The sequence below is a fragment of the Candidatus Pseudomonas auctus genome (genome assembly GCF_048654275.1).
Classification (GTDB): Bacteria; Pseudomonadota; Gammaproteobacteria; order Pseudomonadales; family Pseudomonadaceae; genus Aquipseudomonas; species Aquipseudomonas pharyngis.
On the sequence record NZ_JBJYZK010000008.1, the window covers coordinates 54,197 to 167,807 of the forward strand.

Below are 113,611 nucleotides of genomic sequence, written 5' to 3' on the forward strand. Positions count from 1 at the left end.
GTTTCGACGGGATTACGGACGGTCGGGCTGCTACGGATCAGTGCCCGGTGACGATCCGGGCCGAGCCTTTGGCGGGTTCGGCGTACACCGGGCCCAGGCGATCGAGGCGACCGCTCCAGGCAGTCAGGGCCAGTGCCACCAGCACCACCAGGCCGCCGATCCACGCGGTGTGAATCAAGCCGATGTGCTCGACGATCAGACCACCACCCCACGCGCCACCGGCAATACCGAGGTTGAATGCGGCAATGTTCAGCCCCGAGGCCACGTCCACGGCGTGCGGTGTGTGATGTTCAGCCTGACGCACCACATACACCTGCAAGCCCGGCACGTTGCCGAAGGCGACCGCGCCCCAGACCAGCACGGTGGCCAGTGCCAGCCACGGGTTGGCGGCGGTAAAGGTGAGCACGAACAGCACGGCGGCGAGCAGGGAGAAGATGATTTTCAGCGCGCTGATCGGCCCGCGTTTGTCCGCCAGTTTGCCGCCCCAGAGGTTGCCCACCGCCACCGACACGCCATACACCAGCAGCACCAGGCTGACGGTGCCGGCGCTGAAACCGGAGATGTCCTGGAGGATCGGCGCCAGGAACGTGAAGGCGATGAACGAGCCGCCGTAGCCAATGGCGGTCATGGCGTACACCAGCAACAGGCGTGGTTGCTTGAGCACCTGCAATTGCTGCAACAGCGACGCCGGTTTGCTGTGGGCAATGTTGTTCGGCACATACAGCAGGCTGCCGATGAACGCGATCACGCCCAGTGCTGAAACGGCAAGGAAGGTTTCACGCCAGCCGAAATGCTGACCGATGAACGTGCCCAGAGGCACGCCGGTGACCAGCGCCACGGTCAGGCCGGTAAACATGATCGCAATCGCACTGGCGGCTTTCTCCTTGGGCACCAGGCTGGTGGCGATGGTCGAGCCGATCGAAAAGAACACGCCATGGGCCAGACCCGTGACGATCCGCGCCAGCACCAGCGATTCATAACTCGGCGCCAGCCAGGCCAGCAGGTTGCCGAGGGTGAACAGCACCATCAGCGACAGCAGCAACAGTTTGCGCGGGACTTTGCCGGTGAGGGCGGTCAGCACCGGCGCACCGATGGCTACGCCGAGGGCATACAGACTGACCAGCAGACCGGCGGACGGCAAGCTGACGCCGAGATCGGCGCCGATGGTGGGAAGCAGGCCAACGATGACGAACTCGGTCGTCCCGATGGCGAAAGCGCTGAGGGTCAGCGCGAGCAGGGCAATGGGCATGACGGCACTCCGGTTGGGGATTGAATGGAGCGCAGTGTCGGGGTTTGGTGGGGGTGGAAAAATACAGGGATGGGCATTTGATATTTGATCTGGGCGCAAAGATCAAAAGCACCCCCTCACCCTAACCCTCTCCCGGGGGGAGAGGGGACTGATCGATGTGTCCTTTTGAGTTACGCCGACGTGATACACCGAGCCATACTCAGGTTTCGACGCAGCATAGGCCGGCTCTCGGACTTGAGAACAAAACGAACTTTGCAGGTCGATGTAACTCGTGAAAACACCTCGGTCGGCTCCCTCTCCCTCCGGGCGGTCCGACGTTTCGGGAGGGCTGGGGTGAGGGGGCTCTTGAACTTTGTCGGTCAAATGTCGATCAGTTCCTTACAGGTTCAACCAAGGGAGCTCTGCGTTTTGACCAGGTTCAGGATCGCGATTCTATTGGGGGCATTGCTGTTGTTCGGCGGCCATGCAGTGCAAGCCGCCAGCCTGCCGGGCGTTCCGGCGGCCAGTGAAGAGCCGGCCAACCCGGAACCGATCGTGCAGGGCGGACTGCTCGGCGCCATCAGTTCCAGCATTGACGACGTGCAGGACAAGCTCGACCTCAACGAACATCTGGTCGACGCCTGGCGCCTGCGCGCCGATCGGGCGGCGGATGAAGTCGACAGGCTGGTCAATCAACCTTCGAACCGCTCAGGCTGGAGCGTGGCGGGGGATTTCATGATGCTGTCCGGCGTGTGGCTGGGCACGTTTGCCGTGTTGACGGTGCTCGGCAGCGTGCTGGGCAATCGTCTGCGGGAAGGGCGCTGGCTACGCACCCGCCAGCGCAGTCAGGACCTGCTCGGTTACCTGTTGCCCTACACGCTGCCCGCGCTGATCTGCCTGCCGCTGACCCTGTACGTCAGCCATTTTCTGTCGGCCTCGGTGGGGCGAGCGCTGGCGCTGTGTTTTGTCTACGCCACCAGCAGCGGGATATTTTCCACGTCGATGCTGTTGTGCGTGGTGGTGATGTTCAACGTCGGCCACAAGCGCCGCGCCGTGCAGATCATCCGCGACTACTGCCCGAAACCGCTGTTCCTGATCGGCTTTCTCGCCGCGTTGAGTGACGCCCTGACCAGCCCGCAGATCGCCCGGCAACTGGGCGGCAACATCACCAGCAGCATTGCGGTGTTCACCGGTCTGCTGGCGTCGATCATCTTCGGCCTGCTGGTGATTCGCCTGCGTCGGCCGGTGGCGCACCTGATCCGCAATCGCCCGCTGGCCCAGCGCCTGAAACAGCCGTCGCTGCAGGAGTCCCTGAGGATTTTTTCCGGGCTCTGGTACTGGCCGATCGTGCTGATGGTGCTGGTCTCGGCGGTCAACCTGATCGGCATCGGCGAGGACAACCAGAAAGCCCTGCGCTGCGCGTTGTTCACCACGGTGCTGCTGATCGGCACGGTGTTTCTCAGCACGATTCTTCAGCATCTTTTCAAGTCGCGCAGAGCCGAGGCGATCCAGCGCAGCAGTGCCTACAAGGAACGCTTTCTCAGCCTGTTGCACGCCTTGCTGCGGATCGTCATTGCGATTGCGTTCATCGATATTCTCGGGCGGATCTGGGGGGTGTCGCTGCTCGATTTTGCGCAGAGCAGCACGGTCGGTCGGGCGATCAGCAATGCCCTGAGCAGCATCGGTCTGATCTTCCTCGTGACGTGGCTGTTGTGGGTGGTGCTCGACACGGCGATTCAGGAAGCACTCAAACCACCGGTCAGCAAACGCTCGGCGCGCCAGCCCAGCACCCGGGTGAAAACCATCCTGCCGCTGCTGCGCAATGCGATCAAAATCATCCTGGTGGTGATCTGCGCGATCACCACCATGGCCAATCTCGGGATCAACGTCGCGCCGCTGCTGGCCGGTGCCGGGGTAGTCGGCCTGGCCATCGGTTTCGGCTCGCAGCAACTTGTGCAGGACGTGATCACCGGGCTGTTCATCATCATCGAAGACACCCTGTCGATCGGCGACTGGGTGGTGCTCGATTCCGGGCACGCCGGCACGGTCGAAGGACTGACCATTCGCACCCTGCGCCTGCGCGACGGCAAGGGCTTCGTGCACTCGGTGCCGTTCGGCCAGATCAAGGCCGTGACCAATCAATCGCGACAGTTTGCGTTCGCGTTTTTCTCGGTGCAGTTCACCTATGACACTGATGTCGACAAGGCCATCGAGCTGATCCGCGAGGCGGGGGATTCGATTCGCGAAGACCCGTTCCTCAAGTACAACCTGCAGGGTCCGCTGGATGTGTTCGGCGTGGACAGGATGGACCTGAACGGCGTGGTGCTGACCGCGCAGTTCCGCACGGTCTCGGGCGGGCAATACGCGGTGAGCCGCGCGTTCAACCAGCGCCTGAAAAAGCTTGTGGATAACAGCCCGTGGGTGCATTTCGCGCAGACTTATCCACAGCAGGTTTTGCTGCCCAAGCGACATGAAGAAGAGGTGGCGCCGGTGCATTCGTCGGTGGTGTTGCCGGAGCAGGCGCGCACTCAGTGATGGGTGAGCTTGTTGCGGATTTCGCTCATGGCGGCGGAGTCCAGCTCCACCCAGAATTGCGGCTTGCCCGCGACCTCGGCAGCGACCGGCAACCCATCGCGATACACCAGCCGATTGCTCGCCAGCGCCGGCACTTTCGCCCCCGGCAACAAGGTCCCGGCGAGGTTCAGCGGGTCGACGCCGCACACCGCGATCAGGCTGCCGTCATGGGGGCGACGGCGGGCTTCGCGCAGCAGCGGAATCGCCTCGGGCAGGGCGAATTGCTCGCCGGCCAGACCGCTGACAAAGCGCCCGCCGCGAATCTCGCCCCGCGCTTCCAGTCGATGGAACGTGCGCAGGAGTTCGCGCCAGCTCGGCAGCCAATCGGCCTCGCGCTCCAACAGGCGCCAGAACACCACGCCATAGCGGCGTAACAGGGTCATGGCGATGTGTTCGAGGGTTTCGGGCGACGCCGTTTGACGGTTTTCCACCACCGGCCCGCGACGCAAAAGCGCCCAGCGCCCGGCATCGTCCATGCCACCGACAAACGCCCCGCGCCCGCGTCGACTGCTGCGCTGCTGGCGCTTGCTCGCCGGGGTGATCAGCGCCCGCAATCCGGCAAAGCTGTCGGCATTCACCAGCCCGGCGCCGACCAGTTCCTGCAAGGCGATTTCCAGCTCGGTGCGCAGCAGGTGTGCTTCATGAATCAGCTCATCGAAAAACAACGCGCCGTGCTGGCTCAGTGCGTCGAACACCTTGCGGGTTTTGGGCGACAGTTCACTGATTAGCGTCTGCTCGGCCAGCGCACTCCACAAGCCGACCTGACTGCGCGGCAGCAACACGATGGGGGTGCTGCGCAATGCCGTGCCACTGCTGTTTTGCCGTGCGCTGAGGCGCGTCCATACCAGTTTGCCGCTACGGCACAGATCATCCAGCCAGCTCGGTGAATAATCCTTGAGCCGCGCCGGAAGAATGTCGCTGTCCCAGGCCGAAGCGGCGGCCGGGTAGCCTTCGAACTGGCCGACAATCGCCGGCAATACGGCGTTGCCCTGACCACGGGTGGACGGGGACACATGCTGCCAGTCGAACAGAAACCGCATGAAATCCTGCAACGCCACCGGCTCGATTTCCCGGCGCAGATGCTTGACGGTGTAGCGGTGAATGCGCGCCAGCAGATGCCGTTCGCACCATTCTTCAACGGTCGATCCCGGCGTGAAGCGGCCGCGCAGTACATAACCTTCACGCTCCAGATGAGCGAGGGCTTGATGAACAGCGGCTGGCATCAGGGCCAGCGGCTCGGCAATCGCCACCAGCGGTTGCGGACCGAATGCGCCGAGCCGCGCGCGGATCACTTCGATCAGTGCCTCATCGGCGGTCCATGCTTCGTCGAAACCGGGCAAAGCGGCCAGTTCAGAATGCGCCTGTGGATAAAGCGCTTGCAGACAGGTCAGGCGTTCTCTTGCCAGCCACAGTGAATGCTCGGGACCGATCTGCAATCGGCAGGCTCGCCCGGTATCGGCCAGGTCATTCAGCCAGTCGTGCCACTGCGGATTTGCCTCGACTTCGCGGTCGCTGATGCAGGCCAGGCTCATCAGCGCTTCATGCATTTCATCGGCGCTGTTCGGCGTCGGCCAGGCCTCTTCGCGCACGGCGTTGATCGCGTCGGCGTCCAGCGCGCCGAGGTCATCGGTGGATTGCGGATCGCTCCAGCGGCGGTTGAGCACGGCCTGGGTGCGACGCTCCTCCAACGGCGCATCGTCGAGAAAGGTGTAGGGCCGGGCGCTGAGGATTTCCGCCGCCAACGGCGAGGGCGCCGGCAGGTCGCGGGCGATCAGGCGCACTTCGCCGCGCTCCATGCGCCGCAGCAGTTCGAGCCAGCCTTCGCTGTCCATCGCCTCGTGCAGGCAATCGTCGAGTGTCTGCTCCACCAGCGGATGCGCGGGGATTTCCCGTTCGCCGGCGAGGTTTTCCAGGCAGGCGATCTGATCGGGAAACACGCTGGCGATCAGGTCTTCGCTTTTCATCCGCTGCAATTGCGGCGCGACCTTGCGTCCGCCGGTGTAGCGCGGCAAGGCCAGCGCCACGCCGGCATTCCAGCGCCAGCGCACACCGAACAGCGGCGCATCCAGCACCGCTTGAATCAGGATGTGCTCGGCGCTGTTGCTGTGCAGGTAACGCCAGACTTCATCGAGTTCGAAACTGTGGCTGGTGGACAGCGACAGCACGATCGCGTCTTCGCTGGCGGCGGCCTGCAATTCGAAGTTGAAGGTGCGGCAGAAACGCTTGCGCAGGGCCAGGCCCCAGGCGCGGTTGATTCGGCTGCCGAATGGCGAATGGATGATCAACTGGGTGCCGCCGGACTCGTCGAAAAACCGCTCCATCAGCAGCGTGTCGCGCGACGGCAAGGCGCCGAGGGCGAGGCGGGCGCGGGCCAGGTAATCCACCAGTTGCTCGGCGCTGGCCAGGTTCAGGCCGAGGGTGTCGGTCAGCCAGTCGAGGGCCGGTTGCAGGTTGCCGGGGCTGGCGCTGAGCAGTTGATCGAGCTGCGCGTGCAGGCGCGCCACGGCCGCCGACAGTTCATCGCTGCGTCCCGGCGCCTCGCCGAGCCAGAACGGAATGGTCGGCGGCATGCCCCGGGCGTCTTCGACCCGCACCTTGCCGGCTTCCACCCGCAGGATCCGATAAGAGGCGTTGCCGAGCTGGAACACATCGCCGGCGATGCTTTCCACGGCGAAGTCTTCGTTGACGCTGCCGATGTTCAGGCTCTGGGGTTCGAGCAAGACGCTGTAGTCGGCATTGTCGGGGATGGTGCCGCCGCTGGTGACTGCCGTCAGCCTTGCACCGCGTCGTCCGCGCAGGGTTCGGCTGATGGCGTCGCGGTGCAGATAGGCGCTGCGGATGCCCTGACGGCCGTTGTAGCCTTCGGCGAGCATGCCCAGCAGCGCCTGATAATGTTTTTCGTCAAGGCGGGCGTAGGGCTCGGCCCGGCGGAACAGCGTGAGCAAATCGTCTTCGGCCCATTCCTGGCAACTGACCTCGGCGATGATCTGCTGCGCCAGCACATCCAGCGGCGCTTCGGGTATGTGCAGCGTATCGAGTTCGCCCCGGCGCACGCAGTCGAGCAGGGCGGCGCACTCGATCAAATCGTCGCGGGTGGTGGCGAACAGGCGGCCCTTGGGCGTACCGCCGACCTGGTGCCCGGAGCGGCCGACCCGTTGCAGAAAACCGGCAATCGAGCGCGGTGAAGCGATCTGGCAGACGAGGTCGACTTCGCCGATATCGATCCCCAGCTCCAGCGAGGCGGTGGCGATCAGCACTTGCAGCTCGCCACGCTTGAGTCGCTGCTCGGCGTCGAGGCGAAACTCCTTGGCCAGACTGCCGTGGTGCGCCGCCACCGCGTGTTTGCCGAGGCGTTCGCTGAGGTGCCGGCTCAGGCGCTCGGCCAGACGGCGGGTGTTGACGAAAATCAGCGTGGTGCGGTGTTCACGGGCCAGTGCTGCGAGGCGGTCGTAGACCAGTTCCCAGACGTCGTTGGCCATCACCGCCGTCAGCGGCACCGGCGGCACTTCGATGCCCAGATCCCGTGGGCGCGCGTGGCCGATGTCGATGATTTCGCACGGGCGCCCATGGCCTACCAGAAACCGCGCCACCGCATCGATCGGTTTTTGCGTGGCCGACAGGCCGATGCGGGTCAGTGGTTCGGCGCACAGTGCCTGCAAGCGTTCGAGGCTCAAGGCCAGGTGACTGCCGCGTTTGCCGGCGGCGATGGCGTGGATCTCGTCGACGATCACCGTGCGCGTGGTGCCGAGCATTTTTCGCCCGGATTCCGAGCCGAGCAACACGTAGAGCGATTCCGGGGTGGTCACCAGTATGTGCGGCGCGCTCTTGCGCATGGCGGCGCGGTCTTTCTGCGGGGTGTCGCCGGTGCGCACGGCGGTGGTGATTTCCAGCGCCGGCCGATCCATTTGGCGTAACTGCTCGGTAATCCCGGCCAGCGGGTTCTGCAGATTGATGCGGATGTCGTTGGACAGCGCCTTGAGTGGCGAAATGTAGACCACCAGCGTCTCGTCCGGCAGACCGTCCGGGGTTTCCAGGCCACGGTGGACCAGATCGTCGAGCACCGCGAGGAACGCGGTGAGGGTCTTGCCGGAACCGGTGGGCGCGGCGATCAGCGTCGAACGGCGCTGGCGGATCAACGGCCATGCGCGGGCCTGGGCGGCGGTTACCGTCGGGAAGGTGCTGCTGAACCAGGCGCTGACGGCGGGGTGAAAGCCTGCCAGCGCCGCGTCCGTGGGAAGGGGCAGATTCATGGCTCCAGTTATGCGGGTGGGTGGGCGAAGTTGCAAGTACCGCTCGGGATCTACACTTTACGGGTGACGGTTGCGCACTAAACCCGCAAAATGCAACGATTCCGGCAATTATCGACGACGGTGTCACAAAGCATCGTCGCCAAAGCCATCGTTCCAATCAGACTGGGCCTGCTGACTCTATGCGAATGCGCCTTATGTTACTGGGCGGCGGAAATGCCCTTGGGCAGGCGCTGATTCGCCTCGGTGCGGAGGAAGACATCGGTTTCCTCGCCCCCCGCCCGCCCGAAGACGGCTGGGATGCCGCGAGCCTGACCCAATTGCTCGACGACACCCGTCCCGATGCATTGATCAACCTTGCCTACTATTTCGACTGGTTCCAGGCCGAGGTCGTCAGCGAGAGCCGTCTGGCCGGGCAGGAACGCGCCATCGAACGCCTGGCCGAACTGTGCCAGCACCACAACATCGTGCTGGTGCAGCCTTCCAGTTATCGGGTGTTCGACGGTTCCCGCGCCACCGCCTACAGCGAAAAGGACGAGCCAGTGCCGTTGGGCCTGCGCGGTCAGGCGCTGTGGCGGATCGAACAGAGCGTACGCGCCACTTGCCCGCAACATGTGCTGCTGCGCTTCGGCTGGCTGCTCGACGACAGCCCGGAAGGGATTCTCGGACGCTTCCTGGCCCGTGCCGAACAGCCGGAAGAGTTGCTGCTGGCCGATGACCGCCGTGGCAATCCGACGCCGGTCGACGATGCCGCGCGGGTGATCATTTCGGTGCTCAAGCAACTCGATTGCGCCGCGCCGCTGTGGGGCACATACCACTACGCCGGCCACGAGGCGACCACGCCGCTGGCACTGGGTCAGGCGATTCTCTCCGAAGCGCGCAGCCTGCACCCGCTGGCCATCGAAGCGCCGACCGCCCAGGCCCACGCCGCGCGGCCGGATGCCGCTGAAGAACCGCAACACGCGGTGCTCGCCTGCAAGAAAATTCTGCACACCTTCGGGATCAAGCCGCGCGCCTGGCGTGCCGCACTCCCGGGCTTACTGGATAGGTTTTATCGTCATGGCTGAAGGCCCTGTTCTCATCACCGGCGGCGCCGGTTTCATCGGCTCGCACCTGACTGACGCGCTGCTTGCCAAGGGCCATTCGGTACGGATCCTCGATGATCTGTCGACCGGCAAGCGCAGCAATCTGCCGCTGGACAATCCCAGGGTCGAACTGATCGTCGGCGATGTGGCCGATGCCGCATTGGTCGCACAGGCAATGCAGGGTTGCAGCGCGGTCGCACACCTCGCCGCCGTCGCTTCGGTGCAGGCATCGGTGGACGATCCGGTGAAAACCCACCAGAGCAATTTCATCGGCACGCTGAACGTCTGCGAAGCCATGCGCGAGGCCGGCGTCAAACGCGTGCTGTACGCTTCCAGCGCAGCCGTCTACGGCAACAACGGCGAAGGCGAGTCGATTGACGAAGACACGCCCAAGGCGCCGCTGACGCCTTATGCGTCGGACAAACTGGCCGGCGAGCAGTACTTCGATTTCTACCGCCGCCAGCACGGTCTGGAACCGGCGATCTTCCGTTTCTTCAACATCTTCGGCCCGCGCCAGGATCCGTCCTCGCCGTACTCCGGGGTGATCAGCATCTTCAGCGAACGTGCGCAGAAAGGCCTGCCGATCACCGTGTTCGGCGATGGCGAGCAGACCCGGGATTTCATGTACGTCGAAGACCTGGTCGATGTGCTGGTGCAGGCGATCGAGAAGCCGCAAGTGGACGTCGGTGCGGTGAACGTCGGCTGGAATCAGGCGACCAACCTCAAGCAGATGCTGGCCGCGCTCGAAGCGGTGGTCGGCGAGTTGCCGCCCGTCAGCTATGGCCCGGCGCGCTCCGGTGACATCCGTCATTCGCGGGCGAACAACCGCCGGTTGCTGGAGCGATTCAAGTGCCCGACGCCAACGCCGATGAACGTCGGCCTGGCCCGTCTGCTCGGCCGCTGAGCTTTTCGCAGACATGAAAAAGGCGCCTTTTGACAGGCGCCTTTTTCACGGCCGGAAATCGGCTTTCAAACCGGTTTCCTGTAGCGAGGGAGCTTGCTCCCCGGTCGATTGCGTAACATCGCCGTCAGTTCTGAGTTGCCCGCCACCAAGCCTCATTCACCACCACGTGAACGTTCTTTAGAACTTGTAGCCTAGACCAACCATGTAGATGAAGGGATCAACGTCCACATTCACCCGTGCACGGGTGCCCGGGGCTACGGCGTTGTTCTCGACGGTGGCACGGGTGTCGATGTCGATGTAGCGCACCTGGGCGTTGAGCATGATGTTGTCGGTCAGCATGTAGTCGGCGCCGACCTGCCAGGCCAGGCCCCAGGAGTTTTTCGCCTTGAAGTTGCTGAAGCCGTTGGACTGGGCTTCGCTGCCGACGTGCTCGTCGTAGATCCAGGTGTAGTTGATGCCGCCGCCGATGTACGGCTGGAAGGCCGATTTCGCGTCCAGCGGGTAGTAGACGACGCTCAGGGTCGGCGGCAGGTGTTTGAGGGTGCCGAGTTTGCCGTTGGCGGCTGGCAGGGCGGTGCCCTTGAGCTTCACGTCATGCTCGAACGGCGAGGCGGCCAACAGCTCGATACCGATGTTGTTGGTCAGCATGTAGGCGAAGTTCAGACCCAGTTGGGTGTCGCTGCTCATGGTCGCCTTGCCGCCCAGGTTGGCGCCGCTCAGCGGACCCTGATCGACCTTGACGCTGGAGCTGTCGGCCTTCGGGTTGACGGTGATCGCACCGGCACGAACGATGATGTCGCCGGCTTCGTGGGCGTGGGCGAGCGGGGCTGCGAGCGCGAGGGCAAACAGCGAGGCGCTGAGCAAGGACTTGTTCATGGAAGCTCCCAAAGGACGTTAAAAATGTTTGATGTCCTATGGTACGAATCCGTCTGATACGGTCTTTTGACTCAGCTCAATGAAACAGTGATGCCCCGGATTTTTGTGGAACTTTCATGGCCTCATCGCCAGCAGGCTGGCTCCCACAATGGATATTTGCATCAACACAAAATCCCCTGTGGGAGCCAGCCTGCTGGCGATGGCAATCGATCAATCAACACAGAGCAACGGATTTACTCCGGCAGTTCGTAGACGTAAATCTTGTCCGCTTCCATCTGATACCCGGCATCAGCCAGTTCGCTGGTGGACTGCTTGACCTGCAACGGCCCTTCCACCCAGTACGGCTGGTACAGCTCGTCGAGCTTCACGCCGAGTTCGCTTTTTACGTGCACGATCTGGTTCGACGGCGGTGGCGGCACGTGGATGCAGGCGCCGAAATATGGCACCAGCAGGAAATCCGTGGTGCGACCTTCTTCGCTCACTTCCAGCGGCACGATGTAGCCCGGCAGGCGGATGTTCTGGCCATCGAGGCTTTGCACCACGGGGGCGTTGGGCATGTCCTGTTTGGCCGCTGGCGCGGACTCCGCCGACAGCGCGTCGCCCATCTTCGACAGGTCGTGCAGCGGCGTCATGTTCGGCACTTCGGGCGCGGCGTCCGGCGGGATCATTTCCGACCAGGTCAGGTCTTTTGGCGCCGCCGCCCACACGGGCAGGGCGACCAGCAACAGCAGCGCAAGCACGGCGCGGGGCATGGTGAACATCCTCATAAACGGATCGACAGGCCGTCGGCCAGAGATTGGCGATACGCGCGCCAGGCCGGCACGCTGCCCATCAGCAGCGCGGCCGCCAGAATGCCACCGAGCAGCGTCCATTCATACTCGCTTGGCCAGGCCAGCGGCAGATACAGCCCGTAATTGGCCTGCACATAACCCTGAGCAGCGGCGATGCCGAGGTACAGCAACGCCACCCCGGCGATCACCCCGCTCAGCGCCAGAGCAAAGGCTTCCAGCACCAGCAGGCTCGCGATGTGCCACGGCCGAGCGCCCACCGAACGCAGGATCGCCATCTCGCGGCGGCGTTCGTTGAGGCTGGTGAGAATTGCCGTGAGCATGCCGATCAACCCGGTCAGCACCACAAACAGCGAGACCACGAACAGCGCTTTTTCAGCGGTGCTCATCAGGCTCCACAACTCCTGCAAGGCCACACCCGGCAGGATCGCCAGCATCGGCTCGCCACGGAATTCGTTGATCTCCCGTTGCAGGGCGAAGGTGGAAATCTTGCTGTTGAGGCCGAGCATGAACGCGGTGATCGCTTGCGGCGTCAGGTCCATATTGCGCGCCTGATCGGCGCTGATCCGGCCGTTGCCACGGGCCGGCACGCCGTTGTGCCAGTCGATGTGGATCGCCTCCATGCCGCCGAGGCTGATGTGCAGCGTGCGGTCCACCGGGGTGCCGGTGCGCTTGAGAATGCCGACCACGGTGAACGGCTTGTCGTCGTGCTTGACCAGACTGATCGCCGCCACGCCGTGGGCCAGCACCAGCTTGTCGCCGAGCTTGTAATGCAGCGCCTCGGCCACTTCGGCACCGAGCACCACTTCGAACGGATCGGTGGCGAAGGCGCGACCGTCCGCCAGTTCCAGATGCTGCTGGCGACCGTACTGGTAATGCTCGAAATAGGCTTCGGTGGTGCCCATCACCCGGTAGCCGCGATGGGAGTCACCGAGGGACATCGGAATCGCCCACTTCACCTTCGGGTTGCTGGCGAAGTGTTCGAAGCTGTCCCAGCGAATGTTGTTGGTGGCGTTGCCGATGCGAAACACCGAATACAGCAGCAGGTTCACCGAGCCCGAGCGGGCACCGACGATCAGGTCAGTGCCGCTGATAGTGCTGGCAAAACTGGCCTTGGCTTCGGTGCGCACCCGCTCAACCGCCAGTAGCAGGCAGACGGAAAGCGCGATGGCGAAAGCAGTGAGCAGGGCGGTGAAACGCCGGTTAGCGAGGCTGGCCATGGCCAGACGGAACAGATACATCTCAGACCTCGGCAGACGTGGCGGCGCGATTGAGTTCGGCCAGGGACAGGTGACGGTCGAACAGCGGCGCGAGGCTCTGGTCGTGGCTGACGAACAACAGGCTCGAGCCGGCTTCGCGGCACTCGGCGAACAGCAGGCGAATGAAGTTTTCCCGGGCGTCGTAATCCAGTGCCGAGGTCGGTTCATCGGCGATCACCAGTTCCGGTTGCCCGATCAAGGCGCGGGCAGCGGCGACCCGTTGCTGCTGACCGATCGACAGCGAATCGGCGCGGCGACTCAGGAGGCTTTCGTCCTTCAAACCCAGGTGGGCGAGCAGGGTGGCGGCGGCCTGATCAACGCTGCCGTGACGCTGTTTCGCACGCTCGGCGCGCAGCTTCGAAAAGTGGCACGGCAGCTCGACGTTCTCGCGCACCGAGAGAAACGGCAGCAGGTTGAACTGCTGGAAAATGTAGCCGGTGTGGTCGACCCGAAAGCGATCACGGGCGCCGGCACCCAGTTCGGTCAGTTCCTGGCCGAGCAGGCGAATGCTGCCGCGACCGGGTTTCTGCACCCCGCCAAGCAGGCCGAGCAGGGTGGTCTTGCCGCTGCCGCTGGGGCCCTTGAGGAACAGGGTTTCGCCGGCTTCCAGGCGAAACGCCGGGATGTCCAGCAGCGGCGGGTGACCGGGCCAGTTGAAGCCCAGGTCGGACAGTTCGATGAGTGCTTGGGTCATGGCGCCGTTTCGTGTCAGAACTTCAGGGCGGCGGCCTTGGCCGTCACTTCCGTGCCTTGCTGGCCGCTCGGGCCGATCAGTTGTACCTGAATTTTCTGGGTGGCCGGGAAGGTAGTGAACAGGTTCGCCAGATCCAGGGTTTTCAACGCACCCGGTGCCGCACAGCTGAACTGGTAGTGGGCGTGGATTTCGCTGTGGTCGTGATGATGCTCGTGACCGTCCTTGCCGGCTTCCTCTTCGTCGTGGTCGTCGGCATCCGGCTTGTCGCCGAACAGCGGGCTTTCCAGCTCCTGGCTGGTGACTTTGCAACCGGCGGCGGCCGGCAGACTGAACAGAGCCTGCGGTTTTTCCAGTTGCGCGCGGGCGGCGGCGACCTTGGCCTTGTCGGCATCGCTGGTGGCGACGTGTTCAAAACCCACAAGGTTCATCGCCGGGCTTTCCAGCTCCAGCTCCAGGGTCTGGCCGTCGAGCGCGGCGTTCAGGCGTCCAACGCCATGTTCGTGGGCAGCGAGGCTGCCGTGCTCATGGTCGTGATCATGCTCATCGGCAGCCTGGGCGATGGCCAGCGGCAACAGGGCAAACGGCAAAGCGAGCAGCAGACGACGCATGGCGGTCTCCGGGAAGTAAAGTGAAGAGTTTGTTATGTAATCTTATAACGAAAGTGCGCAGAGTTTGCCCGCCCGCTTGGCGTTACACAAGTCCCATGGGAGCATGCAGGTCAGAAATGTGCGGGAGAAAGCTTATGTTGCGGATACGCGGAACCGTCGGCGACTTGCCGGTGGATTTGACCCTGGAACTGGATGAAAGCGACTGGGCGCGGCTCGGTGCGCAGTTTGGCGTGCAGGTGCAGACGGCCCAGCCGCAAGCAGCAGCGGCGGCGGTGGCGAAACCGGTGAATCAGGATGACGCGTTGTGGCAGGTCGCGAGGGATCTTTTGCGCAAGGCCGGGCAGCTCAGCGGCCCGGATCTGCTGGATCAGCTCGAAGGGCTGACCGGCAGCGCAGCGGCGGGCAAGCGCTTGCTGGTGCGCCTGCGTCATTCATCCGATGTGAAGGTGGCGAGCGGCGGGGATACGCCGCTCTACAGCTGGATCGAGTAAGGGGGTTAGTACAGCGCGGCAAACACCTTGCGCCGGTAAGCGGTCACCAGCGGGTGATCGTTGCCCAGCAGTTCGAACACTTGCAGCAAGGTCTTGTGCGGCAGACCTTCGCCGTAGCTGCGGTTGCGGATGAACAGCTTGAGCAGTGCGTCCAGCGCCGCTTCGTATTGCTGGCGGGCCAGTTGCTGGATTGCCAGTTGATACACCGCTTCATCGTCCTGCGGGTTCTGCGCCAGACGGCTTTTCAGGTCGGCAGCATCTGGCAGGTCACGGGCCAGGCCGAGGAATTTGATCTGCGCCTTGGCGCCAGCCAGCGCGGCTTTGTGCTCATCGCTCTTGACCGCGTCGAGCACGGTTTGCGCTTCGCCCAGTTCACCGCGTTCGGTCAGGCAGCGAGCGTAGAGAATCAACGCCTTGGCGTTGGTATTGTCTTCGCTCAGCAGCGTGACCAATGTCGCTTCCACGTCGGCGTAGCGGCCCTCGTCAAACAGTGCCTGAGCCTGTTCGAATGGATCGGCAGCCGACGGCGCCGGCATCTGCACATGGGGTTCGAGCAGGGCGCGCACGGCGGATTCCGGTTGCGCGCCGGCAAAGCCGTCCACCGGTTGACCGTCCTTGAACAGCACCACGGTCGGCAGGCTGCGGATGCCGAAGCGGGCGACGATGTCCTGCTCGATATCGCAATTGACCTTGGCCAGCAGCAACTCGCCCTGATAGCTCTCGGCGATGCCTTGCAGCATCGGCATCAGCGCCTTGCACGGCGCACACCATTCGGCCCAGAAATCCACCAGCACCGGTTTTTGAAAGGAAGCCTCGATCACCGACTGGTCGAAGTCGGCCGTCGTGGCGTCGAAGATGTACGGCGTTTGCTGACTCATGGGGTATCTCGTAAAAGCGTGAATGGGGCAACTATACGGTCAGGCGCGGGCCGCATGGTAGAGGCTGACATGGCGAAACTCTTCCGGCTCGGCCAGATCCGGCAGGGTCATGGCTTCCAGCATTTCGATGCGCCGGTATAACGGATGACGGAAATCCCGGACCCGCGAATCCGCCACCAGCGCTTCGCGGCCACGGCTCAGGAAGGCGTCGAGCAGCGGCAGATTTTCCCGGTCGTAGAGAACGTCGGCCACCAGGATCAGATCGAAGCGATCCGCCTCGGCGAAGAAATCCGTGGAATAACTCATCTGCACATCATTGAGCTCGGCATTCGCCCGACAGGCGGCAATCGCCAGCGGGTCAAGGTCGCAGGCCACCACCTCCAGCGCGCCGGCCTTCACCGCCGCGATGCCGGCGATCCCGGAACCGGCGCCGAAATCCAGCACCCGTTTGCCCCGCACCCACTCGGGAAACTCTGCCAGATAGCGCGCCACCGCCAGACCGCTGGCCCAGCAGAAACTCCAGTACGGCGGTTCATGCAGGATTCGTTGGGTTTCTTCCTGGCTGAATTCACGCGCCATGTTGTCGCCATCGATCAGCCACAGCTGCAAATCGGTGTCCGGCAATGTGCAGGCTTTCAGTCGGGCGTCGCCGAGCAACTCGCCCAGCGACTGTTGCAGGTCTGACGGGGCATTCATGGGGCTTTGACAAATTGCAGCTGGCCCAGCGCCTGGGTGGTTGGCTGAGTGATGGTCTGCGACGGCAGGTGCAGGATCAACTGGCCGGACTGGCTGGCGCGGCCGCGCAATTCAACCCGGGCGCCAACCGGGAAGGATTCGGGGTTGAAGCGCAGGTGAAACGGCAGAATCTGGTTATTGCCGATCAGGCTGGAACTGGCGAGCAATTGTTGCGGGCGATCCTTCTCGTCGATCACCAGCAGCGCCAGTTCGACTTCGGCACCGGCCGGCACGCCTTGCAGGGTGCCGCTCAGTTCGCGTTGATACGCGGGCAGCGGGCCGAGATCAGCAGCTTCCCGGGCTTTTTTCTGCGCCTGTTGCGGCGCCGGGCCCGGTGTGGGCGGCTGAGGCTTGGGCGCGTCGCTGCCACAGGCCACCAGCAGGCTGAAAACACTGAGCAAAACGAGCGGTCGTAGGGACATTGGTGGCTCCAGCAAAATGAAATCCATGGATCAATCGATCATGGCAGTCTGTATACCGCAAAGCCTATGGCTTGTCTTGCCACCGGGATGCGCTACCATGGCCCTCCCTTTTTTTGTTGCCAGCCACCATGCACTGTCCCTTCTGCGGTGCCAACGACACCAAGGTCATCGACTCGCGTCTGGTCGCCGAGGGCGAACAGGTGCGCCGCCGGCGTGAATGCCTGGCCTGCGGCGAACGTTTCACGACGTTCGAGACGGCCGAACTGGTGTTGCCGCGCCTGATCAAAACCGACGGCAGCCGCCAACCGTTCGACGAAGAAAAACTCCGCGCCGGCATGCAACGCGCCCTGGAGAAACGTCCGGTGAGCGTCGAGCGCCTCGAATCCTCGCTGGTCCATATCAAGCACAAGCTGCGCGCCACCGGCGAGCGCGAGGTCAAATCCCTCGTGGTCGGCGAACTGGTGATGGCCGAGCTGCAAAAGCTCGATGAAGTCGCCTACATCCGTTTCGCTTCCGTGTACCGCCGCTTCCAGGACCTCAACGAATTCCGCGAAGAGATCGACCGCCTCGCCCGCGAACCGGTGAAAGAATGACCACCGCCGCCGAGCAGGCCATCCTCGACGCTCACTTCATGGCCCGGGCCCTGGAGCTGGCGCGCAAGGGGCATTACACGACGCATCCCAATCCACGGGTTGGCTGCGTGATCGTGCGTGACGGGCAGATTGTCGGCGAAGGCTGGCATGAACGTGCCGGCGAACCCCACGCCGAAGTCCACGCCCTGTGCGCCGCCGGTGAACGGGCCCGTGGCGCCACGGCTTACGTGACCCTCGAACCTTGCAGCCACCACGGCCGTACGCCGCCGTGCGCCGATGCGCTGGTTAATGCCGGTATTGGCCGGGTGGTTGCGGCGATGCGTGATCCGAATCCTCAAGTCGCCGGACGCGGTCTGCAGCGCTTGACCGATGCCGGCATCGCCACCGAAAGCGGCGTGCTGGAAGCTGAGGCGCGCAAGCTCAATCAAGGTTTTCTGAAGCGCATGGAACACGGCTTGCCGTTCGTGCGGGTCAAGTTGGCCATGAGCCTCGATGGCCGTACAGCGATGGAAAGCGGTGAGAGCCAATGGATCACCGGCCCTGCCGCGCGTTCGGCGGTGCAGCGTCTGCGCGCTCAGGCCAGCGTGGTGCTGACCGGCGCCGACACGGTGCTGGCCGATGGCGCACGCCTGACCGTTCGCGGTGACGAGCTGGGGCTGGATGCCGAACAAACCGCGCTGGCCCTGAGCCGTCCGCCGCTGCGGGTATTGATCGACGGACGTCTGCGGGTGCCGCTGGATGCGCCGTTCTTCAAGGCCGGCCCGGCACTTGTCGCCACGTGTGTGGCCATCGAAGAGCAGTACGCCCACGGCCCGGAATGCCTGATCGTGCTGGGCGATGACGGTCAGGTCGATCTGCACCAGTTGCTGGTCGAACTGGCCAACCGTGGCGTCAACGAAGTGCTGGTCGAGGCCGGTCCGCGACTGGCCGGTGCGTTTGCCCAGCTCGGTCTGGTCGACGAGTTCGTGATCTTCATCGCCGGCAAGTTCCTCGGCTCCACGGCGCGTCCGCTTCTGGACTGGCCGCTGGCCTGTATGAAGGATGCGCCGGAGCTGAAAATCACTGAAATTCGCGCGGTTGGCGATGACTGGCGAGTCACTGCCATCCCTGTCCCATCGGCGAGCGTATAATTCCCGGCCATCGCGTTAGCGCTGGCTTCGTTCTCAAGGAGAACCCCATGTTTACCGGCATCATCGAATCCATCGGCAGTATCCGCGCACTGACCCCAAAGGGCGGTGATGTGCGGGTGTATGTCGAAACCGGCAAGCTCGACCTGAGCGACGTCAAACTCGGCGACAGCATCGCGGTCAACGGCGTGTGCCTGACTGCGGTTGAACTGCCGGGCAACGGCTTCGCCGCCGACGTCAGTCGCGAAACCCTCGACTGCACCGCCATGAATGACCTGAAAAGCGGTAGCCCGGTCAACCTGGAAAAAGCCCTGACCCCGACCACCCGTCTCGGCGGCCATCTGGTCAGCGGTCATGTCGACGGTGTCGGCGAAGTGGTTTCGCGCAGCGACAATGCCCGCGCCGTGGAATTTCGCATCCGCGCGCCGAAAGAGCTGGCCAAGTACATCGCCCACAAAGGCTCGATCACCGTCGACGGCACCAGCCTGACCGTGAACGCGGTCGATGGCGCCGAATTCCTGCTGACGATCATCCCGCACACCCTGAGCGAAACCATCATGGCGTCCTACAAGCCAGGTCGCCGGGTGAACCTGGAAGTCGACCTGCTGGCGCGTTATCTGGAGCGTCTGCTTCTGGGCGACAGGGCCGCTGAGCCTGACTCTTCACAAAAGCCTGGCGGTGGCATCACTGAAAGCTTTCTGGCCGCCAACGGCTACCTCAAATCCTGACTGAAGGGGGTGCCTTGTGGCGCTCAATAGCATCGAAGAACTGGTTGAAGACATCCGCCAAGGCAAGATGGTCATCCTCATGGATGACGAAGACCGCGAGAACGAAGGCGACCTGATCATGGCCGCCGAATGCTGCAAGGCCGAGCACATCAACTTCATGGCCAAATACGCCCGTGGCCTGATCTGCATGCCGATGAGCCGCGAGCGCTGCGAAACCCTGAAGCTGCCGCTGATGGCGCCACGCAACGGTTCCGGTTTCGGCACCAAGTTCACCGTTTCGATCGAAGCCGCCGAAGGCGTGACCACCGGCATTTCCGCCGCTGACCGTGCGCGCACCGTGCAAGCGGCCGCCGCGAAAGACGCCAAGGCCGAAGACATCGTCAGCCCGGGCCACATTTTTCCGCTGATGGCCCAGGCCGGTGGCACCCTGGCCCGCGCCGGCCACACCGAAGCCGCCTGCGACCTGGCGCGCATGGCCGGTTTCGAGCCGAGCGGCGTGATCTGCGAAGTGATGAACGATGACGGCACCATGTCCCGTCGTGCTGAACTGGAAGCTTTTGCCGCCGAACACGACATCAAGATCGGCACCATCGCCGACCTGATTCACTACCGGATGATCCACGAACGTACCGTTCAGCGGATTGCCGAACAGCCGCTGGACAGCGAACTGGGCCAATTCAACCTGGTGACCTATCGTGATTCGGTGGAAGGCGACGTGCACATGGCATTGACCCTGGGCACCGTTTGCGCCGAAGAACCGACCCTGGTTCGCGTGCACAACATGGACCCGCTGCGCGACCTGCTGATGGTCAAGCAACCGGGCCGCTGGAGTCTGCGCGCCGCCATGGCTGCGGTTGCCGAGGCCGGCAGCGGTGTGGTGCTGTTGCTCGGTCATCCACTGGATGGCGACGTGTTGCTGGCGCACATCCGCGAAACCGGCGATCAGGCCGCACCGAAAAAACCGACCACCTACAGCATTGTCGGTGCCGGTTCGCAGATCCTGCGTGACCTCGGTGTGCGCAAAATGCGTTTGATGAGCGCGCCAATGAAATTTAATGCGATATCCGGTTTCGATCTGGAAGTTGTAGAATACGTGCCCTCCGAATAATGACCGGTTGTTTCCGGCCCTGTATTCGCGGCAAATAAATCACTGAGGGACGCGAAACAGACGCGTCCCGGCTCTTTAAGAGATCTGACGAATGACCCTGAAGACCATCGAAGGTACCTTCATCGCCCCTAAAGGCCGCTACGCTTTGGTAGTGGGCCGCTTCAACAGCTTCGTGGTTGAAAGCCTGGTCAGCGGTGCAGTTGATGCCCTGGTTCGCCACGGCGTGAGCGAAAGCGACATCACCATCATCCGCGCACCTGGCGCCTTCGAAATCCCGCTGGTTGCGCAGAAAGTCGCCCAGAAAGGCGAGTTCGCAGCAATCATCGCCCTGGGCGCGGTCATTCGTGGCGGTACTCCGCACTTCGAATACGTGGCGGGCGAGTGCACCAAGGGCCTGGCCCAGGTGTCCATGGAGTTCGGCGTACCGGTCGCTTTCGGCGTCCTGACCGTTGATTCCATCGAGCAAGCCATCGAACGTTCCGGCACCAAGGCCGGCAACAAAGGTGCTGAAGCTGCCCTGTCCGCTCTGGAAATGGTCAGCCTGCTGGCGCAGTTGGAGGCCAAGTGATTAGCGACGAAAGCGATCGTTTCAACCCGCGCGATCCGAAACCTGCGGATGCCGGCAAGCCATCGAAGAGCGCCAAGCGCCGCGAAGCCCGTCAGCTCGCGACCCAGGCCCTGTATCAATGGCACATGGCTCGGCAATCGTTGAACGAGATCGAAGCGCAGTTCCGGGTCGATAACGATTTCACCGATGTCGACGGGGCTTACTTCCGCGAAATCCTCCACGGGGTTCCGCAGTTCAAGACCGAAATCGACACCGCGCTCACGCCTTGCCTGGACCTGGCGATCGAAGAGCTGGACCCGGTTGAACTGGCGGTTCTGCGCCTGTCCACCTGGGAACTGCTCAAGCGCGTCGACGTGCCGTACCGCGTTGTGATCAACGAAGGTATCGAGCTGGCCAAGGTGTTCGGTTCGACCGACGGCCACAAGTTCGTCAACGGCGTGCTCGACAAGCTGGCTCCGCGCCTGCGTGAAGCTGAAGTGAAGGCGTTCAAGCGCTGATCCGCGCTTGAATACTTTTTCTCAGCCATGGGCGAGTTTGAGCTGATCCGCAATTTCTTCGCCGCCGCGCCTTGTGCGCAGGGCGGCGAAGGCGTTGCACTGGGGATCGGTGACGACTGCGCCTTGCTGGCGGTCCCTTCCGGGGAACAGCTGGCGGTTTCCACCGATACGCTGGTGGCCGGCGTGCATTTCGCCGATCCCTGCGATCCGTTTCTGCTCGGTCAGCGCTCGCTGGCCGTGGCGGTCAGCGACCTCGCTGCCATGGGCGCCACGCCCGTCGCCTTTACCCTTGCCCTGACCTTGCCGACGGTGACCGCCGATTGGCTGCAAGCCTATGCCCGCGGTTTGAATCGCATGGCGCAGGACTGCGGCGTGGCACTGGTCGGCGGCGACACGACCCGCGGGCCGTTGAGCCTGACCGTTACCGTGTTCGGCCGCGTCCCGGCCGGCAAAGCGCTGACCCGCAGCGGAGCCCGGCCGGGCGATCTGCTGTGTGTCGGCGGCGAACTGGGCAATGCCGCCGGGGCCTTGCCGCTGGTTCTGGGTCAGCGAGACGCCGAACCACACATCGCCCAGCCGCTGCTTGATCATTACTGGTCGCCGCAACCGCAACTCGCTCTCGGTCAGGCCCTGCGTGGCAAGGCCACTTCGGCGCTGGACATCTCCGATGGGCTGCTCGCCGATTGCGGTCACATCGCATTGGCCTCGAAGGTTTGCCTCGAAGTCGAGCGCGAGCGCGTTCCGTTGTCGGAGGCGCTGGTGGCGTTTCTCGGTCAGCGCGGCGCCGAACGTGCGGCGTTGAGCGGTGGCGATGACTACGTGCTGGCCTTCACCCTGCCGGCCGTCGAGTTGCCGGCGCTGCTCGCCGATGGCTGGTCGATCCATGTGATCGGCCGCGTGACGCAAGGGCAGGGCGTAGTGTTGCTGGATCGCGACGGGCACGACATCACCCCGCAAATCCGGGGTTATCAACATTTTCAGGAGTCACCGTGACAGATCACCCGAAACAGGTTCCGGCCGAATTCGTTCCGCCGTCGGTCTGGCGCAATCCCTGGCATTTCCTCGCGTTCGGCTTTGGCTCGGGCACCTTGCCCAAGGCGCCGGGCACTTGGGGCTCGTTAGTTGCGCTACCCTTTATTCCGTTGTGGCAAATGCTGCCGGACTGGGGTTACTGGCTGATGCTCGGGATCACCATGTTGTTCGGCTTCTGGCTGTGCGGCAAAGTGGCCGACGATCTGCGGGTGCACGACCACGAGGGCATCGTCTGGGACGAAATGGTCGGGATGTGGATCACCCTGTGGCTGGTGCCGGAAGGCTGGTACTGGTTGCTCGCCGGGTTCCTGGTGTTCCGCTTCTTCGACATTCTCAAACCGTGGCCGATCCGCTGGATCGACCGGCATGTTCACGGCGGCGTCGGCATCATGCTCGACGACGTGCTGGCCGGCGTGTTTGCCTGGCTGGCGATGCAGGGACTGGTGTGGATTTTCGCCTGATTTCCGGGCGTGGAGGAGGGACGCAGGGATGACTCGACGCTGGTTGGCGATAGTGGTTTTGACCTTGCTTGGTGCCGTGGCCCAGGCACAGGACGCATCGCCGTCGGTCATTCACCTGGCCAGCGAAGACTGGGAAGACTACACCGCCGCCGACGGCCATGGCCTGGCCTGGGATGTGTTGCGCAAAGTGTTCGAGCCGGCCGGCGTGACCCTGGATATTCGCACCGTGCCCTACACTCGTTCGGTGGGGCTGGTACAACTGAAGGAAGTCGATGCACTGGTCGGTTCCTATCGCGGCGAAGCCGAGCAGGTGCTGTACCCGAAATGGAATTTCGATTCCGACCACATCTACGCGCTCGGCCTGGCCAGCAATCCTTCGCCGACCCAGGCGACCCTGGGCAAGTACCGACTGGCCTGGGTGCGCGGCTATCGCTACGAAACCTATCTGCCGAACGTCAAACGCTTCAACCAGATCGAGCGCCGCACCGGGATCCTGTCAATGCTCAAGCAGGGGCGGGCGGATTACTACATCGATGCGCTGACGGAAATCGAAGCGGTGCTGCGAAACGCCGCCGATCCTTCGCCGTACCGTTATTCGCATCTGGCAGAGTTGCCGCTGTACCTCGGCTTCGCCGACACCCCGCAAGGCCGGGCGCTGATGTCGATCTACGACCAGCGCATGGAGCAACTGGTGAAAAGCGGCGAGTTGAAGCCGGTTTTCGAGCGCTGGAAGCAGCCGTATCCGTTCGAGTAAAGGCGATAGCGACGAGCCTGTCATCAAACTTTTTGATAGTTATCCCCGATAATTCAGCCTAAGCGCCTGCGGGAACCTGCTGTTACAATGCCGCCCAGCGAATCTCGGACTTTTCAGATCAGGAGCACACCGGTGCCTGTCGTTTTTGTCGCCGCTTCCAAGCTGCCAACGCCTTTTGCGCAATTCACCATGCACGGTTTTCTCGATGAAGCCACCGGCCGCGAGCACGTCGTGCTGAGCCTCGGCGAGATTGCCGACGGTGCCCCGGTACTCGGCCGTCTGCACTCCGAATGCCTGACCGGCGATGCCTTGTTCAGCCAGCGTTGCGACTGCGGCTCGCAACTGGAAGGCGCCCTCAAGGCCATCGCTCGGGAAGGCCGTGGTGTGTTGCTGTACCTGCGTCAGGAAGGGCGCGGCATCGGTCTTTTGAACAAGATCCGTGCCTACGAATTGCAGGACGGCGGCGCCGACACCGTTGAAGCCAACGAGCGTCTGGGCTTTGCCGCCGACCAGCGTGACTATGCCATGTGCCTGCCGATGCTCGAGCATCTGGGCGTCAAATCCCTGCGCCTGATGACCAATAACCCGCGCAAGGTCAAAGCCTTGACCGACATGGGCATTGTCGTCGCCGAGCGCGTGCCGCTGCACACCGGCCACAACCCGCACAACAAACTCTATCTGGCGACCAAGGCCAGCAAGCTCGACCACATGATGGGTAACGAGTATCAGGGCGAGGTAGACCGGGCGTGACCCGCGGGCAAGTGCGGCGCCGTCTGTCGATCGCCTGGTGGAAATACCTGGCGCTGGCGCTGGTGCCGCTGTTCGTGATCAACGCTGTATTCGGTCAGGGCGAGGCAATTCTGCCGGTGCTGGCGATGCCTTTCTTTATCGCGGGCGTGGCCTCGATGTTTGTCAGCCTGAAGTTTTTCGGCCGCTACAAGCATGCGCTGATCGCCACACAAAAAGCCCTCGATACCCCTGACGAGCCCGCCGCCTGGATCGCCCTGGCGGCCTGCCTTCGCAGTGCATTCGTGGTCGCGGCGCTGCCGGCATGGATTGGCGCGCTGGCGGTGTTTGTCGGTCTTGAAGCGGTGCCGCTGATGTTGCTGGCGCTGTCCACGGCGGTGCTGTTCTACCTCTACCGTATCCCGCGTCAACTCGCCTGATGCGTCGTCTCTGGCTGGCGGTTCTGCTGCTGGCCGTCAGCGCTGAGGCGCTGGCCGCTCTGCGGGTGGTCAGCCTCGCGCCATCCCTGTCTGAAATCGTGGTTGAACTGGATTCGGCCGATCTGCTGGTCGGCGTGCTGGATGCCGGTGAGCGTCCGTCTGCTATCAAGGACGTGCCTTCGGTGGGCCGTTATGGCCAGCTCGACATGGAACGGCTGCTCAGCCTCAAACCTGACTTGTTGCTGCTATGGCCCGGCAGTGTCGGCCCGGCCCAGCGTGATCAGCTCAAGCGCCTGAACATCCCGACGTTCGTTGCCGAGCCTCACAGTCTCGAACAGCTGACTGCGCAGATTGAGGGCATCGCGATACAGCTCGGTCGTCCTGAGCGTGGGATCGCGCGGGCCAGCGAGTTGCGGCAAAAACTCGATAAGCTGCGCCAGCGCTACCGCCGCGAAGTACCGCTGCGGGTGTTCTATCAGGTTTGGGACAAGCCGCTGTACACCGTCGGTGGCGGGCAGATCATCAGCGATGCGCTTGAAGTGTGCGGCGCACGCAATGTGTTTGCCGACTTGAGTCTGCCGGCGCCGCAGGTGAGCATCGAGGCCGTTTTACAGCGTGATCCCGAAGTGATTCTGGCCGGCGATCAGCTGCAACTGGACGCGTGGAACGCCTGGCCGCAGGTGGCAGCGGTCAAGCACGGGCAGTTGCTGCTGGTCACCGACAAAGGCCTTGAACGCCCGAGCGGGCAGATGATCGAAGCCACCGCCAAGCTCTGCCAGCTGATCGCGCCAGACCGCTGAGACCGAGGTGAATTCTTCGCGAGCAAGCCCGCTCCCACATTTGGAATGCGTTCCCCCTGTGGGAGCGGGCTTGCTCGCGAAGAGGTCAGTCAATGCAGCGCAAGTTCTGGATCAGAGTAGCGGTGTCCAGGTTACCCCGAACATGAACGCCCGCCCCTCCTCGCGATAGCCAAACTGACTGCCGTCATGGCTGTACAACGCCCGGCTGTAACCCTTGTCCAGCAGGTTGTCGACCTTGAAATCCAGCTTGATCTCGCGGTTCAGCGCCCAGCTGCTGCGCAGTCCTAGCAGTGCATAACCGCCAAGCGGCTGCTGATTGTTCAGATCGTCATAGCTGCTGCTGACCGCTTGCCAGCTGGCACCAAGACCGAGGCGATCGAACTGTCGGTCCAGATCCCAGCTCAAGGTGCGCCTAGCACGACGTGCCAAGGTGTGGCCGGTGTCGCGGTCGCGGGGATCGATGATCGCCACGCCGAGGTTGCTCTGCCAGCCGAACAGCTCCTGTTTCAGCGCTGCTTCGAAGCCGTTGATCCGCGCCGAGGCGACGTTTTCCGGGCGTGAGTTGCTGCCGAAGATGATCGCGTCTTCCAGATCGGTCCGATACAACGAGGCCTCGAGGCGAGTGCTGTCGCTCAACTGGCTGCGCCATTGCAGCTCGTAGCTTTTCGAGGTTTCCGGTTTCAGGTCGGGGTTGCTGAAGTCCGGGTAATACAGATCGTTGAAGGTCGGTGCGCGGAAGCCTTCGCTGTAGCTGAGCAGCAGATCATTGTCCGGATTGACCGGCAACGTCAGTGTGCCGCTCCAGCTGTTCTGGCCGCCGAACTGCTGGTTGTCGTCACGACGCAGGCCCAGTTCGGTAGAGAAGCTGTCGGCCTGGAAGCGATGCTGGATGAAGGCTGCGCGGTTCCAGCGGCTGTCTTCGTCGAACGCGGTGCTGCTGTTGACCCGGTCTTCGTACCAGTCGCCGCCAAGGATCAGGCTGTTGCGCGCATCGAGGGTCAGGTCGTTCTGCCAGGTCACCGAGTCGCGGTAGGTGTTGAACACCGAGCGTTCGACGCTGAGTTTGTCGAAGGACTTCTCGCGGTTTTCGCTGTGGCCGAGTTCCAGGCGCGACTTCCAGCGCTCGTTGAGCCGAGCGTCGATGTAGCTGCTGAAACTGCTGACGGTGAAATCGCTGTAAGGCTGCTGCTGGAGGGAGTCGAAGGTCTCCGGGTCGAAGCGGCCGAACGGGTTGTCGAACTCGCTTTTGCCACGGTTATCCAGCAGGTTGGCGCCGACTTCGATGTCATCGGTCAGCGCATGGCTGAGGCTCAGGCTGATGGATTTGTTGCGATAGCCATCGTGATCGCTGTCGCTGGGATAGGACTCGTGGGTGCGGTCGATCCCGGCGGTTTCATCGAGACTGGCGCCGAGGTTGAAGCGGGTTTTCTCATCGCCGCCGGAGAGGCCGACACTGCGCTCCCAGGTCTGGTGGCTGCCGAAGCCCACATGCATCCGCGGCTGCAAGCCCTGTTCGCCGCCGCGTCGGGTGAAGATCTGAATCACCCCGCCAATCGCATCGCTGCCGTAGATCACCGAACGCGAACCGCGCAGCACTTCGACACGCTCGATCTGTTCGATGTTGAGGTGTTGCAGGTTGCTGTCGCCGGATGTCGAGTTGCCGATGCGCTGGCCGTCGACCAGCACCAGGCTCTGCGCCGATTGCGTGCCGCGAATGTAGATCCCTGGCAGGCTGCCGCGTCCGCCGGTTTGCGCGACTTGTACACCCGGCACCCGTTGCAGCAGATCGGTGACGCTGCGCGGTTGCAGGCGCTCGATGTCTTCGCGGGTGAACACGGTGTTGGCGGCGCTGCTGTCGTTGCGCGCTTCGATCTGGCGGTTGGCGCTGATCAGCACGTCCGGCAGCTTCAGGGCCTGATCGCGTTCGAAGGTGTCGGCGAGGGCGTTGGCAGAGGGCAGCAGCAGGAGGGGCAGGGCGACGCGCGAGAGGTTCATCGGTATTCCGTAGGTCTTTCAGGTGTACACAAATCAAATGTGGGAGCGGGCTTGCTCGCGAAGGCGGTTTGTCAGTCAACTCATCATCGACTGATCCGACGCTTTCGCGAGCAAGCCCGCTCCCACATGGGGTTTTGCGTGTATCCAGCGAGTTAGCGGTTAAGCAGTTCCAGGCGCTCACGCACCGCCGCTTCAATCCCGGCCTCGTCCAGCCCGCACTCGGCCAGCATCTGCGCCGGCTTGGCGTGCTCGACGTAAACGTCCGGCAAGCCCAGGTGCAGCACCGACTTGAGGATGTTCTCGCGGGCGAGGAATTCGCTGACCGCGCCACCGGCGCCGCCCATGATCGCGTTCTCTTCGAGAGTCACCAGCAGCTCGTGGCTGTCGGCGATCTCGCGTACCAGCGCTTCGTCCATCGGCTTGACGAAACGCATGTCGACCACGGTCGCGTCCAGCGTCTCGGCGACTTTCAGGGCTTCGGCCATTTGCACGCCGAACACCAGCAGGGCGACCTTGTTGCCCTGGCGACGCACCACACCCTTGCCGATCTCGATCGGTTCGAGGTCTTTCTCGATGGTTGCGTTCGGGCCGGTGCCGCGTGGGTAACGCACCGCCGCCGGGCCGTTGTAGAGGTGGCCGGTGGTGAGCATTTTGCGCAATTCGTTTTCGTCGCTCGGGGTCATGATGACCATGCCCGGGATGCAGCGCAGGTACGAAAGATCGAAGCTGCCGGCGTGGGTCGGGCCGTCTTCGCCCACCAGACCGGCGCGGTCGATGGCGAACAGCACATCGAGGTTCTGCACCGCGACGTCATGCACCAACTGGTCGTAACCGCGTTGCAGGAACGTCGAGTAGATCGCCACTACCGGTTTCGCGCCTTCGCAAGCCATGCCGGCGGCGAGGGTCACGGCGTGTTGCTCGGCGATCGCCACGTCGAAGTAGCGCAGCGGGAAACGCTCGCTGAACTCCACCAGGTCCGAGCCTTCCTTCATCGCCGGGGTGATGCCCACCAGACGCGGGTCGGCAGCGGCCATGTCGCACAGCCATTCACCGAACACGCCGGAATACTTCGGCCCGCCGGCCTTCTTCGGCGCAGCGGCCGGAGCGTCCAGCGGTTCGAGTTTGGTGATGGCGTGGTAACCGATCGGGTCGACTTCCGCCGGGGCGAAGCCTTTGCCCTTTTTGGTGACGATGTGCAGGAACTGCGGGCCTTTCAGATCGCGCATGTTGCGCAGGGTGGCGATCAGGGTCGGCAGGTCGTGACCATCGATCGGGCCGATGTAGTTCCAGCCCAATTCTTCGAACAGGGTGCCGGGGACCAGCATGCCTTTTGCGTATTCTTCGGTACGACGGGCGATTTCCCAGGCGCCGGGCAGGCGCGACAGCACTTTCTTGCTGCCTTCACGCATGCTCGCGTAAGTGCGGCTGGAAAGAATCTTCGCCAGATAGTTCGACAGCCCGCCGACGTTGCGCGAGATCGACATATCGTTGTCGTTGAGGATCACCAGCATGTTGGCGTCGACTTCCGGCGCGTGGTTCAGCGCCTCGAACGCCATGCCGGCGGTCAGTGCGCCGTCGCCGATCACCGCAATCGCCTTGCGATCGCTGTTCTGCAGGCGGGCGGCGATGGCCATGCCCAGCGCGGCACTGATCGAGGTGCTGGAGTGGCCGACGCCAAAAGTGTCGTACTCGCTCTCGGAGCGGCGCGGGAAGGCGGCGATGCCGTCCTTCTGGCGCAAAGACTCCATGCGCTCGCGACGACCGGTGAGGATCTTGTGCGGATAGGCCTGATGACCGACGTCCCACACCAGCCGGTCGTCCGGGGTGTCGAAGACGTAATGCAACGCGATGGTCAGCTCGATGACGCCCAGGCCGGCACCGAAATGCCCACCGGTCTGGCCGACCGTGTAGAGCAATTCCAGGCGCAACTCATCAGCCAGGGTTTCCAGCTCGGCTTCGCCTAACCGGCGCAGGCCGTCCGGCGTGTTCGCGCGGTCGAGCAGGGGCGTGGTCGGGCGCTTGCGGGGAATCTCATGAAACGTCGTGGGCATCAGGCGAATCGTTATAGGTATAAAAGATGCGGCAGTTTACCTGATGCATCGCCCCCTGCCCACGCGTTGGTCTTTTTTGGCTGATTAGCCTTCAGTTACGCCGATCGACGATATACCGGGCCAGATCGCGCAACGGCTCGGCAGCCGCGTCAAACGGTCGCAGCGCGTGCAGGGCCTGATCGCGCAGTTCCAGCGCGTAAGCCTTGGCTGCGTTCAGACCGAGCAGCGCCGGGTAAGTCGGCTTGTCGCGGGCAATATCGGCGCCCTGGCGTTTGCCGAGGGTTTCGGTATCGCTTTCGACGTCGAGGATGTCGTCCTGGACCTGGAACGCCAGGCCGATGGCCTGTGCATAAGTCTGCAGGGACTTCAGTTCATCCTTCTCGGCACGGCCGCTGGCCAGGGCGCCGAGCTTGACGCTGACTTCGATCAGCGCGCCGGTCTTGTGCCGGTGCATCTGTTCCAGCGCTTTCTGATCAAGCTTGAGGCCGACCGAACCGAGGTCGATGGCCTGACCGCCGACCATGCCGGCCGGGCCCGCCGCGTGTGCCAGCGCTGTGACCTGTTGCAGGCGGATGTCCGCGCTCAGGTCGCTCAGACGCGGGTCGAGCAGAGCGCTGAATGCCAGACTCTGCAAGCCGTCGCCGGCCAGGATCGCGCAAGCTTCGTCGAATTTCTTGTGAGTGGTCGGCTGGCCGCGACGCAGATCGTCGTCGTCCATCGCCGGCAAATCGTCGTGCACCAGCGAATACGCGTGGATCAGCTCAACCGCACACGCCGCGCCGTTGGCCTGTTCGGCCTTGCCGCCGAGGGCTTCGCACGCCGCGTACGCCAGCAGCGGACGCACGCGTTTGCCGCCGTTCATCACGCTATAGCGCATGGCTTCATAAAGGCGCGCCAGTTCTGGCAGCGGGGCGTTGAACAGGGTTTCCAGTGCCGCGTTGACCCGCGCCTGGCTGGTGGCCGAATACGCTGCAATCATTCTGGCTGATCCGCGTCGAAGGGTTCCTCGGCGAGTTCGCCATCGCGCTCCAGCAACACCTGGACCTTCTGCTCGGCCTGGGCCAGCGCCGCCTGGCAGTCACGGGTCAGGCCGATGCCTTGCTCGAAAGCGGTCAGCGAGTCTTCCAGCGACAATTCACCGTTCTCCAGACGCTCCACCAGCGTTTGCAGGTCGGCGAGGGACTGTTCGAAATCCAGTGCAGCTTTTTTGCGGGCCATGGCGGCTAATTCCGGTTGACGTTAAACCGGCGCGACACTAGCAGATAGGGGGGGTATGGGCAAATGAGCGGGGTGTTGTGGCCGTTTCATCATGGTGTCGATATCGGTCTTGTCTGGCCCGAAAGTTATTCGGCTCATTTTGTGAGCCGAATAAGTCCGCTATTCGGCTCACGCCCCGTCAATGTGCGTGAATCCCACCGCAAATCCACATGTATCCGATTGTTAAAAAACTGCCGAATCGCTAACCTTCGCGCCTTCTACGACCCGACAGTCACGGGTCTTTCAGACGAAACGCAGTATCGCCCACTGTGAAGCGCCGAGGATCGGGTGCAAGGTTTCGTCAGGCATGGCAGGAGGCATCACATGCGTTCACTTCTTTTGCTGCTGATCGGGTTGGCCTGCGCGCCCGCGCTGCTGGCAGCGCCGAGTGCGGAGTTGTCGGAGCCTGTTGGCGGCTGGCGCTATCACGGGCTGCTCGATCGCACGGAAAACCCGCAGGTCGCCTATCCCACGCCGCCCATCGATCGCGGCATCCAGCGCAATCGCACGATGATCCAGGGCCAGCTCAAGGCGATCGGGCATCTGCGTCCGCCGCACAGCCTGGCGGTGAATGGCAATCCACTGAATCTGTACACCGACGACGATGGGCGTTTCGCCCGGCCGTACGCGTTCGGCGCCGGTTCCAACAGCGTCGAGGTGATCAGCGCCGACGGCCAGTCGCTCAAGCGTGTTCAATTCTACGAAGCCAACAACCTGCGCACACCGGCGCGGATCCGCGTGGTGCTCGGTTGGGACGACCCTAAAGCCGAACTCGACCTGCACGTCATTACGCCTGACGGCCAGCACGCCTTCTGGGCGCGCCCGGCGATGAGCAACGGCGGCGGCCTCGATCCGGACGGCGTTGACGGCCCCGGCCCGGAAATGTTCACCATGACCGCGCCGCTGCACGGCACCTATCTGGTTTACGTCAACTATTGGGGCAACTTCGGTAACGGCGGCTATAACTTCGAGGAGACCAGCAACCAGAACGAGGTCATCACCTCGCAGATCACGCTGGTGCTCAACGAAAACACCGTCGACGAAAAACGCGAAACGTTCATCGTGCCCCTGCGGGCCATCGGTGATCTGCTGCTGGTCAAGACTTTCAACTATTAAGCATCCCGCCACGGATGAACTCGGGTTCTGGAAAGATGAGCGATAACACTGCTGCACCGGCCGCCGTAACACCTGTCGGCAAACCTTCCCGGCGCTGGCCGTTACTGGCGGTCGGGCTGTGCCTTGTCGCCGGCGTGGCGGGCGGGCTCGGCTGGCTGATGCACAAACCCAAGGCGCCACCGGCGGAGCTGGCCAGCGACAAGCTTGGCCTGAGCCGCCCGGACGCGCTGCTGGAAACCCGCTCCCTGAGCCAGTTGCCCAAGGACCTGCTGACGGTGCCGTTCCTCAAGGCCACGCTCACCGAGGATTTCGTCTTCTATTACGAAACCCACGCCGACCGTCTCGGGTTGATCGGCAGTCTGCGGCGGATCATTTACGAGCATGACCTGAAGTTGCAGGACAGCCTGATCGAGCAGCTCTTCGATCAACCGGCAGACGTAGCGTTGTGGCGCGGCGCCGATGGTCGGCTGAAAGATTTCCTGCTGGTGATGGATCGCGGCGGCCTGGCCAAGGTGCTGGAGCCGCTGGCGAAAGTCGCCCTGGATGATTCGCAACTGAGCGTGTTCAGCACCCTGAAAGTCGGCGGTGACGAAGTGCCGCTGTATCAGCTGACCTACAACGCCGGCAAATCCCTGTTGTTCGCCTCCCGTGGCGACAAACTGGTGGTGCTGTCGAACCCGACCAAATTCTACGACCCGGAAAGTGGTGCTTCCGAGGAGTCCGGCCACGTCTCGCCGCAAGCCCTCGCTGCGCTGCTCAATGGTGAAAAACTGTTCCCCGAAGCGTTCGGGCTCACGGCCAAAACACCTGAAACCAAACAACGTCTGTCGGTCAATTCCAGCGTCCTGGCCATGGGTTACCAGCGCTTCATCCCGAACTTTGCCGGCCTGCGTTTCGACATGGACGACAAGGGCTGGCACAGCTATCTCGCGATGGACGAACTGGAGAACCAGCCGGACTTCGATTTCAAACCGGTCTGGCAAGCCATGCCGCTGGGCGCCAGCGCCTGCGTGACCCTGCCGGTCGCTGCCGAACCGCAGAAACCGTTGCTGGTGAAGCTCGGCGCCGAAGAAGCGGTGGCGCAGAAACTCACCGAGCACGTGGCCGGCGCGGCGGGCCTGTGCTGGTACGCCGATTCGCGGCTGTACACACCATTGCTGGTGGCCAGCCTGAACGACGAAGACAACGGCAAACTCGACGCGGATATCGGCACGCTGTTCGATTCGATGGTCGGTGCCTACGAAGGCAAGGTCGACGAGCACGCGTTCCCGGTGGTCGAGAAACAGGAAGGCCAGAGCCACCTCTGGCAGCGTCAGGTCAGCTCCAACTTCGGCCCGTATGCGGCAAAGGATGCCGAGAATCCGGACGCGATCACCGGCCGTGCGTTCATGAAAGTCAGCCTGGCGCGCCACGGTACGACGCTGCTGTTTTCCCTCGACGACAAACTGGTCGACAAGGCCCTCGGCACCCTCGACAAACGCTTCCCGCCGATGGCCGACGTACTGCCGAAAGACGTGCTGATGCCGATCTACTTCGGCCCGGATTCGATGGCGCAACTGATCCAGCAGGAAACCCTCGACAGCCTGCCGCAGGACATGGAGCCGGTGTTCTACAACGCCGCGCAAACCTACCTGATCCCGAAACTGCGCACCCTCGGCGGCATGGGCAAATACGCCCTGACCCTGCCGGAAGGCAGCGAGCCTGACGGTCACTGGCAATGGCTGCCGCTGGAGTGGAAAGCGCTGTGACCGGACTGATTCGCAGCCTCGGCTTGCTGGCGCTTTTGCTCAGTGCCGGCGCCCGAGCCGCTGAGGCGCCGGCCCTCGATCCCGCGCAGTCCCAGGTTTTTCGCGCCTGGTTCGTGCGCATCGCTCAGGAGCAGTTGAGCAAAGGCCCGAGTCCGCGCTGGTATCAGCAGGACTGCGCGGGGCTGGTGCGTTTCGCCGCCAACGAAGCGCTGAAAGTCCATGACGACAAATGGCTGCGCAGCAATGGCGTGTCCAATCGCTACCTGCCGCCGGAGCTGGACCTGAGCGCCGATCAGCGCAAGCTCGCCCAGCAATGGCAGCAGGGCGGCGGCAAGGTCGGGCCCTACGTCAACGCGATCAAACTGATTCAGTTCAACAGCCATCTGATTGGCCGCGACGTGTCCCAGGCACGGCCCGGCGATCTGATGTTTTTCGATCAGGGCGACGACCAGCACCTGATGATCTGGATGGGCCGCTACATCGCCTATCACACTGGTACAACCACCCCAACCGACAACGGCATGCGTTCGGCAAGCCTGCAGCAACTCATGACATGGAAGGACACCCGATGGATACCCGACGCAGCCAACCCCAACTTCATCGGCGTCTATCGACTGAATTTTCTCTCCCAATGACCGGTGCCCGCATGCTGCGTTTACTGCCTTTTCTGTTGCTGTTGACCCTGCCGTTTTCGGCCGTCAATGCCGAAGACACCGTGGAGCCAAGCGGCTACACGCCGGTGTCCGGTGAAAGCTTTTTCCTGCTGGCCGACAGCAGTTTCGCCGCCGACGAACAGGCGGTGGTACGCCTCGAAGCGCCGGGCCGTGACTATCGTCGTTTCCGCATGGAACCGTACGGCGGCGCCGACATCCGCGTGTACAAGATCGACAAGCCGCTGGACTTCCTCAAGCGCCAGAAGAACCTGCACCGCGTGGTCAGCGACGGCCAGTTCAAGGGCGAAGGCCTGTCGAACACCCTGGCGTACCTTTGGGACAACTGGTACCGCAAATCCCGTCGGGTGATGCAGCGTGCCTTCTCTTACGAGTCGCGCCAGCAAGTCACCGAGGAAGTGCCGGAGCTGAAGATGGGCAATGCCATCGCCGCGCCGACGCCGTACGACGCGCAACCGCAGTTCGCCCTGATTCCGGGTCTGCCGGTGGTCAGCCAGTTCCGTTATCCGCTGTGGCAAGCGAAGCCGATCCAGCCGCCGACCGGCGTCAATCTGGCCGGGTCTTCCAGCGAGTTCGTCAGCGTTGCGCCGGGTAACGTCTACATCCCGTTGGGCAATCTGAAACCGGGTCTCTATCTGGTCGAAGCGCTGATCGGCAAGTACCGCGCGACCACCATGGTTTTCGTTTCCAACACCGTGGCGGTGAGCAAGATTGCCGGTGATGAATTGCTGGTGTGGGCCGCGCGCAAACACGAAGGCAGTTCGGTGCCGAAGGTCAACGTGCTGTGGACCGACGGCCTCGGCGTGATGAGCAGCGGCGCCACCGACACCGATGGTCTGCTGCGTCTGAAACACGTCAGCCCCGAGCGTTCGTTCGTGATCGGCGAGGACGAAGAGGGCGGCGTATTCGTCTCGGAAAACTTCTATTACGACAGCGAAATCTACGACACCAAACTCTACGCCTTCACCGACCGCCCGCTGTATCGCCCGGGCGATTGGGTGTCGCTGAAAATCGTTGGCCGCGAATTCAAGAACGCGCGGGATTCGGTATTGCCGGGTGCAGCGGACGTCAATGTCAGCGTGCTCGATGCGACCGGCACCGAGCTGCAGCGCCTCGATCTGAAACTCGATTCCAAGGCCGGTACTCAGGGCCGTTTCCAGTTGCCGGACAACGCGGTGGCCGGTGGTTACGAGCTGCGTTTCAACTACAAGGATCAGGCCTACAGCAGCGCGTTCCGGGTGGCGGAGTACATCAAGCCGCACTTCGAAATCTCGCTGAATCTGGCCAAGCAGGATTACCGCACCGGCGAGCCGGTGAAGGGCAGCCTGGTGCTGCTGTACCCGGACGGCAAACCGGTGGCCAACGCCAAGCTGACCCTGAGCCTGCGCGCCCAGCAACTGTCGATGGTCGACAATGAGCTGCAATACCTCGGCCAATTCCCGGTGGAGCTGACCAGCACCGAACTGACCACCGACAGCAAGGGCAACGCGAGCCTCGACCTGCCGGCCGCCGACAAACCGAGCCGCTACATGCTCACCGTGTTTGCCAGCGATGGCGCGGCGTACCGGGTCAAGACCACCAAAGAAATCCTCATCGACCGCGGCGCCGCCAGCTTCCGCCTGACCGCGCCGCAGCGCTTCAGTGCAGTCGGTGACAAGGTCGCGTTCAGCTTCGCCAACGAGGGCGGCAGCCAACAGGCGCAGGCCGTTGTGCCGAGCAGCTACAGCTGGGTTCGCCTCGAAGACCAGACCACCGGCGAAGGCAAACTGGCAGCGAAAGACAAAGGCTTCAGCGTGGCCTTCGATCGCCCGGGCACCTACAACCTGTCGCTGAAAGATCAGCACGGCCGAGTGCTTGGCGCGACTGGTCACTCGGTCACCGGCGACGGCGTCAAGGCCGTGCCGGGCACCGTGGAAATCGTCCTCGACAAACCCGAGTACAAGGCCGGCGACGAAGCGCTGGCGCTGATCACGTTCCCGGAGCCGGTCAGCGATGCACTGCTGTCGCTGGAACGTGACAAGGTCGAAGCCACCGCGCTGCTGGCCAAGGGCGGCGACTGGCTGAAACTGGAAAAGCTCAGCGATACCCAATACCGCGCACGCATTCCGGTGAAGGACAATTTCGCGCCGAACCTGACGTTCTCCGTGCTGTACACCAAGGGCGGTCAGTACAGCTTCCAGAACGCCGGGATCAAGGTCGTTGCGCCGCAGATCGACGTGGCGATCAAGACTGACAAAGAGACCTATCAGCCGGGCGATACCGTGACGGTCGACCTGACCACGCAGTTCGCCGGCAAGGCAGTGCCAGCGCACCTGACGGTCAGCGTGGTTGATGAAATGGTCTACGCGCTGCAACCGGAAGTCGCGCCGACCATCGACCAGTTCTTCTACCACCCGCGCCGCAACAACGTGCGCACCAGCGCCAGCCTGTCGTTCATCAGCTACGACGTGGCGTTGCCGGGCAGCCCCGGCGCACCGGGCAAAGCCAACCGCAGCGAACGCGGGGTGAAAGTGCTGGAGCGGCCGCGTCGCGAAGACGTCGATACCGCTGCGTGGCAGCCGGAATTGTTGACCGATGCCGACGGCAAGACCCGCTTCACCTTCAAAATGCCGGACTCGCTGACCCGCTGGCGCATCACCGCGCGGGCGATCGCCGACGACGGTCAGGTCGGGCAGAAGAAGCAATTCGTCCGCTCGGAAAAACCGCTGTACCTGAAGTGGAGCGGGCCGAGCAAATTCCGCAAGGGCGATCAGCCGCAACTCGGCGTATTCGCCTTCAGCCAGGCCGAGAAACCGGTCAAGGCTGAGCTGGTGACGCATTACGCCGGTACCGAACAGCGCCTGCCGGTGACCCTCAACAACGGCATCAACTACCTGCCGCTGCCGGCCTTCGCATTGGCCTCCGGCGAATGGACCGCCGAACTGGTGCAGGACGGCAAGACCGCCGATGCCTTGGCTGTGCGCCTGACCGCCACCGGCGAAGGCTGGCAAGTAACGCAGACCCAGAGCCTTGATGTGGCCAGCGGCGACACGCCGTTGAGCCTGCCGGCAGACGCCACCGACATTCGCCTGCGTCTGGATGACAGCCCGCAAGCGCTGTTCCGTTCCGCCCTCGACGATCTGCTCAGCTATCCGTACGGCGGCGTCGAGCAGACCGCCAGCCGTTTGCTGCCGCTGAGCATCGCTTATCCGTCGCTGGCGTCGAGCCCGCAGATCCGCGACCGCTTGCGCCTGATCATGCAGAACAGCCGTCTGCGGCTGGTGCAAATGGCCGGGCCGTCAGCGAGCTTCACCTGGTGGGGCTTTGATGGCGAGCCGGATGCGTTCCTCACCGCTTACGCCTATTACGCCGACTGGAACGCCAGCCAGGTGCTGGACCTGAGCCTGCCGCCGGAGCATTGGCAGCGGGTGCTGGAGGTTTACGCCAAGCAGGCGCCGAATACACCGTTGCTGCAACGGGCGCTGATTCTGTCGTTCGCCAAGCAGATGCATCTGCCGGTCAACACGCTGCTCAGCGGTTTGCTGGACGATCTGGCCCAGGCCGGGGAAGGCAATGCCGAAACCCTGATGGACGATGGCGAAGACAGTCTGGTGATGGGCGATCCGGATTCGGCGCTCGGTCTGGCGGCGGCGCGGGTCTTGACCGCATCGTTGGCAACCCAGTCGAAAGTTGCTTTGCCGGACGCGTTCAATCGTCAGCTGGGTGCTGCGCAACAGCGCTTGTCGGTCAGTTCGCAGCCGTTTGCCGAAGCGCTGAACCTGTCGCTGCAACCGTTCGATCAGGCTCGCGCGACAGCGTTGTTGCAACGCCTGTTGCCACAGCAGTCGACCCTTGAACGTGCGCTGGCGCTGACCTGGCTGCAACGCAGCATCGCCCAGGCTTCGCCGACCATCGCGCTGGCACCGGGCGAAGGCTGGAAGAAAAACTACGGCGCGACCGGCGAGATGTACTGGACGTGGCAGGGTGTTGCGCCGGTGCCGAGCGTGTTGTCGGTATCGGGCACTCAGGAGCGTCCGTTGCGTGCCGCGCTGAGTTACCAGACCCAGCAACCGGCGGTCGATCCGATGGCGGTGACCATCACTCGTCGCCTGTCGCGTCTGGTGCCGGGTGATGAAGCGTTCACCTTCAAACTGGAGCCGGTCGGCACTAAACCGCTGTCCAGCGACAGCCTGTATCTGGACGAGGTGATCCTCACCAGCAAAGCACCAAAACCGTTGCGCTACGGCATGCTCGAAGTGCCGTTGCCGCCGGGCGCCGATGTTGAGCGCACCACGTGGGGCATCAAGTTGCAGGGCAAGGACGGCACCGAGCCGACCGCGCTGGAGAAGGCGCGTTTCGAACCGGGCCAACTGGCCTACGCGGTGCCGGTGGATGCGCTGAGCGGTGAATTGCGCCTGCGGCATCTGGTGCGCTTCTCGCAGAAGGGTCAGTTCAACCTGCCGCCGGTGCGTTTCACTCAGGTCTACGCGCCGCAGCATCAAGCCCGCGAAGCGAAAGCGGCCCTTGGTCAGGTCACGGTCAACTGACATGATCCGGCCGCTGGTCTGGCTGCTGATGTGTGTGATTCCTGCGCTGGCGACGGCGCAGGATGAGCCGTTGCGCGTGGCCTACAAGGGCGAACTGCTGTCGCTGAATACCACGCAACTGACCGCACGCGAGCCGTTGCCTTCGTCGCTGGAGACACCGCTGGGCAGTCTGTGGAAGGTGTTCGTTTACGCGTGGCTGGTGGATACCGGCGCGCGGGAACCGGCTTATGAATGTCGTGGGCAGTCGAAGGAAGAGGTTTATTGCTGCACGGCGGGCGGGAAGATCGAGCGTGATCAGGCGCTGGTGAAATCCTGCGGGCTGTATTTCGAGCCGGCGCGGTTGGGTATAACCGCTGGCGAATGGAAAACCTATTGGCAGGCGCGACAGGCGCCGTCGTGGTTGTTGGATTTGCCATCGGTGCAACCGGCTACTCGGGTTTCCGTGGCGGACTTGCTGAAGGTTCTGGTTTTGCTGCCGGCTCAGGATCAGATGCGTCGGGTGCTGCTCGACGTGGTGCTGAATGCGGCGGACGGCAATGTCGCCGGTGAACTCGGCGGGCACTTGCGGGTGAAAACCTGGAGCTGGCTCGGCGATCAGGACCCGCAATCACGTCAGGGTGGATTCGCCGGCTGGACGGCGGATGGCTCACCGATCTGGGCCGGTGGCCGGGGCACCAGTCAGATGGTTTTGCGGCATTATGGTTCGGCGTTAGCGACGGTGTTGCCCGCATCATGGCCGGCGGAAGCGGGGCGTTGTGTTGAGGTCGGGCTGTTCTCGCGTTATCCGGTTTCGCGGGTTCTGGCCGGTGATCGAGTGGTGAGCTCCGGCCCGTTGCAGGGCGATTACCGCGTCGAATTCGCCAATGGTAATGCGCTGGATATCCACAGCGACGGCGAGCTGTTTCTGCTCAACGACAAGCTTGTGGCTCGGCTGGATCGCGAAGAGTACGTCGCCCGTGTGCTGGAGCGTGAAGCCAAACCTGAACCGGCCGAAGCCGCGAAAGCGTTAGCCGTGGCGATCCGCACGTATCTGCTGCAAAACGCCACGCGCAATGGCGAATGTTTGAGCATCGACGACAGCAGCATTCGCCAGCGTGTTGCACCGCGTCCGGCCTCCGCCGAATCCCGCAACATCGCCGCTTGGACGGCGGACCTGGTATTGGCCGGCAGCACCGTCACCTATCACTCCGATCAACCCGGCCCCGACAAACTCGCCTGGCAGCAAGCCGTCGAGCAAGCCAATGCCGGCCAACGTTACGACGCTATTTTGCTGCACGCCTATCCGCGCGCGAGCCTCAGTCGCTGGGACAATCCGGTGGCGTCCTGTGAAGCGCTGCCCGCCGCGCAAGACTGGCTGCAAAAGCAACGTCGCGGCTGGCGTCCGACGCTTGAAAGCGAAACCGGTTACAACGAAGTCAGCACTTTCGCCGTCTGCAAACTCGCCTTCGGCCGCCCCTTCGTCGACCGCGAACGCCAGCGCATCTACGTGCGCGGCGTGCTGTCCTTGCAGGACCGCCTCGACCTGACTCACGAATACCTGCACCTGGCCTTTGAAGCTCACCCCAATGGCCAGGATGAAACCTATATCGAAGGGCTCGCCCGTCACCTTTTGCTGGAATAGACCATGACACTCCGTTATCCACAGGTCTTGCTGTTGCTCTGCGTATTTGCCGCGGTTTCGCCGGTGATCGCCGCTGACGGCGTCAAACTCGACACCCCCGTCGGCGGTTGGCGCAGCGGCGCGCCCGAAGGCGAGGGCGAGAGCTTCCGCCAGACCGTCAACTATCCTGCCTCCTCGGTGAACACACCGCTCGGCCAGGCCAACACCGCCCGCATCAGCGGTGAAATCAAAGCCACACCGAAAAACAAAGAGCCCGGCCGACTGATCGTCAACGGCGTCAGCATGCCGCTGAAAATCGACGACAGCGGCCGCTTCGACCGCCCGTTCTCGTTTCCCAACGGCAGCAACAGCGTCGAAGTCCGCAGCCCGGATGGTCAGCAACGGCACCGCACGCAGTTTCTCAATACCAGCGGCGGCGCTACTCCGGCGAAACTGCGGGTGTTGCTGGCGTGGGACAGCGATGGCACCGACCTCGACCTGCACCTCATCACACCCGACGGCGCGCATATCTGGTACGGCGACCGCGTCGCGCCCAACGGCGCGGCTTTGGACGTTGACGTGACCACCGGTTACGGCCCGGAAATTTTCGCCATGCCGGCGCCGATCAAGGGGCAGTATCTGGTGTACGTGAACTATTTTGGCGGTGGGTATCGCGGGGGTGACGAGGGTGGGGAAGAGGCGGTGCAGCCATTGACCACGGCGCAGGTGACTGTGATTACCGAGGAAGGAACGCCGAGCGAGAAAATGGAGACTTTTCTGGTGCCGATGCGGGCGGTGGGGGAGTTGACGTTGGTGAAGTCGTTTAGTTATCCCTGAGCAGGAGCCTGCTCAGGGTTGCATTAGAAGCCGGGTGGAATGTAGCCGGGCACGAACGGAACGTTGATGCACTTCCCGTGAATGATCTTCCCGTCTTCAATCCTGAACAGCACGATCTTCTTGGCCTTATTGACGGTGGCCTCCAGTTTGCAATCCGAACTGTGACCGACCGTCTCGTAGTACTCGGTGTAAACCATGCCGTTGCCGGTATGGTTCATTGAAGTCCCGGCCGCTTCTGTAGTGGTCCAGCTGGAGGATTTGAACCAAGTGAGAACCGCCAGATTCTCACCGTTGGCACCGGTCTGTTTTTTCATCGAGTCGGGTTTGCCGAACAGGTCGAGTGCTTCCTGGACATCGCGTCCTTCCCAGCGAGACTGAGCAATCAGGTGGCAGCCATGCAGCAGCAATAGTGTGGGTGTCAGCAGCACCGCCAGTAACGTTTTAGTCCATTGATTCATCATGCGTTCCGCCGCTTACTTGTTACCTAGGATCGAATCCAGGTTGTCCATCATCTGCCCCTTCTCCTGAATCGGTGCCAGCTTGAAGAACATCTGTTGCATGCCCTGAATCATCTGCAAGGGCTCCATCTTGCCCAGCGCGATCATGTCCTTTTTAGCGGGGGAGCAAACAAACTCGGCGGCGCGTTGTACCCAGAACTCCTTCGGCTGCTGCCATTGGTTGTTAACTTTCAGGTGCCGCATCATGTAGGCAATGCGATCTATGGATTGCCCATTAAGAAAGCGGACCTTGTTCGTGGAGCACTGCACTTCGAGGTTGTAGGCATCGATCATCGGTTTGCCGGGTTCTTCATACACCAGCGTCACGGCCACCAATTTCGCACCCTTGGTATGGTTCGACGGCACGACTGAAGTGCTGTCGGCCACATACATGATGTTCTTGTTGGGAATGCCGTTGCCGTAAATGATCCACCAGTCACCGACGGGGTTCGGTTCTTCTGCCTGCGCGCAAGTAGTGGCGGTCAGAAGTGCGGTTGCTAGAACAAGGGATTGATTGAGTTTGAAAAACGACGACATGGTGTTGCTCCATTCCTTGGTGCTTTTGCAATGCACAAAAACAGAATGGAAATTTAGTGGCGAGGTTGGGTGAGCGGCAATTAGGGCGGATGTGCTAATGGCTTATTGCGATGGTTGAATAATCAAATGAAAGTGTTGGGAGGGGAAAGAGTAAACCGCTTTGTCATGGTCGCCATCAATCCGAGAAAACACCGCAAAGCGCGTTGCCTTGGTAACCGTGGACGATCGGTCCCAACATCATGAATGGGCCACAAGCGTATAGCGAAGATGGCACTTTTTGCTGTGTGTTGAGCAGAACGGCTTCGTTTCCGAACTCGTCTTTGCCGAAGGATTGCTCAAAGTACGACGTGCAAACCGGCAGCTGCAACGGCACCGGAACCACCAACGCCCAGACAGTAACTCCGCACCATTCTCGGACGGGTGTCGATTTTGATGTTCTGGTGATCTGTGGGGGAAGCGAGCGGTAACTTTGTGTTTTGTATGCGTCGGTTTTGAGTGTGGTTTTTTCAGGGAAGGAAATGCCTACTCCCACGCAAGCTGGCAGGCTGAGGCATATGGTCGAAACCAGTCCGACGTATTTCAGGCGTGAGTTCAGGGCAGATGGGAGCAATCTAGAACGTCCTTGTAGTGCTTTAAGCATCGAAATTGCCAAGAGCTTTTTTGCTGAACAATTGTGCAAGTAGCGCCTGCACGATTTGCGTACTGATCAGCCATTGGCTGAGCGGCTCTCGAAAACCACTTTTCCAATAGGCATTAAAAAGCCGGCTTGTGGCCGGCTTCTCGGGGACTGGCTTGGTTTATTTTTGGTAAACCGCGCCAGCCTTCAAAACGTACATCCGGATCTTGCGTCCGGCTGTGGGACTTGGTCAGACAGTGGTCTGCCGCGTCAGGCGTCATCTGGGCCGCTTGGCGGGTCGATGCGCGAATGTGGGGCGCAGGATACTGAGTTTTGTTGGGGATTCCCAGTGCGAAGTGCGGGATAGAGCGTTCTATCCATGAAAAATCCCGTATTTGTACCGACTATCCGGGCCGGTTGCCCCTCACGACAGAAGCTGGATCAGAGAAACGGCACCACCGGTCGGCGCTTGCCCAGTGTCGACCACCAGAACACCCATCCCAACACATGAATCCGCTGCTCCTCAATCTGCGCCGCCCGGAAAATCTCGTCCGGGTATTCGGCGCTGTTGTGGCTGCGCAGGCGCAGGGCGTTGCCGGGCATGCGGTGCAGGTATTTGATGCGCAGCATGCCGTCGTGTTCGATGGCGTAGATTTCGCCGTCCACCACCTGGGTGAGGCCGCGGTCGATGGCGAGGGTTGAGCCGTCTTCGATTTTCTCGGCCATGCTGTTGCCGATCATGTGGGTGCAGATGGCATCGGTGTGACGAATTTCCAGGGCTTCGAGGTGGCTGCGGGGCAGACGGATGGTTTGGTCCGGGTCCTTGATGACGTGGGTCTTGTCGGAACCAGGGGCAGTCGGGGCTTCCTTGTAGAGCGGCAGTTCGATGTCGTTGGTTTCGAGCACCGTGTAGACGCCGCGAATGGCATGGGCATCGAGGATGTCGCCCGACTCCGTATGCAGGTGCGGGGCGTCTTTCGGGCCTTCGCCGGTCTTCAGCCATTGGCTGTTGACGGACAGCAGGCGCGCAACTTCTTCCATGCGGTACGCGGGTACGCCCCGGGTGTACCAGTTATGAACGTTTTGGGCTTCCGTGCCCCAGAACTTTGCGAATCCCGTGGTGGTGATGTTCGCAGCTTCCAGGAGTGCCTTGAATCTTGGACCGCTAGTGTTCTTTCTCATAAACACGAGTCTACGACCGGCCTAGAGCGGTTTGAATAAACCTTGCGTTCAAAATCAGGGCAAATTTTGCGACGGGATGTAAGACGCCCTTGTGGGAAATTACACACACTAAAACTTTTCTGTAGGTCGCTATAAACAAGTCGTTTAAGCACTTATCAGGCAGGCACAAAAAACCCCGGATCAACCGGGGTTTTCTTCAAGCGTGTCGCAGGTCGCGAGGCTTAGCCTTTGTAGGCAGCAACCGACTTGGTGATCGCGGCGCGGGCAGCGTCAGCGCCGTCCCAGCCTTCGATTTTCACCCATTTGCCTTTTTCGAGATCTTTGTAGTTCGCGAAGAAGTGCTCGATCTGCTGGATCAGCAGGGCTGGCAGGTCGGTGTATTCCTTCACGTCCACGTACAGCTGGGACAGCTTGTCGTGTGGAACGGCGATGACTTTGGCATCGCCGCCGCCGTCGTCGGTCATGTTCAGGATGCCGACCGGACGCGCGCGGATCACCGAACCTGGAGCAACCGGGTAAGGGGTCACGACCAGCACATCGAGGGGATCACCGTCGTCAGCCAGGGTGTTCGGGATGTAACCGTAGTTGGCCGGGTAGAACATCGGGGTGGCCATGAAACGGTCAACGAACAGGCAATCGCTGTCTTTGTCGATTTCGTATTTGATCGGCGCGTGGTTGGCCGGGATCTCGATCGCGACGTAGATGTCGTTCGGCAGGTCTTTGCCAGCCGGAATCTTGCTGTAGCTCATTGGGCTTTGCCCCCGTTAGTTGACCAAAAACACTTGGCCGGATTGACCAAAAAGTGGCGGCGATTATAGGCATATTCTGCCGTGGACGCCATGTACCGGAAGTCGTGCAGACCTTTACTCGTGAGCCTGATAGACCGGGTCGCTGGCCTGAAGTTGCTTCAGGCGGGCCAACGGATCCTGGCGATAGAAAAGCTGCAACTGCGCATACACCTGTGGATAAGCGTCGTGCAGCAGATCCGGAGCGCTGAAGAAGTACTCGCTGGTGACGGCGAAGAATTCGGCCGGGTTCTCGGCGGCATAGGGGTCGATGGCGGTTTCGGCGTCAGGATGGCGGTCGAGCTGGCGATTGAGGTCGTCGTACGCTGCCTGCATCACTTCGGCCCAGTCTTTCACCCGCATGTCGGCATGCAGCGGGGGCAGGCCGTTGGCGTCACCGTTGAGCATGTCGAGCTTGTGCGCCAGTTCGTGGATCACCAGGTTGTAGCCTTCCCAGCCACCGCTGGCCATTACGCCGGGCCAGGCGAGGATGATCGGCCCTTGTTGCCAGGCCTCGCCGCTGTGTTCGCCGTCCCACTCATGCTCGACGCCGCTGGCATCGCGATGGCGCTGGGGGCTGAGGAAGTCGTCGGGGTAGAGGACGATTTCGTGGAAACCCTGATACCAATTCAGATCGCCGAGATGCAAAAGCGGCAATTGGGCCTGGGCGGCGAGCAGTAGGCGTTGTTCCTGGTGCAGTTCGACGCCGGGCAGGGCGGTCAGGTGTTTGTCTTCGAGGAACAGCACGCTGGCTTCGCGCAGCCATTGGTCTTCAGCGGGCGTGATGCCATCGAGAAAACTCAGGTGATGGCGCACCCGCTGCCACAGTTCGTCGGCAATCGGGTGCCTGGCCAGAATGCGCCGGCGGCGCCAGGCGCTCAGCGACCACATCGGCTTAGTGCGATTGGGCTTTGGTGCCGCCGAAACGGCTGCGAACCACGCCGATGATCATCGGAATCAGCGACAGCAGGATGATGCCGACCACCAGCAGCGACAGGTTCTTCTTGATGAACGGCACGTTGCCGAAGAAATAACCCAGCGTCACCAGACCGCCGACCCACAAAACCGTGCCGAACACGCTGAAGCCGAAGAACCGCGGGTAAGGCATCTTCGCGACACCGGCGACGAACGGTGCAAAGGTGCGGATGATCGGCAGGAAGCGCGCCAGGGTCACGGTTTTTCCGCCGTGCTTGTCGTAGAAATCGTGGGTCTGTTGCAGGTAGTCGCGGCGGAAGATTTTCGAGTTCGGATTGCTGAACAGCTTTTCACCCGCCGTTCGCCCGATCACGTAGTTGGTACTGTCGCCGAGAATCGCCGCGAGCATCAGCAAGCCCGCCAGCAATACCGGGTCCATACCGCCGCCCGCAGCCACTGCGCCGGCGATGAACAGCAGGGAATCACCCGGCAGGAATGGCATCACCACCAGACCGGTCTCGCAGAAGATCACCAGAAACAGGATGGCGTAGATCCATGGCCCGTAATTATTCACCAGCAGGTCGAGGTAAACATCGAGATGCAGGATAAGGTCGAGCGGGTTGAAATCCATGGAGGCACCTGTGGTGACGGTCTGACTCGGCAGACCTGTGCGGATGACTTCGTGTAAGCCTACAAGCGGGTGTAGTTTTTCTTACAAGCCGGAAAGATCGGGATTATACGGGCTGAGGGGTGAAAAGCGCGTTGGTTTTGTAGCGGGGGATGTCGGTGTGAATAAATGTCGGGTTGGCATTCATTTTGGGGAGGAAGTCTGCTCCCTCCCCGCAGGACACCTCGCGATCAGAGTTCTTCGCTGATCGGCAGCACGTAGTTCTTGAACTCGGTGTCTTCCTTGAACCCGATGGATTCGTAGGTTTTCTGCGCAACTTCGTTGTCGGCGCTGGTGGAGACGCGCATGCGCACGGCCTGGGTTTCCTTGGCCATTTTCTTCGCGGTGCGGATCAGGTTGTCGGCCACCAGCTGGCGGCGAGCGTCTTCGGCGACATAGATGTCGTTGAGAATCCACACGCGCTTGAGCGACAGGGAGGAAAAGCTCGGGTAGAGCTGGCAGAAGCCCATGAGTTTTCTGTCGTCGTCATCGGCCAGGGCCAGGTAGATCACCGACTCCTTGCGTCGCAGGCGCTTTTCGAGAAAGGCCCGGGACGAGTCCGGATAGGGCAGGGAGCCGTAGAACTCGCGGTACTTAACGAACAACGGGGTCAGCAAATCCAGGTGTTCGAGGGTCGCTTGGATAATCCGCATGGTAGGTCTCGTCCTTCAAGTGGCTGTCTTCACGTGCTCTGACGGCGATGGGAAACCCGGGCGGCCGTGCATCGATCCTGCCTGAAACCGGCGCAGAAAGGCAATGCGGAAACGGTTCAGGCTGGGGGCGGATCGAGTAGGAAATTACTCTTCATGTCTGCACCAGCTTCCGATTCCAGCGTCTGAACCTGCGCTTCGTCCTTCAGATTGACGCCCGACAGCTGGCGCCGACAGGCCTCGCGCATCAGATACAGCAAGCGATGCGCTGCCATGCCATAGCTGAGCCCTTCCAGCCGCACGTTGGAGATGCAATTGCGGTAAGCATCCGTGAGGCCGACCTTTGGATTGTAGGTGAAATATAACCCCAGGCTGTCCGGCGAACTGAGGCCCGGACGCTCTCCAATCAGCATCACGACCATTTTGGCGCCCAGCAACTGACCGATTTCATCGCCAATTGCCACACGACCCTGTTCCACCAGCACTACTGGCGCGATCGACCATTCGTCGGCGCTCATCTGTTCCTCCAGGCGGGTGAGAAACGGCAGGGTATGCCGATGCACCGCCAGCGCCGACAGACCGTCCGCCACCACAATCACCAGATCCACACCGCCCGGATGCGTCTGGGCGTATTCGCGCAGGGCTTGCGCCGATTGATCGCTCAACTTGCGCCCCAGATCCGGGCGTTGCAGGTAGCTGTTGCGATCTGCTGCCGCACTGTGCAGCAGCAGACTGTCACGCTGGCGCTCGGTCAGCTGGGCGCTGAGCCCGGCGTGATCGAACGGCAGATGCACCGCGTCCCGTGCCTGTGCGTGGGCGTACTGGAAATCCAGCTGTGCGCGGGTCGGCAGGCTGGTGCCGATGCGGCCGAGGGCAATGCGCGCCGGGGTCAGACGACGCAGCTCCAGCCACGGGTTTTGCGGATCGACGGGCGGTTTTTCCATCTGACTCATCCCAGTTGCGCCAAGGCCTGGCGGAAGGCCGGCGGCAGGTTGTTGCCGAAGCGGACCTTGCCGTCCGCCTGGGTGAAGATGCCCATGTTCGCCAGCCACTGCTCGAACTCCGGCGCCGGTTTCAGGCCCAGGGTCTGGCGCGCGTAGAGCGCGTCGTGGAACGAAGTGGTCTGGTAGTTGAGCATGATGTCGTCGGAGCCGGGGATGCCCATGATGAAGTTGATCCCGGCCACGCCGAGCAGGGTCAGCAGGGTGTCCATGTCGTCCTGGTCGGCTTCGGCGTGGTTGGTGTAGCAGATATCGCAGCCCATCGGCACGCCGAGCAACTTGCCGCAGAAGTGGTCTTCGAGGCCGGCGCGGATGATCTGTTTGCCGTTGTAGAGGTATTCCGGGCCGATGAATCCTACGACGGTGTTCACCAGAAACGGCTTGAAATGGCGCGCCACGGCGTAGGCCCGGGTCTCGCAGGTCTGTTGATCGACGCCGTGGTGGGCGTTGGCTGACAGTGCACTGCCCTGACCCGTTTCGAAATACATCAGGTTCTGCCCGAGCGTGCCGCGATTGAGGCTCAGGCCCGCTTCATAACCTTCCTGCAAGATGTTCAGGTTGATACCGAAACTGGCGTTGGCCGCTTCGGTGCCGGCAATCGACTGGAACACCAGATCCAGCGGCACGCCACGGTTGATCGCTTCTATAGACGTGGTGACGTGGGTCAGCACGCAGGCCTGGGTCGGAATGTCGTAGCGCTGGATGATCGCGTCGAGCATTTCCAGCATCGCGCAGATCGAGGCGATGCTGTCGGTGGCCGGGTTGATGCCGATCATCGCGTCGCCGTTGCCGTACAGCAGACCGTCGAGAATGCTCGCGGCGATGCCGGACGGTTCGTCGGTCGGGTGATTGGGTTGCAGCCTTGTGGATAACCGTCCACGCAGGCCGAGGGTGCCGCGAAATTTCGTGACCACGCGGATTTTCTGCGCCACCAGCACCAGATCCTGCACGCGCATGATCTTCGACACGGCAGCGACCATTTCCGGCGTCAGGCCGGGGGCGAGGGCGCGCAGGCTGGATTCGTCGGCCGCTTCGCTCAACAGCCAGTCGCGAAAGCCGCCAACCGTGAGATGGCTGACGACTGCGAAGGCCTGTTTGTCATGGCTGTCGATGATCAGTCGGGTGACTTCATCGGTTTCGTAGGGAATCAGCGCTTCCTGCAGGAAATGCGTGAGCGGGATGTCGGCCAGTGCCATTTGCGCGGCTACCCGCTCGCCATCGTTGAGCGCGGCGACGCCGGCCAGGAAATCCCCGGAGCGTGCCGGGCTGGCCTTGGCCATCACGTCCTTGAGGCTGTCGAAACGATAGGTCTGGGCGCCGACGGTATGGGCAAATGCGGCCATTGGGCGCGTTCCTCCTGATTCTGTGGATAACTCGATCCCCTGTGGGAGCGGGCTTGCTCGCGAAGGCGTCGTGTCAGGCGACATCATTGTTGAATGACGCACCGCATTCGCGAGCAAGCCCGCTCCCACATTGGATCTTTATGCACTTCTATATAGCGGGCACCGGGCGAAAGGCGCGGTGCCGGTGCAATTCATATACCTTCGAGCATAGCGTCTGCCGGTGCTTCGGAGCGTTGCTTGGCGGTCAGCTGGAAATACAGGTAACCGGCGGCCATGAACCCGAGGAACACACAACCGATCAGCGTGTTGAACCAGGCCATCGCCACCAGGCACACCAGCGCCAGAAACAGCGCGATGGCCGGCACCACCGGGTAACCGGGCGCACGGAAGGTGCGTTCCAGATTCGGCTCGGTTTTGCGCAGTTTGAACAGGCTGAGCATGCTGATGATGTACATCACGATGGCGCCGAACACCGACATGGTGATCATCGCCGCCGTCAGGGTCATGCCTTGCAGATTGACCAGACCGTCGCTGTAGATTGCCGCGATGCCGACCACGCCGCCCGCCAGGATCGCCCGGTGCGGCGTCTGGAAGCGCGAGAGTTTGGCCAGACCTTTGGGCAGATAACCGGCCCGGGCCAGGGCAAAGAACTGTCGCGAGTAGCCGAGGATGATCCCGTGGAAACTCGCCACCAGCCCGAACAGGCCGATCCACACCAGCATGTGCATCCAGGTCGAATTGTTGCCGACTACCGCTTTCATTGCCTGCGGCAGCGGATCGTTGATGTTCGACAGTTGACGCCAGTCGCCGACGCCGCCAGCCATCACCATCACGCCAATGGCCAGGAACACCAGGGTCAGGATGCCGCTGACGTAGGCCCGTGGAATCGTGCGTTTCGGGTCCTTGGCTTCCTCGGCCGCCATGGCGGCGCCTTCGATGGCGAGGAAGAACCAGATCGCGAAGGGAATAGCGGCGAAAATGCCAGGAATCGCGCCCATCGTGAACTCATTGGCGCCTGACCAGCCGTTCAGCACAAAGTTGCTGAAGCTGAAGCCCGGTGCGACCACGCCCATGAACACCAGCAATTCGGCGACAGCGAGCACGGTCACCACCAGCTCGAAGGTCGCGGCGATGCTGACGCCGAGGATGTTCAGGGTCATGAACACAAAATACGCGCCGACCGCCGAGAGTTTTGGATCGAGCCCCGGATATTGCACATTCAGATAGGCGCCGATGGCCATGGCGATGGCCGGCGGGGCGAACACGAATTCGATCAGGGTGGCGATGCCGGCGATCAATCCACCTTTTTCGCCGAACGCCCGACGGCTGTAGGCAAACGGCCCGCCCGCGTGAGGAATCGCGGTGGTCAGTTCGGTGAAACTGAAGATGAAGCAGGTGTACATGGTCGCGACCATCAGGGCCGTGACCAGGAAACCCAGGGTTCCCGCGGTGCCCCAGCCGTAACTCCAGCCGAAGTATTCGCCGGAAATCACCAGGCCGACGGCAATGCCCCAGAGGTGCAGGGTGCCGAGTGTGGGTTTGAGCTGTGTGGTGGAAGTCATAAGTCCTCTCTGTCTTTTTTATTGTTCGATCTGTTGGACTTTCAGGAGTAGCGGTTGGGTGGGTGGAGGCTGTTCACGCAGCGGCAGTGTTCACACAAATCCTGAATGACGGGTACGCAAGGCCCGTGCCAGAGCGGCCAGGCTTTGTGTTGTGTCACTTAGGACGCCTTCGCGAGCAAGTCCGCTCCCACATTGGATTTGTGCAGAATCCAATAATGTGGGCCGACGCAAGTCCCCTGTGGGAGCGGGCTTGCTCGCGAAGGCGATTGAACAGGCAACACAGAATCAAATTATCTGTGTTGCCCCGAGGTTTAGAAGAAGCCCAACGGGTTGATGTCGTAGCTCACCAACAGGTTTTTGGTCTGCTGGTAGTGGTCGAGCATCATCTTGTGGGTTTCCCGGCCGACGCCGGACTTCTTGTACCCGCCGAACGCGGCGTGCGCCGGGTACAGGTGGTAGCAGTTGGTCCATACACGACCGGCTTTGATGGCGCGGCCCATGCGATAGGCGCGGTTGATGTCGCGGGTCCAGAGGCCGGCGCCGAGGCCGAACTCGGTGTCGTTGGCAATCGCCAGGGCTTCGGCTTCGTCCTTGAAGGTGGTGATGCTCACCACCGGGCCGAAGATTTCTTCCTGGAACACACGCATCTTGTTGGTGCCCTTGAGCAGTGTCGGCTGGATGTAATACCCGGTCGCCAGGCTGCCCTCGAGTTTTTCCACCTTGCCGCCGGTCAGCAGTTCGGCACCTTCGCCCTTGGCGATTTCCAGGTACGACAGGATCTTGTCGAATTGCTGCTCGGACGCCTGGGCGCCGACCATGGTGTCGGTATCGAGTGGGTCGCCACGTTTGATCTGGCTGACTTTCTTCATCACCGCTTCCATGAACTGCGGATAGATCGACTCCTGAACCAGTGCGCGGGAAGGGCAGGTGCAGACTTCGCCCTGGTTGAAAAACGCCAGCACCAGGCCTTCGGCAGCTTTTTCGATGAAGCTTGGCTCGGCCTGCATGATGTCTTCGAAGAAGATGTTCGGCGACTTGCCGCCCAGCTCTACGGTGGACGGAATGATGTTTTCGGCAGCGCATTTCATGATGTGTGAGCCGACCGGGGTCGAGCCGGTGAAGGCGATCTTGGCGATGCGTTTGCTGGTGGCCAGGGCTTCGCCGGCTTCTTTGCCGAACCCTTGCACCACGTTGAGCACGCCCGGCGGCAGCAGGTCGCCGATCAGTTCCAGCAGCACGCTGATGCCCAGCGGGGTTTGCTCGGCAGGTTTGAGCACCACGCAGTTGCCGGCGGCCAGGGCCGGGGCGAGTTTCCATGCGGCCATCAGGATCGGGAAGTTCCACGGGATGATCTGGCCGACCACACCCAGTGGTTCATGGATGTGATAGGCCACGGTGTTGCCATCGATCTCGGCGGCGCTGCCTTCCTGGGCGCGCAGGCACCCGGCGAAGTAGCGGAAATGGTCGGCAGCCAGCGGGATGTCGGCGTTGAGGGTTTCGCGGATGGCTTTGCCGTTGTCCCAGGTTTCGGTGATCGCCAGGGTTTCGAGGTTCTGTTCGATGCGGTCGGCGATTTTCAGCAGGATCAGCGAGCGGGCCTGGGCGGAAGTGGAACCCCAGGCATCGGCAGCGGCGTGGGCGGCGTCCAGGGCCTTGTCGATGTCTTCGGCCGTGGAGCGCGGGAATTCGGCAATCGGCTGGCCATTAACCGGCGAGGTATTGGTGAAGTACTGACCTTTGACAGGCGCGACGAACTCGCCGCCGATGTAGTTACCGTACTTGCTCTTGAACGAGACTTTGGCGCCTTCAGTACCGGGGTGAGCGTAACGCATGATGTTCTCCTTGGCTGTTGTACTTATCAGAGAGACGCGCATGAGCGCTTGCTATAAGCGTAGAGCAAAGGCCGGGCCACTGCCGTGCAGGTCAGGCAAATCAAGGCCTTGCGTGATTTCTGTCGGATAAGTGGCAAGCGTCTGTGACGGTATCGGTACAGCCTGGGTGACAGTTTGTACCGCTTCTGGCACAGCCCGTGACCGGGCGGTCTTGCCAGCATTGCAAAGACCGGTGGGCTGGAGGATGCTGGGCACCACTTCACGCATGGGCCGATGAGCCTCGGGGAGAATAATAAGAAATGCACGACAACCATTTGAGTCGCCATGCCCGGCAGGTTCTCACCGTCACCCAGGGCAAGCCGCACCTGCACGGCCCCGGTGCCGACCCGTCGATTGCCCGTTCGTGGCTGCGTTGTCTTGAGGACTATCACCTCGACCCGGCCCTGACCATGGCGCCGACCGTGCTCGAACACGGTCGCGTTCTCGAAAGCCGCGAACGGCTGCAACAGGTGTTGCAGATTGCCGGCAATGAAATGAGCAGTCTGCATCAACAACTCTCCGGCGCCGGCCACGCGGTGCTGCTGACCGACGCGCGCGGGGTGATCCTCAACTGCGTCACCGCTCCCGCTGAACGCAAGATTTTCGAACGCGCCGGCCTGTGGCTGGGTTCCGACTGGAGCGAGGCCTGCGAGGGCACCAACGGCATCGGCACCTGTCTGGTGGAGCGTCAGGCTCTGACCATCCATCAGGACGAACACTTCCGCGGCCGCCACACCGGCCTGACTTGCTCGGCGAGCCCGGTGTTTGACCCGCACGGCGAACTGCTGGCGGTGCTCGACGTTTCCTCGGCGCGGCATGACGTCTCGCGCCAGAGCCAGTTCCACACCATGGCGCTGGTCAATCTGTCGGCGAAGATGATCGAGAGCTGCTATTTCCTGCGTTGTTTCGATAACCAATGGTTGCTGCGTTTTCATCTCCAGGCCGAGTCCGTCGGGCTGTTCAGCGAAGGGTTGCTGGCGTTTGACGGGGAAGGGCGGATCAGCGCGGTCAATCAGAGTGCCTTGAACCTGCTCGGGCACATTCGTGGCGGCTTGCTCGGTAAGCCGGTTGAGGCGTTTTTCGATTGTTCGCTGGATGAGTTGCTCGGGCGCGCCAGCGCCAATGCCAGCGCCAGTTGGCCGCTGCGCACCCGTGACGGGCGGCATCTGTTTGCGGTGCTGCGCGGTGAGACCCGCCGGCCGTTGCCGGTCGCGCCGGCTCCCGCGCCTGTGGAAGCGCCGCGTCTTGCAGGCATTTGCCTCGGTGATGCGACGTTGCAGGCGGATTTCCGCAAGTCGCTGCGGGTGTTCGAGCGTGACGTGCCGCTGCTGATCAACGGTGAAACCGGCTCCGGCAAGGAAGCATTCGCCAAGGCTGTGCATAACGCCAGTCAACGCGCCGGCAAAGCCTTCGTCGCCCTCAACTGCGCGGCAATTCCCGAAAGCCTGATCGAGAGCGAGCTGTTCGGATATCGCGGCGGCAGTTTCACCGGTGCGCGCAAGGACGGCATGCGCGGCAAGTTGCAGCAGGCCGATGGCGGCACGCTGTTCCTCGATGAAATCGGCGACATGCCGTTGGCCTTGCAGACCCGTCTGCTGCGGGTGCTGGAGGACCGGCAAGTGGTGCCCATTGGCGGCGAGCCGGAAGCAGTCAACGTGCGGATCATCAGCGCCACTCACCGCAATCTGCTGGAGCGGGTCGACGACGGCAGTTTCCGTGAAGACCTGTATTACCGGCTCAACGGACTGGAAGTCGCGTTGCCGCCGTTGCGCGAGCGCAGTGACAAATCTCAGCTGCTGGATTTCCTGCTGGCCGAAGAGGCGGGCGGGGAAAAGATCCTGATCGAAGAACCGGCGCGCCAGGCGTTGCTGGGCTTCAACTGGCCGGGCAATGTGCGGCAGATGCGCAATGTGCTGCGCACGCTGGCGGCATTGTGCGATGAAGGGCGGATCGGGTTGGAGGATCTGCCGGCGATGTTTCGGCAGGTGCAGCCGCTGTTGGTCAAAGTCGATGAATCGTCGTCCGAACATCCATTGGAAGATGCCGAGCGGCTGGCGTTGCTCAATGCGCTGGAACACACGCGCTGGCACATGACCCATACGGCGCAGCAGCTCGGCGTGAGCCGCAATACGCTTTATAGAAAGCTGCGCAAGCACGGGATCGAGCGGCGTGTCAGTTAGAGACCCCTCACCCTAACCCTCTCCCAAGGGAGAGGGAACCGACCGGTGTTTTCTCTCAAGTTGCGTCGACATAGATATCCGGTCGAACTCAGATTCTGAAAGCCATACAAATCAGCCCCCTCTCCCTCCGGGAGAGGGCTGGGGTGAGGGCAACAGTCTCCAGTCGGACCGAGATGTCGTGATCCACTCGCCCGGCTCCATCAGCTAAAGGATGCGATTTCCCCCTCCCTGCGCTAACCTGCGGCCATGTTTTACGAGGTCGACTATGCACATTCATATTCTGGGTATCTGCGGGACTTTCATGGGCTCGATGGCGGTTCTGGCCAAAGAGCTGGGCCATCATGTGACCGGCTCCGATGCCAACGTCTATCCGCCGATGAGCACCCAGCTCGAAGCTCAGGGTATTCAGCTAACCCAGGGTTACGACCCGGCGCAGCTTGATCCGGCGCCGGATCTGGTGGTGATCGGCAACGCCATGTCCCGCGGCAACCCGGCGGTGGAATATGTGCTGAACAAAGGCCTGCCGTACGTTTCCGGCCCGCAGTGGCTGGCCGACCATGTGCTGCAAGGTCGCTGGGTGCTGGCGGTTGCCGGTACGCACGGCAAGACCACGACCAGCAGCATGCTCGCCTGGGTGCTGGAACATGCCGGCATGAGCCCGGGTTTCCTGATCGGCGGCGTGCCGCAGAATTTCTCGGTGTCGGCGCGTCTGGGCGGCACGCCGTTCTTCGTGATCGAAGCCGACGAGTACGACAGCGCGTTCTTCGACAAGCGCTCGAAGTTCGTCCACTACCGTCCGCGTACCGCGATCCTCAATAACCTTGAGTTCGACCACGCTGACATCTTCCCTGATCTGCCGGCCATCGAACGGCAATTCCACCACTTGGTGCGCACCATCCCGAGCGAAGGGCTGGTGATTCACCCGACCACCGAACCGGCCTTGCAGCGCGTGATCGAAATGGGCTGCTGGACTCCGGTGCAAACCACCGGTGCTGGCGGTCAGTGGCAGGTCAAGTTGCTGAAAGACGACGGCTCGGCGTTCGAAGTGATGTTCGAAGGCGTATCCCAAGGCGTGGTCGAGTGGGAATTGACCGGTCAGCACAACGTTGCCAACGCCTTGGCCACTCTGGCTGCCGCGCGTCACGTCGGCGTTGTACCGTCGATGGGCATCGCCGGGTTGAGCGCGTTCAAGAGCGTCAAACGCCGGATGGAGAAAGTCGCGGAAGTGCGCGGCATCACCATCTACGACGACTTCGCCCACCACCCGACCGCGATTGCCACGACCCTCGACGGCTTGCGCAAACGTATTGGCGATGCGCCGCTGATCGCGATCATCGAGCCGCGCTCCAACTCGATGAAGCTCGGCGCCCACCGTGACGGTCTGCCGGACAGCGTGGTCGATGCCGATCAGGTGATCTGGTACGCCCCGGCCAACCTCGGCTGGGATCTGGCAGGCACCGCCGCGTTGTGCACCGTGCCGTCGATCGTCAGCGATTCGCTGGAAGGCATCATCGAACGGGTGAAGAGCCAGGCCCAGCCCGGCACCCACGTGGTGATCATGAGCAACGGCGGCTTCGGTGGCCTGCACGGCAAACTCGCCGAGGCGCTGAAATGAACAGTCGTTTCGAGAGCAATGGCCCCGAACGCATCACGCTGGCGATGACCGGCGCGTCCGGCGCCCAGTACGGTTTGCGCCTGCTGGATTGTCTGGTGCGCGAGGATCGCGAGGTGCACTTTCTGATCTCCAAGGCCGCGCAACTGGTGATGGCCACCGAGACCGACGTGTCGTTGCCGGCGAAGCCGCAAATGATGCAGGCGTTCCTCACCGAATACACCGGCGCGGCCGCCGGGCAGATCCGCGTGTACGGCAAGGAAGACTGGATGTCGCCGGTGGCCTCGGGCTCCGGCGCTCCGGCGGCCATGGTGGTGGTGCCGTGTTCGACGGGCACCTTGTCGGCCATCGCCACCGGCGCCTGCAACAACCTGATCGAGCGGGCGGCGGACGTGACGTTGAAGGAGCGGCGCCAGTTGATTCTGGTGCCGCGCGAAGCGCCGTATTCGAGCATTCACCTGGAACACATGCTCAAGTTGTCGAACATGGGCGTGACCATCCTGCCAGCCTCGCCGGGCTTCTATCACCAGCCGCAGACCATCGATGACCTGATCGATTTCGTGGTGGCGCGGATTCTCAACCTGCTGGGCATCCCCCAGGACATGCTGCCGCGCTGGGGCGAACACCATCTGAGCAGCGATGAATAAGTTGCTGGCTGCTGTGCTGCTGATGGCGCTGGCGCTGCAACTGACCGGCTGCGCCACGGCGCGCACGCTGGATGCCGCCAAGCCCGGCGCGCCGGTGGTGTATTCCGGCACCCGGCTGGATCTGTATGCGATGAATGGCGGATGTTGCGCGATGGATCGATTCGGCGCCGAGGCGCCGAGTTACCCCGGTGTGGATCTGCCGGCCAGCGCACTGCTCGACACGCTGCTGTTGCCGTTGTCGTTGCTGACGGTGATCGGCGTGGGGTTCCAGGCGACTGGCGGACTCTAAAAAGATCGCAGCCAATGGCTGCGATCTTTTGTTTTTACTTGCCGAGTTTTCTCAATTCATCCGATTCGACGATCCGTACCCCGTCCTGCTCCTCCAACGCCAGCCGCCACATGGCCCGGGCCAGTTGGCAGGCTTCGATGCCGCGGTATTTGCCAGGAATCAATTTGGAGAATGGCGCGGCAAGCTGCTCGCCCAGGCGGGGCTCGCTGCGTTCGCCGAGCAACAGCGACGGCCGGCAAATGGTGAGTTGCGGCCAGTTTTGCGCACGCAAGGCGTATTCCATCTCGCCTTTGACCCGGTTGTAGAAAATCGAGGATCGGCGATCGGCGCCCAGGGCACTGATCACAATCAGGTGCCGTGCGCCCATTTCCCGGGCGCGCTTGGCGAAGGCTACGACCATGTCCAGATCCACGGCGCGGAACGCTTCTTCGGAGCCGGCCTGCTTGATGGTGGTGCCGAGGCAGCAATAGGCGATGTCGACGCGACCCGCCAACTGCAGCAGGAAGGTCTGTGGGTCGCCGACCGGGTTTTCCAGATGCGGATGTTCGGCCAGTGGCCGGCGTGAGGGGGCCAGGACACGGCTGATCGTCGGCTCGTTGAGCAGACGGTCGAGCAGATGTTCACCGGTCAAACCGGTGGCTCCGGCAAGCAGGACATGCTGAGGCGTCAAGTACATAGTGTCTCTCCCTTGATACTGTTCAGCTTAGTTGCTGTTTGTCGCTCCGTCGTTCAACGCAGCACTTTGCAACGCTTTTCTCGCCTGTTGCTTGCGTAGCAGTTGCCAGTGCGCCAGCACGGTTTTCGGCGCCCAGATCTGCGGTTCGGAGGCTTCGAAATTGTCCGCCAGTTCGCGCTCGGCAACGGTGGCCTTGGCCAGTTTGAAGGCTTGCTCCAGGTCGTCGGTCTGGTTCAGTGCCTGGGCAAACAGGGCATCGCCGAAGTAGGTGAAGTTGGCCTCCTCGGAGCAACCGAACGACACGCGGTCGGCGCGTGAGGCGGTCATGATCAGCGTGCGTTCGTCCTTCAGCGCCGGTATGAAACCGCCGGAATAGCACGAGGAGATGACGATGATCTTGTCGCGGTTCTTCAGCGGTGCGAGCACGGCGGCGAGTTCGTCGGCGGGCAGGTCGGCCAGTTCCATGCGCGGCTGATCGAGCACCAGTTCGTGCTCGGCGGTGCCATGGCTGGTCAGATAGATGAAGACCAGATCTTCCGGGCCGCTGCGTTCGGCCAGGGTTTGAGCGGCGCGCCGCAGATTTTCGCGGGTGGCCATCGGCCGGTCGCCGAGGTGGTCGCGGTGGTTGACCAGGCGAATCTGGCCAAAGGCACCGAAACGGCTGGTGAGCATGTTCGCGACGTAATCGGATTCGCGCAGGAACACGCTCTGTTTGCCGTCGCCGCCGAGGGTCAGGGTGTACAGCTCAACGGCCGGGGTCGAGGCCGGTACGTTGGCCAGCGCCTCGTCGAGCAGACGACCCTGGGCCAACAGGCCGAGTTCGAGGGTGTCCGGCAGCAACTTGCCGTCGGCATCGCGCACTCGCTGGCCGTTGATCCAGGTGCCGCTGAGCACGCTGCCATCGGTGAGCACCAGGGTGCCGCGTCCGGAATAACTGTCGCTGTCGAATCCGCCGACGTAGAAACTGCCATCGGACAGGTTCAGGCGACCCTGACCGCTGAAGCGCCAGTCATTGAAATAACCGATGTAATGGCTGCCGTCGGCGCCGATCAGTTCGCCCTTGCCGGTCAGCGCGCCTTCCTTGAACTGCCCGAGCCAGACATCGCCGTCGGCGTTTTCGTAGCGGCCCTTGCCGTGCAGTTGATTGTTCTTGAAACCGCCGACGTAAATGTCGCCGTCGGCGCTGTTGAAGGTGCCGTTGCCTTCGAGTTGGCCATTGACGAAGTGGCCGGTGAACTGATTGCCGCTGGCATCGCCGCGCTGGCCTTCGCCATTGGGTTTGCCGTGGGCGAACTGGCCCTGATAGGAGCTGCCGTCGTCCAGCTCCAGGCGACCGAGCCCGGAGTACTGGTCGGCCTTGAATTCGCCGCGATAGGTCATCGCGTTTTCCTTGAGGGTGCCTTCGCCGTCGCGCCGGCCCAGCTTGAAACCGCCTGTGTAGCTGCCGGCGGTGGTGGTCAACGTGCCCTGGCCGTCGAACAGCCCTTGCTGGAAGTTGCCGCGATAGACCTCGCCATTGCTGCCGTGCCATTCGCCCTGGCCATGCCATTGCCCCTTGTCGAACGCCCCGGCGTACCAGCTGCCGTTGGGGTAGTCGACCCGGCCCTGGCCTTGCAGCAAGCCATCGACCAGTTCACCGCGATAGCGGCCGCCGTCGGGCAGGCGCGCATCCGGCGGCAACAGCGATTCGCCGTCGCCACACGCGGCCAGCAACAGGGTCAAGGCAAGGGGAGCAAGAGGGGCGAATGAGCGCATAGCGGGATCCGGGCAATTAGGCGACCGAGTATGCCGCAGCTATGTGACCTTATACAGCCGGCAGGGAGGAGCGGATGCGAAACAGCGTGAGCCGCTTCGCATCCAGGCGCTTAAACGAAGCAGAGCGACAGCGGTTCGGCGATGTAGGCCGGTTTGTCCGAGCCTTCGATCTCCAGTGTGGCGGTGGCCTTGAGCAGCCACTGGCCAGGTTTTTTCTCGGTCACTTCACCGAGGTCGACCTTGAGCCGGACCTTGGAATTGACCTTGACCGGCTGGATGAAACGCACGCTGTCCAGGCCGTAGTTGACCACCATCTTCACGCCTTGCGGCAGGATCAGGATGTCTTCCATCAGTTTGGGGATCAGCGACAACGACAGGAAACCGTGTGCGATGGTACTGCCAAATGGCGTTTGCGCGGCTTTGACCGGATCGACGTGGATGAACTGATAATCCCCGGTGGCTTCGGCGAACAGGTTGATGCGCTCCTGATCGATGGTGAGCCATTCGGAACGTCCGAGTTCCTTGCCGACATAATCTTTGAGCTCTGCAACTGGAACATAGGGCATTGAGACTCTCCTTGGGTTCATCGGTTTTATAGTTTTTCAGGTGGGGGATTTGACCGCCCTGCGAACCACTGTAGATCATCATGGCGATTTGCTCAGGTCAACCGACCATGCTTTTGGCGAATGCCGATCCATAGCGCAGGCGTGCTTATAATGCCGACGACTTGCGGGTTGGAAAGTAAGACGGAGATGTCCGATGTTGCTACGTGGCCTGACCATGCTGGTGCTGTTTCAATTGCTCGGCACGGCCCTCAATCATTTGCTGTTGCCGGTGCTGCCGGGGCCGATCATCGGCCTTTTGCTGTTGCTGGTGTTCCTGATCGTGCGTGGTGAAGTCGGGGAGCCGCTGAACCTCGCAGCCGGCAGCCTGTTGCGCTATCTGCCGTTGCTGCTGGTGCCGCCGGCGGTGGGCGTGATGGTGTATGCCACAGCGATTGCCGCGGATTTCTGGGCCATCGTCGGTGCGCTGGTGGTGTCGCTGATTCTGTCGATGGCTTTCGCCGGGGTGCTGATGCAGCGTCTGGTCAAACGTCACGCGCCGCATTCGGAGGAGTCCTGATGCTGTTCGACTGGCAAGGCGCCTGGGCCTCGGTGATTCACCATCCCCTGTTCGGCATCGGCATTACCTTGGGGGCCTATCAACTGGTGCTGGCGGCGTTCGAGAAAACCCGCTGGATCTTCCTGCAACCGGTGCTGGTCTCGATGCTGCTGGTGATCGGCGTGCTGGTCGGCTGCGGCGTGACCTACGCCGAGTACCGCAAGAGCACGGAAATCCTCAGCATTCTGCTGGGGCCGGCAACCGTGGCGCTGGCCGTGCCGCTGTATTTGAATCTGCGGCGCATCCGCCAATTGTTCTGGCCGATTTTTACTACGCTGGTGATAGGCGGCGTGGTCGCCACGGGGATGGGCGTGGCACTGGGCTGGTGGTTCGGGGCCGATCACATGATTCTGATGACCATGGCGCCCAAGTCGGTGACCTCGCCGATTGCCATGCTGGTGGCCGAGCAGATCGGCGGTGTCGCGGCGCTGGCGGCGGTATTCGTGTTGATCACCGGAGTCATCGGCGCGATCTTCGGCCCGGCGCTGCTGACCCGCCTCGGCGTGCACAGCCCCGAGGCGCGCGGCATGGCGCTGGGTATGACGGCGCATGCGGTCGGCACGTCGGTGGCGTTGCAGGAAAGCGATGAGTGCGGCGCCTTCGCGGCGCTGGCGATGAGTCTGATGGGCGTGGCCACGGCGGTGTTCCTGCCGTTGGCGGTGTCGATGGTGGTGTAAGGAAATGTCTATGAGTCTGCCGCTTTTTCCGCTGAACACGGTGCTGTTTCCCGGCTGCAATCTGGATCTGCAGATCTTCGAGGCGCGCTATCTGGACATGATCGGCCGCTGCATGAAACAGGGCGGCGGGTTTGGTGTGGTATGCATCCTCGAAGGCCACGAAGTCGGAGTGGCGCCCGAAGGATTTGCGATGGTCGGGTGCGAAGCGCGGATCACCGATTTCCAGCAACAGGACAACGGCCTGCTGGGAATTCGTGTGCAGGGCGGGCGGCGCTTTCATGTTCTGCGCACCGAGGTGCAGCGCGATCAGCTGATCGTCGCGGAGGTCGAGTGGCTGGATGAAGAGCCCGAGCAGCCTCTGCAGGACGAAGACGCTGATCTGGTGGCGCTGCTCAAGGCCCTGGCCGAGCATCCGATGGTCGAAGCGCTGAACATGGGCATCGAAGCGGCGGGGCAGCAGGCGCTGGCGAACCAGTTGGCCTACCTGCTGCCGTTTGCCGAGGAAGACAAGATCGACCTGCTGCAACTCGACGATCCGCAGCAACGCCTGGATGCGATCCAGGCGTTGCTCGACGAGTTGCAGGGTGAACTGTTCGCCTAGGACCGCCTCGGTCACTCAGGCCAGACGATATCGTTGGCGAACCACTCCTTGCCCTTGTCCAGATACAGCACGGGTTTGCCTGCCTCGGTCGCTGCGTCGATGAGCGCGTCATATTCATGCTGGTTGGCGCTGCCGGAGTGTGTGTCTTCCTCCATGCTGTTGAGATACGGCGCCTGATCGACGACATCGTCGACCTTCACCGCGCGGGTGCCGGTTGAGTCGAGCAGCCAGATCCGTTCTGTAGGGATGCCCCTCCTGGAGGCGGATATCAAGGCTTCGTTTTCGTCTTCAGGGAACCACGCCCCGCGTTCTTCGGCGCCGCCATTCAGAAACAGGTTCTCCTCCCTCAGGACCACCTCCATGTTTCGGGTATCGATGACGTATTTGAAAATGAAACTCTGGTCGTGCCGGATCGTCTCATAGTTCCGCTCGGCGTCCAGCTCGACATCGGACGTATCGGACCATTCATTGTCGGACTCTCCTGAGTCGTTGTCGGACTCGCCGGGTTTTTTTCCGGGGTACTTGTTCTTCTGATTGTTGTACCGCAGGTATTCCGGATCAGGAGCGTTCGAACCCTGTCCTGCGTACTCATGAACCAACTTCAGGCTGATCGTGGCGCTGATCGGTTTTTCGCTCGTCGCACCGCGTTTATGGAGCATGCGTGGCAGCATTCGGCCATCGTTGTTGAACTCGAACGGTGTGCGCTCATCGGCCCTGAACAGGCCGGGAATGTCTGTTCGGTACAGGCAGTCGCTGGCGTTGCGCTTGTAGCCCAACGAGGTCAAGAAGGCGGCGAAAAAAGTCGGGCTTATGCTTTCATCAAGATCGAACATGCTTTTTTGTCGGATCGTGCCATTGCGCAATGGCAGGAGCAGCGGTTCGATTTCCTGACGCAGTGGCTCGAAACGCGTCGGGTCGTTCTCGTCGACAGAGCGCAACTTGTGTTGCTCGGCCCATTGGGGCATTTGTTGCGGGTTGTCGAGCAAGTCCTTGCGCAACTGTGCGTGCTGCCCCGGCGACAGATTGTAGGCGCGCAGATGGGCTACTCGTTCGTCAGGCGTCATCTGTGGATGCAGCCATTTCAGGGCATCGCCGAGCAGATCCTTGCGCGGGTTGTCGGTTTCCAGCGGTCGCGCCCAACCGGGACGAGTGCCGTGAGTTTGGGCGTCGAGCCGAAAGCGCGAGATGGCCTGGCCGTGAAGACCGTAGGTCTGCCAGATTTCATGATCCGTCCAGTTTGTCAGGTGGGTCGGCGTGCCATTGAAGCCGGCGGGCGGCTCGTCAACCGCTACCCAATAATCCTTGGTGTCCCTGAAACCGTAATGATAGGTGACCCTCTGCGGATCAAAGGCGACTTCCTCCCTTCGATAATAACCCTGGGCATCGACCTGCACTTGCGGGTAGTGGGCCGGATTGAAATGCCTCAGGCTCAGCGCCGGCAATGGCTTGGCCGGTTGAGTGGGCGGCGGGGAAAGGGTCGGGCGTTTGGCCGTCGTGGCCGCGTCGCGAGCAGCATCATCTGTAGAGGTATGTTTGTGCCGCGATGGTGTCTGCGCCTGTTGCACCGGAGTCCAGGTTGTTTCACCCGGGGTGCGCAAGATCTGCGGGCCCGGTGGCAGTTTCTTGTATAGATCCGTTATTCGATAGGCATTTAGCGCCGTGTCGAACTCCACATGTACCGTGCCGACATCCTTGATATCGACGAACCGGCGCCCGACGACAAAACGAAAGCCGTTGTCATCGGCTGCCTGCATGTTGCGCAACAGCGCAGGGCTCAAGAGGTAAGGGGTCAGGCCGGCACGGGATTCGGTCTGAATGGCCGGCAGGTCCGAAGTCTCGACTTTGGGAGGGACGTTGGCCGCATCAGGGAGTCTGCCGGGGCTTGGAACGGGGGCTGCAGGGTCGGGCAATTCCGATGGTGGCCGGTGCAGCAATGGCAGGTCCGCGTCCGGCCGTGGCCGGCTGATGCTCGGGGCGTGCGTCGTCGAGTCGGTTCTGGTTGTGGGGGATGATGGGTTTTTGGGGCGCATGGTGTCATTCCTTGACGATTGAATTATGGATGGGCGCAGCGTTGAGTCAGTTCGGCGAGGGGGTGGTAAGTGGTGTTTCTCCAATGGTCAGCTGTTCGGGGTCGATGGGGTTCGATGCATCGTCATGCCGGGTCCAGTGTCCGGTCGACGCGTTGTAAAAGATCCGGGCCGCCGGCGCGCCGGGCAATCGGACGTTCAGGACATGAACTTCATCCCATTCCAGTAACTCACGGCTCTTGTGTTCTTGTATCAACGCTACGACTGACTGGATCGAGGCGCTGCCCGCCACGTTGACCGCATACAGACCGATCGTTTCAAACAAGGTGTTGATGCTGTAGCGGTTGCCGGAGGCGAGGATGACATTGACGGTTTCCAGCGGTAATCCCGGGTCGCTACTGTCGGGCAGATGCACGTGAACGCTGCCGACCTTGAGCAGGTCGTCCTTGATGGTCAGTTGATGGTCGGTGATGACTTCCTGCAGTTGTGCTGTATGAATGTTCCAGGTGGATGAGCCTGTGAGACTGGCGTCTGAGGTCGCGGTGGACAGTCGAATGGACGTGTTGCGGACGGGATACAGCTCGTAGGTCGAGGATCGGCCCTCCAGCCAGTGGTTGCTGTAATGTTCAGTGTTTCGGAAATCCACCCGCTGAGGGGTCGTCTTCAAGGTGCGTTTGTCGATGGAGGGCCTGACGAACAGGTATTGGCCCGCGCGCTGACGCAGCGATTCGCGGCTTTGCACCAGTCGATATCCCGGGTTCCTGGCGTCCTCTAGGTAAGCGGTGCGGGGGAAGTCGAGGTGGTAGGAAATGCCATCGCGCATCACCAGTGTGACAGCGTGATTCATTGTCCAGCCGGGTGCATGAAGGCCGTTACCCACGTCGGTTTTCCGGCCCGGGTTTTCAAATACGCAGTCGTGCAGCGACAACAGGCCGCCCCGCAGGAATGTCAGGGTGAAGTGGATATTGCGGTAATCGAGCCAGGTGAAGGCTCCCGTATTCGAGACGCGGACATCATAAATGGCTCTGACTTCGTTGATTTCCGAACTGTCGTATTCGACATACAAGGTGCTGCGCCGTTGCGTTTCATTTTTTGGAGCTACAAGAATGGTGTGATGGCTTTTGCGGGACACGAAATAGAACGAGTGCGGCTTGGGTGAGATTTTATGAGGCGCGTCGTTGAGCTGAACCGGGGAGATCCTGGACACACCCGCGGTGACCACGACGACGCTCAGGGGCATGTCGCTCAGGTCCGGGGTTTCGGCTGGCCACGCAGGTTGCAGGTGGTAGCCGTCTTGTGTGATGAACGTCCATTGGTCATTTTGCAGCAGGCGTTTGTTATCGACTGTCCGGTACACCGCCTCGAGCACCAGTTGGCGTCTCCGTGAGCGAGGATCGTCATCGCGCAAGGTCTCGATCACCACGGCGTCGTCACGCAGTTGCCAGCGCTGGATGGCCTCGAGCGCTACGCCCAGGTACACCTTGCTCGGCTCCTGGCCGTCTTCGGTGATGGAAACATTGAGACTCGTTGCATCGAGAATGTAGGTGTCGCTGCCGAGACCTCCCTCGATGATGCCATGCCGGCCCCGAACAGTAATATGATCGTCTCCCGCGCCAGCCTCGACCCTGTCGTTGCCATTGGCAGCGATGGTGTCCGCCAGAGCCGAGCCCGTGACCCGGTTGGAAGCCCCGGCCAGTGTTTCGATTTTTTCAATGGCTTCGAAACGCGTATGGAGCACCGGGGCCTTCTCGGGGTCCGCTGAACGTAATCCGAGCGTGCCGTCTTGCAGGTTCACGTCATACCCGACATAGGGCGCTGCGGCAGATCCATGACTCGCAGGCTTTTCTCTGCCCTGCAGCCACAGCAGGTCGACACCTTCTCCCCCTTGTAACAGGCTGACTTGCTCGGGGGTGGTGTCGAGTCCGTCGGCGGCCGACTGAAAAAGAAAGGAGTCGTCCTTGATTCCACCGCTCAGATTTTTTGTACCGGCGCCGTAGCTGAACAGGTTCGGTTTGTCGCTTACGCCTTTGACCGTATCGGCGCCGCCACCCAGATTCCACAGCACGCCTTTGGCGGGGTCATTGATGCCCTTGCTGATGACCGCATCATCCGCCGGCAGACCTGCACTTGCATCCCAGGTGTCATCGGTCTCTTCGATGACCGGCAGATTTTTTGTGGTGTAGGTGGATTCGCCCTCGCTCCATTGGTACTTGTACAGTCGGGTGGGCTGCAGTTTGACGTCGAAGCGGCCATTGACCACGGTGTCGACACTGTCCTTCAGTTCATGATCCAGCCAGGCAACGCTCTTGGTCTTCAAGGCCTTCGCGTAGTCGGCATGGGTCTTGGCGACGGTGAAACGCTCCATCAGTGCCTTGTCCTGCTCCTGCCCGGTGAACGCAAACCAGCCGGAACGCCAGCGCTCGTTCACGCTCAGCTCGATGTAGTCGTCGATATCGTCGACCATCCGTACCGCGCAATAGACGCGGGCGCCGATAATCATGATGGCGGCAGCGGCAATGCCCACCGGACCGGCCGCCTGGAAACCCATCAATGCTGCGCAGCCGAGGGTCAGGGACAGTACGCCGCTGAACACGCTGAGCCCGCCGGTGACGTACAGATCCTGCGCCTGTTTGCCTTGGGCCTCGGCGGCTTCACTGAAGGACTTGATGGCGGTATAGATATCAAAGGGCAACGTGAGAACACTGGCGATCAGTCCCGATCCGCGACACAGCCACTTCCCCATGGTGGTTTTGCCGAACTGCTCGAAAACCATGGCCCCTTGGCGAATCATCTGATCGCCGGTCTTGTTCAGGGCGTATTCCAGTCCCAGCGAGGTGATCTCCGCGAGTCCGCCTCCCACGTTGATAAGCACCTCGGCGGTCTGGCCCTTTTTCATCGCATCGATGGCGCCGATGTAAGCGCTGTAAAGGCCGTACGCTTGCAGTCCGACGCCCATGCTGGTCATGCCGCGACTTTTGACTTTGTCGACCCAGTCCGGCAACGGCCCGGCCAGTGGGTCCTTGCGAATGTCCAGACGCTGCGAGGCGTTCAGCGTCTCGATGATTTTGTTCATCGCAGCGGCGGATTCGCCCGTCGGCACCTCACGCATCAGCGGTGAAGCATTCGGTGAGCGCAGTGTGACGATCTCGTACAGCAGTGGCGGGATCAGCCGGCCTTCCTGTGCATTGACCGACTTGATCCGTTGTTCGACCTGTGCCGGGTCGAATTCCAGCGCATTGATGAAAGCTTGATCGGGTTCGGAAAAGTAGGTGCCGGCGGCCGTGATGGCTTGCCCGTCGAGTCGGGCGCCCAGGGCCTGGAGTTCTTGACGGCTCACGGTCAGTTCACCAAATCTCAAGGGGCCGAACAGTTCGTCCACCTGACTCAGGGTGGGTGAGGACCGGTTATGTTCTGCCACACCGGGAAGTGCCACAGCATCGTTAATGTCGGATATTTTAATTAACTCGGTAGGAATAGTTTCCGTGTCGAGTTGAAAGGGTTTTGCCAAGGCTCATACTCCGTGATGATTATCTGAGTGATTAAGCTGGCATGAATTGTTGTCGGTTAACTTGGTTTTTGTTTTGCTGTTTGTGTGGTTGCAAGTGTGCGTCTGTTTGATTGGGTGTTATGGTCTGGTCCACTTTAGAGAGCGGCTTTAAACAGGAAGACGTTAGTTTGAACAGTGCCTGGCTGGATCTGGTTGTTTGATGTTTTAAACAAAGTTGCTATTCAAAGAGCGTGTGCTTTGTTTTGGCTGTGCAATAAAAAGGCTCAAACACTTTGTGTGCGAGAGCCTCGAAAATATAAGACACACTGTGTTCAATTGCGTGTCTGCATGATTTGTCCGGTAGACGGATTCGTGATGGGCCTCCCCGACCTAGTATGAATATCGCAACAACGTATGCGGCAAATGGCGCAATACAAAAAAACCGAACAAGGCGACCAAGGCTGGCAGCACCAGCCACCAGACTTTCTGCGGCATCGCACCGAGTGGCGAACGGCGCTGGCTCAGCCATAGCCCCGCTGCGCAGACACAGGCGGCGAGCATGGCGCCGGCAAGGACATCCGTTGGCCAGTGCGCGCCCAGATACACCCGTGACAGGGCAATGGCCAGCGCCGGTATGCAGCCGAGCAACAGCCAGGTGAGGCGTAGCCGTGGCGGCTGCCCGCGTCCGGCCAGCACGGCGAGCGCCAGGAACAGCGCGAACGACCCCGAAGCGTGACCACTGGGCATGCTGTAGCTGGTAAGCGGATCAGTCAGTACTTCCGGGCGCACCCGGGCGAAGAACATTTTGGTGCCGGTGTTGGCCAGGGCCGTGACGAGCAGGGTGCCGCCCACGAAGATCGCGTGGCGCCACTGTCGGCACAGCAACAGCAACGCAGTCAGCAGGGCGCTGAACAGCAGCATGTTGCGGAATTCACCGATCAGGGTGAAAACCACTGCGACTTCATCCAGCGCCGGGCGGCGGTGTTCCTGCACCAGGGTCATGACGCCCTGATCGAGGGCGGTCAGGTACGGGTAGCCGATGAACAGGCCGATCAGGATCAACAGGCTCATGCTGCTGATCCAGAGCGTCGCCCGGCGATGACGACGCAAGCTGCTGTTGGCGCTCAGGCCGACCATCACCGCAATACTGCCGGCGACGATGCCGGCCTGCAGCCAGAAGCCTTCCGGCAGTGGCAGCCGAATCGCCGCTCCGGTGGCCCAGCCCGGCAGCAGGTACGCGAGGCTCCAGCCGGCCGCCGCCAGCAGACTCACAGCGGCGAAGCGCGGGAAGGGCATGTCGCACATGCCCGCGACCATCGGCAACATCGGTCGCAACGGGCCGATGAAGCGTCCGACCAGCAGGCTGGCGATACCGTAGCGCTGGAAGTAGGTTTCGGCGCCGGCCATCCATTCCGGGTGATGGCGCAACCCCGGTAAGCGCCGGATGTTCTGGTGGAAGTGGCGGCCGAGGAAATACGAAATCACATCGCCGAGAATCCCGCCGAGGAAACCCAGCAACAGGGTTTCGCTTAACGACAGTGCACCGCTGCCGGCCAGCACCGCCACGGCAAACAGCAATACCGTGCCGGGCACGATCAACCCGGCAATCGCCAGGCATTCCACGCAGGCCACGATGAACACAGCGGCGGCCAGCCACTGCGGATTGGCGGCCAGCCACCCGGTCACGCTATCGAGCCATGGGCCCATACAAACCACTCCATTTCATTGATGTCCCTGAACGGCGAGCCGCAGGGTGTGCATTCACAGCAGAAAATAATCGCGACCTTCGACCTGACCCCGGCGCAGCGGGTTCCGCGTGCACCACTGGGCATAGGCGGCATCGACGAAGCGATACATCAAGTGTTCGTCGCGGCCATGGGGAATGCCCAGGCGGGTGGTCTGAATTATGTGGGTCGGCGCAGGGCCGGTGTCTTCCACCAGCAGAATGTCGTGGTCGAAGCGCTTGGCATCCCACACCGGCACTTTCAGTCCCAGCGCCTTGCACAGAAGCGTCTGCCCGGCACACAGTTTCTGTGACGGGCGCGGTCGCCCCTGGGCATCCGGGTTGTTCAGCAGCATCTGCGCCAGGCTGGCCGGGCCGCTGATCTCGTCGACCCACGGATAGGCCGATTTGATCAGCACCGCATTGCCAGGGCCCTGCGCACTGAAGTTCAGCGAATCGCCGCCCCGGGCGTAATACATATAGATGTGGCCGCCACCCAGAAACAAAGCCTTACGCTTTTCTGTGTAGCCGAGGGACGCGTGGCTGCCTTTTTCCTCGCAGTAATAGGCCTCGGTTTCGATGATCCGGGCGCTGAGCCATAAATCGCCGACGCGGTGGCGGATGACTTTGCCGAGCAGATCCTTGGCCAGCGTCTGGGCGTCACGGTCGAAAAAGGCGTCCGCAAGGCCGACAGGCTGGCGCGCGGAGGTGGCGCGAACGGTCAGGTTGGACATGGCAAACACTGTTTATCCAGGCGGAGGAGGTCGTGATGATAACAATTCGCGGCTTAATCCCGGCTGAACGTCGGCAAATCGCCGTCCATTTCGACCATCCGCCCGTCACCGCTGTTAGTCCCGGGACGCGGCAGCTATAATCTGCCGCTTTCCTCTTTGCCAAGACCCCAGCTGACCATGACTGAGTCCGTTCTTGACTACATGACCCGATTGGGTCGCGCCGCCCGCGAAGCCTCCCGCGTCATCGGCCGTGCCAGCACCGCGCAGAAAAACCGCGCCCTGCTGGCCGCCGCCAATGCTCTGGACGCCGCCCGCGCCGAGCTTGCGGCAGCCAATGAACAGGATCTGGCCGCCGGTCGCGCCAACGGTCTGGAGCCGGCACTGCTGGAACGTCTGGAACTGACCCCGGCACGCATCGACGGCATGATCGTCGGCCTGCGTCAGGTCGCAGCGCTGCCGGATCCGGTCGGTGCGATCCGCGACATGAGCTTCCGTCCGTCGGGCATTCAGGTCGGCAAGATGCGCGTACCGCTGGGCGTGATCGGGATCATCTACGAATCCCGTCCCAACGTGACCATCGATGCGGCGAGCCTGTGCCTTAAGTCCGGCAACGCGACGATCCTGCGCGGCGGTTCCGAAGCGATTCATTCCAACCGCGCGATTGCCGCCTGCATCCAGCGCGGTCTGGCCGAAGCCGAACTGCCGGCCGCCGTGGTGCAAGTGGTGGAAACCACCGACCGCGCCGCCGTTGGCGCGCTGATCACCATGCCCGAATACGTCGACGTGATCGTACCGCGCGGTGGCCGTGGCCTGATCGAGCGCATCAGCCGTGACGCCCGGGTGCCGGTAATCAAGCACCTGGACGGCATCTGCCACGTCTATGTCAGCGAACATGCCGACCTGCCGAAAGCCCAGCGCATCGCCTTCAATGCCAAGACCTATCGCTATGGCATCTGCGGTGCGATGGAGACCTTGCTGGTCGATCAAAGTGTTGCGAAGGATTTCCTGCCGTCGATGGCCAGGCAGTTCCGCGAAAAAGGCGTCGAACTGCGTGGTTGCGAACGCACCCGGGCGATCATCGAAGCCGTAGCGGCGACCGAAGAAGACTGGAGCACCGAGTACCTGGCGCCGATCCTGTCGATCCGCGTGGTGGATGGCCTGGATCAGGCCATCGAACACATCAACCGTTTCGGCTCCCACCACACCGACTCGATCGTCAGCGAAAACCTCGCCGACACCCACCAGTTCGTGGCTCAGGTCGACTCGGCGTCGGTGATGATCAACACCCCGACCTGCTTCGCCGACGGATTCGAATACGGATTGGGTGCCGAGATCGGCATTTCTACTGATAAGCTGCACGCCCGTGGCCCGGTGGGCCTGGAAGGACTGACCTGCGAGAAGTACATCGTGGTCGGTGATGGCCAGTTGCGCGGCCAGGCGACGGTCTGACTTGTCCGACCTCGACCTGAAAGCGCCGAAACCCGGCAAGAAGTCCCGTCCCCGGCGCATTGGCGTCCTGGGCGGGACGTTCGACCCGGTGCACATCGGCCATTTGCGTGGCGCGCTGGAAGTCGCCGAAGCGCTGGGGCTCGATGAGCTGCGCATGATGCCCAGCGCCCGGCCGCCACACCGCGATACGCCGCAGGTGTCGGCGCAGGACCGGCTGGCAATGGTTGAATGTGCGGTGGCCGGTGTGCCGCCGCTGGTGGTGGACGCCCGCGAATTGCAGCGGGACAAGCCGTCCTGGACCATCGATACCCTGGAGTCGCTGCGTGCCGAAATGGCCGCCGAGACCCAGGTTTTTCTGCTTCTGGGCTGGGACGCGTTTTGCGGCCTGCCCACTTGGCACCGCTGGGAAGAGTTGCTCCAGCATTGCCACATCCTGGTGCTACAGCGCCCGGACGCCGACAGCGAACCGCCGGATGCCTTGCGCAACCTGCTGGCAGCGCGTTCGGTGAGCGACCCGCTGGCCCTGAAGGGGCCGAGCGGACAGATTGCATTCGTCTGGCAGACACCGCTCGCGGTTTCCGCCACCCAGATCCGTCAACTGCTGGCCAGCGGTAAGTCGGTACGTTTCCTGGTGCCCGACGCGGTCCTGGCCTACATCGATGCGCACGGTCTGTACCGTGCGTCGAACTGAACAAGGCGTGCTTCACTGATACGAATCCACGTGTCGCCAAGCCGCCGAAAATATGAGCAAAACGAGTTTTATATGACTGACAAAGACCAAACCAAAGTAAAGCGCAAAGGCACATTCAAGAGCGCCCCGCTGCCAGAACCGGTCAACACCAACGAACCGCTGAAGGGCGACGAACTGGTCAAGGTGGCCGTTGCAGCCCTGGAAGACGTCAAGGCCCAGGACATCCAGATCATTGATGTGCGCGACAAGCAGAGCATCACCGACTACATGATCATCGCCACCGGTACCTCCAACCGCCAGATCAACGCGATGCTGGACAAGGTTCGCGAAGAAGTGAAAAAGCAGGGCGCCAGGCCGCTGGGCGAAGAAGGCAAGGGCGACAGCGACTGGGTGCTGCTGGACCTGGACCTGGTGATCGTGCACATGATGACTGCCTCGGCACGTCAGTTCTACGACCTGGAACGCCTGTGGGCCGGTGCCGAGCAGAGCCGTGCGGCGGACGCCAAGCACCACAGCCCGGAAAACACCCACGAGCATTTCACCAAGCTCAACAAAGACCAGCTGTAAGGGATTGCTGTGCGACTGCGACTGATCGCCGTCGGTTCACGCATGCCCAAGTGGGTGGAAGAAGGCTGGCATGAGTATGCCAAGCGTCTTCCGTCCGAGCTGGCGCTGGAACTGGTGGAAATTCCGCTCAATACCCGTGGCAAGAACGCCGACGTGGCCCGCTTCATCCGTCAGGAAGGCGAAGCCATGCTGGCCAAGGTCGGGCAGAACGAGCGGATCGTCACCCTCGAGGTTCATGGCAAGCCGTGGAGCACCGAGCAACTGGCGGTCGAACTCGATCGCTGGCGCCTGGACTCGCGCACGGTCAACTTCATGGTCGGTGGCCCGGAAGGGTTGGCACCGGAAGTCTGTGCCCGCGCGGATCAGCGCTGGTCGTTGTCGCCGCTGACGCTGCCGCACCCGCTGGTGCGCATCCTCATCGGCGAGCAGTTGTATCGTGCCTGGACCGTGCTGTCCGGCCACCCTTACCACAAGTAACCCGCCCTCATGTCTCAGCCGATCCGCATCAAGGACCACGAAAAAGACGCCCGTCTGGTGCGTGGTCGCGTCGTGTTCGGCGCAATTGCGGTGGTGGCACTGATTTGCGTGCTGATCGCGCGCCTGTATTACCTGCAGGTGATTCAGTACGAATATCACTCGACCCTGTCGGAAAACAATCGGGTTCACGTTCAGCCGATTCCGCCGACCCGTGGCCTGATTTTCGACCGCAACGGCGTGGTGGTGGCGGACAACCGTCCGAGCTTCAGCCTGAGCATGACCCGCGAGCGCTCCGGCGACTGGCAGCAGGTGCTCGACGTGATCGTCGAGGTGCTGGAGCTGACGCCGGAAGACCGGGTGATCTTCGAGAAACGCATGCGTCAGGGCCGCCGGCCGTTCGAGCCGGTGCCGATCCTGTTCGAACTGACCGAAGAGCAGATCGCCCGGATCGCGGTGAACCAGTTCCGTCTGCCGGGTGTCGAGGTGGTCGCGCAGTTGGTGCGTCATTACCCGCAGGGCGCGCATTTCGCGCACTCGGTGGGTTACATGGGGCGGATCAACGAGAAAGAGCTGAAGACCCTCGATCCGGTCAACTACAGCGGCACCCACCACATCGGCAAGACCGGCATCGAGCGCTTTTACGAAGCCGAGCTGCACGGTCAGGTGGGTTACGAAGAGGTCGAGACCAACGCCCGTGGCCGCGTCCTGCGCGTGCTCAAGCGGACCGATCCGGTGCCGGGCAAGGACATTGTCCTGAGCCTGGACATCAAATTGCAGGAAGCCGCCGAGGCTGCGCTGGGCGGCCGGCGTGGCGCGGTGGTGGCGCTCGATCCGAAAACCGGCGAAGTGCTGGCGATGGTCAGTCAGCCGAGCTTCGACCCGAACCTGTTCGTCACCGGCATCAGCTTCAAGGCTTACGCCGAGCTGCGCGATTCGATCGACCGGCCGCTGTTCAACCGCGTGCTGCGCGGTCTGTACCCGCCGGGCTCGACGATCAAGCCGGCGGTGGCGATTGCCGGTCTCGATGCGGGTGTGGTGACGGCGTCGAGCCGGGTGTTCGACCCCGGTTACTACATGCTGCCCAACTACGATCACAAGTACCGCAACTGGAACCGCACCGGTGACGGCTTCGTCGACCTCGATACGGCGATCATGCGGTCCAACGACACCTACTTCTATGATCTGGCGCACAAGCTGGGCATCGACCGGTTGTCGGCCTATATGAACAAGTTCGGCATCGGCCAGAAGGTCTCGCTGGACATGTTCGAAGAATCCCCCGGCCTGATGCCGTCCCGCGAGTGGAAACGCGCGACCCGGCGTCAGGCGTGGTTCCCCGGCGAAACCCTGATTCTCGGGATCGGCCAGGGCTACATGCAATCGACCCCGCTGCAACTGGCCCAGGCCACGGCGCTGGTGGCCAACAAGGGCGTGTGGAATCGCCCGCACCTGGCCAGGACGATCGAAGGCGAGAAGCCCAAGGATGAAAATCCGATGCCGGACATCATCCTTCGCGATCCTTCGGACTGGAACAAGGTCAACCACGGCATGCAGCAGGTGATGCACGGTGCCCGTGGCACCGCGCGCAAGGCCTCGATCGGCGCGCAATACCGGATCGCCGGCAAGTCGGGTACGGCACAGGTCGTGGCGATCAAGCAAGGCGAGAAGTACGACCGCTCCAAGGTTCAGGAGCGCCACCGTGACCACGCCCTGTTCGTCGGTTTCGCGCCGGCGGATGACCCGAAAATCGTGGTGTCGGTGATGGTCGAGAACGGTGAGTCCGGTTCCGGCGTCGCGGCACCGGTGGTGCGCCAGGTCATGGATGCCTGGCTGCTGGATCAGGACGGACGGTTGAAGGCCGAATACGCCAGCCCTATCAGTGCGGAGGCTACGGCCCGTGATGAATAATTTCGATCGCATGCTCTCCAGCGAGGATGTGATGCGTCGCCGGGCGACGCTGCTGCAACGTTTGCATATCGACGGCCCGTTGCTGGTGCTGTTGTTGATCCTGGCCGCCGGCAGCCTGTTCGTGCTGTATTCGGCCAGCGGCAAGAGCTGGGACCTGCTGGCCAAACAGGCCACGTCGTTCGGCATCGGTCTGGTGTCGATGATCGTCATCGCCCAGTTCGAGCCAAGGTTCATGGCGCGCTGGGTGCCGCTCGGCTACGTGATCGGGGTGGTATTGCTGATGGTGGTGGACATCATGGGCCACAATGCCATGGGCGCGACCCGCTGGATCAACATTCCCGGGGTGATCCGCTTCCAGCCCTCGGAATTCATGAAGATCCTGATGCCGGCGACCATCGCCTGGTACCTGTCCAAACGCACGTTGCCGCCGCAGCTCAAGCATGTCGGCATCAGTCTGCTGCTGATCGGCGTGCCATTTGCCCTGATCGTGCGTCAGCCGGATCTGGGCACTTCGCTGCTGATTCTGGCCGGTGGTGCCTTCGTACTGTTCATGGGCGGTTTGCGCTGGCGTTGGATTCTCAGCGTGCTGGCGGCGGCGATTCCGGTGTCGGTTGCGATGTGGTTCTTCATCATGCACGACTACCAGAAGCAGCGGATCCTGACGTTCCTCGACCCGGAAAGCGATCCGCTCGGCACCGGCTGGAACATCATCCAGTCGAAAGCCGCCATCGGTTCCGGCGGCGTATTCGGCAAAGGCTGGCTGCTGGGCACCCAGTCGCACCTGGACTTCCTGCCGGAAAGCCACACCGACTTCATCATCGCGGTGCTCGGCGAAGAGTTCGGCCTGGTGGGCATCTGCGCGCTGTTGCTGATCTATCTGTTGCTGATCGGCCGTGGCTTGGTGATTACCGCCCAGGCGCAGACGCTGTTCGGCAAATTGCTCGCCGGTGCTCTGACCATGACGTTTTTTGTTTACGTTTTCGTCAACATCGGTATGGTCAGTGGCCTGTTGCCGGTGGTAGGGGTGCCGTTGCCGTTCATTAGCTACGGCGGAACTTCGCTGGTGACGCTGCTGTCAGCGTTTGGGGTTTTGATGTCGATCCATACCCATCGCAAGTGGATCGCACAGGTTTGAATAAGGTGAAGAGTTCAATGCAAGTAATGCGTGACTGGGCGACACGATACGCACCGTGGCTCGGCCTGGTAGGCATCCTTGGCAGCGCGCAGGAAGCGTTGGCCGGCGATTACGAAGGCTCGCCCCAGGTGGCCGAATTCGTCGGTGAAATGACCCGCGACTACGGTTTCGCCGGTGAACAGCTGATGGCCGTGTTCCGCGAAGCCCAGCGCAAGCAGGCGATTCTCGACGCCATTTCCAAACCCGCCGAACGGGTCAAGCAGTGGAAAGAATACCGGCCGATGTTCATCACCGACGCGCGCATCGCCCGCGGTGTGGACTTCTGGCGCCAGCACGAGGCCACCCTGGCCCGCGCCGAGCAGGAATACGGTGTTCCAGCCCAGGTGATCGTGTCGATCATCGGCGTTGAGACCTTTTTCGGACGTAATACCGGCAATTACCGGGTGATCGATGCCTTGTCCACGCTGGGTTTCGACTATCCTCCCCGTGCCGAATTTTTCCGCAAGGAGCTGCGTGAGTTCCTGCTGCTGGCCCGGGAAGAGCAGGTCGACCCGCTGACCCTCAAGGGTTCCTATGCCGGGGCGATGGGTTTGCCGCAGTTCATGCCGAGCAGTTTTCGCGCCTACGCGGTGGATTTCGACGGCGACGGCCACATCAATATCTGGAACAACCCGGATGATGCGATCGGCAGCGTCGCCAGCTATTTCAAGCGTCACGGCTGGGTCGCCGGTGAACCGGTAGTCAGTCGCGCGGATGTCCGTGGCGAGCAGGTGGATGAAGGCCTGACCACTGGCATCGAGCCGACGAAAACCGTCGGGGAGTTGCGAGCGCTGGGCTGGTCGAGTCATGATGCGCTGCGAGATGACATGCCGGTCACCGCATTCCGCCTCGAAGGCGACAATGGCCCGGAATACTGGATGGGCCTGACGAATTTCTACGCGATCACGCGTTATAACCGCAGCGTGATGTACGCCATGGCCGTACATCAACTGTCTGAACAGCTGGTACAAGCACGGGGCGTCAAGTAATGCGGGCATTGCCTATCAATAAACCCCTGAAGCTGGTGGCCTTTGCTGCATTGGCGGTACTGGTCGCCAGTTGTTCGACCAGTCGTTCGCCGACCCAGAAGCCGACCACCGCCGTACGTTCGCAGCCGGGCCTGGACATCAACCGGGCCCACAAGGACGGCGCGCCGTGGTGGGACGTCGACGTATCGCGCATCCCGGACGCCACGCCGACCCTGCACACCGGCCCGTACAAGGCCAACCCGTACACCGTACTGGGCAAGACCTACTTCCCGTTGCAGGAATCCAAGACTTACGTGGCCTCCGGCACTGCGTCCTGGTACGGCACCAAGTTCCACGGTCAGAACACCGCCAACGGCGAGGTCTACGACCTGTACGGCATGAGTGCCGCCCACAAGACATTACCGCTGCCGAGTTACGTTCGGGTGACCAACCTGGACAACAACAAGAGCGTGATCCTGCGGGTCAACGACCGCGGGCCGTTCTACTCGGACCGGATCATCGACCTGTCCTACGCCGCCGCGAAAAAACTCGGTTATGCCGAAATCGGCACCGCGCGGGTCAAGGTCGAAGGCATCGACCCGCAACAATGGTGGGCCGCCAAGGGCCGTCCGGCGCCTTTGATGCTCAACGAGCCGCAAGTCGCGCAGAATAGCGCCCCGGTGATCACGGCCTCGGCCGGCACCGTCGAGCAATGGACTCCGCCGCCGCAGCAGCACGCCGCGGCCGTCGTGCCAGTCCAGCTCGATGCAAAAAAAAACGCTTCTGCACCAGCGTCTGGCCAGTATCTGCAGGTGGGCGCGTTCGCCAACCCGGACGCTGCAGAACTCCTGAGGTCGAAGCTCAGCGGGATGGTGAGCGCTCCGGTGTTCATCAGCTCGATCGTGCGCAATCAGCAGACCCTGCACCGGGTTCGCCTGGGACCGATCGGCTCGCCGGGTGAAATTGCCCAGGTACAGAACAGCGTGCGCCTGGCCAACCTCGGTTCGCCAAGTGTGGTCACCGAGTAAACGTAGGACTTGATTGACGGTTCACCAGCGATTGGGGGGTGAACCAGGTTGTTGGCTCGTCGAAGAACAAAAGCCCGGCAAGGGTGACTGGAGTGAGCAACTGAACACGCGATGGCCCGTTAGAAAGCCATCTGATTAATTTTGTCCGCAAGGACAGTTTCCATTAGCGATTTCGAGAGACGGATGAACATCACCACCTTTGCCAAACGCCTGTGTCTGCTAGTCCCGCTGCTCCTCTCGCCTGCCGCGTTCGCGGCCGAGATGATGCCGTCGCCACCACAACTGGCCGCCAAATCCTACGTGCTCATGGATGCCAACAGCGGCAACGTGCTGGTGGAGAACAACGGTGACCAGCGTCTGCCGCCGGCCAGCCTGACCAAACTGATGACCGCGTACATCGCCACGCTGGAAATCCGTCGCGGCCAGATCGGTGAAAACGACCCGGTGACCGTCAGCGAAAACGCCTGGCGCACCGGCGGTTCGCGGATGTTCATCAAGGTCGGCTCGCAGGTCACTGTCAGCGACCTGCTGCACGGCATCATCATCCAGTCCGGCAACGACGCCAGCGTCGCGGTGGCTGAACACATCGCGGGCAGCGAAGACGCCTTCGCCGACCTGATGAACAAAACCGTCTCCGATCTGGGCATGACCAATACCCACTTCATGAACCCGACCGGTCTGCCGAACCCCGAGCACTACTCGTCGGCTCACGACATGGCGATCCTGGCGCGCGCGATCATCCACGAAGATCCGGCTCACTACGCGATCTACTCGCAGAAAGAGTTCTTCTGGAACGGCATCAAACAGCCTAACCGCAACCTGCTGCTGTGGCGCGACAAGACCGTCGACGGTCTGAAAACCGGTCACACCGACGAAGCCGGCTACTGCATGGTGTCCTCGGCCGTACGTGACGGCATGCGCCTGATCGCCGTGGTGTTCGGCACCAACAGCGAAGTGGCTCGCGCCGCCGAGACCCAGAAGCTGCTGACCTACGGTTTCCGCTTCTTCGAAACCCAGACCTTCTACCAGAAGGGCACCGAACTGGCTCAGGCCCCGGTGTGGAAAGGCACTACCAGCCAGGTCAAGGCCGGTCTGGCTCAGGACCTGACCATGACCCTGCCGAAAGGCCAGCTGAAGAAGCTCGCTGCCAGCATGACCATGAACCCGCAACTGACCGCGCCAATCGCCAAGGGCGACGTGATCGGTAAAGTCGAAGTGAAACTGGACGACAAGGTGGTGCACAGCGCCGACCTGATCGCCCTGGACGCTGTCGAGGAGGGTGGTATCTTCCGCCGCATGTGGGATAGCATCCGTCTATTCTTCTACGGCTTGTTCAACTGATTCGAGTTGACCTGCATGGCCCCGTTCCGATCCGGAGCGGGGCCTTGTTCGTTACCGGGCTTACGCTTACGAGGCCGTTACGCCATGACCGATACCGAAGTAAAGGCGCCAAAGATCGAATTTCCCCAGGTTGATTATCCGGTTAAGGTGATCAGCGATACGGGCGTCGGCAACAAAGACAAGATCATCGACATCGTCAAGAAACACGCCAGGATCAACGATGAGCGTGTCGACGAGCGTCAAAGCAGCAACGGCAAGTACACCACCATTCAGTTGCACATCGTCGCGACCGACCAGGATCAGCTGTACAACATCAACAGCGAACTGCGGGCTACCGGTTTCGTGCACATGGTGCTGTGATGCCCGGCACGCTGGGCTTTCGCGAGCTTGGCCAGATGGCTTACGAGCCGGTCTGGCAGGCCATGCAGCGTTTTACCAACGAGCGTGGCACCACGGCCCCGGACGAAATCTGGCTGGTGGAACACCCGCCGGTGTTCACCCAGGGCCAGGCCGGCAAGGCCGAGCACCTGTTGCTGCCGGGAGACATTCCGGTGGTGCAGGTCGACCGCGGCGGTCAGGTGACCTACCATGGCCCAGGCCAGTTGGTAGCCTATCTGCTGCTGGATGTGCGCCGACTCGGTTTCGGCGTGCGCGATCTGGTCAGCCGCATGGAGCGCTGCCTGATCGAACTGCTGGCCAGCTACGGCGTGACCGCCGTGGCCAAGCCGGATGCTCCCGGCGTCTACGTCGACGGAGCGAAGATCGCTTCTCTGGGTTTGCGGATTCGCCACGGTTGTTCCTTTCATGGCCTGGCCCTGAACGTGGACATGAACCTGGAACCGTTTCGACGGATTAATCCCTGCGGCTATGCCGGGCTGGCGATGACCCAGCTGAGCGAGCACGCAGGATCGATTGAATTTGCCGAGGTAAGTGCCCGGCTGCGCGCGCAGCTCGTCAAACACCTCGACTATGCTGAGCAGACGACCCTGACGGGCGGAATCGACTGATATGACTACTGATGCAGTGCAAACCATGATCCCGACGCTCGACGTGACCGAGCGCCCGGCCCCGCGTCCCAAGGTTGAAGCCGGCGTCAAGCTGCGCGGCGCCGAGAAGGTTGCACGCATCCCGGTGAAGATCATTCCGACCACCGAACTGCCGAAGAAACCCGACTGGATCCGCGTGCGCATCCCGGTTTCGCCGGAAGTCGACCGCATCAAGAGCCTGCTGCGCAAACACAAGCTGCACAGCGTCTGCGAAGAGGCCTCCTGCCCGAACCTGGGCGAGTGCTTCTCCGGCGGCACCGCGACCTTCATGATCATGGGTGACATCTGCACCCGTCGTTGCCCGTTCTGCGACGTTGGCCACGGTCGTCCGAAGCCACTGGACGTCAACGAGCCGGAAAGCCTGGCCATCGCCATCGCCGATCTGAAGCTCAAGTACGTGGTGATCACCTCGGTTGACCGCGACGACCTGCGTGACGGCGGTGCCCAGCACTTCGCCGACTGCATCCGCGAAATCCGCAAACTGTCGCCGAACGTGCAGCTCGAGACACTGGTCCCGGACTACCGTGGCCGCATGGACATCGCCCTGGAAATCACCGCTGCCGAGCCGCCGGATGTGTTCAACCACAACCTGGAAACCGTACCGCGCCTGTACAAGGCTGCGCGTCCGGGTTCGGACTACCAGTGGTCGCTGACCCTGCTGCAACGCTTCAAGCAGATGATGCCGCACATCCCGACCAAATCCGGCCTGATGCTCGGCTTGGGCGAGACCGACGACGAAGTCATCGAAGTCATGAAGCGCATGCGCGAACACGACATCGACATGCTGACCCTGGGCCAGTATCTGCAACCGTCCCGCAGCCACTTGCCGGTGCAGCGTTTCGTGCACCCGGACACCTTCGCCTGGTTCGCCGAGGAAGGTTACAAGATGGGCTTCAAGAACGTCGCGTCCGGCCCGTTGGTGCGTTCTTCGTACCACGCTGACGAGCAAGCGAAACTGGTCAAGGCCGAGCTGCTCGGTTCCTGATTCAGCGCTGAATGAAAGAATGCCCGCCGGGGTTTATCGCCCGGCGGGCATTTTTTTGCCCGGCCTACACTCGTTACTGACTTCTCCTGCAATCTGCGGCGCAGCCGAGCCTCTTCTGTTTGTCGCCGTTCCTGACTACTGTGTGAGCATGACTTCACACAGGGAGATCCATGGATGACCGTTCGACCGACCCACACCCTTTTTCCGCACAAGTCTGTGCCCGCACTGCCGTCGGAAGGGCTGATCGGCGTCATTGCGCCCGCCGGCCCCGGCACGCTGGATACCGAAAAGGCCGTTCAGTGGATGCGCGCCCGGGGTTACGGTTTACGGGTGTTCCCGGGCGTCTATGAAAAGGACGGTTATCTGGCCGGCAGCGACGAGGTGCGGCTCAACGATCTGCACGCGGCGTTCGCTGACGAAGAGGTCGATGCGATCATTTGCCTGCGCGGTGGTTACGGCACGCCAAGGTTGCTGGATCGGATCGATTACGACCTGCTGAGCCGTCATGCCAAGCCCTTCGTCGGTTACAGCGACATCACCGCACTGCACCTGGCCATCAGTCGCTACGCCGGGTTCGTGACCTTTCATGGGCCGTTGTTGAATGCCGATCTGCTGGGGGACAAGGAACCGCCGACGGTGACCTCGTTCTTCGCCATGCTGCGCGGTCAGTTGAAGGCCGGCAGTGTACTGAGTCATCCAGCGGCTTATCCGTTGACCACCGTGGAGCCCGGCATTGCCCACGGACGTTTGCAGGGCGGTAATCTGGCAATGATCGCCTCGACTCTTGGCACGCCTTACGAAATCGATGTCGAAGGGGTGATTCTGCTCATCGAGGACATCAACGAGCCGCTGTACCGGATCGACCGCTTGCTGACCCAGATGCGTCTGGCGGGCAAGTTGGCCAGATTGCGCGGCGTGTTGGTCGGGGACGTGGCGGGTGTGGATGTCGAGGCCTTGAACGGCTTGCTCAAGCAGACCTTTGAACCCCTGCGGATTCCGGTGCTGTCCGGCTGGCGCAGCGGGCACTGCGATCCGAACCTGACGTTGCCGCTGGGGGCGCTGGTTCGACTGGACGCAGGGAAGAAGGAGTTGATGCTGGAACAGGATGTGGTGATTCGCTGATCGAGCCGCAAAAAAAGACCGCCGCCTGAAGAGGCGGCGGTCTTTTTGTTTTTACTGGTTACGCAGGCTTTCCAGCAGCTTGTGCGTCGGATAACCATCCGCCGGCCAGCCGAATGACTGCTGCGCAGCGCGAATCGCCTTGCGCGTATTGGCACCGATGATCCCGTCGGCGGTGCCTGCGTCGTAGTTGCGCGCGGTCAACAGGTTTTGCAGTTCGATCCGCTCGGTGCGGCTCAACGGCAGGTCGTCTTTTGGCCAGGTGCCATTGATCAGGCCGGCGCCGTTGAAGCGCTCGGACAACAGGCTGACGGCCAGTGCGTAGGACGACGAATTGTTGTACTTGAGGATCGCCCGGAAGTTATCGAGGATCAGGAACGCCGGGCCACGGTAGCCAGCCGGCAGCAGCAGAGCAGCAGACAGTTGCTCGGAGCCGGCCGGCACCTGGCCGCCGTTCGGCAGGATCACGCCCAGTTGCCGCCATTCAGCGACGCTTTTTCGAATAGCGCCGTCGGCCAAGGTGTAGTTGAAACCGCTTGGCAGTTGCACTTCGAAGCCCCACGGCTGGCCACGCTGCCAGCCGGAGCTTTGCAGGTAGTGCGCGGTGGAGGCCAATGCGTCAGCCGGGCTGCCCCAGATGTCGCGGCGACCGTCACCGTCAAAGTCCACAGCATGGGTGTTGTAGGTGGTCGGGATGAACTGGGTCTGGCCCATTGCGCCGGCCCAGGAGCCGAGCATTTTCTCCGGCGTGATGTCGCCCTGTTGCAGGATCTGCAGCGCCGCAATCAGCTGCGCATGGGCAAAGCCCGGGCGGCGACCTTCATAGGCCAGGGTCGCCAGCGAGTTGATCACCGACTTGCTGCCCTGGAACTGGCCGAAGTTGCTTTCCATGCCCCACACCGAGACCAACGCCTGACGGTCAACGCCATAACGCTGCTCGATGCTTTGCAGAATATCGGCGTACTGGCTGATCAGTGCCTGGCCTTTGCGCACGCGCAACGGCGACAGTGCGCCATCCAGGTATTCCCAGACCGGCCGGGCGAATTCCGGCTGGCTGCGGTCGGCGCGAATCACGCTGGCATCGAAGCTGACATTGGCGAAGGCACGGTCGAACAGGTCGGCACGAATGCCGGCGGCCAGGGCTTCCTTGCGGAAACCGGCCTGCCATTCGGCAAAGGTCTGGGTCGGTTGCAGGTCGAGGTTGTCACCGGACGGCACTACCGGCGGGATGACCGCTGGGGCTGTGGCAACGGGGACGGTCTGAAGCGGTTGAGCGTCAGCGGCGGTGGGTTTTTCCGCGCAGGCGACGAGCAATACGAAGCTGGAGGCAGCGATCAGTTGGCGAAAGGGCCAACGACGGGAAAGACTGAGGGGCATGCACGGGTCCAGGGAATACGAATCAGGTGCAGACCTTAACATGAGGAAGGGGTGCTGCGCTTCAAGCGGCCAGAAAGTAAGAAGCCTCCCAGCTGTCAGACTGGAAGGCTTCGCGGCGGTAGCTGCCTTTACCCTTGGTTGGTCGTTCCTGACGGCTGCGGAACAGGGGTTGGGCGACGATGGATTTGGCCTTGTTGTGGCCATGTTTCGATGGCTTTTTGCTCATGATGATTCTCTCGATTGAGTGAGGTTTTGCGCGGCAGATAATCTGCCGATCTAGAGCGTCTGTCTATAGGACCGACAGCGGGATGTTCTGTAGGAAATGGACTCGGTAAAAAAACGGGATCGCAGCGCGCGATCTCGGAATTCATTCGGCAGGCAATGTCAGGCGCTGACCGGCCATCAGCAGCGCCAACCGGCTCAGGCTCATCCACGGCGAGCCCGCCGCCTGGCCCTTGATCTGCGCATCGATGCGCTGGGCTTCGAGCAGCAACTGTGCCCAGCGTTGCGCCGAGTAGCGTTGCAGGGCCTTGCTCATCAGCGGTTTGCGCTTGTCCCAGACCGGCGGTTTAGCCTGACTGAAGCACTTGTCCAGCGGCGTGCCCTGGCTGTATTGCAACGAGATGTTGGCCAGCAGGCGTAACTCACGGGCCAGGGCCCAGAGGATCACCGGCGGCTCGACCCCTTCACCGCGCAGCCCTTCGAGCATGCGCAGGGCGTGGGCCGGTTCGCCGTTGAGCACTGCATCGGTCAGGCCGAACACGTCGAAACGCGCACTGTCGGCCACGGCCGCCTGTACGGTTTCGATGGTGATCTGTCCGCCCTCGGCCATCAGCTTGAGCTTTTCGATCTCTTGCGCAGCGGCCAGCAGGTTGCCTTCGACCCGCGCGGCAATCAGTTCGACCGCGTCCTGACTGGCCGACAAGCCGGCCTGGGACAGGCGCTGACGAATCCAGCTCGGCAACTGGTTGGCATCCACCGGCCAGATCTGCACGAACTGGGTCTGCTGACCCTCGACCAGCGCCTTGCCCCACTTGGTCTTCTGCGCGCTGCCGTCGAGCTTCGGCAGGCTGATCAGCAGCACCGTGTCTTCAGCCGGGCGCGAGCAATATTCGATCAGTGCGGCGGCGCCCTTGTCACCGGGCTTGCCCGAAGGCAGGCGCAGTTCCAGCAGGCGTTTTTCAGCGAACAGCGACATGCTGGCGCCGGCCTGCAGCAACGTACCCCAATCGAAATTGGCGTCGGCGGCAAACACCTGACGTTCGTCGAACCCTTGCTGGCGGGCAGCGGAGCGAATGGCGTCGGCGGCTTCCTGACACAGCAGCGGGTCATCGCCGCTGATGATGTAGACCGGCGCAAGAGCGCCTTGCAGGTGTTTGCCGAGTTGGGCGGGAGCGAGCTTCATAAGAGAGGGCGAACGGGGCGCCTGAGCGCCCCGAACGTCTTACTGCTGCGGCAGTTCGAGCGGCGACTGGCGCGGGGTTTCCGCTTCAGCCTTCTGTGCCGCTTCGAGGGCGTCGGCTTCTGCCTTGGCCCGTGCGTTGGCGGTTTGCTGCAGAGCGTCCAGCTGTGCCGGTGTCAGCTGTTGCAGACGCAGCATCATGCGCTGTACCAGTTCGCGTTGTGTTTCACGGCGGGCATCGTTGGCTTCCTGGTCGGAACCCACGAGGTTGTTGCCGTCGTGGATGAACACTTTCTGCACTTCAAGCTTGTCGCTCTTGAGCAACAGGTCCTTTTCGCCGCGGATATCGTAGGTCAGCACGGTGCTCACCTGATATTCGCCAGTACGACCGGCGCCCGCGTAGCTGAGGATGCGCTGGCTTTCCTGCTCATCGGACAGGTAAAGCTTGTACGGTGCACCGGAAACGACCTTGACGCCGCTGGCCTCCAGCACCTGACGCAGTTGCGTCACGGTTTCGCCGTAGGCGTTGCGGGCGCTCAGATCGAGCTCCTTGATCGAAAGTTCGTTGGTGCCGGTACCACGCAGCTGGAAACCGCAGGCGCTCAACAGGACGGCGAGGCCCATCACCAGCAGATTGCGTTTGATCATTGTGTTGCTCCCCTTGAAACCATGTGGGCCGACTCTGTGGCCCGAAAGGTTTTACTGGGCGTCAGGCACACCTGACGCCCGATCCAATTAGCTGGCGACGATATTGACCAGTTTCCCGGGCACTACGATCACTTTGCGAATCGTCAGGCCGTCAACGAAACGCAGTACGTTCTCGTTGGCACGGGCTGCCGCTTCGACTTCTTCACGGGTCGCGGCGGCCGGCATTTCGATCTGGCCACGCAGCTTGCCGTTGACCTGGATCACCAGGGTCAGGCTGTCCTGGACGAGTGCGCTTTCATCCACCACTGGCCAGCCGGCGTCGATCACAGGGTCGGCGTGGCCCAGTTGATTCCACAGTTCGTGGCAAATGTGCGGGGTGATCGGAGCCAGCAACAGCGTAACGGCTTCCAGACCTTCCTGAACCAGTGCGCGATCCTGTTCGGTGGATTGTGCTGCTTTTTCCAGCACGTTCATCAGCGTCATCACCTGGGCGATGGCGGTGTTGAATTTGTGATTCTGGCCGACGTCATGGCTGGCCTGCTTGATCGCCTGGTGGATCGCGCGACGAACGGCTTTCTGCTCGTCGTTCAGGCCGGCGATGTCCAGTTTGCCCGGCAGGCCCTGAGTGACGTGGGCCTGAGCCAGACGCCAGACGCGCTTGAGGAAGCGGTGCGAACCTTCAACGCCGGAGTCGGACCACGCGGCGCTCATGTCGGGCGGCGAGGCGAACATCATGAACAGGCGGCAGGTGTCCGCGCCGAACTGGTCGATCATCGATTGAGGGTCGACGCCGTTGTTCTTCGACTTGGCCATTTTCTCGGTGCCGCCGATTTCCACCGGCAGACCGTCGGTTTTCAGTCTGGCGCTGGTGACGTTGCCCTTGCCGTCGCGTTCGAGATCGACGTCCGCCGGGTTGAACCAGGTGTAGGCGCCGTTGGCTTCGCGGCGATAGTAAGTCTCGGCAATCACCATGCCTTGAGTCAGCAGGTTCTTGAACGGCTCGTTGGAGCTCACCAGGCCTTCGTCGCGCATCAGCTTGTGGAAGAAACGCGCGTACAGCAGGTGAAGAATGGCGTGTTCAATACCACCGATGTACTGATCCACCGGCAACCAGTGGTCGGCCGCGGATTTTTCCACCAGACCGCCTTCGAAGTGCGGCGAGGCGTAACGGGCGTAGTACCAGGACGACTCGACGAAGGTGTCCATGGTGTCGGTTTCACGCTTGGCAGGCTGACCGCATTTCGGGCAGGTGCACTCGTAGAACTCGGGCATGCGTGCCAGCGGCGAACCGGCGCCGTCCGGCACCACGTCTTCCGGCAGGACGACCGGCAGTTGATCTTCCGGCACCGGCACGTCGCCGCAGGCATCGCAGTGGATGATCGGGATCGGGCAGCCCCAGTAGCGCTGACGGCTGATGCCCCAGTCGCGCAGGCGGAACTGGGTGCGCGAGGCGCCGAGGTTTTTCTTGATCAGGGCGACTTCCATGGCGTCGAACGCGCCAGCGAAGTCCAGACCGTCGAATTCGCCGGAGTTGATCAGCGTGCCGTGCTCGCCGTAGGCGTCCTGCCATGGCGCCGGGTTGGTGTCACCGGAGCTGGTGCGCACCACGGATTTGACCGGCAGGTTGTACTTGTGGGCGAATTCGAAATCGCGCTCGTCGTGCGCCGGCACAGCCATGACCGCGCCGTCGCCGTAGTGCATCAGTACATAGTTGGCGACCCACACCGGCAGTTTTTCGCCGGTCAGCGGGTGCTCGACGAACAACCCGGTCGGCAGGCCTTTCTTCTCTTGAGTGGCGACGTCGGCTTCGGCGACGCTGCCGCCCTTGCATTCGGCGATGAACGCTTGCAGCTCAGGGTTGTTCTTCGCGGCGAGAGCGGCCAGGTGGTGCTCGGCGGCCACGGCAACATAAGTTGCGCCCATCAGGGTGTCCGGACGGGTGGTGAAGACTTTCAGGGTGCCGGTTTCGCCGATCGAGTCGACGTTGTACGGGAACTGCACTTCCATCCCGCGCGACTTGCCGATCCAGTTGCGCTGCATGGTCTTGACCTGCTCAGGCCAGCCGGTCAGTTCGTCGAGGCTCTCCAGCAGCTCATCCGCGTAGGCGGTGATCTTGAAGTAGTACATCGGGATTTCGCGCTTTTCGATCAGCGCGCCGGAACGCCAGCCGCGACCGTCGATCACCTGTTCGTTGGCCAGAACGGTCTGGTCGATCGGGTCCCAGTTCACGGTGCCATTCTTGCGGTAGATCACGCCTTTTTCGAACAGGCGAGTGAACAGCCATTGTTCCCAGCGGTAGTAATCCGGTTTGCAGGTGGTGACTTCCCGCGACCAGTCGACCGCCAGGCCCAGGCTACGCAGCTGGGATTTCATGTAGGCGATGTTTTCGTAGGTCCACTTGGCCGGGGCCACGTTGTTCTTCATCGCGGCGTTTTCCGCCGGCATGCCGAAGGCGTCCCAACCCATCGGTTGCAGAACGTTCTTGCCGAGCATGCGCTGGTAGCGGGAGATCACGTCGCCGATGGTGTAGTTGCGCACGTGCCCCATGTGTAGCTTGCCGCTGGGGTAAGGGAACATCGACAGGCAGTAGTAGGTTTCCTTGCCTGGCTGTTCACTGACTTCAAAGGACTTTTGCTCGTCCCAGAACGATTGGGCGGCGGCTTCGATTTCACGGGGCTGATATTGTTCGTGCATGGCTACTTTTGTACTGGATAGGGGTGGCCTAATCCTCTTCAATGCGACGTCCCGGGCATGTCGGACGAGCTGGAAGTGGAGTTACAGGAAGCGCCGTAGCATACATGACCGCGCTTGGCCTAGGGAAACCCTGATTGCAGCCGTTTGACCGGCCGAAATCGCGGCGAGGGCCGTTGGTCGCGGCACGCAGCCGGTTTGTGCAGCGAAGCTAAGCTCTAACTGGGGAGTGAGTCTTATCTTCAATGAGGTGAGGGATGGTGGAGTCACAGCAAAAAAACGTTACCAAACCCGAGTTGTACGAGCGGTTGATCGATCGTCTGGGGATGGCCCTGGACGCGGCGAAAACCGCTGGAAGGCTGCGCGACGAGCGCCCCCTGGAGCTGGAATTGCGTGGCTTGAGTCCCGCCGAGTTCAAACTGGTCAAGGCCTATCTGGATCGCAGTGAGCGTGAAACCCACGGATACCTGTCACAAGCAGTGAAACAGCTCGATGCTGCCCATTCGGCCAAGGTCATCTGGCTCAAGGACAAGGCACCCGGCAGAGACGCCGTCAAAGTGCGGACTCTGCAGGCCAAGTAAACGCATGGCAGGTCAAAAAGCGGATCTTTTTCAACGGGATCCGACCCTACTGGTTGTCGCGCTGTATCAACCCACTTAGGCTTCGGGCATCTCTGGAGATGCTCGATGCCTTTTCGTTATTTCATTAAACAACTTCTATTGCCGCCAGGCCTTCTCTTGTTGCTGCTACTCGTCGCCTGGTGGTTGCGACGTTCGCGGCCGCGACTGGCCGGGCTGTGTTTCGCCCTGGGTTTTGGTGGCTTCTTGCTGATGAGTTTGCCGGTGGTCGTGCAATGGGGCGCCAAAGCCCTGGAGCGCGAGCCGCCGCTGGCCCGGGAAGCATGGAAAAGCCTGGCGCAGCGCGCCGATGCGATTGTGGTGCTGGGCTCCGGCCGCGAGCGCGGCGATCTGGCCTGGGGTGAAGATCAACCGACCGGTGTCGGGCTGGAGCGCCAACGTTATGCGGCGCGACTGGCCAAGGCGTCCGGGCTGCCGATTCTGACCAGCGGCGGCCTGCATTACGGTACGCCGCCGACCGAGGCGAAGCTGATGGCGGATTCGCTGCGCGATGACTTCGGCGTGACCGTGCGCTGGCAGGAGGGAGAGAGCCGCACTACGTGGGAGAACGCCGAATTCAGCGCCAAAATGCTGTTGCCGGAAGGCGTCAAACGCATCGTGCTGGTCACCCAGGCCTGGCATATGCCGCGAGCGGTGTGGAGTTATCAACAGGCCGGGTTCGAGGTCGTGCCGGCGCCGGTCGGTTTCCTCGGCACGGACAATGCGCGACCGTTCGGCGGCTGGCTGCCGGAGTTCAAGTCGATCTGGCAGAGCGGGCAGTTGATGAATGAGGCGGTGGGGCAGATCGGCTATTCGCTGTTCTACCGAGGGAATGGCAGCACCGATTGATGCGTTGTCGTTGATGGCGCTTTCGCGAGCAAGCCCGCTCCCACAGTGGTCACCTGTGGGAGCGGGCGATTTCTCAGAGCGTCTTGGACATCCGGTTGGTCATCAGCGCCCAGCCGAACAGCACCACACACAGGATGATCAGCGGCCACGAGCGCCATTGCAGATACGGCGTCAGGTTGTGCATCGGCACCACTTCGCCGTAGAGCACGCCCTGCTCGAACTGCGGAATTCGCTCGGTGATCTGGCCGAACGGGTTGATCAGCCCGGTCACGCCGTTGTTGGTCGCGCGAATCATCCAGCGTCCGGCTTCAAGCGCGCGCATCTGCGCCATTTGCAGGTGTTGCAGCGGGCCGATCGACGTACCGAACCAGGTGTCGTTGCTGATCGTCAGCAGCAGATCGCTGCGTGCCGCCAGGCCTGCGGCGAATTCCGGATACACCACTTCGTAGCAGATGAACGGCGCGATCTGGTAGCCCTTCGCTTGCAACAGCGCCTGATCGGCAGGGCCGCGGGCGAAGTCGGACATCGGCAGGTCGAAGAACGCGATCAGCCCGCGCAGGATGTCCTGCAACGGTACGTATTCGCCGAACGGCACCAGTTTCTGCTTCAGATAAGTGCCATCGCCTTCGCCGACTACGGTGATGCCGTTGAAGAAGCGTTTTTCGTGACGGACCATTTCGCGGATCGGCACGCCGGTGATCAGCGCCGATTTACGCTCGGCGGCGAAGTTGCCCATCATGGTCAGGTAGCCCTCGGCGGACTCCTTGAGCACCGGCACGGCGGTTTCCGGCCAGATCAAAAGATCCACCGGTTTGGAGCGGAAACTCAGATCGCGGTACAGCGCCAGTTGCGCATTGAGTTCGGCCGGGTCCCATTTCATGCTTTGCGCGACGTTCCCCTGGATGGCGGCAACGGTCAGCGGCGCGCCGGCCGGGCTGGTCCAGGCATGGCCCTTGAGCGCAATGCCCGCCGCCCACGGCCCGATCAGCAATACCAGGCCGGCAGCGATGAAGGCTTTGCGGCGGGTTTGCAGCAGGCGCGGTGCGTTGTAGATCAGTGCAGCGGTCAGTGCGAGGACGAACGACACCAGCCACATGCCGCCCACCGGCGCGAGTCCGGCCAACGGGCCATCGAGCTGGCTGTAACCGGAATACAGCCACGGAAAACCGGTGAGGAACCAGCCGCGGAAAGCTTCCTGGCCTACCCATAGCGCCGCAAATGCAAGGGCGTCGGCCACCGGCGCTTCGCTACGCCGCAACCAGCGCGCCCAGAGCCAGGCGGGAAGGGCGAAGAACCAGGCAATGGCCGCCGTGAAGATCAGCATCAGGAAACCGGCCAGCAGCACCGAAGCGCCGCCGAAATGGTGGATGCTGTAATAGATCCAGCTGGTGCCGGCGCCAAACAGGCCGAAACCGAAGCACCAGCCACGACCCAGTGCCTGACGCGGGCTCAGCTCGCGCAGGCCGGCATAGAACAGGCCGACCGCCAGCAGGGCCAGCGGCCAGAGATCGAACGGTGCCAGCGCGAAGGTGGTGATTGCACCGGCCGCCACGGCCAGCAGGTTACCGGGCCAGCCGGGGCGGGTTGTCCAGCGCATTTCAGTCCTTAAATTTACCGGGCGATTGGCGTGAGTCGCAGCAAGTGAATCCGACGGCTGTCGGCGTTCAGGATGCGGAAGCGATAGGCGCCGATTTCAGTGATTTCGTTGCGTTTTGGCAAGTGCCCGAACGCGCTCATCACCAGCCCGCCGACGGTGTCGAACTCGTCGTCGGAGAATTCGCTGTCGAAGAACTCGTTGAAGTTTTCGATCGGCGTCAGGGCCTTGATCAGGAAATCACCGCTGGGCAGCGGCTTGATGTAGCTGTCTTCTTCGACGTCGTGTTCGTCTTCGATGTCGCCGACGATCTGCTCGAGCACGTCTTCGATGGTCACCAGACCGGCCACACCACCGTATTCGTCGATCACGATGGCCATGTGGTTGTGGTTGGCGCGGAATTCGCGCAGCAACACGTTCAGGCGCTTGGACTCCGGCACGAAGGTGGCCGGGCGCAGCAGGTCCTTGATGTTGAAGCTGTCGCCGTTCTCCTTGAGGATCAGTGGCAGCAGATCCTTGGCCAGCAGCACGCCCATCACGTCGTCATGGCTTTCGCCGATGACCGGGTAGCGCGAGTGGGCCGAGTCGACCACGGCGGGGAGGAATTCGCGGGGTGTCTGGGTCGCCTTGATGCTGATCATCTGCGAGCGCGGCACCATGATGTCGCGAACCTGCAGGTCAGCCACCTGGATGGCGCCTTCGACGATGGCCAGCGCTTCGCTGTCCAGCAGTTTGTTCTGATGTGCATCGCGCAGCAGCTCAAGCAGCTCCTGGCGGTTCTTCGGCTCGTGGGCAAAAGCCTGGGTCAGTTTACCCAGCCATGACTTTTGCCCGTTGCTCGATCGATCTTCGCTCATAGCGATTACTCTGAATCCTTTGTTGTAACAGTAGGGGATGTTTCGGTTTCGTCGTCCGCGTACGGATCGGGATAACCCAATTCGGCAAGCAACTCGCGTTCCAGTGCTTCCATTTCCTCGGCTTCCTCGTCATCTATATGGTCGTAACCCAGCAGATGCAAGCAGCCGTGAATGACCAGATGTGCCCAGTGGGCCTTTAGTTCCTTGCCCTGTTCGGCGGCTTCGCGCTCGACCACGGCCACGCAGATCACCAGATCGCCCAGCAGCGGGATGTCGAGAAACTCGTCGGGCACTTCGGCGGGAAAGGACAGCACGTTGGTCGCGTAATCCTTGTGCCGCCAGGTGTGGTTCAGTTCGCGGCCTTCTTCCTCGTCGACCAGACGAATGGTCATTTCCGAGTCGGCGGTGCGCTGACGCAAGGCCAGTTCGCACCATTGGCGGAATTCGGCTTCGGTCGGCGCAGACGCTTCGGTCGCGATTTGCAGGTCAAGCTCAAGCATCGTGGCGAGTGTCCTTTGGCGCTTCTTCAGCGATACGCGTCTCGAAGCGCTCGTAGGCTTCGACGATGCGTTGCACCAACGGGTGGCGCACCACGTCCTTAGGCTGGAAATGGGTGAAGCTGATGCCCGGCACATCTTTCAGAACTTCGATGACGTGATGAAGTCCGGATTTGGTACCACGCGGCAGGTCGACCTGGGTGATGTCGCCGGTGATCACAGCTGTGGAGCCGAAACCGATCCGAGTGAGGAACATCTTCATCTGCTCGACGGTGGTGTTCTGACTTTCATCGAGGATGATAAAGCTGTTGTTCAGCGTACGGCCGCGCATGTAGGCCAGCGGCGCGACTTCGATCACCTGACGCTCGATCAGCTTGGCCACGTATTCGAAGCCGAGCATCTCGTAGAGCGCGTCGTAGAGCGGGCGCAGGTACGGGTCGATCTTCTGCGACAGGTCGCCGGGCAGGAAGCCGAGTTTTTCACCCGCTTCGACCGCCGGACGCACCAGCAGGATGCGCCGGATCTGCTCGCGCTCCAGCGCATCGACGGCGCAGGCGACAGCCAGATAGGTCTTGCCGGTACCGGCCGGGCCGATGCCGAAGTTGATGTCGTTGCCGAGAATTTCCTTCACATAGCGCAGCTGATTCAAGCCGCGTGGGCGAATCATGCCTTTCTTGGTGCGCAGGGCGACGGAGGCTTCGGCGGGGGCGTGGTTGTCCAGTTGCTCGACGGTCGATTCCTGGAGGAACAGGTGAACCGTATCCGGCGACAGCTCTGAACCCTTGGTTTCCCGGTACAGGCGGCGAATCAGGTTTTCCGCGGAAGTGGTGTGCTTGGGCTCGCCGATCAGCTCGAACTGATTGCCGCGGTTGCGGATCTCGATGGCCAGGCGCTGTTCGATCAGGCGCAGGTGCTCGTCGAACTGCCCGCACAGATTGGCGAAGCGGCGAGCCTCAAAGGGCTCGAGAATGAAACGATGTGGTTCGATGGGTGCGTTCAAGGTCGTATTTAGCCGCCCTGGGGCAATTGGGATGAATTGAAGGATAACGCCAGCGGCGTGGGTGCGAAAGCTCTTAAATGGATGAGCCTGTTCTCAGAACCAGGCCGGTCCATTGTGGGAGCGAGCCTGCTCGCGATGGCCACGCCACGGTTGACTTGGTAAACCGCGTCATCGTTCATCGCGAGCAGGCTCGCTCCCACAGTTGAACAAAGGGTGTTACTGGATCAGCGAGCCGCGCAGCGAGTGCGGTTGCGCCGCGTCGATGTGCACGTCGGCGAACTGGCCGATCAGTGTGGGATTGTCGCAGCGGAAATTGACGATACGGTTATTCTCGGTGCGCCCTTGCAGTTCGCCCGGGTCTTTCTTCGAATAATCGGTCACCAGAATCCGCTGGATCGAACCGACCATTTGTCGGCTGATCTCGAACCCTTGCTGATTCAAACGGTGCTGCAAGGCGTTCAGGCGTTCTTTCTTCAGTTCTTCCGGGGTGTCGTCGGCCAGATCGGCGGCCGGGGTGCCCGGGCGCTGGCTGTAGACGAACGAGTAGGAAAAGTCGAAACCGACGTCGGCAATCAGCTTCATGGTCTGTTCGAAGTCTTTCTCGGTTTCCCCCGGGAAGCCGACGATGAAGTCCGAGCTGATGCAGATCCCCGGTACGGCGGCGCGCAATTTGCGCAGCTTGGATTTGTACTCCAGCGCCGTGTGGTTGCGCTTCATCGCGGCCAGGATCCGGTCCGAACCCGACTGCACCGGCAAGTGCAGGTGCTTGACCAGTTCCGGCACTTCGGCGTGGGCCTGGATCAGGCTGTCGGAGAACTCCAGCGGGTGCGAAGTGGTGTAGCGTATGCGGTCGATGCCGTCGACCGCCGCGACCACACGGATCAATTCCGCCAGATCCGCCAGGCGACCGTCGTGGGTCAGCCCGCGATAGCCGTTGACGTTCTGCCCCAGCAGGGTCACTTCACGCACGCCGTTTTCGGCCAGGTGAATGATCTCGGCGATCACATCGTCGAACGGCCGGCTGACTTCTTCGCCGCGGGTGTAAGGCACCACGCAGAACGTGCAGTACTTGCTGCAGCCTTCCATCACCGACACGTAGGCGCTGGGGCCGTCGATGCGCGGCTCGGGCAGATGGTCGAATTTTTCGATTTCCGGGAACGAGACGTCGACTTGCGGCAGCTTGCTGATGCGCGCGGCGTCGATCATTTCCGGCAGGCGGTGCAGGGTCTGCGGGCCGAACACCACGTCGACGTACGGCGCGCGATCACGGATCGCCGCGCCTTCCTGGCTGGCCACGCAACCGCCGACGGCGATCACCATGTCCGGGTTGGCCAGTTTCAGTTCGCGCCAGCGGCCGAGCTGGGAGTACACCCGGTCCTGGGCGCGTTCGCGAATCGAGCAGGTGTTGAGCAGAATCACGTCGGCATCTTCGGCACGCGCCGTGACTTCCAGGGCCTGGTGTTCGCCCAGCAGATCGACCATGCGCGAGCTGTCGTACTCGTTCATCTGGCAACCGTGGGTTTCGATGTAAAGCTTCTTGGCCATGGAATAGGGTCGTCACGTGGTTCAAAGAACCGCGCATTATAGGGAACATGTCCCCAGGTTCCTACCGCTGTGCGTCCGGTGGCTATGCTATAGTTCGCGCCCTCATTTTTTACCCCGATGCTGTCTGCCCGCCATGACCAAACGCGAAGCTCCAATCTACAAGGTGATTTTCCTCAACCAGGGCCAGGTGTTCGAAATGTACGCCAAGCAGATCTATCAAAGTGATCTGTGGGGCTTCCTGGAAGTGGAAGAGTTCGTCTTTGGCGAGCGCACGCAAGTGGTCGTCGACCCGAGCGAAGAAAAGCTCAAGGCGCAGTTCGAAGGCGTGGTGCGCAGCTTTGTGCCGATGCACTCGATCGTGCGCATCGACGAGGTCGAGCGTCTGGGAACGCCGAAGATCAGCGAAGCCCGTGGCGGCGTTGGTAACGTGATGCCGTTTCCGATGCCGATGCCTGAGAAGTAAACCGTAAGACCGAGTCGCCTCATTCGCGAGCAAGCCCGCTCCCACAGGGGAATGCAATCCAATGTGGGAGCGGGCTTGCTCGCGAAGAGGCCAGAAAAATCTATAGAGAAATCAGGGAAGGGGCGAGAACGGCGTACGCCCGTCGGCGCTTTGCAGTTCCATCAGGTATTTACGGAAAATTTGCCCGAGCACCTGGGTCGCGGTTTCGAGATCTTCGCGGGACATTTTTTCGGAGACTTCGTCGGCGGTGTCCAGTGCATCTTCTGCGCCGTTGACCGCCGCCATCTTCAGCACAATGTACGCCTGAATGTTGTTGGCCTGCACGCCTTCGCCGTGGAAGAACATGGTGCCGAGCTTGAACTGCGCCTGGGCATGGCCCTGTAGCGAGGCCTTTTCGAAATAGCTCAGGGCTTGATTGAGGTCGCGCGGCGCATTCTTGCCGTCGTAGTAGAACTCACCCAACTCGTATTGCGCTTGCGCATCCCCTTCATCCGCTGCCTTTTGGCAGGCGGCGAGGGCCTGCGTGACATCTTGCGGCTGAGTATTGAGGGTGCAGCGACCCATCGCCGGGATCAACAACGAGTTGCCGCCTGCTTGTGCATGTGCGAGCAGCGGCTGAAGGAGCAACAGGCAGCCCAAGGCAAGGGTGCGGCCGGTGCGGTTCATGGGAATCGACTTACCTCTGAAGGGCGCGCGGACCCGTCGAGGGATCCAATAAGCGCGCATTATGAAATAAGCAGGGCCATCCTTACAAAGTCTTTACTCGATTTTCTGCTGCGCGGGAAATATATCGCCCACTTTATGGGAGATTTTTGGCAGGCGTGTCGGAAAAGGCGTGCAGATGTAGGAGAACGCTGACGCTGGCAATGGCCAACGTCAGCGGCGGGGCGTTTTACTTCAACTTGGCGAAGGCGCGTTCGGCGGCGTCGAGGGTCAGTTTCAGCTCGGCTTCGCCATGGGCGATCGAGGTGAAACCGGCTTCGAAGGCGCTCGGTGCCAGGTACACGCCACCTTCCAGCATCAGGTGGAAGAAGCGGCCGAACAGCGCTGCATCGCTGGCCATCACGTCTTCAAACGTAACAATGTCGTCGGCACCGCTGAAGTACAGACCGAACATGCCGCCCGCCTGGGTGGTCACGAACGGAATGCCGGCGGCATCGGCGCGCTGTTGCAGGCCGTCGAGCAAACGCGTGGTGTAATCGGTCAGCTCGGCGTGGAAGCCCGGACGGCTGATCAGGCGCAGGGTGGTCAGGCCGGCGGCCATCGCCAGCGGGTTACCCGACAGGGTGCCTGCCTGATAGACCGGGCCCAGCGGCGCGATGCGTTCCATGATCGAGCGTTTGCCGCCGAAGCAGCCGACCGGCATACCGCCACCGATGATCTTGCCGAAGGTGGTCAGGTCCGGGGTCACGCCGTAGTAGGCCTGGGCACCGCCGAGGGCGACGCGGAAACCGGTCATCACTTCGTCGAAAATCAGCACCACGCCGTGCTTGTCGCACAGGCTGCGCAGGCCTTCGAGGAAACCCGGCGCCGGTGGTACGCAGTTCATGTTGCCGGCCACTGGCTCGACGATGATGCAGGCGACGTCCTGGCCGACTTCGGCGAGCATTTTCTCCACCGCGTCGATGTCGTTGAACGGCAGGGTCAGGGTGTGTTTGGCGAACGCTGCCGGTACGCCGGCCGAGCTCGGTACGCCCTGGGTCAGTGCGCCGGAACCGGCCTTCACCAGCAGGCTGTCGGAGTGACCGTGGTAGCAGCCTTCGAACTTGATGATGCTGTCGCGGCCGGTGAAGCCACGGGCCAGACGGATCGCGCTCATGGTCGCTTCGGTGCCGGAGCTGACCATGCGCACCATCTCCATCGACGGCACCAGCGAGCAGACCAGATCGGCCATCTCGGTTTCCATCGCGGTCGGCGCGCCGTAGGACAGGCCGTGCTGCAACTGGTTGCGCACCGCATCCAGCACGTCCGGGTGGCTGTGACCGAGGATCATCGGGCCCCACGAGCCGACGTAATCCACATAACGCTTGTCGTCTTCGTCAGTGACGTAGGCGCCTTCGGCGTGCTTGAAGAACAGCGGCGTGCCGCCAACGCTCTTGAACGCGCGCACCGGCGAGTTCACGCCACCGGGAATGTGTTTCTGGGCGTTGGCAAACAGGGTTTCGGAACGAGACATGATCGGGCTCTCAGACTTTTAGTAATTCATTGAAGGCGCGGGCGCGGCGGGTCACTTCGGCGCTGCTGTCGGCGCCGAACAGGCCATGGACCACGGCCAGCAGATCGACACCGTGGGCCACCAATGGCGCAGCGTTGTCGAGGGTGATGCCGCCGATCGCGCAGATCGGCAGGTGCAGGGTGCGCTTGGCTTCGTCGAGCAGATCGAGGCTGCAACTCGGTGCACCGGGTTTGGTGTTGGAATTGAAGAACCGACCGAAGGCGACGTAACTCGCGCCTTCCCTGGCGGCCTGTTCGGCCAGTTCCAGCTGCGCGTGGCAGGTCGAACCGATGATCGCCTTGGAGCCGAGCAGGGCGCGGGTCGGCGACAGCGGGCCGTCGGTCTGGCCCAGGTGCACGCCGACGTTCAGGCGCGCGGCCAGTTCGGCGTCATCGTTGATGATCAATTGCGTTTTGTAGCGCTCGCACAGATCGCGCAGGGCTTCGGCCTCACGCAGACGGCGGGCCTCGTCGCTGCTCTTGTCGCGGTATTGCAGCAGGGTGACGCCGCCTTCCAGCGCCGCCTCCACGTAGGACAGAAACTTGCCGGCCAGCAACTGGCTGTCGGTGATGGCATACAGGCCACGTAGTTTCATCGCGCAGACCTCAGGCTCGGAACATCAGGAACAGAAATCCAGCGGCAGACGACGCGGCACGAACTGGCCTTTGCCCAGCTGTTCGGCATCGCGCAGGGTGCGCCAGGTGTAATCCAGCGCAGTACGCACCGCGCTGGCGAGGTTTTCGCCCAGTGCCAGGCGGCCGGCGAGGGTGCTGGCCAGGGTGCAGCCGGAACCGTGATAGCTGCCGGGCAGGCGCTGGCACTTGAAGGTTTCGCGCAGCCCATCACGGCTGTACAGGCGGTTGTGGATTTCAGTTTCGTCGCCGTGACCGCCGGTGATCAGCAGGTTCTTGATGAACGGCAGAAGTTTTTCAGCGCACTCGTCTGCGGTGCCTTCTGGCAGTTCGGCAAGAATCCGGGCTTCGGGAAGGTTGGGGGTGGCGATGATCGACAGCGGCAGCAGGCGTTCGCGCATGGCGTAGCCGACTTCGTCCTTGCCCAGGCGTCCGCCGCCGCCGGCACGCAGCACCGGGTCGCAGACCACTGGCAAGTGCGGGTGCGCCTGAAGCAGTTCGACGACGGTGTCGACCATTTCCAGGGAACCGAGCATGCCCAGTTTCACCGCCGCGACTTCGGAGTCGTTGAGCACGGCATTGGCCTGGGCCAGTACCCACTCACGGTCGAGGACGCGAAAGTCAGTGACGTTGACGGTGTCTTGCACGGTCAGGGCGGTGACGGCCGGAGCCGCATGGCAACCCTGAGCGAGCAGGGCTTCGATATCTGCCTGCAGGCCGGCGCCACCACTGGGGTCGTGGCCGGAGAGACAGAGGACAACGGGGCGTGAGCTGTAGATATTCATGGTGCGCGAGCTTACCACCAAACCTGTTTTGCGGGTGTTGTGGCGCAGTGCGCGGCCGATAACACGGGTAGCGAGATCCACAGCGCTTGCCACAATCTGACCGAGTCAACAGCTCTAGCCCGGTGTTTTGCTCTGGAACGCCCGTTCTAGAGCCTTTGTGGGAAAAATTTCCATGGTGCTCAATGGCCATCAACGGCTATGCTAGAGTGGATCCAAACCAATAACAGGTAATACCGGTTTTACGTCATCTCAAAGGGAATGGGGGGCTTCCTGACACAACCGGCCAAGCCACGCTGGGGCTTCAATGCGCTATTTGTTGATGTTGCTGTTCTGCTTGCCCCTCCTGGCAAGCGCCGTCGAGTTCGACGAGTTCACCCAGAGCCTCCCGCTGGGTCGATCCCTGCAAGTGTTCGAAGACCCGAGCGGTCAGGCGAGCATTGCCGACGTCCGCGCGCAAGCCGCCGCCGGAAACTTCAAACCCCATGACAAAGCCACGCTCAATGCCGGTTATTCGCGCTCGGCGTTCTGGCTGAAGATCGATCTGCATTACCGCCCGACCAACCCGTCGGCGCAACGCAGCTGGCTGCTGGAACTGGCGTATCCGCCGCTCGATCATCTGGACCTGTATCTGCCCGATGCCTCCGGCGACTACCGTCTGGTGCGGCAGACCGGGGACGCCTTGCCGTTCGCCAGTCGCGAGATCCGCCAGAACAATTACCTGTTCGACCTGGCGTTCAACCCGGATCAGCAACGAACCGTTTACCTGCGGTTGTCCAGCGAAGGCTCGATCCAGGCGCCGGTAACGTTGTGGTCGAGCACCGCGTACCTCGAAGACCAGCCGGTGCGCCTGTACGTGCTGGGGATCATTTATGGCGTGCTGCTGGGGATGCTGGTCTACAACCTGTTCATCTACCTCAGCGTGCGCGACACCAGTTACCTTTATTACATCTTCTATATCGCCTCGTTCGGCCTTTATCAGCTCTCGGTCAACGGCGCGGCAGTCGAGTATTTCTGGCCGGACAACCCGTGGTGGGCCAACGCCGCCACGCCGTTCTTCATCGGATGTGCGGGGTTGTTCGGCAGCCAGTTCGCCCGCAGTTTCTTGCAGACGAAGAACCACAGCCGTTGGCTCGATCGTCTGCTGATCGCCCTGATTGTTTTTGGCGCCGTGGTGATCGGTCTGTCGTTGATGACCAGTTATGGCCTGGCCCTGCGTCTGGCGACGACCCTGGCACTGACCTTCACCGTGGTGATCTTCGCCGCCGGGATCCTCGCCTGGTGGCGCGGTCTGCGGGTGGCGCGCTATTTCATCATTGCCTGGTCGGCGTTCCTGATCGGCGGCATCGTCAACACCATGATGGTGCTGGGTTTGCTGCCGAATGTGTTCCTGACCATGTACGCCAGCCAGATCGGTTCGGCCATCGAAGTGGCGCTGCTGTCGCTGGCGCTGGCCGACCGCATCAACGCCATGCGCGAACAACAGGCGCAGACCCTGTTCGACGCCGGCCAGAAACTTGAAGTGCTGAACCAGCAATTGGCCCACAGCAACAAGCTCAAGGACGAATTCCTCGCGACCCTGACCCACGAACTGCGCACGCCGATGAACGGGGTGATCGGTTCGCTGGAGCTGATGCAGACCGTCGAACTCGATCCGGAACTGGAGCAATACCAGCAGACCGCCGCCGGTTCGGCCCGGGACATGATGCGCATGGTCAACGGCATCCTGACCCTGACCGAATTGCAGGCCGGCAAGCTCAAGGCCACGCCGGGCAGTTTCAGCCTGCGCGGGGTGGTCGAGGCGTTGCGGATTCAGTTCGATGGCAATGCTTCGAGCAAGTCGCTGGACTTCAAGGTCGACGTGCTGCCGACCCTGCCGGATCGCCTGCATGGCGACAGCGCCAAACTCGCGCAATGCCTGGAATGCCTGCTGGACAACGCGATCAAGTTCACCCGCGTCGGCGGCCTCGCCTTGCGGGTCACCGGCAAACCGTCGACGGACAATCGCCTGGCGCTGTCCTTCGCGGTGATCGATACCGGCATCGGTTTTACCGATCTGGGCGAGGCGACGATGTATCAGCGGTTCTTCCAGCTCGACGGCTCGATGACCCGCGAATATGGCGGGCTGGGCGTCGGTCTGGCGATCTGCCGTCAATTGGTGGAATTGCTCGGTGGCAAGCTCACACACCGCTCCGAACCGGGGAGTGGCAGCCGCTTTCAACTGGATGTCGAGTTTGAGTTGCCGGAAGTCGAAGCCGTGCCGGTGTTCAGCCGCGACACCGTGCGTGCGCCGCAGGATTGCACCGTGCTGCTGGTGGACGACAGCAGCGTCAACCAATTGGTGATGCGCGGCATGTTGCTCAAGCTCGGATTTCGGGTGCGCACCGCCGACCACGGCGCGGCGGCGCTCGACTGTTTGCAGCGCGAGCGCTTCGATGCAGTGCTGATCGATTGCCAGCTGCCACCGCTCGACGGGGCATCGCTGTGTTGCCAGATTCGTGACCTGCCGGGATGTGCCCATCTGCCGGTGTTCATGATCGCGCTGGGGGCGGATCGAGAGCATTGTGCCTCCGGTGGCTCGATCGACTACCTGAGCAAGCCGGTGAAATTCGAGGATCTTCAGGTGGCGATGCAGCGGCGGGTGTTGAGTTGCTGATAGGGTGAAAGCGCCGGTATTTAGGCCGATATGACACTTTGATCGGTTCCGGGGCGGTGCTTAACTGAAGCTCTGGCCGATCAAGGAGCCCCGTCATGAACCTGCATCAGTTCGCCGAAACCCACGAAGTCACCAACCAGCCACCATCGCTGGACGGCACCAACCTGTATCGCATCGACCTGCCATTGCAGGAGTGGTCGCGGCGGTTCGGCGCCGGTTGGGCTGAGTCGCGGATCGACGCTTACGGCGCCTTGGCCGGCGGCCCGTTGATGGAGGCCGGGTTCCTCGCCAATCAAAACAAACCGGTGTTCGCCAGCCATGACCGCTACGGTCATCGCATCGATCTGGTGGAATTTCACCCGGCCTATCACGAGCTGATGCGCACCGCTATCGAACATGGCTTGACCTCGCTGCCCTGGGCTCATCCACAGGATGGCGCCCATGTCGCTCGCGCCTCCATGACCTACCTGCACAGCCAGGCCGAAGCCGGCAGCGGTTGCCCGCTGACCATGACCTTCGCCAGTGTGCCGGCGATGCGTTTGCAGCCGAATCTGGCCGAACAGTGGCTGCCGAAAATCCTTGCCACCGAATACGACCCGCGCAATGTCGGCATGGCCCACAAGGCTGGCGTAACCATCGGCATGGCGATGACCGAGAAACAGGGCGGCACCGACGTCCGTGCCAACACCACCAAGGCTTATCCGGTCGGCGCCAGTGGCCCGGGCCAGGCTTATGAACTGGTGGGCCACAAGTGGTTCTGTTCGGCGCCGATGTGCGATGCGTTCCTGACGCTGGCGCAGACCGACAAGGGCCTGAGCTGTTTCCTGCTGCCGCGCCATCGTCCGGACGACACGCGCAACCAGTTCTACATCCAGCGCCTGAAAAACAAACTCGGCAACCAGTCCAACGCCTCCAGCGAAGTGGAGTTCCGTGGTGCGCTGGCGTGGATGGTCGGCGAGGAAGGACGCGGGGTGCCGACCATCATCGAGATGGTGGCGATGACCCGTTTCGACTGCATGGTCGGCTCCAGTTCGCTGATGCGTCAGGCGCTGACCCAGGCCAGTCATCACTGCGCCCATCGCAAGGTCGGCGGCAAACTGCTCAGCGAACAACCGCTGATGCAGAATGTGCTGGCCGATCTGGCGCTGGAAAGCGAAGCCGCGCTGGCTCTGAGCCTGCGCATGGGCAAGGCGCTGGATCATCTGGACGACGGCCATGAAGCGCAGTTCGCCCGACTGGTGACTGCGGTGGGCAAGTACTGGATCTGCAAACGCGCGCCGGGAATGATCAACGAAGCCGCCGAGTGCATGGGCGGCGCCGGGTATGTCGAAGACAGCATTCTGCCGCGTCTGTACCGCGAAGCGCCGGTGAACTCGACGTGGGAAGGCTCCGGCAACGTGCAATGCCTCGACGTGCTGCGCGCCTTGTCGAAAGAGCCGGGCGTGCTCGATGTGTTGTTCAGCGAGTTGGGCGACGGTCATGGAGACAAGCGTCTGGCCGCGCACATTCAGCAATTGCAGGCGCAGTTCAAGGACACCAGTGACATTCAGTACCGCGCTCGGCAATTGACCGAAGACATCGCTTTGGGACTGCAAGCTAAGCTGCTGCTGGAGGCCGGGAATTCGGCGGTCAGCGATGCGTTCATCGCCAGTCGTCTGAACGGTGGCGGTCGGGTCTACGGCGCGTTGCCGCGCGGGCTGGATGTCGAGGCCATCGTCGCTCGCTCGACACCGCAGGGTTTCTGAAGCAAATCTCCCACACACTGCAAAACCCTGTGGGAGCTGGCTTGCCCGCGATGACGGCCTGTCAGTCAACATCGATGTTGAATGTGATGGCCTCATCGCGGGCAAGCCCGCTCCCACAGGGATCTTCATTGTTTGAAAGATTAGGGTGAACCCACAACGCCACTGTTTCCGTGACGCCACGATGCAGGCAAGATGAAGCCCTGCAAGTCAGAACACAGGAAGCTGATCGTGACCGAAGCGTTTATTGTCGTTCAAACCGCCGAACAGGCCGTGGATCGTCTGGCCGAGCTGCATGAGCGGGCCACCACGGCGCTGAACTCGGCGCTCAAGCGTTACCTCAAGGACCGCGTCGAGCCCGACGCCGAGCAACGTGCCCTGTTCCGTTATCCCGAACTGCGTCTGACCTACCACTGCCAGGGCGAAGTCCCGCAGACCACCCGCGCCTACGCCAAGGTGCAGTTGCCGGGCACCTACAGCGTGACCGTTACCCATCCGAAGGCGTTTCGCAAATACCTGCTCGAGCAGCTCACACCGCTGATGCACGACTTCACTGTGACCGTCGAAGTCGGGGTCAGCGGGCAGAACATTCCGTACCCGTACGTGGTCGAGCAGGGCGATGAACTGGCCGGCTCCGGCGTCACTGCCGCCGTGCTGGCGCGAGTGTTCCCGAGTACCGACCTGTCCGCCGCCACCGATGGCATCGCCGATGGCCTCTACGACTGGGAAAACACCGATCCGCTGCCGCTGGCGCTGTTCGATGCAGCCCGCGTTGATTTCTCGCTGCGTCGTCTGGTGCATTACACCGGCAGCGACTGGCGCCATGTGCAGCCATGGATTCTGCTGACCAACTATCACCGTTATGTCGACCAGTTCATCGTCCATGGTCTGGAGCAACTGCGCCGCGACCCGCGTTTCGTACGCATGGTGTTGCCGGGCAACGTGATCATCGAAAAAGGCATGGACCACGGCGAAGCCTCGGCAATTGCCGCCGGTGTGGTCTGGCATCGCTACCAGATGCCGGCCTATCACCTGATCGCCAGCGATGGCCACGGCGTGACCTTGGTCAACATCGGCGTCGGCCCGTCCAATGCCAAGAACATCACCGACCACCTGGCCGTGCTGCGTCCGCATTGCTGGCTGATGATCGGTCACTGCGGCGGCCTGCGTCAGTCGCAGACCATCGGCGACTACGTGCTGGCCCACGCTTATATGCGTCGCGACGGGATTCTCGACCGTGTGGTGCCACCGAACATTCCGATCCCGGCGCTGGCCGAAGTGCAGCTGGCGTTGCAGCAAGCGGCAGCCAACATCACCGGCGAGAAGGGTGAAGAGCTGAAGAAGCGCCTGCGCACCGGCACCGTGCTGACTTACGACGACCGTAACTGGGAGTTGCGCTGGGCCCAGGAGCGACCGCTGATCAACCTGTCCCGCGCCGTGGCGGTGGACATGGAAAGCGGCACCATCGCCGCCCAGGGTTATCGCCTGCGAGTGCCGTACGGCACGTTGCTGTGCGTTTCGGACAAGCCGCTGCACAGTGAGATCAAGCTGCCGGGTTCGGCCAACGCGTTTTACGAACGTGCGGTCAGTCAGCACTTGAAGATCGGCATTGAAGCGGTGGATCTGCTGCGCACCGAACTCAACTCGCTGCACTCGCGCAAACTGCGCAGCTTCGACGAACCGCCGTTCCGCTAACGGTTTGTCGTGGTCATTTGGCGGTCGGGGCACTAGCATTGTCAGCCCTGATCGCCAAATGCCTGTGCACTTATGTCCCGTCCCCAACGTCCACCTTCCCGCCGTCCCGGCGCGAAGCCAGCCCCGCGCCGTGTCGCCAAGGCACCGCCCGCTGAGCCGAAGCTGATCCTGTTCAACAAACCGTTCGATGTGCTGACGCAGTTCAGCGACGGTGAAGGGCGGGCGACGCTCAAGGATTACATCGACATTCCGGGCATCTACCCGGCCGGGCGGCTGGACCGCGACAGCGAAGGTTTACTGCTGCTGACCAACGACGGCCAGTTGCAGGCGCGGATCGCCGACCCCAAGCACAAGCTGGCGAAAACCTATTGGGTGCAGGTCGAAGGCGTGCCGACAGCCGAGCAGTTGCAGCGCCTGCGTGACGGCGTCGAGCTGAATGACGGCATGACCTTGCCCGCGCAAGCGCGGCAACTGGATGAGCCCGAGCTGTGGCCGCGCAATCCGCCGGTACGCTTTCGCGCAACCATACCGACAACCTGGCTGGAACTGGTGATTCGCGAAGGGCGCAACCGCCAGGTGCGGCGGATGACGGCGGCGGTGGGGCTGCCGACGTTGCGGCTGGTGCGGGTCAGGATTGGTGACTGGACGATCGAAGGGCTCGATCAGGGCCAGTGGAAAGAAGTGCCGGCGCGCTTATAAGGCGCCGGACTCGATCAGGCCGATCACCACACTCTTGATGATGAACGCGGCCACGCCCAGGCCCAGCACGAAGAACAGAATGAACGAGCCGAAGCGCCCGGCCTTGGACTTCTTCGCCAGATCCCAGACGATGAAACCCATGAAAATGATCAGGATGCTGACAAGGCCAGTCATCATCCACTCTTCAAATACTGCTGGATCCATCGGGTTCTCCGGCACGCACGGGGCTAAAAGGGCGCGGCGAGTATACGCCAAGGGGGGCGGGGTGGCATTGATCTGGGTCTGATCCGACGACTGGCCCTCACCCTAACCCTCTCCCGGGGGGAGAGGGGACTGACCGAGGTGTCTGGCGTCATACATCGACCTGAAATTTCCAGTCGATTATGGATTCACAGCAGGGCGTTCAGGTCGGCGTACTTCTCGAGCAACCCACCGTCGGCCCCCTCTCCCTCCGGGAGAGGGCTGGGCGGGCGGCGTTCCGATGAGGGCAGCTCTGATCAGCTACGCAGATGCGTGAGAGGCAATTCGGTGCTATTGAGCACCTGATTCAGCACAAAACTCGAGCGCACGCTGGTCACGCCTTCGATGCGGGTCAGATGCCCCAGCAGCAGCTTCTGATAGTGATCCATGTCCGGCACCACCACTTTCAGCTGATAGTCGGCATCCACCCCGGTCACCAGGCTGCATTCCAGCACTTGCGGCAAAGTGCGGATTGCGGCTTCGAAGTTCTCGAAACGCTCCGGCGTGTGCCGGTCCATGCCGATCAGCACGTAGGCGGTCAGGCTCAGGCCGAGCATCTTGCGATCGAGCAGGGCAACCTGACGGGAGATGTAGCCGTCATCCTCCAGTTGCTTGACCCGGCGCGAGCACGGGGAGGGCGACAGACCGATGCGCTCGGCCAGTTCCTGGTTGGAGATGCGGGCGTCGCGCTGCAATTCCGCCAAAATACTCAGGTCGTAACGGTCGAGTTTGCTCATCAAACGGTCCCTTGTCTTAACTATTGCGGCGGATTATCTATCCAGGGTTAAAAATTGCGCAAGTGATGTTTATTTGAGCAATCTTCGCAATCATCTGTCGCGGCTCCGAGCCTATTCTTATCACCAGAATCACTGCTCGGTAACACAGTCCACTGCGGCCCGCCCAATCCGGCCCGCCGCGGCCGCCACCCCCACCGGGGTTGTGCCGGCCCCCGAGCTGCACACTGTCCAGAAGACGGCGTGAGGTGAGCCGACGTCAAAAGCGTCGAGCCAGGACGAAGTTCTCTAGAAGGGAGGCCGACGGGTCTCCCTTTTTTCTTGCCCGCGATTTGGCCCATCTCGCTCAATAAATAAATGACGTGACTGATAACCTGTAGCAGAACCCGGTGTGTCCATTCCCGGTCTTAGCTACACGCCCTCTTAATTTCAGGCGCTAGTCCGCAGTGAGGAATTTCATGAAGTCGCGCATCTGGCGTCTGGCCAGTGTTGGTTTGCTGTGTGTGAGTGTCGGTGCGCAAGCGCTGGCGGATGAGCCGCAGAATCGCGGCCCCGACGGCGGCGGACGCGGGCCGGAGCATCAGGGTAACAATCAGGGCCATGGCGGCGGCAATCAGCAGCGCGGCCAAGACAATCCGCAGCGGCAGAACAACGACATCATCCGTGGCGACAACAGCCGCCAGTTCGAGCACAACGGCCAGCAGAACCGCGGCCAACCGAACAATGGCCAGTGGCAGAACCAGAACCAGCCACGTCCGGCCTACAACTCCAACCCGGTGCGCCAGCCGCCACCGCCGCCGCAACTGCCGGCCAATGACCTGCCGATCCAGCCGCGCCCCGACACCGTGCGCCAGACCCAGGAACCTCGTCAGGGTTACTACCGCGACGAGCGCCCGCAGAACGGTTATCACCAGAACTGGCAGACCGGCAACCGCCCCAACGACAACCGCTGGCCGGGTCGCCCCGACGGGCATGGCAACGGCTGGGGCCCCGGTCCGCAATACCGGCCGGGTCATGTAATCGATCGTTTCCCGGATCGCGACTACCGTGTGCCGTATCGCGGCCAGGACTATTTCTACTCCGGCGGCTATTGGTATCGCCCGCAAGGCCCGCGCTACATCGTGGTCCAACCGCCGCGCGGAATTCGCATCCAGTACCTGCCGGATTACGCCCGTGAAGTGTGGGTCGGCGGTTCGTTGCTGTTCCTCGCCGCCGGCTCGTACTACGCCTATCAGGAAGCGACGCAGGATTACGTGGTGGTCGAACCGCCGGTGCAGCAACCACCGCAGCCGACCGGCAATGGCTACGACGTGGAGGCCTATCCGGCCAACGGTCAGTCACCTGAGCAGGTTCAGCGCGACGGCTATGAGTGCTATCAGTACGCGGTGCAGCAGAGCGGCTTCAATCCGCGCACCGCGACTTATCAACCGGCGCCCGAAGTGGTGCAGGCCTACCGCCAGGCCCAGGGCAATTGCCTGAGCAGTCGCGGTTATCAGGTCAACTACTGAGCCCGAGCGGCTTTGACCACTTCCTGCGGGTCGGCGTGCACCAGCACTTCGGCCCGTGGGTAGGCTTTGTGAATGGCATCCGCCGCCTGATCGCTGATGCCGTGAGCCACTGACAGCGTCAGTTCCCCCGGCAGTTCCAGGTGCAACTGCACGAACCAGTGATTGCCGGAAATCCGTGTGCGCAAATCATGCGCGCCCAACACGCCCGGTACGCTGCAGGCCAGTTCGAGCATGTGCTGACTGACATCCGTCGGCAGTTCTTCATCCATCAACACCGAAAAACTTTCCCGGGCGATCTGGATTGCGCTCCATAAGATGTAGGCAGCGATCCCCAGACCGAACCACGCATCCAGCTGATCGAAACCCAAACCGGCCAACACCAGCGCAATCAGAATGCTGCCGTTAAGCAACAGGTCCGAACGGTAATGCAGCGAGTCCGCCCGCACGGCGTTGGAGCCGGTCTGCTTGATGACCCGATGCTGCAGCATCAACAGTGCGACAGTCAGCAGCAGGGAAAATACGATCACACCAATGCTCAGCCACGGCGCGCCGAGTGGCTCGGGATGTTTCAGGCGCTCATAAGCCTGAAACGCGATCAGCACCGCACTGCCGCCAATGAACAGCGCCTGCGCCATGCCCGCCAGGGATTCGGCCTTGCCGTGCCCATAACGGTGATCATCATCCGCCGGGCGCAGCGCGTAATGCACCGCCAGCAGATTGAGCAACGAAGTGACACCATCGAGGGCCGAGTCGGTGAGGCCGGCGAGCATGCTCACCGAACCGCTCAGCCACCAGGCGATGGCTTTGGCGATGATCAGCGTACAGGCCACCGCCACCGAGGCGCGGGTCGCCAGCCGCAGCAGGCGGGCGTGTTCGGTGCTTGTGGTCATGGGTGCGTCAATTCCTTATGCGGCAGGTTGCAGGCCGAACATCGCCAGTTGCTGGGTGCTGCCCTTGTGCTGGATCAGGCGCGGGTCGTCCAGCGGCAGATTACGACCCAGCTCCGTTTCGAGAATAGCCTGCAACTTCAGGTTATCGACCTGGCCGTCCGGGCCGATGGCTTGCTTGAGCTTGGCCGGATCGACTTGCGCCGTGTGGCCCGGTTCGAAGTAGATCGCGCCGGTGGCGAAGTCCACGGCAAACGCGATTACGCCAGGAAGGATATAGAACAGCAGGCCCACGGCATCGAGCACGGCAATCGCCGGGTCGATCTTGCCGTCGATCTGGCCGCGCCGGTCGGGATAGAAAATCGAACCGCACGCGGTGATCTGGGTGAGCAGGGTGGCAACCATTACACCGCCGATCAGGCGAAAAGGTAAGCGCATGGGAATCTCCTGAGTCATCTGTTAACGAAGCGTCATCGTGTGAAGTTAAGACCCTGACGAACGCCTGGCAGTTCGCCGTTATACTCGGCCCTCTGTTTTGGAGCCAGCATGAATTCGTTGCCGATCGATGACGTTTTACCCGCCCTGCGTGAAGCCCTCGCGACACGCCACGAAGCCGTGCTCGAAGCACCGCCCGGCGCCGGTAAAACCACCCGCGTGCCCTTGGCCCTGCTCAATGAAGCATGGCTGAACGGGCAGACCATTCTCATGCTTGAGCCGCGTCGGCTGGCCGCCCGCGCAGCCGCAGAACGGTTGGCCAGCGAGCTGGGCGAGAAGGTCGGTGAAACCGTCGGTTATCGCATCCGCCTCGACAGCAAGGTCGGCCCCAACACCCGCATCGAAGTGGTCACCGAAGGCATCCTCACCCGGCGCTTGCAGGACGACCCGGCGCTGGAAGGCGTGGGTCTGCTGATCTTCGACGAATTTCACGAACGCAGCCTCGACGCCGATCTGGCGCTGGCGCTCAGTCTGAACGGTCGCGAGCTGTTTCGAGCTGAACAATCGCTGAAGATTCTGCTGATGTCTGCCACCCTTGAAGGTGAACGTCTGGCCGGGCTGCTCGACGACGCACCGATCCTGCGCAGCGAAGGCCGGATGTTCCCGGTGACGATGCGCTGGGGCCGGCCGTTCCAGCCCGGCGAATACATCGATCAACGCGTCACGCAAACGGTGCTCGAAGCGCTGCATGATGAAACCGGCAGCCTGTTGGTGTTTCTGCCGGGGCAGGCGGAAATCCGCCGGGTTCATCAGCAGTTGGCGGACGCCATCGGTGAGCGCAGCGATGTGTTGCTCTGCCCGTTGCACGGCGAACTCGACCTGAACGCGCAACGTGCCGCCATCGACCCGGCCCCGCCGGGCCAGCGCAAAGTGGTGCTGGCCACCAACATCGCCGAGACCAGCCTGACCATTAACGGTGTGCGCGTGGTGATCGACGCCGGGCTGGCGCGGGTGCCGCGTTTCGATCCGGGCAGCGGCATGACCCGCCTCGACACACAGCGCATCTCCAAAGCCAGCGCCACTCAGCGCGCGGGCCGGGCCGGGCGTCTGGAGCCGGGCGTGTGTTATCGCCTGTGGTCGCAGGATCAGCATGAACAACTGGCGGCTTATGGCAGCGCGGAAATCCTCTCGGCGGATCTTGCGGGCCTCGCCTTGCAACTCGGGCGCTGGGGTGTGGCGCCGAGTGATCTGATCTGGCTGGACGTGCCGCCGGCCGCCGCTTATGCACAGGCTCAAGACCTGTTGCAGCGCCTCGGTGCGCTGGACGGCGAAAGCCTCAACCGCCACGGTCAGGCCATGGCTGAATTGCCGGCACATCCGCGCATCGCCCATTTGCTGTTGCGCGGTCAGGCACTGGGATTGGCAAACATGGCGTGCGACGTCGCTGCGTTACTCGGTGAGCGCGATATTTTGCGCGGCGCCGGGGCCGATCTGCACAGTCGTCTGGTGCTGCTGTCCGGCGAAGAGCGCGCGGCTCGTGGTGCCCAGGGCGGCGTGCAGCGTGCCCGGCAACTGGCGCGGCAATATCGGGGCTACCTGCGCGACAAGGCGAGCGAACCGGTCGCCGACCCGGATCACCCACGCTGGCTCGGCGCCTTGCTGGCGCTGGCCTACCCGGATCGCGTCGCCCAGCAGCGACGGGCCGGTGGTGCCGAATATCGTCTGGCCAACGGTCGCGCGGCGCTGTTCGCCGAAGCCGACAGCCTGATGAAGGAACCGTGGATCGTCATCGCCGACCTCGGCAGCCGCCAAGGCCAGCGTGAAGAGCGGATTTATCTGGCGGCGGATTTTGATCCGGCGCTGTTCGATTCGGTGCTCGCCGAACAGGTGCACAACGTCGATCAACTGGACTGGGACGAACGCGAAGGCGTATTGCGCGCCGAGCGTCAGCGCAAGGTGGGCGAACTGATCCTCAGCCGCGAACCACTGACCGGTCTCGACGAAAACGCCCGCAGTCAGGCGCTGGTCAATCTGGTGCGGCGCAAAGGTCTGGAGCTGCTGCCGTGGACTCCGGAACTGCGCCAGTGGCAGGCGCGAGTCGCGTTGCTGCGTCAGCTCGACTTGGACGCCAAGGGCGACAGCCTATGGCCGGATGTCAGCGACGCCACGCTGCTGACAACCCTCGAAGACTGGTTGATGCCTTATCTGGGCAAAGTCTCGCGCCTCAGCCATTTCGCCAACCTCGACCTGTCGAGCATCGTGCGTAATCTGCTGCCATGGCCACTGCCGCAACAGCTCGACGAACAGGCGCCGCATCACCTGAGCGTGCCGTCGGGCTCGTCGATTCGACTCGACTACAGCGAGCAACCGCCGATTCTCGCCGTGCGCTTGCAGGAGTTGTTCGGCCTCGCCGACACACCGCGCATCGCCGGCGGCCGGCAAGTGGTCAAGCTGCACCTGCTGTCGCCCGCACGGCG

Annotated in this window: 102 protein-coding genes (1 of these 102 only partly in view); 51 read left to right on the forward strand and 51 right to left on the reverse strand. The window is 62.1% G+C overall.

From position 1 onward, the window contains the following. Positions 1-37 precede the first annotated feature (37 nt). Positions 38-1,249 carry an MFS transporter gene (locus tag ACKUG4_RS16415; protein ID WP_445434410.1) on the reverse strand — a complete coding sequence of 404 codons (1,212 nt, stop codon included), beginning with the start codon at positions 1,247-1,249 and terminating at the stop codon, positions 38-40. A 408-nt stretch (positions 1,250-1,657) separates the two neighbouring features. Between ACKUG4_RS16415 and ACKUG4_RS16420 the strand changes: the two genes are divergently transcribed. After that, on the forward strand, positions 1,658-3,763 hold the full coding sequence (locus tag ACKUG4_RS16420) for a mechanosensitive ion channel family protein (RefSeq protein ID WP_445434411.1): 2,106 nt from the start codon (positions 1,658-1,660) through the stop codon (positions 3,761-3,763). Here ACKUG4_RS16420 and ACKUG4_RS16425 read toward each other — a convergent pair. Beyond that, the gene (locus ACKUG4_RS16425) at positions 3,757-8,052 is read right to left on the reverse strand and encodes a DEAD/DEAH box helicase (protein ID WP_445434412.1); all 4,296 of its coding nucleotides are present in this window, start codon (positions 8,050-8,052) and stop codon (positions 3,757-3,759) included. The genes ACKUG4_RS16420 and ACKUG4_RS16425 overlap by 7 nt on opposite strands. Before the next feature lie 179 nt (positions 8,053-8,231). Between ACKUG4_RS16425 and ACKUG4_RS16430 the strand changes: the two genes are divergently transcribed. Both ACKUG4_RS16430 and pgnE read left to right on the forward strand, forming a co-directional pair. Beyond that, entirely contained in the window at positions 8,232-9,116 is an 885-nt protein-coding gene (locus tag ACKUG4_RS16430) for a sugar nucleotide-binding protein (RefSeq protein ID WP_074691645.1), read from the forward strand. Beyond that, positions 9,109-10,038, forward strand: a complete 930-nt coding sequence (gene pgnE / locus ACKUG4_RS16435; RefSeq protein ID WP_085613360.1) for a UDP-N-acetylglucosamine epimerase PgnE — start codon at positions 9,109-9,111, stop codon at positions 10,036-10,038. The genes ACKUG4_RS16430 and pgnE overlap by 8 nt, the downstream gene beginning before the upstream one ends. A gap of 177 nt (positions 10,039-10,215) precedes the next feature. Here pgnE and ACKUG4_RS16440 read toward each other — a convergent pair whose 3' ends face one another. The 5 genes from ACKUG4_RS16440 to ACKUG4_RS16460 all read right to left on the reverse strand — a co-directional run bounded on the left by ACKUG4_RS16440 (position 10,216) and on the right by ACKUG4_RS16460 (position 14,263). Further along, positions 10,216-10,914: an OmpW/AlkL family protein gene (locus ACKUG4_RS16440; RefSeq protein ID WP_085613361.1), complete on the reverse strand. Its 699-nt coding sequence runs from the start codon at positions 10,912-10,914 to the stop codon at positions 10,216-10,218. Positions 10,915-11,147: 233 nt separating this feature from the next. Beyond that, a complete protein-coding gene (locus ACKUG4_RS16445; RefSeq protein ID WP_039772003.1) occupies positions 11,148-11,666 on the reverse strand; it encodes a DUF3299 domain-containing protein in 519 nt (172 codons plus the stop codon). A gap of 11 nt (positions 11,667-11,677) precedes the next feature. Further along, positions 11,678-12,943 carry an ABC transporter permease gene (locus ACKUG4_RS16450; RefSeq protein WP_445434413.1) on the reverse strand — a complete coding sequence of 422 codons (1,266 nt, stop codon included), beginning with the start codon at positions 12,941-12,943 and terminating at the stop codon, positions 11,678-11,680. 1 nt (position 12,944) lies between these two features. Beyond that, the gene (locus tag ACKUG4_RS16455; RefSeq protein ID WP_064599743.1) at positions 12,945-13,655 is read right to left on the reverse strand and encodes an ABC transporter ATP-binding protein; all 711 of its coding nucleotides are present in this window, start codon (positions 13,653-13,655) and stop codon (positions 12,945-12,947) included. A 14-nt stretch (positions 13,656-13,669) separates the two neighbouring features. Continuing rightward, positions 13,670-14,263 (reverse strand): DUF2796 domain-containing protein, encoded by a 594-nt coding sequence (locus ACKUG4_RS16460; protein WP_064599741.1) that lies wholly within the window; start codon positions 14,261-14,263, stop codon positions 13,670-13,672. A gap of 134 nt (positions 14,264-14,397) precedes the next feature. Between ACKUG4_RS16460 and ACKUG4_RS16465 the strand changes: the two genes are divergently transcribed. Continuing rightward, positions 14,398-14,754, forward strand: a complete 357-nt coding sequence (locus ACKUG4_RS16465; protein ID WP_445434414.1) for a hypothetical protein — start codon at positions 14,398-14,400, stop codon at positions 14,752-14,754. Between the two features lie 5 nt (positions 14,755-14,759). On the opposite strand, the gene trxA is transcribed toward ACKUG4_RS16465, so the two are convergent. From trxA to ACKUG4_RS16480, 3 genes are read right to left on the reverse strand one after another with little or no spacing between them, the layout of a single operon-like run. Further along, on the reverse strand, positions 14,760-15,632 hold the full coding sequence (gene trxA / locus ACKUG4_RS16470; protein ID WP_445434415.1) for a thioredoxin: 873 nt from the start codon (positions 15,630-15,632) through the stop codon (positions 14,760-14,762). 39 nt (positions 15,633-15,671) lie between these two features. Further along, positions 15,672-16,328 carry a class I SAM-dependent methyltransferase gene (locus tag ACKUG4_RS16475; RefSeq protein WP_064382218.1) on the reverse strand — a complete coding sequence of 219 codons (657 nt, stop codon included), beginning with the start codon at positions 16,326-16,328 and terminating at the stop codon, positions 15,672-15,674. Next, positions 16,325-16,789, reverse strand: coding sequence for a YbaY family lipoprotein (locus ACKUG4_RS16480; RefSeq protein WP_011336139.1), 465 nt, complete (start codon positions 16,787-16,789; stop codon positions 16,325-16,327). Before ACKUG4_RS16480 ends, ACKUG4_RS16475 begins: the two co-directional genes overlap by 4 nt. A 128-nt stretch (positions 16,790-16,917) precedes the next feature. Between ACKUG4_RS16480 and nrdR the strand changes: the two genes are divergently transcribed. From nrdR to ACKUG4_RS16540, 12 genes are all read left to right on the forward strand, one after another. Continuing rightward, positions 16,918-17,382 (forward strand): transcriptional regulator NrdR, encoded by a 465-nt coding sequence (nrdR, locus tag ACKUG4_RS16485; protein WP_003228656.1) that lies wholly within the window; start codon positions 16,918-16,920, stop codon positions 17,380-17,382. Beyond that, entirely contained in the window at positions 17,379-18,512 is a 1,134-nt protein-coding gene (gene ribD, locus ACKUG4_RS16490; protein WP_445434416.1) for a bifunctional diaminohydroxyphosphoribosylaminopyrimidine deaminase/5-amino-6-(5-phosphoribosylamino)uracil reductase RibD, read from the forward strand. The genes nrdR and ribD overlap by 4 nt, the downstream gene beginning before the upstream one ends. 47 nt (positions 18,513-18,559) lie before the next feature. Next, positions 18,560-19,237 (forward strand): riboflavin synthase, encoded by a 678-nt coding sequence (locus ACKUG4_RS16495; protein ID WP_445434417.1) that lies wholly within the window; start codon positions 18,560-18,562, stop codon positions 19,235-19,237. A 16-nt stretch (positions 19,238-19,253) separates the two neighbouring features. Next, positions 19,254-20,345: a bifunctional 3,4-dihydroxy-2-butanone-4-phosphate synthase/GTP cyclohydrolase II gene (ribBA, locus tag ACKUG4_RS16500; RefSeq protein WP_163976584.1), complete on the forward strand. Its 1,092-nt coding sequence runs from the start codon at positions 19,254-19,256 to the stop codon at positions 20,343-20,345. 91 nt (positions 20,346-20,436) lie between these two features. After that, positions 20,437-20,913 carry a 6,7-dimethyl-8-ribityllumazine synthase gene (ribH, locus tag ACKUG4_RS16505; protein ID WP_003228649.1) on the forward strand — a complete coding sequence of 159 codons (477 nt, stop codon included), beginning with the start codon at positions 20,437-20,439 and terminating at the stop codon, positions 20,911-20,913. Then, positions 20,910-21,410 carry a transcription antitermination factor NusB gene (nusB, locus tag ACKUG4_RS16510; protein ID WP_024014489.1) on the forward strand — a complete coding sequence of 167 codons (501 nt, stop codon included), beginning with the start codon at positions 20,910-20,912 and terminating at the stop codon, positions 21,408-21,410. The genes ribH and nusB overlap by 4 nt, the downstream gene beginning before the upstream one ends. 27 nt (positions 21,411-21,437) lie before the next feature. Further along, on the forward strand, positions 21,438-22,403 hold the full coding sequence (thiL, locus tag ACKUG4_RS16515) for a thiamine-phosphate kinase (protein WP_445434418.1): 966 nt from the start codon (positions 21,438-21,440) through the stop codon (positions 22,401-22,403). Further along, a complete protein-coding gene (locus ACKUG4_RS16520; RefSeq protein ID WP_007910933.1) occupies positions 22,400-22,903 on the forward strand; it encodes a phosphatidylglycerophosphatase A family protein in 504 nt (167 codons plus the stop codon). Before thiL ends, ACKUG4_RS16520 begins: the two co-directional genes overlap by 4 nt. A 28-nt stretch (positions 22,904-22,931) precedes the next feature. Further along, entirely contained in the window at positions 22,932-23,657 is a 726-nt protein-coding gene (locus ACKUG4_RS16525; protein ID WP_445434419.1) for a substrate-binding periplasmic protein, read from the forward strand. 132 nt (positions 23,658-23,789) lie between these two features. Then, positions 23,790-24,407, forward strand: a complete 618-nt coding sequence (gene ribA, locus ACKUG4_RS16530) for a GTP cyclohydrolase II (RefSeq protein WP_445434420.1) — start codon at positions 23,790-23,792, stop codon at positions 24,405-24,407. Further along, positions 24,404-24,823: an MFS transporter gene (locus ACKUG4_RS16535; protein ID WP_445434421.1), complete on the forward strand. Its 420-nt coding sequence runs from the start codon at positions 24,404-24,406 to the stop codon at positions 24,821-24,823. Before ribA ends, ACKUG4_RS16535 begins: the two co-directional genes overlap by 4 nt. Then, positions 24,823-25,623: a cobalamin-binding protein gene (locus ACKUG4_RS16540; RefSeq protein WP_445434422.1), complete on the forward strand. Its 801-nt coding sequence runs from the start codon at positions 24,823-24,825 to the stop codon at positions 25,621-25,623. Before ACKUG4_RS16535 ends, ACKUG4_RS16540 begins: the two co-directional genes overlap by 1 nt. A 111-nt stretch (positions 25,624-25,734) precedes the next feature. Here the strand turns inward: ACKUG4_RS16540 and ACKUG4_RS16545 are convergent, their stop codons facing one another. The 4 genes from ACKUG4_RS16545 to ACKUG4_RS16560 form a co-directional block, all read right to left on the reverse strand. Continuing rightward, entirely contained in the window at positions 25,735-27,618 is a 1,884-nt protein-coding gene (locus ACKUG4_RS16545) for a TonB-dependent receptor domain-containing protein (protein WP_445434423.1), read from the reverse strand. A gap of 152 nt (positions 27,619-27,770) precedes the next feature. Beyond that, positions 27,771-29,669: a 1-deoxy-D-xylulose-5-phosphate synthase gene (dxs, locus tag ACKUG4_RS16550; protein WP_445434424.1), complete on the reverse strand. Its 1,899-nt coding sequence runs from the start codon at positions 29,667-29,669 to the stop codon at positions 27,771-27,773. 91 nt (positions 29,670-29,760) lie between these two features. Beyond that, entirely contained in the window at positions 29,761-30,648 is an 888-nt protein-coding gene (gene ispA, locus ACKUG4_RS16555; RefSeq protein ID WP_445434425.1) for a (2E,6E)-farnesyl diphosphate synthase, read from the reverse strand. After that, positions 30,645-30,887 (reverse strand): exodeoxyribonuclease VII small subunit, encoded by a 243-nt coding sequence (locus tag ACKUG4_RS16560; RefSeq protein ID WP_007894317.1) that lies wholly within the window; start codon positions 30,885-30,887, stop codon positions 30,645-30,647. Before ACKUG4_RS16560 ends, ispA begins: the two co-directional genes overlap by 4 nt. Before the next feature lie 363 nt (positions 30,888-31,250). Between ACKUG4_RS16560 and ACKUG4_RS16565 the strand changes: the two genes are divergently transcribed. The 6 genes from ACKUG4_RS16565 to ACKUG4_RS16590 are packed head-to-tail and all read left to right on the forward strand — an operon-like array spanning position 31,251 to position 41,424. After that, on the forward strand, positions 31,251-32,042 hold the full coding sequence (locus tag ACKUG4_RS16565) for a YfaP family protein (RefSeq protein WP_064599718.1): 792 nt from the start codon (positions 31,251-31,253) through the stop codon (positions 32,040-32,042). 35 nt (positions 32,043-32,077) lie between these two features. Beyond that, a complete protein-coding gene (locus tag ACKUG4_RS16570) occupies positions 32,078-33,790 on the forward strand; it encodes a DUF2138 domain-containing protein (RefSeq protein ID WP_445434426.1) in 1,713 nt (570 codons plus the stop codon). Beyond that, positions 33,760-34,425 carry a DUF1175 domain-containing protein gene (locus ACKUG4_RS16575; protein ID WP_085654922.1) on the forward strand — a complete coding sequence of 222 codons (666 nt, stop codon included), beginning with the start codon at positions 33,760-33,762 and terminating at the stop codon, positions 34,423-34,425. Before ACKUG4_RS16570 ends, ACKUG4_RS16575 begins: the two co-directional genes overlap by 31 nt. Next, the gene (locus ACKUG4_RS16580) at positions 34,422-38,987 is read left to right on the forward strand and encodes an alpha-2-macroglobulin family protein (RefSeq protein WP_445434427.1); all 4,566 of its coding nucleotides are present in this window, start codon (positions 34,422-34,424) and stop codon (positions 38,985-38,987) included. The genes ACKUG4_RS16575 and ACKUG4_RS16580 overlap by 4 nt, the downstream gene beginning before the upstream one ends. A gap of 1 nt (position 38,988) precedes the next feature. Next, positions 38,989-40,608, forward strand: coding sequence for a DUF2300 domain-containing protein (locus tag ACKUG4_RS16585; RefSeq protein ID WP_445434428.1), 1,620 nt, complete (start codon positions 38,989-38,991; stop codon positions 40,606-40,608). Between the two features lie 3 nt (positions 40,609-40,611). Beyond that, the gene (locus ACKUG4_RS16590; protein WP_445434429.1) at positions 40,612-41,424 is read left to right on the forward strand and encodes a YfaP family protein; all 813 of its coding nucleotides are present in this window, start codon (positions 40,612-40,614) and stop codon (positions 41,422-41,424) included. A gap of 23 nt (positions 41,425-41,447) precedes the next feature. On the opposite strand, the gene ACKUG4_RS16595 is transcribed toward ACKUG4_RS16590, so the two are convergent. The 12 genes from ACKUG4_RS16595 to exaC form a co-directional block, all read right to left on the reverse strand. Further along, positions 41,448-41,882 (reverse strand): hypothetical protein, encoded by a 435-nt coding sequence (locus ACKUG4_RS16595; RefSeq protein WP_039772002.1) that lies wholly within the window; start codon positions 41,880-41,882, stop codon positions 41,448-41,450. Between the two features lie 15 nt (positions 41,883-41,897). Continuing rightward, on the reverse strand, positions 41,898-42,458 hold the full coding sequence (locus tag ACKUG4_RS16600; protein ID WP_064599708.1) for a hypothetical protein: 561 nt from the start codon (positions 42,456-42,458) through the stop codon (positions 41,898-41,900). 175 nt (positions 42,459-42,633) lie between these two features. Then, positions 42,634-43,068 carry a hypothetical protein gene (locus ACKUG4_RS16605; RefSeq protein ID WP_445434430.1) on the reverse strand — a complete coding sequence of 145 codons (435 nt, stop codon included), beginning with the start codon at positions 43,066-43,068 and terminating at the stop codon, positions 42,634-42,636. 447 nt (positions 43,069-43,515) lie between these two features. Next, positions 43,516-44,256, reverse strand: coding sequence for a S24 family peptidase (locus tag ACKUG4_RS16610; protein WP_085648674.1), 741 nt, complete (start codon positions 44,254-44,256; stop codon positions 43,516-43,518). Between the two features lie 221 nt (positions 44,257-44,477). After that, positions 44,478-45,005 carry an inorganic diphosphatase gene (gene ppa / locus ACKUG4_RS16615; protein WP_007933577.1) on the reverse strand — a complete coding sequence of 176 codons (528 nt, stop codon included), beginning with the start codon at positions 45,003-45,005 and terminating at the stop codon, positions 44,478-44,480. A gap of 114 nt (positions 45,006-45,119) precedes the next feature. Further along, positions 45,120-45,932, reverse strand: coding sequence for a M90 family metallopeptidase (locus ACKUG4_RS16620; protein ID WP_445434431.1), 813 nt, complete (start codon positions 45,930-45,932; stop codon positions 45,120-45,122). Positions 45,933-45,936: 4 nt separating this feature from the next. Next, positions 45,937-46,587, reverse strand: a complete 651-nt coding sequence (locus ACKUG4_RS16625) for a DedA family protein (protein ID WP_011336118.1) — start codon at positions 46,585-46,587, stop codon at positions 45,937-45,939. A 227-nt stretch (positions 46,588-46,814) separates the two neighbouring features. Beyond that, complete coding sequence (locus ACKUG4_RS16630) at positions 46,815-47,276, reverse strand: GNAT family N-acetyltransferase (protein WP_039771887.1); 462 nt, start codon at positions 47,274-47,276, stop codon at positions 46,815-46,817. Between the two features lie 116 nt (positions 47,277-47,392). After that, the gene (gene eutC / locus ACKUG4_RS16635; protein WP_445434432.1) at positions 47,393-48,226 is read right to left on the reverse strand and encodes an ethanolamine ammonia-lyase subunit EutC; all 834 of its coding nucleotides are present in this window, start codon (positions 48,224-48,226) and stop codon (positions 47,393-47,395) included. Continuing rightward, positions 48,223-49,617 carry an ethanolamine ammonia-lyase subunit EutB gene (locus ACKUG4_RS16640; RefSeq protein WP_445434433.1) on the reverse strand — a complete coding sequence of 465 codons (1,395 nt, stop codon included), beginning with the start codon at positions 49,615-49,617 and terminating at the stop codon, positions 48,223-48,225. The genes eutC and ACKUG4_RS16640 overlap by 4 nt, the downstream gene beginning before the upstream one ends. 191 nt (positions 49,618-49,808) lie before the next feature. Next, positions 49,809-51,179 (reverse strand): ethanolamine permease, encoded by a 1,371-nt coding sequence (gene eat, locus ACKUG4_RS16645; protein ID WP_445434434.1) that lies wholly within the window; start codon positions 51,177-51,179, stop codon positions 49,809-49,811. Between the two features lie 311 nt (positions 51,180-51,490). After that, positions 51,491-53,011 (reverse strand): acetaldehyde dehydrogenase ExaC, encoded by a 1,521-nt coding sequence (exaC, locus tag ACKUG4_RS16650; protein ID WP_039771883.1) that lies wholly within the window; start codon positions 53,009-53,011, stop codon positions 51,491-51,493. A 299-nt stretch (positions 53,012-53,310) separates the two neighbouring features. Here exaC and ACKUG4_RS16655 point away from each other — a divergent pair, with 299 nt between their 5' ends. The 4 genes from ACKUG4_RS16655 (at position 53,311) to ACKUG4_RS16670 (ending at position 57,778) form a co-directional block, all read left to right on the forward strand. Next, positions 53,311-55,230: a sigma-54-dependent Fis family transcriptional regulator gene (locus ACKUG4_RS16655; RefSeq protein ID WP_085648679.1), complete on the forward strand. Its 1,920-nt coding sequence runs from the start codon at positions 53,311-53,313 to the stop codon at positions 55,228-55,230. A gap of 265 nt (positions 55,231-55,495) precedes the next feature. Next, the gene (gene mpl / locus ACKUG4_RS16660; protein WP_007958628.1) at positions 55,496-56,845 is read left to right on the forward strand and encodes a UDP-N-acetylmuramate:L-alanyl-gamma-D-glutamyl-meso-diaminopimelate ligase; all 1,350 of its coding nucleotides are present in this window, start codon (positions 55,496-55,498) and stop codon (positions 56,843-56,845) included. Beyond that, positions 56,842-57,489: a flavin prenyltransferase UbiX gene (gene ubiX / locus ACKUG4_RS16665; protein WP_236190113.1), complete on the forward strand. Its 648-nt coding sequence runs from the start codon at positions 56,842-56,844 to the stop codon at positions 57,487-57,489. The genes mpl and ubiX overlap by 4 nt, the downstream gene beginning before the upstream one ends. Then, positions 57,482-57,778: a YceK/YidQ family lipoprotein gene (locus ACKUG4_RS16670; RefSeq protein WP_011336111.1), complete on the forward strand. Its 297-nt coding sequence runs from the start codon at positions 57,482-57,484 to the stop codon at positions 57,776-57,778. The genes ubiX and ACKUG4_RS16670 overlap by 8 nt, the downstream gene beginning before the upstream one ends. A gap of 34 nt (positions 57,779-57,812) precedes the next feature. Here ACKUG4_RS16670 and ACKUG4_RS16675 read toward each other — a convergent pair whose 3' ends face one another. The 3 genes from ACKUG4_RS16675 to ACKUG4_RS16685 all read right to left on the reverse strand — a co-directional run bounded on the left by ACKUG4_RS16675 (position 57,813) and on the right by ACKUG4_RS16685 (position 60,775). Continuing rightward, complete coding sequence (locus tag ACKUG4_RS16675) at positions 57,813-58,454, reverse strand: oxidoreductase (RefSeq protein ID WP_445434435.1); 642 nt, start codon at positions 58,452-58,454, stop codon at positions 57,813-57,815. A gap of 27 nt (positions 58,455-58,481) precedes the next feature. Continuing rightward, a complete protein-coding gene (locus ACKUG4_RS16680; protein WP_221398173.1) occupies positions 58,482-60,209 on the reverse strand; it encodes a C13 family peptidase in 1,728 nt (575 codons plus the stop codon). Between the two features lie 110 nt (positions 60,210-60,319). Next, on the reverse strand, positions 60,320-60,775 hold the full coding sequence (locus tag ACKUG4_RS16685; protein WP_007909575.1) for a MaoC family dehydratase: 456 nt from the start codon (positions 60,773-60,775) through the stop codon (positions 60,320-60,322). Between the two features lie 193 nt (positions 60,776-60,968). On the opposite strand from ACKUG4_RS16685, the gene ACKUG4_RS16690 reads away from it, so the two are divergent. Genes ACKUG4_RS16690 through ACKUG4_RS16700 form a run of 3 tightly spaced genes read left to right on the forward strand, consistent with a single transcriptional unit; the run spans position 60,969 to position 62,648 of the window. Then, positions 60,969-61,331, forward strand: a complete 363-nt coding sequence (locus ACKUG4_RS16690; protein WP_007958636.1) for a CidA/LrgA family protein — start codon at positions 60,969-60,971, stop codon at positions 61,329-61,331. Next, positions 61,331-62,047: an LrgB family protein gene (locus tag ACKUG4_RS16695; protein ID WP_064599683.1), complete on the forward strand. Its 717-nt coding sequence runs from the start codon at positions 61,331-61,333 to the stop codon at positions 62,045-62,047. Before ACKUG4_RS16690 ends, ACKUG4_RS16695 begins: the two co-directional genes overlap by 1 nt. Positions 62,048-62,057: 10 nt before the next feature. Beyond that, on the forward strand, positions 62,058-62,648 hold the full coding sequence (locus ACKUG4_RS16700; protein WP_064599681.1) for an LON peptidase substrate-binding domain-containing protein: 591 nt from the start codon (positions 62,058-62,060) through the stop codon (positions 62,646-62,648). Positions 62,649-62,659: 11 nt separating this feature from the next. Here the strand turns inward: ACKUG4_RS16700 and ACKUG4_RS16705 are convergent, their stop codons facing one another. The 4 genes from ACKUG4_RS16705 to ACKUG4_RS16720 all read right to left on the reverse strand — a co-directional run bounded on the left by ACKUG4_RS16705 (position 62,660) and on the right by ACKUG4_RS16720 (position 70,619). Next, a complete protein-coding gene (locus ACKUG4_RS16705; RefSeq protein WP_445434436.1) occupies positions 62,660-64,678 on the reverse strand; it encodes a hypothetical protein in 2,019 nt (672 codons plus the stop codon). Between the two features lie 46 nt (positions 64,679-64,724). Further along, the gene (locus ACKUG4_RS16710; protein ID WP_445434437.1) at positions 64,725-68,183 is read right to left on the reverse strand and encodes a calcium-binding protein; all 3,459 of its coding nucleotides are present in this window, start codon (positions 68,181-68,183) and stop codon (positions 64,725-64,727) included. Between the two features lie 369 nt (positions 68,184-68,552). After that, complete coding sequence (locus ACKUG4_RS16715) at positions 68,553-69,869, reverse strand: bifunctional DedA family/phosphatase PAP2 family protein (RefSeq protein ID WP_064599676.1); 1,317 nt, start codon at positions 69,867-69,869, stop codon at positions 68,553-68,555. Between the two features lie 54 nt (positions 69,870-69,923). After that, positions 69,924-70,619, reverse strand: coding sequence for a DNA-3-methyladenine glycosylase (locus ACKUG4_RS16720; RefSeq protein WP_445434438.1), 696 nt, complete (start codon positions 70,617-70,619; stop codon positions 69,924-69,926). A 177-nt stretch (positions 70,620-70,796) separates the two neighbouring features. Here ACKUG4_RS16720 and ACKUG4_RS16725 point away from each other — a divergent pair, with 177 nt between their 5' ends. The 13 genes from ACKUG4_RS16725 to ACKUG4_RS16785 all read left to right on the forward strand — a co-directional run bounded on the left by ACKUG4_RS16725 (position 70,797) and on the right by ACKUG4_RS16785 (position 83,372). Beyond that, complete coding sequence (locus ACKUG4_RS16725; protein WP_445434439.1) at positions 70,797-72,068, forward strand: glutamate-5-semialdehyde dehydrogenase; 1,272 nt, start codon at positions 70,797-70,799, stop codon at positions 72,066-72,068. Next, a complete protein-coding gene (nadD, locus tag ACKUG4_RS16730) occupies positions 72,037-72,759 on the forward strand; it encodes a nicotinate-nucleotide adenylyltransferase (protein ID WP_064599670.1) in 723 nt (240 codons plus the stop codon). Before ACKUG4_RS16725 ends, nadD begins: the two co-directional genes overlap by 32 nt. A 72-nt stretch (positions 72,760-72,831) precedes the next feature. Further along, complete coding sequence (rsfS, locus tag ACKUG4_RS16735) at positions 72,832-73,326, forward strand: ribosome silencing factor (RefSeq protein ID WP_064382180.1); 495 nt, start codon at positions 72,832-72,834, stop codon at positions 73,324-73,326. A 9-nt stretch (positions 73,327-73,335) separates the two neighbouring features. After that, entirely contained in the window at positions 73,336-73,803 is a 468-nt protein-coding gene (gene rlmH / locus ACKUG4_RS16740) for a 23S rRNA (pseudouridine(1915)-N(3))-methyltransferase RlmH (RefSeq protein ID WP_009051038.1), read from the forward strand. A gap of 9 nt (positions 73,804-73,812) precedes the next feature. Further along, positions 73,813-75,708 (forward strand): penicillin-binding protein 2, encoded by a 1,896-nt coding sequence (mrdA, locus tag ACKUG4_RS16745; protein ID WP_039771860.1) that lies wholly within the window; start codon positions 73,813-73,815, stop codon positions 75,706-75,708. Positions 75,709-75,739: 31 nt separating this feature from the next. After that, positions 75,740-76,843 carry a rod shape-determining protein RodA gene (rodA, locus tag ACKUG4_RS16750; RefSeq protein ID WP_050761190.1) on the forward strand — a complete coding sequence of 368 codons (1,104 nt, stop codon included), beginning with the start codon at positions 75,740-75,742 and terminating at the stop codon, positions 76,841-76,843. Positions 76,844-76,860: 17 nt separating this feature from the next. Beyond that, positions 76,861-77,871 (forward strand): lytic murein transglycosylase B, encoded by a 1,011-nt coding sequence (gene mltB / locus ACKUG4_RS16755; RefSeq protein WP_085648685.1) that lies wholly within the window; start codon positions 76,861-76,863, stop codon positions 77,869-77,871. Further along, positions 77,871-78,878: a septal ring lytic transglycosylase RlpA family protein gene (locus ACKUG4_RS16760; RefSeq protein WP_085612550.1), complete on the forward strand. Its 1,008-nt coding sequence runs from the start codon at positions 77,871-77,873 to the stop codon at positions 78,876-78,878. The genes mltB and ACKUG4_RS16760 overlap by 1 nt, the downstream gene beginning before the upstream one ends. Before the next feature lie 183 nt (positions 78,879-79,061). After that, positions 79,062-80,219, forward strand: coding sequence for a D-alanyl-D-alanine carboxypeptidase family protein (locus tag ACKUG4_RS16765; RefSeq protein ID WP_445434440.1), 1,158 nt, complete (start codon positions 79,062-79,064; stop codon positions 80,217-80,219). A gap of 84 nt (positions 80,220-80,303) precedes the next feature. Next, positions 80,304-80,579, forward strand: a complete 276-nt coding sequence (locus ACKUG4_RS16770) for a DUF493 domain-containing protein (RefSeq protein ID WP_011336094.1) — start codon at positions 80,304-80,306, stop codon at positions 80,577-80,579. Beyond that, positions 80,579-81,226 (forward strand): lipoyl(octanoyl) transferase LipB, encoded by a 648-nt coding sequence (gene lipB, locus ACKUG4_RS16775; protein ID WP_039771855.1) that lies wholly within the window; start codon positions 80,579-80,581, stop codon positions 81,224-81,226. Before ACKUG4_RS16770 ends, lipB begins: the two co-directional genes overlap by 1 nt. A gap of 25 nt (positions 81,227-81,251) precedes the next feature. Beyond that, positions 81,252-82,250 carry a lipoyl synthase gene (lipA, locus tag ACKUG4_RS16780; protein ID WP_162130488.1) on the forward strand — a complete coding sequence of 333 codons (999 nt, stop codon included), beginning with the start codon at positions 81,252-81,254 and terminating at the stop codon, positions 82,248-82,250. Between the two features lie 174 nt (positions 82,251-82,424). After that, positions 82,425-83,372, forward strand: coding sequence for a S66 peptidase family protein (locus ACKUG4_RS16785; RefSeq protein ID WP_445434441.1), 948 nt, complete (start codon positions 82,425-82,427; stop codon positions 83,370-83,372). 51 nt (positions 83,373-83,423) lie between these two features. Here the strand turns inward: ACKUG4_RS16785 and ACKUG4_RS16790 are convergent, their stop codons facing one another. The 5 genes from ACKUG4_RS16790 to leuS all read right to left on the reverse strand — a co-directional run bounded on the left by ACKUG4_RS16790 (position 83,424) and on the right by leuS (position 89,490). Next, positions 83,424-84,746 (reverse strand): lytic murein transglycosylase, encoded by a 1,323-nt coding sequence (locus ACKUG4_RS16790; RefSeq protein ID WP_440816938.1) that lies wholly within the window; start codon positions 84,744-84,746, stop codon positions 83,424-83,426. Between the two features lie 61 nt (positions 84,747-84,807). Next, complete coding sequence (gene arfA, locus ACKUG4_RS16795; protein ID WP_007958672.1) at positions 84,808-84,972, reverse strand: alternative ribosome rescue factor ArfA; 165 nt, start codon at positions 84,970-84,972, stop codon at positions 84,808-84,810. 141 nt (positions 84,973-85,113) lie between these two features. Beyond that, complete coding sequence (holA, locus tag ACKUG4_RS16800; protein ID WP_039771848.1) at positions 85,114-86,151, reverse strand: DNA polymerase III subunit delta; 1,038 nt, start codon at positions 86,149-86,151, stop codon at positions 85,114-85,116. 39 nt (positions 86,152-86,190) lie between these two features. Continuing rightward, the gene (locus ACKUG4_RS16805; RefSeq protein ID WP_064599662.1) at positions 86,191-86,796 is read right to left on the reverse strand and encodes an LPS-assembly lipoprotein LptE; all 606 of its coding nucleotides are present in this window, start codon (positions 86,794-86,796) and stop codon (positions 86,191-86,193) included. Positions 86,797-86,883: 87 nt separating this feature from the next. After that, entirely contained in the window at positions 86,884-89,490 is a 2,607-nt protein-coding gene (gene leuS / locus ACKUG4_RS16810) for a leucine--tRNA ligase (RefSeq protein ID WP_445434442.1), read from the reverse strand. Between the two features lie 254 nt (positions 89,491-89,744). Here leuS and ACKUG4_RS16815 point away from each other — a divergent pair, with 254 nt between their 5' ends. After that, positions 89,745-90,068 (forward strand): hypothetical protein, encoded by a 324-nt coding sequence (locus ACKUG4_RS16815; protein WP_039771843.1) that lies wholly within the window; start codon positions 89,745-89,747, stop codon positions 90,066-90,068. A 105-nt stretch (positions 90,069-90,173) separates the two neighbouring features. After that, on the forward strand, positions 90,174-90,953 hold the full coding sequence (locus tag ACKUG4_RS16820) for a YdcF family protein (protein WP_445434443.1): 780 nt from the start codon (positions 90,174-90,176) through the stop codon (positions 90,951-90,953). A 73-nt stretch (positions 90,954-91,026) separates the two neighbouring features. Here ACKUG4_RS16820 and lnt read toward each other — a convergent pair whose 3' ends face one another. The 5 genes from lnt to miaB all read right to left on the reverse strand — a co-directional run bounded on the left by lnt (position 91,027) and on the right by miaB (position 96,446). After that, a complete protein-coding gene (lnt, locus tag ACKUG4_RS16825; protein WP_445434444.1) occupies positions 91,027-92,550 on the reverse strand; it encodes an apolipoprotein N-acyltransferase in 1,524 nt (507 codons plus the stop codon). Between the two features lie 14 nt (positions 92,551-92,564). Further along, positions 92,565-93,404, reverse strand: a complete 840-nt coding sequence (locus tag ACKUG4_RS16830) for a CorC family transporter (RefSeq protein ID WP_007909641.1) — start codon at positions 93,402-93,404, stop codon at positions 92,565-92,567. Positions 93,405-93,409: 5 nt separating this feature from the next. Beyond that, positions 93,410-93,904, reverse strand: a complete 495-nt coding sequence (gene ybeY, locus ACKUG4_RS16835) for an rRNA maturation RNase YbeY (RefSeq protein WP_007958682.1) — start codon at positions 93,902-93,904, stop codon at positions 93,410-93,412. Then, the gene (locus ACKUG4_RS16840; RefSeq protein ID WP_445434445.1) at positions 93,897-94,901 is read right to left on the reverse strand and encodes a PhoH family protein; all 1,005 of its coding nucleotides are present in this window, start codon (positions 94,899-94,901) and stop codon (positions 93,897-93,899) included. Before ACKUG4_RS16840 ends, ybeY begins: the two co-directional genes overlap by 8 nt. A 216-nt stretch (positions 94,902-95,117) precedes the next feature. Next, positions 95,118-96,446 carry a tRNA (N6-isopentenyl adenosine(37)-C2)-methylthiotransferase MiaB gene (gene miaB, locus ACKUG4_RS16845; RefSeq protein WP_064382169.1) on the reverse strand — a complete coding sequence of 443 codons (1,329 nt, stop codon included), beginning with the start codon at positions 96,444-96,446 and terminating at the stop codon, positions 95,118-95,120. Positions 96,447-96,579: 133 nt separating this feature from the next. Here miaB and ACKUG4_RS16850 point away from each other — a divergent pair, with 133 nt between their 5' ends. Next, the gene (locus ACKUG4_RS16850; RefSeq protein WP_027617776.1) at positions 96,580-96,909 is read left to right on the forward strand and encodes a DUF1820 family protein; all 330 of its coding nucleotides are present in this window, start codon (positions 96,580-96,582) and stop codon (positions 96,907-96,909) included. Positions 96,910-97,020: 111 nt separating this feature from the next. Here ACKUG4_RS16850 and ACKUG4_RS16855 read toward each other — a convergent pair whose 3' ends face one another. From ACKUG4_RS16855 to ACKUG4_RS16870, 4 genes are all read right to left on the reverse strand, one after another. Then, complete coding sequence (locus ACKUG4_RS16855; protein ID WP_003228518.1) at positions 97,021-97,575, reverse strand: tetratricopeptide repeat protein; 555 nt, start codon at positions 97,573-97,575, stop codon at positions 97,021-97,023. Positions 97,576-97,801: 226 nt separating this feature from the next. Beyond that, positions 97,802-99,085 (reverse strand): glutamate-1-semialdehyde 2,1-aminomutase, encoded by a 1,284-nt coding sequence (hemL, locus tag ACKUG4_RS16860; protein ID WP_064599654.1) that lies wholly within the window; start codon positions 99,083-99,085, stop codon positions 97,802-97,804. A gap of 10 nt (positions 99,086-99,095) precedes the next feature. Continuing rightward, positions 99,096-99,719 carry a thiamine phosphate synthase gene (gene thiE / locus ACKUG4_RS16865; protein ID WP_085612558.1) on the reverse strand — a complete coding sequence of 208 codons (624 nt, stop codon included), beginning with the start codon at positions 99,717-99,719 and terminating at the stop codon, positions 99,096-99,098. A 24-nt stretch (positions 99,720-99,743) separates the two neighbouring features. Beyond that, positions 99,744-100,541 (reverse strand): hydroxymethylpyrimidine/phosphomethylpyrimidine kinase, encoded by a 798-nt coding sequence (locus ACKUG4_RS16870; protein WP_039771996.1) that lies wholly within the window; start codon positions 100,539-100,541, stop codon positions 99,744-99,746. A 304-nt stretch (positions 100,542-100,845) separates the two neighbouring features. Between ACKUG4_RS16870 and ACKUG4_RS16875 the strand changes: the two genes are divergently transcribed. The 4 genes from ACKUG4_RS16875 (at position 100,846) to ACKUG4_RS16890 (ending at position 107,330) form a co-directional block, all read left to right on the forward strand. Further along, positions 100,846-103,194, forward strand: coding sequence for a 7TM diverse intracellular signaling domain-containing protein (locus tag ACKUG4_RS16875; RefSeq protein ID WP_445434446.1), 2,349 nt, complete (start codon positions 100,846-100,848; stop codon positions 103,192-103,194). Between the two features lie 95 nt (positions 103,195-103,289). After that, a complete protein-coding gene (locus ACKUG4_RS16880) occupies positions 103,290-104,939 on the forward strand; it encodes an acyl-CoA dehydrogenase family protein (protein WP_064599645.1) in 1,650 nt (549 codons plus the stop codon). 192 nt (positions 104,940-105,131) lie between these two features. Continuing rightward, positions 105,132-106,631, forward strand: coding sequence for an AMP nucleosidase (gene amn, locus ACKUG4_RS16885; RefSeq protein ID WP_172829511.1), 1,500 nt, complete (start codon positions 105,132-105,134; stop codon positions 106,629-106,631). A gap of 72 nt (positions 106,632-106,703) precedes the next feature. Continuing rightward, positions 106,704-107,330 (forward strand): pseudouridine synthase, encoded by a 627-nt coding sequence (locus tag ACKUG4_RS16890; protein WP_445434447.1) that lies wholly within the window; start codon positions 106,704-106,706, stop codon positions 107,328-107,330. Here the strand turns inward: ACKUG4_RS16890 and ACKUG4_RS16895 are convergent. Both ACKUG4_RS16895 and ACKUG4_RS16900 read right to left on the reverse strand, forming a co-directional pair. Beyond that, complete coding sequence (locus ACKUG4_RS16895) at positions 107,325-107,534, reverse strand: DUF2788 domain-containing protein (protein WP_003228500.1); 210 nt, start codon at positions 107,532-107,534, stop codon at positions 107,325-107,327. The two genes, ACKUG4_RS16890 and ACKUG4_RS16895, sit on opposite strands and share 6 nt — an antisense overlap. A gap of 293 nt (positions 107,535-107,827) precedes the next feature. Continuing rightward, a complete protein-coding gene (locus ACKUG4_RS16900; RefSeq protein WP_007909658.1) occupies positions 107,828-108,307 on the reverse strand; it encodes an Lrp/AsnC family transcriptional regulator in 480 nt (159 codons plus the stop codon). A 455-nt stretch (positions 108,308-108,762) separates the two neighbouring features. On the opposite strand from ACKUG4_RS16900, the gene ACKUG4_RS16905 reads away from it, so the two are divergent. Beyond that, positions 108,763-109,812 carry a DUF6515 family protein gene (locus ACKUG4_RS16905; RefSeq protein WP_445434448.1) on the forward strand — a complete coding sequence of 350 codons (1,050 nt, stop codon included), beginning with the start codon at positions 108,763-108,765 and terminating at the stop codon, positions 109,810-109,812. Here the strand turns inward: ACKUG4_RS16905 and ACKUG4_RS16910 are convergent. Together ACKUG4_RS16910 and pmcY are read right to left on the reverse strand one after the other, a co-directional pair. Then, positions 109,806-110,702 (reverse strand): cation diffusion facilitator family transporter, encoded by an 897-nt coding sequence (locus ACKUG4_RS16910; protein WP_064599639.1) that lies wholly within the window; start codon positions 110,700-110,702, stop codon positions 109,806-109,808. The two genes, ACKUG4_RS16905 and ACKUG4_RS16910, sit on opposite strands and share 7 nt — an antisense overlap. Positions 110,703-110,717: 15 nt before the next feature. After that, the gene (gene pmcY / locus ACKUG4_RS16915) at positions 110,718-111,137 is read right to left on the reverse strand and encodes a periplasmic Zn2+ metallochaperone PmcY (protein ID WP_445434449.1); all 420 of its coding nucleotides are present in this window, start codon (positions 111,135-111,137) and stop codon (positions 110,718-110,720) included. 108 nt (positions 111,138-111,245) lie between these two features. Here pmcY and hrpB point away from each other — a divergent pair, with 108 nt between their 5' ends. Further along, positions 111,246-113,611: the 5' portion of an ATP-dependent helicase HrpB gene (gene hrpB / locus ACKUG4_RS16920; RefSeq protein WP_445434450.1), read on the forward strand. It continues 154 nt past the right edge of the window; the window shows 2,366 of its 2,520 coding nt (coding positions 1-2,366); its start codon is at positions 111,246-111,248; its stop codon lies off the right edge, out of view.

Excerpts from the sequence above, each read along its gene's own strand:
- ACKUG4_RS16830 (WP_007909641.1), bottom strand. The coding sequence starts at position 93,404 with ATGAGCGAAGATCGATCGAGCAACGGGCAAAAGTCATGGCTGGGTAAA.
- ACKUG4_RS16540 (WP_445434422.1), top strand. The coding sequence starts at position 24,823 with ATGCGTCGTCTCTGGCTGGCGGTTCTGCTGCTGGCCGTCAGCGCTGAG.
- ACKUG4_RS16855 (WP_003228518.1), bottom strand. The coding sequence starts at position 97,575 with ATGAACCGCACCGGCCGCACCCTTGCCTTGGGCTGCCTGTTGCTCCTT.
- ACKUG4_RS16495 (WP_445434417.1), top strand. The coding sequence starts at position 18,560 with ATGTTTACCGGCATCATCGAATCCATCGGCAGTATCCGCGCACTGACC.
- ACKUG4_RS16575 (WP_085654922.1), top strand. The coding sequence starts at position 33,760 with ATGGCTGCCGCTGGAGTGGAAAGCGCTGTGACCGGACTGATTCGCAGC.
- ACKUG4_RS16465 (WP_445434414.1), top strand. The coding sequence starts at position 14,398 with ATGTTGCGGATACGCGGAACCGTCGGCGACTTGCCGGTGGATTTGACC.
- ACKUG4_RS16905 (WP_445434448.1), top strand. The coding sequence starts at position 108,763 with ATGAAGTCGCGCATCTGGCGTCTGGCCAGTGTTGGTTTGCTGTGTGTG.
- ACKUG4_RS16765 (WP_445434440.1), top strand. The coding sequence starts at position 79,062 with ATGAACATCACCACCTTTGCCAAACGCCTGTGTCTGCTAGTCCCGCTG.
- ACKUG4_RS16760 (WP_085612550.1), top strand. The coding sequence starts at position 77,871 with ATGCGGGCATTGCCTATCAATAAACCCCTGAAGCTGGTGGCCTTTGCT.
- ACKUG4_RS16900 (WP_007909658.1), bottom strand. The coding sequence starts at position 108,307 with ATGAGCAAACTCGACCGTTACGACCTGAGTATTTTGGCGGAATTGCAG.
- ACKUG4_RS16640 (WP_445434433.1), bottom strand. The coding sequence starts at position 49,617 with ATGGCCGCATTTGCCCATACCGTCGGCGCCCAGACCTATCGTTTCGAC.
- ACKUG4_RS16585 (WP_445434428.1), top strand. The coding sequence starts at position 38,989 with ATGATCCGGCCGCTGGTCTGGCTGCTGATGTGTGTGATTCCTGCGCTG.
- ACKUG4_RS16415 (WP_445434410.1), bottom strand. The coding sequence starts at position 1,249 with ATGCCCATTGCCCTGCTCGCGCTGACCCTCAGCGCTTTCGCCATCGGG.
- trxA (WP_445434415.1), bottom strand. The coding sequence starts at position 15,632 with ATGAGTCAGCAAACGCCGTACATCTTCGACGCCACGACGGCCGACTTC.
- ACKUG4_RS16565 (WP_064599718.1), top strand. The coding sequence starts at position 31,251 with ATGCGTTCACTTCTTTTGCTGCTGATCGGGTTGGCCTGCGCGCCCGCG.
- lipA (WP_162130488.1), top strand. The coding sequence starts at position 81,252 with ATGATCCCGACGCTCGACGTGACCGAGCGCCCGGCCCCGCGTCCCAAG.
- ubiX (WP_236190113.1), top strand. The coding sequence starts at position 56,842 with ATGAACAGTCGTTTCGAGAGCAATGGCCCCGAACGCATCACGCTGGCG.
- ACKUG4_RS16850 (WP_027617776.1), top strand. The coding sequence starts at position 96,580 with ATGACCAAACGCGAAGCTCCAATCTACAAGGTGATTTTCCTCAACCAG.
- ACKUG4_RS16460 (WP_064599741.1), bottom strand. The coding sequence starts at position 14,263 with ATGCGTCGTCTGCTGCTCGCTTTGCCGTTTGCCCTGTTGCCGCTGGCC.
- ACKUG4_RS16705 (WP_445434436.1), bottom strand. The coding sequence starts at position 64,678 with ATGCGCCCCAAAAACCCATCATCCCCCACAACCAGAACCGACTCGACG.
- ribD (WP_445434416.1), top strand. The coding sequence starts at position 17,379 with ATGACCACCGCCGCCGAGCAGGCCATCCTCGACGCTCACTTCATGGCC.
- ACKUG4_RS16910 (WP_064599639.1), bottom strand. The coding sequence starts at position 110,702 with ATGACCACAAGCACCGAACACGCCCGCCTGCTGCGGCTGGCGACCCGC.
- ribH (WP_003228649.1), top strand. The coding sequence starts at position 20,437 with ATGACCCTGAAGACCATCGAAGGTACCTTCATCGCCCCTAAAGGCCGC.
- ACKUG4_RS16630 (WP_039771887.1), bottom strand. The coding sequence starts at position 47,276 with ATGCGGATTATCCAAGCGACCCTCGAACACCTGGATTTGCTGACCCCG.
- ACKUG4_RS16620 (WP_445434431.1), bottom strand. The coding sequence starts at position 45,932 with ATGTGGTCGCTGAGCGCCTGGCGCCGCCGGCGCATTCTGGCCAGGCAC.
- ACKUG4_RS16625 (WP_011336118.1), bottom strand. The coding sequence starts at position 46,587 with ATGGATTTCAACCCGCTCGACCTTATCCTGCATCTCGATGTTTACCTC.
- ACKUG4_RS16805 (WP_064599662.1), bottom strand. The coding sequence starts at position 86,796 with ATGATCAAACGCAATCTGCTGGTGATGGGCCTCGCCGTCCTGTTGAGC.
- pgnE (WP_085613360.1), top strand. The coding sequence starts at position 9,109 with ATGGCTGAAGGCCCTGTTCTCATCACCGGCGGCGCCGGTTTCATCGGC.
- ACKUG4_RS16695 (WP_064599683.1), top strand. The coding sequence starts at position 61,331 with ATGCTGTTCGACTGGCAAGGCGCCTGGGCCTCGGTGATTCACCATCCC.
- ACKUG4_RS16720 (WP_445434438.1), bottom strand. The coding sequence starts at position 70,619 with ATGTCCAACCTGACCGTTCGCGCCACCTCCGCGCGCCAGCCTGTCGGC.
- ppa (WP_007933577.1), bottom strand. The coding sequence starts at position 45,005 with ATGAGCTACAGCAAGATTCCGGCTGGCAAAGACCTGCCGAACGACATC.
- holA (WP_039771848.1), bottom strand. The coding sequence starts at position 86,151 with ATGAAGCTCGCTCCCGCCCAACTCGGCAAACACCTGCAAGGCGCTCTT.
- lipB (WP_039771855.1), top strand. The coding sequence starts at position 80,579 with ATGCCCGGCACGCTGGGCTTTCGCGAGCTTGGCCAGATGGCTTACGAG.
- ACKUG4_RS16455 (WP_064599743.1), bottom strand. The coding sequence starts at position 13,655 with ATGACCCAAGCACTCATCGAACTGTCCGACCTGGGCTTCAACTGGCCC.
- ACKUG4_RS16450 (WP_445434413.1), bottom strand. The coding sequence starts at position 12,943 with ATGTATCTGTTCCGTCTGGCCATGGCCAGCCTCGCTAACCGGCGTTTC.
- ACKUG4_RS16580 (WP_445434427.1), top strand. The coding sequence starts at position 34,422 with ATGACCGGTGCCCGCATGCTGCGTTTACTGCCTTTTCTGTTGCTGTTG.
- ACKUG4_RS16545 (WP_445434423.1), bottom strand. The coding sequence starts at position 27,618 with ATGAACCTCTCGCGCGTCGCCCTGCCCCTCCTGCTGCTGCCCTCTGCC.
- nrdR (WP_003228656.1), top strand. The coding sequence starts at position 16,918 with ATGCACTGTCCCTTCTGCGGTGCCAACGACACCAAGGTCATCGACTCG.
- ACKUG4_RS16715 (WP_064599676.1), bottom strand. The coding sequence starts at position 69,869 with ATGGGCCCATGGCTCGATAGCGTGACCGGGTGGCTGGCCGCCAATCCG.
- ACKUG4_RS16570 (WP_445434426.1), top strand. The coding sequence starts at position 32,078 with ATGAGCGATAACACTGCTGCACCGGCCGCCGTAACACCTGTCGGCAAA.
- ACKUG4_RS16875 (WP_445434446.1), top strand. The coding sequence starts at position 100,846 with ATGCGCTATTTGTTGATGTTGCTGTTCTGCTTGCCCCTCCTGGCAAGC.
- nadD (WP_064599670.1), top strand. The coding sequence starts at position 72,037 with ATGGCCAGTTGCGCGGCCAGGCGACGGTCTGACTTGTCCGACCTCGAC.
- ACKUG4_RS16655 (WP_085648679.1), top strand. The coding sequence starts at position 53,311 with ATGCACGACAACCATTTGAGTCGCCATGCCCGGCAGGTTCTCACCGTC.
- exaC (WP_039771883.1), bottom strand. The coding sequence starts at position 53,011 with ATGCGTTACGCTCACCCCGGTACTGAAGGCGCCAAAGTCTCGTTCAAG.
- ACKUG4_RS16880 (WP_064599645.1), top strand. The coding sequence starts at position 103,290 with ATGAACCTGCATCAGTTCGCCGAAACCCACGAAGTCACCAACCAGCCA.
- ispA (WP_445434425.1), bottom strand. The coding sequence starts at position 30,648 with ATGATTGCAGCGTATTCGGCCACCAGCCAGGCGCGGGTCAACGCGGCA.
- ACKUG4_RS16440 (WP_085613361.1), bottom strand. The coding sequence starts at position 10,914 with ATGAACAAGTCCTTGCTCAGCGCCTCGCTGTTTGCCCTCGCGCTCGCA.
- miaB (WP_064382169.1), bottom strand. The coding sequence starts at position 96,446 with ATGGCCAAGAAGCTTTACATCGAAACCCACGGTTGCCAGATGAACGAG.
- ACKUG4_RS16890 (WP_445434447.1), top strand. The coding sequence starts at position 106,704 with ATGTCCCGTCCCCAACGTCCACCTTCCCGCCGTCCCGGCGCGAAGCCA.
- ACKUG4_RS16425 (WP_445434412.1), bottom strand. The coding sequence starts at position 8,052 with ATGAATCTGCCCCTTCCCACGGACGCGGCGCTGGCAGGCTTTCACCCC.
- dxs (WP_445434424.1), bottom strand. The coding sequence starts at position 29,669 with ATGCCCACGACGTTTCATGAGATTCCCCGCAAGCGCCCGACCACGCCC.
- ACKUG4_RS16895 (WP_003228500.1), bottom strand. The coding sequence starts at position 107,534 with ATGGATCCAGCAGTATTTGAAGAGTGGATGATGACTGGCCTTGTCAGC.
- eutC (WP_445434432.1), bottom strand. The coding sequence starts at position 48,226 with ATGAGTCAGATGGAAAAACCGCCCGTCGATCCGCAAAACCCGTGGCTG.
- ACKUG4_RS16690 (WP_007958636.1), top strand. The coding sequence starts at position 60,969 with ATGTTGCTACGTGGCCTGACCATGCTGGTGCTGTTTCAATTGCTCGGC.
- mltB (WP_085648685.1), top strand. The coding sequence starts at position 76,861 with ATGCAAGTAATGCGTGACTGGGCGACACGATACGCACCGTGGCTCGGC.
- ACKUG4_RS16595 (WP_039772002.1), bottom strand. The coding sequence starts at position 41,882 with ATGAATCAATGGACTAAAACGTTACTGGCGGTGCTGCTGACACCCACA.
- ACKUG4_RS16670 (WP_011336111.1), top strand. The coding sequence starts at position 57,482 with ATGAATAAGTTGCTGGCTGCTGTGCTGCTGATGGCGCTGGCGCTGCAA.
- rsfS (WP_064382180.1), top strand. The coding sequence starts at position 72,832 with ATGACTGACAAAGACCAAACCAAAGTAAAGCGCAAAGGCACATTCAAG.
- ACKUG4_RS16480 (WP_011336139.1), bottom strand. The coding sequence starts at position 16,789 with ATGTCCCTACGACCGCTCGTTTTGCTCAGTGTTTTCAGCCTGCTGGTG.
- amn (WP_172829511.1), top strand. The coding sequence starts at position 105,132 with ATGAAGCCCTGCAAGTCAGAACACAGGAAGCTGATCGTGACCGAAGCG.
- ACKUG4_RS16870 (WP_039771996.1), bottom strand. The coding sequence starts at position 100,541 with ATGAATATCTACAGCTCACGCCCCGTTGTCCTCTGTCTCTCCGGCCAC.
- ACKUG4_RS16600 (WP_064599708.1), bottom strand. The coding sequence starts at position 42,458 with ATGTCGTCGTTTTTCAAACTCAATCAATCCCTTGTTCTAGCAACCGCA.
- ACKUG4_RS16770 (WP_011336094.1), top strand. The coding sequence starts at position 80,304 with ATGACCGATACCGAAGTAAAGGCGCCAAAGATCGAATTTCCCCAGGTT.
- ACKUG4_RS16700 (WP_064599681.1), top strand. The coding sequence starts at position 62,058 with ATGAGTCTGCCGCTTTTTCCGCTGAACACGGTGCTGTTTCCCGGCTGC.
- mrdA (WP_039771860.1), top strand. The coding sequence starts at position 73,813 with ATGTCTCAGCCGATCCGCATCAAGGACCACGAAAAAGACGCCCGTCTG.
- pmcY (WP_445434449.1), bottom strand. The coding sequence starts at position 111,137 with ATGCGCTTACCTTTTCGCCTGATCGGCGGTGTAATGGTTGCCACCCTG.
- ACKUG4_RS16525 (WP_445434419.1), top strand. The coding sequence starts at position 22,932 with ATGACTCGACGCTGGTTGGCGATAGTGGTTTTGACCTTGCTTGGTGCC.
- mpl (WP_007958628.1), top strand. The coding sequence starts at position 55,496 with ATGCACATTCATATTCTGGGTATCTGCGGGACTTTCATGGGCTCGATG.
- leuS (WP_445434442.1), bottom strand. The coding sequence starts at position 89,490 with ATGCACGAACAATATCAGCCCCGTGAAATCGAAGCCGCCGCCCAATCG.
- ACKUG4_RS16475 (WP_064382218.1), bottom strand. The coding sequence starts at position 16,328 with ATGAATGCCCCGTCAGACCTGCAACAGTCGCTGGGCGAGTTGCTCGGC.
- ACKUG4_RS16815 (WP_039771843.1), top strand. The coding sequence starts at position 89,745 with ATGGTGGAGTCACAGCAAAAAAACGTTACCAAACCCGAGTTGTACGAG.
- ACKUG4_RS16785 (WP_445434441.1), top strand. The coding sequence starts at position 82,425 with ATGACCGTTCGACCGACCCACACCCTTTTTCCGCACAAGTCTGTGCCC.
- ACKUG4_RS16685 (WP_007909575.1), bottom strand. The coding sequence starts at position 60,775 with ATGCCCTATGTTCCAGTTGCAGAGCTCAAAGATTATGTCGGCAAGGAA.
- thiE (WP_085612558.1), bottom strand. The coding sequence starts at position 99,719 with ATGAAACTACGTGGCCTGTATGCCATCACCGACAGCCAGTTGCTGGCC.
- ybeY (WP_007958682.1), bottom strand. The coding sequence starts at position 93,904 with ATGCTTGAGCTTGACCTGCAAATCGCGACCGAAGCGTCTGCGCCGACC.
- ACKUG4_RS16725 (WP_445434439.1), top strand. The coding sequence starts at position 70,797 with ATGACTGAGTCCGTTCTTGACTACATGACCCGATTGGGTCGCGCCGCC.
- hemL (WP_064599654.1), bottom strand. The coding sequence starts at position 99,085 with ATGTCTCGTTCCGAAACCCTGTTTGCCAACGCCCAGAAACACATTCCC.
- ACKUG4_RS16590 (WP_445434429.1), top strand. The coding sequence starts at position 40,612 with ATGACACTCCGTTATCCACAGGTCTTGCTGTTGCTCTGCGTATTTGCC.
- ACKUG4_RS16820 (WP_445434443.1), top strand. The coding sequence starts at position 90,174 with ATGCCTTTTCGTTATTTCATTAAACAACTTCTATTGCCGCCAGGCCTT.
- eat (WP_445434434.1), bottom strand. The coding sequence starts at position 51,179 with ATGACTTCCACCACACAGCTCAAACCCACACTCGGCACCCTGCACCTC.
- thiL (WP_445434418.1), top strand. The coding sequence starts at position 21,438 with ATGGGCGAGTTTGAGCTGATCCGCAATTTCTTCGCCGCCGCGCCTTGT.
- ACKUG4_RS16790 (WP_440816938.1), bottom strand. The coding sequence starts at position 84,746 with ATGCCCCTCAGTCTTTCCCGTCGTTGGCCCTTTCGCCAACTGATCGCT.
- ACKUG4_RS16560 (WP_007894317.1), bottom strand. The coding sequence starts at position 30,887 with ATGGCCCGCAAAAAAGCTGCACTGGATTTCGAACAGTCCCTCGCCGAC.
- ACKUG4_RS16610 (WP_085648674.1), bottom strand. The coding sequence starts at position 44,256 with ATGAGAAAGAACACTAGCGGTCCAAGATTCAAGGCACTCCTGGAAGCT.
- ACKUG4_RS16430 (WP_074691645.1), top strand. The coding sequence starts at position 8,232 with ATGCGAATGCGCCTTATGTTACTGGGCGGCGGAAATGCCCTTGGGCAG.
- ACKUG4_RS16675 (WP_445434435.1), bottom strand. The coding sequence starts at position 58,454 with ATGTACTTGACGCCTCAGCATGTCCTGCTTGCCGGAGCCACCGGTTTG.
- lnt (WP_445434444.1), bottom strand. The coding sequence starts at position 92,550 with ATGCGCTGGACAACCCGCCCCGGCTGGCCCGGTAACCTGCTGGCCGTG.
- arfA (WP_007958672.1), bottom strand. The coding sequence starts at position 84,972 with ATGAGCAAAAAGCCATCGAAACATGGCCACAACAAGGCCAAATCCATC.
- ACKUG4_RS16680 (WP_221398173.1), bottom strand. The coding sequence starts at position 60,209 with ATGCGCTCATTCGCCCCTCTTGCTCCCCTTGCCTTGACCCTGTTGCTG.
- ACKUG4_RS16445 (WP_039772003.1), bottom strand. The coding sequence starts at position 11,666 with ATGCCCCGCGCCGTGCTTGCGCTGCTGTTGCTGGTCGCCCTGCCCGTG.
- rodA (WP_050761190.1), top strand. The coding sequence starts at position 75,740 with ATGCGTCGCCGGGCGACGCTGCTGCAACGTTTGCATATCGACGGCCCG.